Source organism: Bradyrhizobium sp. BEA-2-5 (genome assembly GCF_032918025.1).
Lineage (GTDB): Bacteria > Pseudomonadota > Alphaproteobacteria > Rhizobiales > Xanthobacteraceae > Bradyrhizobium > Bradyrhizobium pachyrhizi.
In genome coordinates this window covers 7,360,570-7,472,174 of sequence record NZ_CP136629.1, presented here as the reverse complement: position 1 = coordinate 7,472,174, position 111,605 = coordinate 7,360,570, and the positions used below count along the sequence as shown (strand labels likewise).

110 protein-coding genes, 1 tRNA gene and 3 pseudogenes (2 of these 114 only partly in view) are annotated in these 111,605 nt (G+C 65.2%); 64 read left to right on the top strand and 50 right to left on the bottom strand.

The annotated features are described in order from the left end of the window. On the bottom strand, positions 1–124 hold the 5' portion of the coding sequence (locus tag RX327_RS34935; protein ID WP_317248599.1) for a GNAT family N-acetyltransferase. It extends 407 nt beyond the left edge of the window; only the first 124 of its 531 coding nucleotides appear in the window; it begins with the start codon at positions 122–124; its stop codon lies beyond the left edge, outside the window. A gap of 139 nt (positions 125–263) precedes the next feature. On the opposite strand from RX327_RS34935, the gene RX327_RS34930 reads away from it, so the two are divergent. The 13 genes from RX327_RS34930 to RX327_RS34870 all read left to right on the top strand — a co-directional run bounded on the left by RX327_RS34930 (position 264) and on the right by RX327_RS34870 (position 14,870). Beyond that, a complete protein-coding gene (locus RX327_RS34930) occupies positions 264–863 on the top strand; it encodes a superoxide dismutase (RefSeq protein WP_317248598.1) in 600 nt (199 codons plus the stop codon). Between the two features lie 237 nt (positions 864–1,100). After that, a complete protein-coding gene (crcB, locus tag RX327_RS34925; RefSeq protein ID WP_028338252.1) occupies positions 1,101–1,487 on the top strand; it encodes a fluoride efflux transporter CrcB in 387 nt (128 codons plus the stop codon). A gap of 646 nt (positions 1,488–2,133) precedes the next feature. Next, a complete protein-coding gene (gene tolQ / locus RX327_RS34920) occupies positions 2,134–2,847 on the top strand; it encodes a protein TolQ (RefSeq protein ID WP_317248597.1) in 714 nt (237 codons plus the stop codon). 34 nt (positions 2,848–2,881) lie between these two features. Then, entirely contained in the window at positions 2,882–3,349 is a 468-nt protein-coding gene (locus RX327_RS34915; protein WP_317248596.1) for a biopolymer transporter ExbD, read from the top strand. A gap of 30 nt (positions 3,350–3,379) precedes the next feature. Beyond that, positions 3,380–4,312, top strand: coding sequence for a cell envelope integrity protein TolA (locus tag RX327_RS34910; RefSeq protein ID WP_050386124.1), 933 nt, complete (start codon positions 3,380–3,382; stop codon positions 4,310–4,312). Between the two features lie 72 nt (positions 4,313–4,384). Then, positions 4,385–5,710 (top strand): Tol-Pal system beta propeller repeat protein TolB, encoded by a 1,326-nt coding sequence (gene tolB / locus RX327_RS34905; RefSeq protein ID WP_317248595.1) that lies wholly within the window; start codon positions 4,385–4,387, stop codon positions 5,708–5,710. Between the two features lie 184 nt (positions 5,711–5,894). Further along, the gene (locus RX327_RS34900) at positions 5,895–8,222 is read left to right on the top strand and encodes a putative bifunctional diguanylate cyclase/phosphodiesterase (RefSeq protein WP_317248594.1); all 2,328 of its coding nucleotides are present in this window, start codon (positions 5,895–5,897) and stop codon (positions 8,220–8,222) included. A 173-nt stretch (positions 8,223–8,395) separates the two neighbouring features. After that, positions 8,396–9,130, top strand: a complete 735-nt coding sequence (locus RX327_RS34895; RefSeq protein ID WP_038377730.1) for an N-acyl amino acid synthase FeeM domain-containing protein — start codon at positions 8,396–8,398, stop codon at positions 9,128–9,130. A gap of 271 nt (positions 9,131–9,401) precedes the next feature. After that, positions 9,402–9,884: a peptidoglycan-associated lipoprotein Pal gene (gene pal / locus RX327_RS34890; protein WP_317248593.1), complete on the top strand. Its 483-nt coding sequence runs from the start codon at positions 9,402–9,404 to the stop codon at positions 9,882–9,884. A gap of 246 nt (positions 9,885–10,130) precedes the next feature. After that, a complete protein-coding gene (gene ybgF / locus RX327_RS34885) occupies positions 10,131–11,174 on the top strand; it encodes a tol-pal system protein YbgF (protein ID WP_317248592.1) in 1,044 nt (347 codons plus the stop codon). Positions 11,175–11,226: 52 nt separating this feature from the next. Next, the gene (gene tilS / locus RX327_RS34880) at positions 11,227–12,261 is read left to right on the top strand and encodes a tRNA lysidine(34) synthetase TilS (protein ID WP_050386122.1); all 1,035 of its coding nucleotides are present in this window, start codon (positions 11,227–11,229) and stop codon (positions 12,259–12,261) included. 259 nt (positions 12,262–12,520) lie between these two features. Beyond that, positions 12,521–14,443, top strand: a complete 1,923-nt coding sequence (gene ftsH / locus RX327_RS34875) for an ATP-dependent zinc metalloprotease FtsH (protein WP_317248591.1) — start codon at positions 12,521–12,523, stop codon at positions 14,441–14,443. Positions 14,444–14,609: 166 nt separating this feature from the next. After that, complete coding sequence (locus tag RX327_RS34870) at positions 14,610–14,870, top strand: DUF3052 family protein (protein WP_410712114.1); 261 nt, start codon at positions 14,610–14,612, stop codon at positions 14,868–14,870. Positions 14,871–15,086: 216 nt separating this feature from the next. Here RX327_RS34870 and RX327_RS34865 read toward each other — a convergent pair whose 3' ends face one another. Next, the gene (locus tag RX327_RS34865; protein ID WP_317248590.1) at positions 15,087–16,589 is read right to left on the bottom strand and encodes a hypothetical protein; all 1,503 of its coding nucleotides are present in this window, start codon (positions 16,587–16,589) and stop codon (positions 15,087–15,089) included. Between the two features lie 396 nt (positions 16,590–16,985). On the opposite strand from RX327_RS34865, the gene RX327_RS34860 reads away from it, so the two are divergent. Then, positions 16,986–17,660 carry a TetR/AcrR family transcriptional regulator gene (locus RX327_RS34860; protein ID WP_317248589.1) on the top strand — a complete coding sequence of 225 codons (675 nt, stop codon included), beginning with the start codon at positions 16,986–16,988 and terminating at the stop codon, positions 17,658–17,660. 76 nt (positions 17,661–17,736) lie between these two features. Next, entirely contained in the window at positions 17,737–18,165 is a 429-nt protein-coding gene (locus RX327_RS34855; protein WP_016841620.1) for an OsmC family protein, read from the top strand. A 77-nt stretch (positions 18,166–18,242) separates the two neighbouring features. On the opposite strand, the gene pyk is transcribed toward RX327_RS34855, so the two are convergent. Together pyk and RX327_RS34845 are read right to left on the bottom strand one after the other, a co-directional pair. Continuing rightward, a complete protein-coding gene (pyk, locus tag RX327_RS34850) occupies positions 18,243–19,679 on the bottom strand; it encodes a pyruvate kinase (protein WP_317248588.1) in 1,437 nt (478 codons plus the stop codon). Beyond that, positions 19,676–20,284: a DUF1036 domain-containing protein gene (locus tag RX327_RS34845; protein WP_317248587.1), complete on the bottom strand. Its 609-nt coding sequence runs from the start codon at positions 20,282–20,284 to the stop codon at positions 19,676–19,678. The genes pyk and RX327_RS34845 overlap by 4 nt, the downstream gene beginning before the upstream one ends. 196 nt (positions 20,285–20,480) lie before the next feature. Between RX327_RS34845 and RX327_RS34840 the strand changes: the two genes are divergently transcribed. From RX327_RS34840 to RX327_RS34830, 3 genes and pseudogenes are all read left to right on the top strand, one after another. After that, complete coding sequence (locus tag RX327_RS34840; protein WP_317248586.1) at positions 20,481–20,783, top strand: DUF1244 domain-containing protein; 303 nt, start codon at positions 20,481–20,483, stop codon at positions 20,781–20,783. A gap of 174 nt (positions 20,784–20,957) precedes the next feature. Then, positions 20,958–21,230: a DUF2312 domain-containing protein gene (locus RX327_RS34835; RefSeq protein ID WP_317248585.1), complete on the top strand. Its 273-nt coding sequence runs from the start codon at positions 20,958–20,960 to the stop codon at positions 21,228–21,230. Positions 21,231–21,365: 135 nt separating this feature from the next. Next, positions 21,366–23,127 (top strand): annotated as a pseudogene (locus RX327_RS34830) (adenylate/guanylate cyclase domain-containing protein). 41 nt (positions 23,128–23,168) lie between these two features. On the opposite strand, the gene RX327_RS34825 reads toward RX327_RS34830, so the two are convergent. From RX327_RS34825 to RX327_RS34815, 3 genes and pseudogenes are all read right to left on the bottom strand, one after another. After that, positions 23,169–24,767: a DUF882 domain-containing protein gene (locus tag RX327_RS34825; protein WP_317248584.1), complete on the bottom strand. Its 1,599-nt coding sequence runs from the start codon at positions 24,765–24,767 to the stop codon at positions 23,169–23,171. A gap of 265 nt (positions 24,768–25,032) precedes the next feature. Beyond that, a pseudogene (locus tag RX327_RS34820) lies at positions 25,033–27,326 on the bottom strand (L,D-transpeptidase family protein). 307 nt (positions 27,327–27,633) lie between these two features. Continuing rightward, positions 27,634–29,124 carry a sigma-54 dependent transcriptional regulator gene (locus RX327_RS34815; protein WP_317248583.1) on the bottom strand — a complete coding sequence of 497 codons (1,491 nt, stop codon included), beginning with the start codon at positions 29,122–29,124 and terminating at the stop codon, positions 27,634–27,636. Between the two features lie 142 nt (positions 29,125–29,266). Here RX327_RS34815 and RX327_RS34810 point away from each other — a divergent pair, with 142 nt between their 5' ends. The 9 genes from RX327_RS34810 (at position 29,267) to RX327_RS34770 (ending at position 38,290) form a co-directional block, all read left to right on the top strand. Further along, the gene (locus RX327_RS34810) at positions 29,267–31,183 is read left to right on the top strand and encodes a M3 family oligoendopeptidase (RefSeq protein ID WP_317248582.1); all 1,917 of its coding nucleotides are present in this window, start codon (positions 29,267–29,269) and stop codon (positions 31,181–31,183) included. 268 nt (positions 31,184–31,451) lie between these two features. Next, entirely contained in the window at positions 31,452–31,604 is a 153-nt protein-coding gene (locus RX327_RS34805) for an aa3-type cytochrome c oxidase subunit IV (RefSeq protein WP_028335990.1), read from the top strand. 145 nt (positions 31,605–31,749) lie between these two features. Continuing rightward, on the top strand, positions 31,750–32,877 hold the full coding sequence (locus RX327_RS34800; protein WP_317248581.1) for a Re/Si-specific NAD(P)(+) transhydrogenase subunit alpha: 1,128 nt from the start codon (positions 31,750–31,752) through the stop codon (positions 32,875–32,877). Between the two features lie 11 nt (positions 32,878–32,888). Beyond that, the gene (locus RX327_RS34795; RefSeq protein ID WP_028180801.1) at positions 32,889–33,206 is read left to right on the top strand and encodes a proton-translocating transhydrogenase family protein; all 318 of its coding nucleotides are present in this window, start codon (positions 32,889–32,891) and stop codon (positions 33,204–33,206) included. Positions 33,207–33,245: 39 nt separating this feature from the next. Continuing rightward, complete coding sequence (locus RX327_RS34790) at positions 33,246–34,643, top strand: NAD(P)(+) transhydrogenase (Re/Si-specific) subunit beta (RefSeq protein WP_317248580.1); 1,398 nt, start codon at positions 33,246–33,248, stop codon at positions 34,641–34,643. Between the two features lie 197 nt (positions 34,644–34,840). Further along, positions 34,841–35,659: an alpha/beta hydrolase gene (locus tag RX327_RS34785; RefSeq protein WP_050383008.1), complete on the top strand. Its 819-nt coding sequence runs from the start codon at positions 34,841–34,843 to the stop codon at positions 35,657–35,659. Positions 35,660–35,712: 53 nt separating this feature from the next. Next, positions 35,713–36,810, top strand: a complete 1,098-nt coding sequence (locus tag RX327_RS34780) for an ionic transporter y4hA (RefSeq protein WP_317248579.1) — start codon at positions 35,713–35,715, stop codon at positions 36,808–36,810. A 40-nt stretch (positions 36,811–36,850) separates the two neighbouring features. Next, positions 36,851–37,135: a cupin domain-containing protein gene (locus RX327_RS34775; protein WP_028340624.1), complete on the top strand. Its 285-nt coding sequence runs from the start codon at positions 36,851–36,853 to the stop codon at positions 37,133–37,135. A 276-nt stretch (positions 37,136–37,411) separates the two neighbouring features. Next, positions 37,412–38,290 carry a hypothetical protein gene (locus RX327_RS34770; protein ID WP_317248578.1) on the top strand — a complete coding sequence of 293 codons (879 nt, stop codon included), beginning with the start codon at positions 37,412–37,414 and terminating at the stop codon, positions 38,288–38,290. Here RX327_RS34770 and RX327_RS34765 read toward each other — a convergent pair. Further along, positions 38,199–39,101 (bottom strand): tetratricopeptide repeat protein, encoded by a 903-nt coding sequence (locus RX327_RS34765; RefSeq protein ID WP_317248577.1) that lies wholly within the window; start codon positions 39,099–39,101, stop codon positions 38,199–38,201. The two genes, RX327_RS34770 and RX327_RS34765, sit on opposite strands and share 92 nt — an antisense overlap. A 113-nt stretch (positions 39,102–39,214) precedes the next feature. Then, the gene (gene rpsU / locus RX327_RS34760) at positions 39,215–39,511 is read right to left on the bottom strand and encodes a 30S ribosomal protein S21 (RefSeq protein ID WP_021078544.1); all 297 of its coding nucleotides are present in this window, start codon (positions 39,509–39,511) and stop codon (positions 39,215–39,217) included. A gap of 264 nt (positions 39,512–39,775) precedes the next feature. On the opposite strand from rpsU, the gene aqpZ reads away from it, so the two are divergent. Then, on the top strand, positions 39,776–40,498 hold the full coding sequence (gene aqpZ / locus RX327_RS34755; protein WP_317248576.1) for an aquaporin Z: 723 nt from the start codon (positions 39,776–39,778) through the stop codon (positions 40,496–40,498). A gap of 174 nt (positions 40,499–40,672) precedes the next feature. Here the strand turns inward: aqpZ and RX327_RS34750 are convergent, their stop codons facing one another. Both RX327_RS34750 and purE read right to left on the bottom strand, forming a co-directional pair. Beyond that, a complete protein-coding gene (locus RX327_RS34750; protein WP_317248575.1) occupies positions 40,673–41,782 on the bottom strand; it encodes a 5-(carboxyamino)imidazole ribonucleotide synthase in 1,110 nt (369 codons plus the stop codon). Further along, a complete protein-coding gene (gene purE / locus RX327_RS34745) occupies positions 41,779–42,267 on the bottom strand; it encodes a 5-(carboxyamino)imidazole ribonucleotide mutase (protein ID WP_317248574.1) in 489 nt (162 codons plus the stop codon). The genes RX327_RS34750 and purE overlap by 4 nt, the downstream gene beginning before the upstream one ends. 145 nt (positions 42,268–42,412) lie before the next feature. Between purE and RX327_RS34740 the strand changes: the two genes are divergently transcribed. After that, entirely contained in the window at positions 42,413–43,138 is a 726-nt protein-coding gene (locus RX327_RS34740) for a GGDEF domain-containing protein (RefSeq protein ID WP_317248573.1), read from the top strand. Here the strand turns inward: RX327_RS34740 and RX327_RS34735 are convergent. The 3 genes from RX327_RS34735 to RX327_RS34725 form a co-directional block, all read right to left on the bottom strand. Further along, the gene (locus tag RX327_RS34735) at positions 43,133–43,384 is read right to left on the bottom strand and encodes a hypothetical protein (RefSeq protein WP_018268738.1); all 252 of its coding nucleotides are present in this window, start codon (positions 43,382–43,384) and stop codon (positions 43,133–43,135) included. The two genes, RX327_RS34740 and RX327_RS34735, sit on opposite strands and share 6 nt — an antisense overlap. A gap of 118 nt (positions 43,385–43,502) precedes the next feature. Further along, a complete protein-coding gene (locus RX327_RS34730; RefSeq protein WP_317248572.1) occupies positions 43,503–43,712 on the bottom strand; it encodes a hypothetical protein in 210 nt (69 codons plus the stop codon). A gap of 195 nt (positions 43,713–43,907) precedes the next feature. Continuing rightward, a complete protein-coding gene (locus RX327_RS34725; protein ID WP_016847372.1) occupies positions 43,908–44,114 on the bottom strand; it encodes a YdcH family protein in 207 nt (68 codons plus the stop codon). Positions 44,115–44,354: 240 nt separating this feature from the next. Between RX327_RS34725 and RX327_RS34720 the strand changes: the two genes are divergently transcribed. After that, complete coding sequence (locus RX327_RS34720; protein ID WP_016847370.1) at positions 44,355–44,540, top strand: YdcH family protein; 186 nt, start codon at positions 44,355–44,357, stop codon at positions 44,538–44,540. A gap of 96 nt (positions 44,541–44,636) precedes the next feature. Here the strand turns inward: RX327_RS34720 and RX327_RS34715 are convergent, their stop codons facing one another. Further along, the gene (locus tag RX327_RS34715) at positions 44,637–45,740 is read right to left on the bottom strand and encodes an NAD(P)/FAD-dependent oxidoreductase (protein ID WP_317248571.1); all 1,104 of its coding nucleotides are present in this window, start codon (positions 45,738–45,740) and stop codon (positions 44,637–44,639) included. A gap of 273 nt (positions 45,741–46,013) precedes the next feature. Here RX327_RS34715 and RX327_RS34710 point away from each other — a divergent pair, with 273 nt between their 5' ends. From RX327_RS34710 to RX327_RS34700, 3 genes are all read left to right on the top strand, one after another. Continuing rightward, positions 46,014–48,701 carry an EAL domain-containing protein gene (locus RX327_RS34710; protein WP_317248570.1) on the top strand — a complete coding sequence of 896 codons (2,688 nt, stop codon included), beginning with the start codon at positions 46,014–46,016 and terminating at the stop codon, positions 48,699–48,701. 274 nt (positions 48,702–48,975) lie between these two features. After that, complete coding sequence (locus RX327_RS34705) at positions 48,976–50,553, top strand: ABC-F family ATP-binding cassette domain-containing protein (RefSeq protein ID WP_410712113.1); 1,578 nt, start codon at positions 48,976–48,978, stop codon at positions 50,551–50,553. A gap of 416 nt (positions 50,554–50,969) precedes the next feature. Beyond that, a complete protein-coding gene (locus tag RX327_RS34700) occupies positions 50,970–52,436 on the top strand; it encodes a glycerol-3-phosphate dehydrogenase (protein WP_317248568.1) in 1,467 nt (488 codons plus the stop codon). A 225-nt stretch (positions 52,437–52,661) separates the two neighbouring features. Here the strand turns inward: RX327_RS34700 and RX327_RS34695 are convergent, their stop codons facing one another. Further along, entirely contained in the window at positions 52,662–53,891 is a 1,230-nt protein-coding gene (locus tag RX327_RS34695) for a tetratricopeptide repeat protein (RefSeq protein ID WP_082190457.1), read from the bottom strand. Between the two features lie 224 nt (positions 53,892–54,115). Between RX327_RS34695 and RX327_RS34690 the strand changes: the two genes are divergently transcribed. The 3 genes from RX327_RS34690 to RX327_RS34680 are packed head-to-tail and all read left to right on the top strand — an operon-like array spanning position 54,116 to position 57,014. Further along, positions 54,116–55,288: an ABC transporter ATP-binding protein gene (locus tag RX327_RS34690; RefSeq protein WP_410712221.1), complete on the top strand. Its 1,173-nt coding sequence runs from the start codon at positions 54,116–54,118 to the stop codon at positions 55,286–55,288. Beyond that, positions 55,285–56,199 carry an ABC transporter permease gene (locus tag RX327_RS34685; RefSeq protein WP_317248567.1) on the top strand — a complete coding sequence of 305 codons (915 nt, stop codon included), beginning with the start codon at positions 55,285–55,287 and terminating at the stop codon, positions 56,197–56,199. The genes RX327_RS34690 and RX327_RS34685 overlap by 4 nt, the downstream gene beginning before the upstream one ends. Beyond that, complete coding sequence (locus RX327_RS34680) at positions 56,199–57,014, top strand: ABC transporter permease subunit (RefSeq protein WP_317248566.1); 816 nt, start codon at positions 56,199–56,201, stop codon at positions 57,012–57,014. The genes RX327_RS34685 and RX327_RS34680 overlap by 1 nt, the downstream gene beginning before the upstream one ends. A gap of 60 nt (positions 57,015–57,074) precedes the next feature. Here the strand turns inward: RX327_RS34680 and RX327_RS34675 are convergent, their stop codons facing one another. From RX327_RS34675 to RX327_RS34660, 4 genes are all read right to left on the bottom strand, one after another. Then, the gene (locus RX327_RS34675; protein WP_028178649.1) at positions 57,075–57,926 is read right to left on the bottom strand and encodes a carbohydrate ABC transporter permease; all 852 of its coding nucleotides are present in this window, start codon (positions 57,924–57,926) and stop codon (positions 57,075–57,077) included. Further along, positions 57,923–58,792 carry a sugar ABC transporter permease gene (locus RX327_RS34670; protein ID WP_317248565.1) on the bottom strand — a complete coding sequence of 290 codons (870 nt, stop codon included), beginning with the start codon at positions 58,790–58,792 and terminating at the stop codon, positions 57,923–57,925. The genes RX327_RS34675 and RX327_RS34670 overlap by 4 nt, the downstream gene beginning before the upstream one ends. A gap of 199 nt (positions 58,793–58,991) precedes the next feature. After that, a complete protein-coding gene (locus tag RX327_RS34665) occupies positions 58,992–60,377 on the bottom strand; it encodes an ABC transporter substrate-binding protein (RefSeq protein WP_317248564.1) in 1,386 nt (461 codons plus the stop codon). A gap of 160 nt (positions 60,378–60,537) precedes the next feature. Continuing rightward, entirely contained in the window at positions 60,538–62,499 is a 1,962-nt protein-coding gene (locus RX327_RS34660) for an AsmA family protein (protein ID WP_317248563.1), read from the bottom strand. Between the two features lie 242 nt (positions 62,500–62,741). On the opposite strand from RX327_RS34660, the gene RX327_RS34655 reads away from it, so the two are divergent. The 6 genes from RX327_RS34655 to RX327_RS34630 all read left to right on the top strand — a co-directional run bounded on the left by RX327_RS34655 (position 62,742) and on the right by RX327_RS34630 (position 67,738). Continuing rightward, entirely contained in the window at positions 62,742–63,449 is a 708-nt protein-coding gene (locus tag RX327_RS34655; protein WP_135165543.1) for a CoA transferase subunit A, read from the top strand. Between the two features lie 15 nt (positions 63,450–63,464). After that, positions 63,465–64,115, top strand: a complete 651-nt coding sequence (locus RX327_RS34650) for a CoA transferase subunit B (protein ID WP_239627049.1) — start codon at positions 63,465–63,467, stop codon at positions 64,113–64,115. Between the two features lies 1 nt (position 64,116). After that, a complete protein-coding gene (locus tag RX327_RS34645) occupies positions 64,117–64,761 on the top strand; it encodes an acetyltransferase (protein WP_050382979.1) in 645 nt (214 codons plus the stop codon). A gap of 340 nt (positions 64,762–65,101) precedes the next feature. Next, positions 65,102–66,109: a GlxA family transcriptional regulator gene (locus RX327_RS34640; protein WP_050382977.1), complete on the top strand. Its 1,008-nt coding sequence runs from the start codon at positions 65,102–65,104 to the stop codon at positions 66,107–66,109. Positions 66,110–66,213: 104 nt separating this feature from the next. Further along, positions 66,214–66,741: a tautomerase family protein gene (locus RX327_RS34635; RefSeq protein ID WP_028336018.1), complete on the top strand. Its 528-nt coding sequence runs from the start codon at positions 66,214–66,216 to the stop codon at positions 66,739–66,741. 13 nt (positions 66,742–66,754) lie between these two features. After that, positions 66,755–67,738, top strand: a complete 984-nt coding sequence (locus RX327_RS34630; protein ID WP_050382975.1) for a carbon-nitrogen hydrolase family protein — start codon at positions 66,755–66,757, stop codon at positions 67,736–67,738. A 59-nt stretch (positions 67,739–67,797) separates the two neighbouring features. Here the strand turns inward: RX327_RS34630 and RX327_RS34625 are convergent. The 3 genes and pseudogenes from RX327_RS34625 to RX327_RS34615 form a co-directional block, all read right to left on the bottom strand. Further along, positions 67,798–69,134, bottom strand: a pseudogene (locus tag RX327_RS34625) (MFS transporter). Between the two features lie 78 nt (positions 69,135–69,212). Next, positions 69,213–70,742 (bottom strand): aldehyde dehydrogenase, encoded by a 1,530-nt coding sequence (locus RX327_RS34620; RefSeq protein WP_317248562.1) that lies wholly within the window; start codon positions 70,740–70,742, stop codon positions 69,213–69,215. Further along, positions 70,739–71,392, bottom strand: a complete 654-nt coding sequence (locus RX327_RS34615) for a GntR family transcriptional regulator (protein ID WP_317248561.1) — start codon at positions 71,390–71,392, stop codon at positions 70,739–70,741. The genes RX327_RS34620 and RX327_RS34615 overlap by 4 nt, the downstream gene beginning before the upstream one ends. Positions 71,393–71,547: 155 nt before the next feature. Between RX327_RS34615 and RX327_RS34610 the strand changes: the two genes are divergently transcribed. Continuing rightward, complete coding sequence (locus RX327_RS34610) at positions 71,548–72,342, top strand: alpha/beta fold hydrolase (protein WP_317248560.1); 795 nt, start codon at positions 71,548–71,550, stop codon at positions 72,340–72,342. Between the two features lie 131 nt (positions 72,343–72,473). Continuing rightward, positions 72,474–72,959, top strand: coding sequence for a cyclic nucleotide-binding domain-containing protein (locus tag RX327_RS34605; RefSeq protein WP_317248559.1), 486 nt, complete (start codon positions 72,474–72,476; stop codon positions 72,957–72,959). Here RX327_RS34605 and RX327_RS34600 read toward each other — a convergent pair. Both RX327_RS34600 and RX327_RS34595 read right to left on the bottom strand, forming a co-directional pair. Further along, positions 72,898–73,725 carry a metallophosphoesterase family protein gene (locus RX327_RS34600; RefSeq protein WP_317248558.1) on the bottom strand — a complete coding sequence of 276 codons (828 nt, stop codon included), beginning with the start codon at positions 73,723–73,725 and terminating at the stop codon, positions 72,898–72,900. The two genes, RX327_RS34605 and RX327_RS34600, sit on opposite strands and share 62 nt — an antisense overlap. A 162-nt stretch (positions 73,726–73,887) precedes the next feature. Then, positions 73,888–77,775 carry a PAS domain-containing protein gene (locus RX327_RS34595; protein WP_317248557.1) on the bottom strand — a complete coding sequence of 1,296 codons (3,888 nt, stop codon included), beginning with the start codon at positions 77,773–77,775 and terminating at the stop codon, positions 73,888–73,890. Between the two features lie 356 nt (positions 77,776–78,131). Here RX327_RS34595 and RX327_RS34590 point away from each other — a divergent pair, with 356 nt between their 5' ends. The 6 genes from RX327_RS34590 to RX327_RS34565 all read left to right on the top strand — a co-directional run bounded on the left by RX327_RS34590 (position 78,132) and on the right by RX327_RS34565 (position 81,447). Then, positions 78,132–78,530, top strand: coding sequence for a phasin family protein (locus RX327_RS34590; RefSeq protein ID WP_050382966.1), 399 nt, complete (start codon positions 78,132–78,134; stop codon positions 78,528–78,530). Between the two features lie 270 nt (positions 78,531–78,800). Beyond that, positions 78,801–79,235: a phasin gene (locus tag RX327_RS34585; protein WP_317248556.1), complete on the top strand. Its 435-nt coding sequence runs from the start codon at positions 78,801–78,803 to the stop codon at positions 79,233–79,235. Between the two features lie 190 nt (positions 79,236–79,425). Continuing rightward, positions 79,426–79,502: transfer RNA gene (locus tag RX327_RS34580), tRNA-His, on the top strand. Between the two features lie 155 nt (positions 79,503–79,657). Further along, positions 79,658–79,987: a hypothetical protein gene (locus tag RX327_RS34575; RefSeq protein ID WP_244481696.1), complete on the top strand. Its 330-nt coding sequence runs from the start codon at positions 79,658–79,660 to the stop codon at positions 79,985–79,987. 269 nt (positions 79,988–80,256) lie between these two features. Beyond that, complete coding sequence (locus RX327_RS34570; RefSeq protein ID WP_082190445.1) at positions 80,257–80,583, top strand: hypothetical protein; 327 nt, start codon at positions 80,257–80,259, stop codon at positions 80,581–80,583. A gap of 183 nt (positions 80,584–80,766) precedes the next feature. Continuing rightward, a complete protein-coding gene (locus RX327_RS34565; RefSeq protein ID WP_317248555.1) occupies positions 80,767–81,447 on the top strand; it encodes a ParA family protein in 681 nt (226 codons plus the stop codon). Between the two features lie 190 nt (positions 81,448–81,637). Here the strand turns inward: RX327_RS34565 and RX327_RS34560 are convergent, their stop codons facing one another. Beyond that, complete coding sequence (locus tag RX327_RS34560; protein ID WP_317248554.1) at positions 81,638–81,781, bottom strand: hypothetical protein; 144 nt, start codon at positions 81,779–81,781, stop codon at positions 81,638–81,640. Between the two features lie 150 nt (positions 81,782–81,931). Continuing rightward, positions 81,932–82,228, bottom strand: a complete 297-nt coding sequence (locus RX327_RS34555; protein WP_317248553.1) for a DUF4282 domain-containing protein — start codon at positions 82,226–82,228, stop codon at positions 81,932–81,934. A gap of 318 nt (positions 82,229–82,546) precedes the next feature. Between RX327_RS34555 and RX327_RS34550 the strand changes: the two genes are divergently transcribed. From RX327_RS34550 to RX327_RS34540, 3 genes are all read left to right on the top strand, one after another. After that, positions 82,547–83,002, top strand: a complete 456-nt coding sequence (locus RX327_RS34550) for a MaoC family dehydratase (RefSeq protein WP_317248552.1) — start codon at positions 82,547–82,549, stop codon at positions 83,000–83,002. A gap of 8 nt (positions 83,003–83,010) precedes the next feature. Beyond that, positions 83,011–83,493, top strand: a complete 483-nt coding sequence (locus tag RX327_RS34545) for a MaoC family dehydratase (protein ID WP_028336034.1) — start codon at positions 83,011–83,013, stop codon at positions 83,491–83,493. A gap of 172 nt (positions 83,494–83,665) precedes the next feature. Next, the gene (locus RX327_RS34540; RefSeq protein WP_016841369.1) at positions 83,666–83,809 is read left to right on the top strand and encodes a hypothetical protein; all 144 of its coding nucleotides are present in this window, start codon (positions 83,666–83,668) and stop codon (positions 83,807–83,809) included. 107 nt (positions 83,810–83,916) lie between these two features. On the opposite strand, the gene RX327_RS34535 is transcribed toward RX327_RS34540, so the two are convergent. From RX327_RS34535 to RX327_RS34510, 6 genes are all read right to left on the bottom strand, one after another. Beyond that, positions 83,917–84,057: a hypothetical protein gene (locus tag RX327_RS34535; protein WP_167350365.1), complete on the bottom strand. Its 141-nt coding sequence runs from the start codon at positions 84,055–84,057 to the stop codon at positions 83,917–83,919. Positions 84,058–84,284: 227 nt separating this feature from the next. Continuing rightward, on the bottom strand, positions 84,285–84,707 hold the full coding sequence (locus RX327_RS34530) for a hypothetical protein (protein ID WP_317248549.1): 423 nt from the start codon (positions 84,705–84,707) through the stop codon (positions 84,285–84,287). Positions 84,708–84,862: 155 nt separating this feature from the next. Then, positions 84,863–85,804 carry a hypothetical protein gene (locus tag RX327_RS34525; RefSeq protein WP_317248548.1) on the bottom strand — a complete coding sequence of 314 codons (942 nt, stop codon included), beginning with the start codon at positions 85,802–85,804 and terminating at the stop codon, positions 84,863–84,865. Between the two features lie 255 nt (positions 85,805–86,059). Next, entirely contained in the window at positions 86,060–86,494 is a 435-nt protein-coding gene (locus RX327_RS34520; RefSeq protein WP_050383027.1) for a nuclear transport factor 2 family protein, read from the bottom strand. 279 nt (positions 86,495–86,773) lie between these two features. After that, a complete protein-coding gene (locus RX327_RS34515; protein ID WP_028336038.1) occupies positions 86,774–87,034 on the bottom strand; it encodes a hypothetical protein in 261 nt (86 codons plus the stop codon). A 60-nt stretch (positions 87,035–87,094) separates the two neighbouring features. After that, on the bottom strand, positions 87,095–87,565 hold the full coding sequence (locus RX327_RS34510; protein ID WP_050382837.1) for a nuclear transport factor 2 family protein: 471 nt from the start codon (positions 87,563–87,565) through the stop codon (positions 87,095–87,097). A 311-nt stretch (positions 87,566–87,876) separates the two neighbouring features. On the opposite strand from RX327_RS34510, the gene RX327_RS34505 reads away from it, so the two are divergent. The 5 genes from RX327_RS34505 (at position 87,877) to RX327_RS34490 (ending at position 90,830) form a co-directional block, all read left to right on the top strand. Continuing rightward, on the top strand, positions 87,877–88,995 hold the full coding sequence (locus RX327_RS34505; protein WP_317248547.1) for an alpha/beta fold hydrolase: 1,119 nt from the start codon (positions 87,877–87,879) through the stop codon (positions 88,993–88,995). 412 nt (positions 88,996–89,407) lie between these two features. Further along, complete coding sequence (locus RX327_RS34500; protein WP_050382835.1) at positions 89,408–89,641, top strand: hypothetical protein; 234 nt, start codon at positions 89,408–89,410, stop codon at positions 89,639–89,641. Between the two features lie 96 nt (positions 89,642–89,737). Beyond that, complete coding sequence (locus RX327_RS34495) at positions 89,738–89,929, top strand: hypothetical protein (RefSeq protein WP_172646835.1); 192 nt, start codon at positions 89,738–89,740, stop codon at positions 89,927–89,929. A gap of 401 nt (positions 89,930–90,330) precedes the next feature. Next, a complete protein-coding gene (locus RX327_RS39440; RefSeq protein ID WP_410712112.1) occupies positions 90,331–90,465 on the top strand; it encodes a hypothetical protein in 135 nt (44 codons plus the stop codon). Between the two features lie 11 nt (positions 90,466–90,476). Further along, positions 90,477–90,830, top strand: coding sequence for a GNAT family N-acetyltransferase (locus RX327_RS34490; protein ID WP_410712111.1), 354 nt, complete (start codon positions 90,477–90,479; stop codon positions 90,828–90,830). A 27-nt stretch (positions 90,831–90,857) separates the two neighbouring features. Here the strand turns inward: RX327_RS34490 and RX327_RS34485 are convergent, their stop codons facing one another. The 6 genes from RX327_RS34485 to RX327_RS34460 all read right to left on the bottom strand — a co-directional run bounded on the left by RX327_RS34485 (position 90,858) and on the right by RX327_RS34460 (position 96,965). Beyond that, positions 90,858–91,274: a pyridoxamine 5'-phosphate oxidase family protein gene (locus RX327_RS34485; RefSeq protein WP_050382829.1), complete on the bottom strand. Its 417-nt coding sequence runs from the start codon at positions 91,272–91,274 to the stop codon at positions 90,858–90,860. Positions 91,275–91,277: 3 nt separating this feature from the next. Beyond that, on the bottom strand, positions 91,278–94,190 hold the full coding sequence (gene uvrB / locus RX327_RS34480) for an excinuclease ABC subunit UvrB (RefSeq protein ID WP_317248546.1): 2,913 nt from the start codon (positions 94,188–94,190) through the stop codon (positions 91,278–91,280). A 111-nt stretch (positions 94,191–94,301) separates the two neighbouring features. Then, positions 94,302–94,508, bottom strand: coding sequence for a zf-TFIIB domain-containing protein (locus tag RX327_RS34475; protein ID WP_028336044.1), 207 nt, complete (start codon positions 94,506–94,508; stop codon positions 94,302–94,304). Next, positions 94,505–94,741 carry a hypothetical protein gene (locus tag RX327_RS34470; RefSeq protein ID WP_038377734.1) on the bottom strand — a complete coding sequence of 79 codons (237 nt, stop codon included), beginning with the start codon at positions 94,739–94,741 and terminating at the stop codon, positions 94,505–94,507. The genes RX327_RS34475 and RX327_RS34470 overlap by 4 nt, the downstream gene beginning before the upstream one ends. Before the next feature lie 108 nt (positions 94,742–94,849). Further along, complete coding sequence (locus RX327_RS34465; RefSeq protein WP_317248544.1) at positions 94,850–96,070, bottom strand: NAD(P)-binding domain-containing protein; 1,221 nt, start codon at positions 96,068–96,070, stop codon at positions 94,850–94,852. Further along, positions 96,063–96,965, bottom strand: a complete 903-nt coding sequence (locus tag RX327_RS34460; RefSeq protein ID WP_317248543.1) for a LysR substrate-binding domain-containing protein — start codon at positions 96,963–96,965, stop codon at positions 96,063–96,065. The genes RX327_RS34465 and RX327_RS34460 overlap by 8 nt, the downstream gene beginning before the upstream one ends. 285 nt (positions 96,966–97,250) lie before the next feature. Here RX327_RS34460 and RX327_RS34455 point away from each other — a divergent pair, with 285 nt between their 5' ends. Then, positions 97,251–97,484, top strand: a complete 234-nt coding sequence (locus RX327_RS34455) for a hypothetical protein (RefSeq protein ID WP_050382828.1) — start codon at positions 97,251–97,253, stop codon at positions 97,482–97,484. Between the two features lie 88 nt (positions 97,485–97,572). Here the strand turns inward: RX327_RS34455 and RX327_RS34450 are convergent, their stop codons facing one another. Genes RX327_RS34450 through RX327_RS34440 form a run of 3 tightly spaced genes read right to left on the bottom strand, consistent with a single transcriptional unit; the run spans position 97,573 to position 99,590 of the window. Next, a complete protein-coding gene (locus RX327_RS34450; protein WP_082190443.1) occupies positions 97,573–98,250 on the bottom strand; it encodes an SCO family protein in 678 nt (225 codons plus the stop codon). Beyond that, complete coding sequence (locus RX327_RS34445) at positions 98,247–99,362, bottom strand: MBL fold metallo-hydrolase (RefSeq protein ID WP_050382827.1); 1,116 nt, start codon at positions 99,360–99,362, stop codon at positions 98,247–98,249. Before RX327_RS34445 ends, RX327_RS34450 begins: the two co-directional genes overlap by 4 nt. 48 nt (positions 99,363–99,410) lie before the next feature. Next, complete coding sequence (locus RX327_RS34440) at positions 99,411–99,590, bottom strand: hypothetical protein (RefSeq protein ID WP_050382826.1); 180 nt, start codon at positions 99,588–99,590, stop codon at positions 99,411–99,413. Here RX327_RS34440 and RX327_RS34435 point away from each other — a divergent pair. Then, entirely contained in the window at positions 99,589–100,296 is a 708-nt protein-coding gene (locus RX327_RS34435; protein WP_317248542.1) for a glutathione binding-like protein, read from the top strand. The genes RX327_RS34440 and RX327_RS34435 overlap by 2 nt on opposite strands. 203 nt (positions 100,297–100,499) lie before the next feature. Here RX327_RS34435 and RX327_RS34430 read toward each other — a convergent pair whose 3' ends face one another. Beyond that, positions 100,500–101,291, bottom strand: coding sequence for a crotonase/enoyl-CoA hydratase family protein (locus RX327_RS34430; protein WP_317248541.1), 792 nt, complete (start codon positions 101,289–101,291; stop codon positions 100,500–100,502). Positions 101,292–101,378: 87 nt separating this feature from the next. On the opposite strand from RX327_RS34430, the gene RX327_RS34425 reads away from it, so the two are divergent. Beyond that, positions 101,379–101,975 (top strand): TetR/AcrR family transcriptional regulator, encoded by a 597-nt coding sequence (locus RX327_RS34425; RefSeq protein WP_050382816.1) that lies wholly within the window; start codon positions 101,379–101,381, stop codon positions 101,973–101,975. A gap of 100 nt (positions 101,976–102,075) precedes the next feature. Here the strand turns inward: RX327_RS34425 and RX327_RS34420 are convergent, their stop codons facing one another. Both RX327_RS34420 and RX327_RS34415 read right to left on the bottom strand, forming a co-directional pair. After that, a complete protein-coding gene (locus tag RX327_RS34420) occupies positions 102,076–103,788 on the bottom strand; it encodes an arylsulfatase (RefSeq protein WP_050382814.1) in 1,713 nt (570 codons plus the stop codon). Then, the gene (locus RX327_RS34415; protein ID WP_080667164.1) at positions 103,785–104,192 is read right to left on the bottom strand and encodes an SUMF1/EgtB/PvdO family nonheme iron enzyme; all 408 of its coding nucleotides are present in this window, start codon (positions 104,190–104,192) and stop codon (positions 103,785–103,787) included. The genes RX327_RS34420 and RX327_RS34415 overlap by 4 nt, the downstream gene beginning before the upstream one ends. A 428-nt stretch (positions 104,193–104,620) precedes the next feature. On the opposite strand from RX327_RS34415, the gene RX327_RS34410 reads away from it, so the two are divergent. After that, complete coding sequence (locus RX327_RS34410) at positions 104,621–105,712, top strand: transporter (RefSeq protein ID WP_244481693.1); 1,092 nt, start codon at positions 104,621–104,623, stop codon at positions 105,710–105,712. Between the two features lie 122 nt (positions 105,713–105,834). Here RX327_RS34410 and RX327_RS34405 read toward each other — a convergent pair whose 3' ends face one another. Together RX327_RS34405 and RX327_RS34400 are read right to left on the bottom strand one after the other, a co-directional pair. Further along, the gene (locus RX327_RS34405; protein ID WP_317248540.1) at positions 105,835–106,509 is read right to left on the bottom strand and encodes an HAD family phosphatase; all 675 of its coding nucleotides are present in this window, start codon (positions 106,507–106,509) and stop codon (positions 105,835–105,837) included. Continuing rightward, a complete protein-coding gene (locus tag RX327_RS34400) occupies positions 106,506–106,721 on the bottom strand; it encodes a cysteine-rich CWC family protein (RefSeq protein ID WP_080667166.1) in 216 nt (71 codons plus the stop codon). Before RX327_RS34400 ends, RX327_RS34405 begins: the two co-directional genes overlap by 4 nt. A 103-nt stretch (positions 106,722–106,824) precedes the next feature. Here RX327_RS34400 and RX327_RS34395 point away from each other — a divergent pair, with 103 nt between their 5' ends. Further along, positions 106,825–108,408: a DUF1800 family protein gene (locus RX327_RS34395; protein ID WP_317248539.1), complete on the top strand. Its 1,584-nt coding sequence runs from the start codon at positions 106,825–106,827 to the stop codon at positions 108,406–108,408. Next, positions 108,405–109,634 carry a DUF1501 domain-containing protein gene (locus RX327_RS34390; RefSeq protein ID WP_317248538.1) on the top strand — a complete coding sequence of 410 codons (1,230 nt, stop codon included), beginning with the start codon at positions 108,405–108,407 and terminating at the stop codon, positions 109,632–109,634. Before RX327_RS34395 ends, RX327_RS34390 begins: the two co-directional genes overlap by 4 nt. Positions 109,635–109,801: 167 nt before the next feature. On the opposite strand, the gene RX327_RS34385 is transcribed toward RX327_RS34390, so the two are convergent. From RX327_RS34385 to RX327_RS34375, 3 genes are all read right to left on the bottom strand, one after another. Beyond that, positions 109,802–110,743: an aldo/keto reductase gene (locus tag RX327_RS34385; RefSeq protein ID WP_317248537.1), complete on the bottom strand. Its 942-nt coding sequence runs from the start codon at positions 110,741–110,743 to the stop codon at positions 109,802–109,804. A 270-nt stretch (positions 110,744–111,013) separates the two neighbouring features. Beyond that, positions 111,014–111,475, bottom strand: a complete 462-nt coding sequence (locus RX327_RS34380) for a GNAT family N-acetyltransferase (RefSeq protein ID WP_317248536.1) — start codon at positions 111,473–111,475, stop codon at positions 111,014–111,016. A 102-nt stretch (positions 111,476–111,577) separates the two neighbouring features. Further along, positions 111,578–111,605 carry the final stretch of a PAS domain-containing protein gene (locus RX327_RS34375; protein ID WP_317248535.1) on the bottom strand. The gene runs 788 nt beyond the window's last position, so only the last 28 of its 816 coding nucleotides appear in the window; the start codon falls outside the window, past its right edge; the stop codon is at positions 111,578–111,580.

Here is a 111,605-nt window from a genome sequence, read left to right as displayed (position 1 = left end):
GGGCCCATTTGATATCGGCCCAGGGTTGTTTCTCGGCGGCATCCGGGCTCCAGACCGCCCGGAGCAGCGGCTCGGCGCGCTTCCACGACGCATCTCCGTTGAGAATGTCGATTTCGATGCTCATCGTCTGGATCCTTGGTCTTGGTTCGGGCTGTGCCGATCTGTCATAGGCGATCCGAAAATGCGGTGTTTCTCCGCCATGGAACCTTCTATAAGGGGGGGCCGTTAAGTGTAGTCTCCCACCCTCTGTTGGACATTACCCCATGACCTTCACGCTACCTGATCTGCCCTACGCCCACGACGCCCTTGCTCCCTACATGTCGAAGGAGACGCTGGAATATCATCACGACAAGCATCATCAGGCCTACGTCACCAACGGCAACAACGCGCTCAAGGGAACCGAATGGGAAGGCAAGTCCCTTGAAGAGATCGTCAAGGGCTCGTTCGGCAAGAACCCCGCGGTGTTCAACAATGCCGGCCAGCACTACAACCACATCCACTTCTGGAGCTGGATGAAGCCAAATGGCGGCGGCACCAAGCTGCCGGGCAAGCTCGAGAAGAAGATCAACGACGACCTCGGCGGCTTCGAGAAGTTCAAGACCGACTTCCAGGCGGCCGGTGTCGGCCAGTTCGGCTCCGGCTGGTGCTGGCTCCAGGTCAAGAACGGCAAGCTCGAAATCTCCAAGACCCCGAATGGCGAGAATCCGCTGGTGCACGGCGCCACCCCGATCCTCGGCTGCGACGTCTGGGAGCACTCCTACTACATCGACTATCGCAACCGCCGCCCCGACTACCTCAAGGCGTTCGTCGAGAACCTCGTGAACTGGGACTATGTCGACGAGCTGTTCGGCAAGGCCGGCTGATCTCAGGTCGTCTCACGACCCCGCACCCTCCCCTGAAAGGGGAGGGTCGTTTCGCATGCAGCGAAGCGAAATGCGAAACGGGGAGGGGTCATCTCTCAACACGAGCAGTCTCTCAATGGAGAGACTTGACCCCGCCCCGCCGCTCATTTCATTCGCGTCGACCCTCCCCTTTCAGGGGAAGGGTGAAACTACGCGGGGTTGGATTCCCCTCACTTCACCACACCGGCGGGGGCATTGGTGGGTAACGCGGCAAGCTATCTCCTCGTCTTCTTCGGCGGCGGTCTCGGCGCGACGTTGCGCCAGCTGATCAACGTCACCTGCGCGCGCTGCATCGGCACCGCGTTTCCCTACGGCACCTTCATCATCAACATCACGGGCTCGACCGTGATGGGCCTGATCGCCGGCTATCTCGCCTTCAAGGGCGACGCCTCGCAGCCCTGGCGGCTATTTTTGATGACCGGCATCCTCGGCGGCTACACCACCTTCTCCGCCTTCTCGCTCGACACCGCGCTGCTCTATGAGCGCGGCGAGCTCGGCCTTGCGGTGCTGTATGTCGCGGGCTCGGTGGCCCTCTCGATCGCCGGCCTGTTCGCCGGCCTCGCGATCGTGCGGCATTTGACGTGAGATGCGCTCGGCGTCATGCCTCGTGGACGCTCTCGCGCGCGCGTGCCACCTTTTGCACGGGGCCCATGGGGGCGATCGGCACCCGGCTTTCCCTGCGTCCTCTTCAAGAGAGGGGGCGAGATGAAGGGCAAAGCTCGGACAAATCATGTCGCGTGAATGTGGATGTGTGACTCACAGACCGCGCCACACACGCAATGTCGTCCTGGCGAAAGCCAGGACCCATTACCCCAAATCTCAACTGTTGCGCGACGCTGGGGCCACGATCGGGTTCATCACTGAATCCGGGGGTTATGGGTCCTGGCTTTCGCCAGGACGACGCCGGGATGGACCCGCCCTCCGAACGAGAGCCATTCCATCTGTGGAACCCGCCAACCTCCCCGGCCGGCGGCATTTCCCGCCTCCAAATTTCCCTTTGGTAACCTCGCCTTAACCATGATTAGCGTTTGGTTAGGGTCGGAATGACGCGTGAAAAGCCCTCGTTTTGACATGTTGGCAGGGGAAGCAGGGCCCGGCTTTGGACGGGCCCCCCATGCGACAGATGTAAGAGGCTCTCGCGCAGTTTTGCCGCGCCGGGCGCGCGGCCGTGGAAGGGATGCCGATTGGCGGCCCGCCGAATTGGGACACTTGCGTTGAGAGGAAATTGCCGATGAATCCCGCCGACGTGGCTCAGTCAACTCTGCCACTGGCATCGAGCGACGTGTCGCTGATCGCGCTGTTCTGGCAGGCCCATTGGGTCGTCAAATGCGTGATGCTGGGACTTCTGGCCTGCTCGGTCTGGGTCTGGGCGATCGCCATCGACAAGATCTTTCTTTACGCGCGCACCCGGCGCTCGATGGACCGGTTCGAGCAGGCGTTCTGGTCCGGGGAGTCGATCGAGGAGCTCTATCGCACGCTGTCGGCCAAGCCGACGCACTCCATGGCAGCCTGCTTCGTGGCGGCGATGCGCGAGTGGAAGCGTTCTTTCGAAAGCCAGTCGCGGTCCTTTGCCGGCCTGCAGGCGCGGATCGAGAAGGTCATGAACGTCTCGATCGCCCGGGAAGTGGAGCGGCTGGAACGCCGCCTGCTGGTGCTGGCGACCGTCGGCTCCGCCGGCCCCTTCGTCGGCCTGTTCGGCACGGTCTGGGGCATCATGTCGAGCTTCCAGTCGATCGCGGCGTCGAAAAATACCTCTCTGGCGGTCGTCGCCCCCGGTATCGCGGAAGCGCTGTTTGCGACCGCCGTCGGCCTCATCGCCGCCATTCCTGCCACTATTTTCTACAATAAGTTCACCTCCGAGGTGAACCGGCAGGCCCAGCGGCTGGAGGGCTTCGCTGATGAATTTTCAGCCATTCTCTCGCGTCAGATCGACGAGCGGGGTTGAGTTAGATGATGGTCACTTTTGCGGGTGTGCGATCATGGCGATGAGCATGGCAGGGTCCGGCGGTGGCAGACGCCGCCGCGGCCGGCGCAAGCCCGTCGTGGCCGAGATCAACGTCACGCCGATGGTCGACGTGATGCTGGTGCTGCTCATCATCTTCATGGTCTCGGCGCCGATGCTGACGTCGAACATCGACATCGACCTGCCGGTGGCGAGCGGCGGCAAGTCGATCTCGTCGAACCAGCCGCCGCTGACACTGTCGGTCAAGCGCACCGGGGGCGGCTGCAACTCGAATGTCGAGCTCTATCTGGGTGACGCGCCGGTCACGGCCGCCGATTTTCCGGCCAAGATCAAGGCGATCGGTGACGCCCGGTCGGATGCCGAAAAAGTGGTCTATCTGCGTGGCGACAAGGACGTCTGTTACACGGATATGATGAAACTGCTCGGAGAGGTCCGGGCCGCGGGATTCAAGGCGAATATCGTCATCATCCCGGAAGGCGGATAACCACCATGCCAAGGCACGGGGAAGCCTGATTTGAAGGTCAAGGTCGACAAGACTCTGGCGGCATCGATTGTCCTGCACGTCCTCGTGATCGGGTGGGGCCTCGTGTCGTGGTCGACCAAGGCGTATGTGATGCCGGAAGAGGAATCGGTTGCCGTCGACGTGATCTCGCCCGACCAACTCTCGCATGTCATGGCCGGTCAGAAGGACGGCAAGAAGGAAAATCCCAAGCCGCTAGTCGACAAGGTCGCCGAAGCCAAGCCGGTCGACGACACCGTCGGCAAGGTCGAGGAGAAAAAGCCCCCTGTCGTGACCGACACCGCGCCGCAGCCGGCGCCGAAGGTGGAGAAACCGGAAGACAAGAAGCCGGATCCGCCGAAGAAGGTCGAGAACAAGCCGAAGGAAGAGCCGAAGCCGGTCGAGAAGAAACCCGATCCGGTGAAGCCCGACCCGATCGCGGAAGCGATCAAGAAGGAAGAGAAGAAGCCGCCGCCGAAGCCGGTGCAGCAGGCCGCCAAGCCGCCGCCGGAGCAGAAGCCGAAGGATCGCGTGTTCGATCAGAGCAAGATCGCAGCCCTGCTCGACAAGCGTGACCCGACGCGCGCCGCGGCGACCGGCGACACGCTGAACGCAAACGCCGCCCTCGGCACGGCCAAGGGCAAGGCTGCCGACAACTCCGCGACCTGGGGCGCGATGTTCAAGCAGCAGGTCGAGCGTTGCTGGAAGAAGCCCTATGGCGGCATCGAGGCGCAGCAGACCGAGGCGGTGTTCTCGATTAAGCTGAAGCGCGACGGCTCGCTCGAGGGCATGCCGGTCCCGGAAGGCACGCCGGCGACGCCCTATCTGCGCGTCTATCAGGAGAGCGCGCTGCGGGCGATCATCGAATGCCAGCCGTACAATCTGCCGGCGGCCTTCTTCGACGAATGGAAGTATTTTGCGCCGGTGTTCACAGAGCGAAAGACCTGAGGGCGACGGCGTCGCTTGGCCAATAGCAAACAAAGTCTACGGACAATGACCGACCAGAATGATTTGCGTGCAATGACGTTTCGCCTCGACCGCCGACAGATGATTTCGGGAATGGCTGCCCTTGGCGTGCTGGCCGGAAGCCGCAGCGCCTTTGCACAGAAGCGCGTCGTCATTCCGGAAGGCGACTTCGCGCCGCTGCCGATCGCGATCCCGAACTTCGCTGCCGGCACGCCCGGGGACACCGAGGTCGGTGTCGGCGTCACGCAGGTGATCACCAACAATCTGAAGCGCAGCGGCCTGTTTGCGCCGATCGATCAGGCGGCCTATCTCGAGAAGCAGATCAACATCGACGCGGCGCCGAACTTCAACAACTGGAAGAGCATCAACGCGCAGGCGCTGGTCACCGGCCGCATGACGCGGCAGGGCAACGGGCGCGTCAAGGCGGAGTTCCGGCTGTGGGACGTGATCTCCGGCCAGCAGCTCGCCGGCCAGCAATATTTCACCTCGCCGGAATATTGGCGCCGTATCGCCCACATCATCTCCGACCAGATCTACGAGCGGATGACCGGCGAGAAGGGCTATTTCGACAGCCGCGTGGTGTTCGTGGACGAAAGCGGCCCGAAGGAGCGCCGCGTCAAGCGGCTCGCGATGATGGACCAGGACGGCGCCAATGTGCGCTACCTGACCCGCGGCTCCGACCTCGTGCTGACGCCGCGCTTCTCGCCGAACTCGCAAGAGATCACCTACATGGAGTTCGGCCAGGGCGATCCGAAGGTTTATCTCTTCAACATCGAGACCGGCCAGCGCGAGATCGTCGGCAACTTCCCCGGCATGACCTTCGCGCCGCGCTTCTCGCCGGACGGCCAGCGCGTCATCATGAGCCTGCAGCAGGGCGGCAATTCCAACCTGTTCGTGATGGACCTGCGCTCGCGCTCGACCACGCGCCTCACCGATACGCCGGCCATCGACACCTCACCGTCCTACTCGCCCGACGGCGCCCGCATCTGCTTCGAATCCGATCGCGGCGGGAAGCCGCAAATCTATGTGATGCCGGCAACCGGCGGCGGCGCACAGCGCATCTCGTTCGGCGACGGCACCTACTCGACGCCGGTATGGTCGCCGCGCGGCGACTACATCGCCTTTACCAGGCAAGGCGGCGGGCAGTTCTCGATCGGCGTCATGAAGCCGGACGGCTCCGGCGAGCGGCTGCTGACCTCCGGCTTCCACAACGAGGGCCCGACCTTCTCGCCGAACGGCCGGGTGCTGATGTTCTTCCGCGATCCCGGCGGCAATGGCGGGCCCTCGCTGTACAGCGTCGACATCTCCGGTCGCAACGAGCTGAAGGTGCCGACGCCGGGCTTCGCCTCGGACCCCGCATGGTCGCCGCTCTTGTCATGAGCTGTGTGCAGACTGCTCTGGGGAACCTCGGCGGCGGTCGGCACTTCTCACCTAGCGCACTGAATTTTATGGTGAATTCCGGTCGTCGCCTGGGCGCGGCAAGAACTTGCTAACGATGTTCGCTCAGAAAGACTTCACCTGCGATCAGTAAGAGTGCGAGCTGAAAAGGACGCGCGCTCTCACAATGCAGTTCGCAAGTCAGACGGGTGAACCGGACCGGTCGATGTCGCCGACGATTTCCGCGGCGCTGGTCGATTCCCTGTTCATGAACCCAGCGCCCATGATTTTCGGCGCCTTCGGCCCCGCCATTGCGGGCGCCGTGATTGCGGCTGTCACGAGCAATCTGTTGTGCTGGCTGTGCGTGCCGCTGTTCATCGTGGTGGGGCTGGCGCGCGCGCTGCAGATGTACCGCTACCAGCAGCGCAATTCCCGGCTCACCGTCGAGGAGTCCGTGACCTGGGAGAAGCGTTACCGGATCGGCACCATCGCCTACGGCATTTCGCTCGGCATCTGGGGCGTCACCGTGCTGCTGACGACCAGGGACGCCGCCGCGCACATGCTTTGCGTGACCACGGTGGTCGCCTACACCTCGGCGGGGGTAGGGCGGACCTTCGGCCGGCCGCAGATCTTCCACCTGCATCTGTTGATGTCGATCGGTCCCTTGATCCTGGCGCTGATGTATGTCGGCGGTCCCTATCACATCGCCCTTGCGCTGCTCAGCCTGGTGTTCTTCAGCGCCATCCGGCACCTGACCTCCAGCCTGCAGCGCATCTACGTCAACGCCTGGATCGCCAAGGAGCGCGAGGCCGCGCTGGCGGGCCAGTTCGATACCGCGCTGAACAACATGCCGCACGGCCTGTGCATGTTCAGCGCTAACGGCCGCGTTGCGGTGATGAACCACCGCTTCATCGAGATGATGCAGCTGTCGGACGATTTCGTGCAGCGCGGCGCCAGCGCGACCGATATCTGCAACGCCTGCGTCCTGTCCGGCTCGATCTCGGCCGCGGCCGCGCAGCAGATTCTCTACGAGATCGAGAGCTCGCAGCGCGGCGATATCGTCACCAGCGACCCCGACCCCACCAAGAACCGCTCGCTCGACTGGACCTTCCAGCCGATGGCCGGCGGCGGCACGGTGGTGCTGGTCGAGGACATCACCGAGCGCAAGGACGCCGAGGCCCGGATCAGCCACCTCGCGCGCTACGACGAGCTGACCGCGCTGCCCAACCGCGTCAATTTCCGCGACGAAATCGGCCGGCTGCTCGCCATGCAGCACGGCGACCATCGCTCCGCACTGCTCTTCGTCGATCTTGACCAGTTCAAGCAGGTCAACGATACGCTGGGTCATCCCTGCGGCGATCAGCTTCTGTGTGCGGTCGCCAATCGGCTGCGCGAGATGCTGCGCCCGGAGGATTTCGTCGCCCGCTTCGGCGGCGACGAGTTCGTCGTCTTCCAGCAGAACATCTCTTCGCCGGAGGACGCCGCGGCGCTTGCCCGCCGTATCGTCGAACGGCTGAGCGAGCGCTACCGTATCGAAAACCATCTGGTCGAGATCGGCGCCAGCGTCGGCATCGCGCTGACCTCCCCGGGCGAGATCAGCGCCGATACGCTGCTCAAGAATGCCGACATGGCATTGTACCGAGCCAAGGCCGACGGCCGCGGCACCTTCTGCTTCTTCCGCGACGAGATGGCGGCGACCGTCGAGGCCCGTCGCATCCTCGAGCTCGACCTGCGCAAGGCGCTCTCCAACGAGGAGTTCGAGCTGTTCTACCAGCCATTGGTCAATCTGAAGTCCGGCAAGATCACCACCTGCGAGGCGCTGCTGCGCTGGAATCATCCGGTGCGCGGCACGGTCTCGCCGGTCGACATCATCCCGGTCGCCGAGGACATGGGCCTGATCGTCGATCTCGGGCGCTGGATCCTGCGCCGCGCCTGCATGGAATGCATGAAGTGGCCGGACGGCGTCAGCGTTGCCGTCAATTTCTCGCCGCAGCAATTCCATCAGCGCGACGTCCTGAGCGAAATCCGCTACGCGCTCGAAGTGTCGGGCCTGCCGGCACATCGACTGGAAATCGAGATCACCGAATCCTCGCTGCTGCGCAACACCCAGCTCACCCACGACATCCTGTCGCAACTGCGTGCGCTCGGCGTGCGTATCTCGCTCGATGATTTCGGCACCGGCTATTCCAGCCTCAGCTACCTGCACAATTTCCCGATGCAGAAAGTGAAGATCGACCGCTCCTTCCTCGAAGGCATCGATACCGACCGGCCGCTGACGCTGCTGCGCGGCGTCGCGCGGCTGTCCGCCGACCTCGGCATGGCCGTCGTGGTCGAAGGTATCGAGACCAACGAACAGCTCGAGCTGATCAGCGCCGACGGCGCGGTGACCGAAGCACAGGGATACCTGTTCAGCCGGCCGGTTCCCTCCGTCCGCATCCGCCAGCTGCTCAATGCCTCGCACGGCCGGCGGACCGACGAGCAACTGCACGTGGTTCCCTCGCGCTCGATCGCTTGATCCGGCGCAATATACTCAATCGATAGTTGTGAGAGCCTTCGACTGCACTATTCGTAGTGTGCCCTTCCGGTCGGAAGTTAACTGTATTGCCTCGATTGCTTTGACGGAAATTAAGAAGCTGTTAATCTTTTGGCTCGCGCGTTGAAGTTGTTGAGTTGTTCAGGGAGTACCAAATGAGGTCCGCGGCCGAAGCCATCAAGCCCGCGACAGGAAGGCTTGCGGACCCTCTGGATCAAGTCGATTACCGCCTCGCTCAGACCCCGGAACAGAAAGACGAGATCTACCGGCTTCGCTATCGCGCCTATCTGCGTGAAGGCGCGATCCGGCCCTCGGCGGACGAGCGGGTCGTCGATCAGTTCGATGATGCGCCGAATGCTTGGGTGTTCGGTGTCTATCTGCAAGGCGAACTCTGCAGCTCGATCCGCATCACCGTGGTGACGCCGGAGTGGCGAACCTCGCCGACGCTCGAGGTGTTCGGCGACGTGCTGCTGCCGAAGCTTGATCAGGGCCTGGTCTTCATCGACTCGACGCGCTTCGTCGCGGATCCCGAAAAGGCCCGGAACAATCCGGAACTTCCTTATGTCACGGTGCGCCTCGGCTCGACGGCGGGCGTGCACTTCAACGCTGACTACGGCCTGGCGCCGGTCCGGCCCGAGCACATGGCGTTCTACCGGCGTGTGTTCCTGCACGAGACCTGGTCGGAGCCGCGGCTCTATCCCGGGCTGGTGAAGCCGGTCGGCTTGATGGCGTCGCATCTGCCGACGGTGCGGGAACGCGTGCTGGCCCGCTATCCCTTCCTGCGCTCCAGCGCCTTCGAGCGGCGAATGCTGTTCGACCGCGAAGGCCAGTTGCAGCCCGACGGCTTCGTGCAGCCGTTCGAGCGCGCTTCGATCGTGCCGAATCCCTGAGGGAAACGGCATTCTCATCGACTCAGTGTCGATCGACTGTTGCGCGCAGGCCAAATTGCCCTGCAAAAGCGGCCGGTTCCCGCGAACCTTGCCTTCCCTTCACCATCGCGCCACATTTGCCACCCATTAACCATCGGGGGCGCTTTTCGCCATTACCTGGCATTTGATGGGGTCGAGCAAGGTTCCGTCAAGGTTGACGGAACGTTCGCTTAACCAACCCCCTGTAGACCGATTGGGTAGTACGAAGAGCGCGAGCGTGGAGGCTCCGGGAATGAATTATCTCCAGGGTATGAAGCTGGTTGCGGTTCTGGCGGTGGCGCTGTCGATGGGTGCCTGCGCCAACAAGAACCCGTTGGACGCCAATGGCGCGATTGGGGGCGCGGCGACGCCCGGCAGCCAGCAGGATTTCGTCGTCAACGTGGGTGACCGCGTGTTCTTCGAGAGCGACCAGACCGATCTGACCCCGCAGGCGATCGTGACCCTGGAGAAGCAGGCGCAGTGGCTCCAGACCTATCCGCGCTACAGCTTCACCATCGAAGGTCATGCCGACGAGCGCGGCACCCGCGAATACAACATCGCGCTCGGCGCCCGCCGAGCCCAGTCGGTGCGCTCGTTCCTCGCCTCGCGCGGCATCGATCCGAACCGCATGCGCACGATCTCCTACGGCAAGGAACGGCCGGTCGCCGTCTGTAACGACATCTCCTGCTGGTCGCAGAACCGGCGCGCCGTCACCGTCTTGAACGCGAGCTCCTGACGCGAACCTGAATGAGTGTTTTCAAGCCGGCGCCTTCGGGCGCCGGCTTTGTTTTGGCCGCGTGAAAGCCGGGCCGTCATCAAGATGAACGAAGCTGCGCGCAATTGGCCGCTTGCTTGTTCCAGCGTCCGTACTAAACCGGTGTCGCGCGACGCTGTCCCGGATTTGAAGTGCCAGTCACAATTCCGGCGTACTCCGTCCCTCAATGTCGCTCGCTTTTCACGTCGATCTCGTCGTCAGGGCAAAATGTCATCCAGGATTCATTTTCTTTCCTCCGCCGCGGCGATCGCGGCGTTGCTCGCCGTTTCCTCGCCAGTGTTTGCCCAATCCGACGATTCCGATGCTGAGATGCGGATCGAGCGGCTGGAGAACCAGCTGCGCCAGCTCACCGGCCAGAACGAAGAGCTGCAATATCGCAATCGCCAGCTCGAGGAGCGGCTGCGGCAGCTTGGCGGGCAACCGCCCGGCCCAGGTGGACAGGCTCCGGCGGGCCAACCCGTCGCGGCGGCGCCACCACCGGCGCAGCAACCGCAGGCCTACCCGCAACCGCAGCCGGGCTACGCCCAACCCCAGCAAGGCTACGGCCAGCCGCAGCAAGGATATGGCCGGCAGCCGCAGGGCGGCTATGACCAGCAGCAGCAGATCGCGGCGCCCGCGCCGATCGCGCAGGAGCCGGCGCCGGCGGCTTCCGGCCGCCGCGGCCGCGGCGATGCGTTCGATCCGAACCAGAACCCGAACGCGCCGGGCGCACCGCGCGCGCTCGGCGGCGGCGGGATGGCGATGCCCAGTGAGGCGGCGGTTGGTGCGCCCGGCGGCCGTGGGGCAGGCGAGCCGCTCAATCTCGGCAACACCAGCCCGCAGCGTGCGCCCGGCGCGAGCGCAGGCCTGACCACCCTGCCGCCCTCGGCGACGCCGCGCGACGAGTTCGACCTCGGCATCGGCTACATGCAGCGCAAGGACTATGCGCTTGCCGAGCAGACCATGAAGAATTTTGCGCAGAAATTCCCGAGCGACCCGCTGGTCGGGGACGCGCAATACTGGCTCGGCGAGAGCTACTTCCAGCGCCAGCAATATCGCGACTCCGCGGAAGCCTTCCTCGCCGTCACCACCAAATACGAGAAATCGGCCAAGGCGCCGGATGCGCTGCTGCGGCTCGGGCAGTCGCTCGCCGCGCTGAAGGAGAAGGAGGCCGCCTGCGCCGCCTTCGGCGAGATCACGCGGAAGTACCCGCGCGCGTCCGGCGGGGTCAAGGCTGCGGTTGACCGCGAGCAGAAGCGCGTGAAGTGCTAAACCAGATGCGGGAGGGCCGCTTCCGGCCTCTCCGCCAGCAGCTGGTCTTGCGATGCCCGACGACCAATCCGCCATCCCGGCACGGGACACCAAGCGCCTGTTCGCAGGCCTTGCGGGCGCGCCGGCGCTCCTGCTTGCGGTGTCCGGTGGTCCCGATTCAGTCGCGCTGATGTGGCTCGCCGCGCGCTGGCGCCGCGCGCTCGCGCAGGGACCGCGGCTGGTGGCGGTCACGGTCGATCACGGCCTGCGTCCTGAAGCGGCTCGCGAGGCGCGCGACGTCAAGCGGCTGGCGCGAAGTCTCGACCTGCCGCATCACACGTTGCGTTGGACTGGACCAAAGCCTGGAACTGGCGTGCCGGCGGCCGCGCGCGCGGCCCGCTATCGACTGCTCGCGCAGGCCGCACGCAGGCATGGCGCCACGCATATTTTGACCGCACACACCCGTGACGATCAGGCCGAGACACTGCTGATGCGGATGCTGCGCGGCAGCGGCGTTGCGGGCCTCTCGGCAATGGCGCGCGAGACCGAGCGCGACGGCGTCTTGCTGACGCGGCCGCTGCTCGACATCTCCAAGGCCCAGCTGATCGCGACGCTGAAGAAGGCGCGCATCGGCTTTGCCGACGATCCGACCAACCGCGATCGATCCTTCACGCGTCCGAGGCTGCGCGCGCTGATGCCAATGCTCGCGGCGGAGGGCGGCGACGCGCGGAACCTGGCGCGGCTCGCCGCAAGGATCGCGCGCGCCAACGCCGCCCTGGAGGTGCTGGTCGACGGCGCCGAGCACTATCTTGCGTCGAAGAGCGAGGATAACTCCGGCGCGGGCTTCGATGCTGCACTGTTCGCGGTGATGCCCGAGGAAATCCGCGTCCGTCTGCTCAAGCGCGCCATCGACCGCATCGGACATGAGGGGCCGGCCGAGCTCGGCAAGGTCGAAACCCTGCTCGCCGCGATGGACGAGGCCTTGGATGGGACTTTGGGAAAACGCGAATCCAAGCTGAAACAGACCCTTGCCGGAGCGGTCATCAGCGTCGCCGCCGGCCGTATCAGGATCGGGCCGGCGCCACCCCGCCGGGCGCGCTCCCGCTGAGCCGGGTTCGATTGTTTCAATCGCTGTCATAATCGGGCAAAGAGGCTTAACCACCCCGGAAAAACACCGGATTCAGCGCCATTTTTTGACCGGGAATCGCGCTAGGATGCGGTAAATAGTCGTGCGTGGTTCCCTTGGCATCTACCCCAGCGGCACCTAAATTGTATGCCATCGACGGGATGGATTCCCTGGGGATTCCCACAGAGCCTGCCCAAGGATAGAGAGAGGCCGCGATCCGCGCGACCACGAAGGAAGATCAATGAACGCCAATCTGCGCAATTTCGCCCTCTGGGTCATCATTGTCTTGCTGCTGTTGGCGTTGTTCACGCTGTTTCAGAATCCGGGTCAGCGCTCGTCGTCCTCGGACATCTCGTTCTCGCAGCTTCTCACTGAGGTCGATCAGGGCCATGTGCGCGACGTCGTGATCCAGGGGCCCGATATCCACGGCACCTTCACCAACGGCTCGAGCTTCCAGACCTACGCGCCGAACGATCCGACGCTGGTGAAGCGTCTCTACGACAGCAAGGTGCAGATCACCGCAAAGCCGCCGGGCGACAACGTGCCCTGGTTCGTCTCGCTGCTGGTCTCCTGGCTGCCCTTCATCGCGCTGATCGGCGTGTGGATCTTCCTGTCGCGGCAGATGCAGGGCGGCGCCGGCAAGGCGATGGGCTTCGGCAAGTCGCGCGCCAAGATGCTGACCGAAGCGCATGGCCGCGTCACCTTCGAGGACGTCGCCGGCGTGGACGAAGCCAAGCAGGACCTGCAGGAGATCGTCGAGTTCCTGCGCGACCCCGGCAAATTCCAGCGCCTCGGCGGTCGCATTCCGCGCGGCGTGCTGCTGGTCGGCCCTCCCGGCACCGGTAAGACCCTGATCGCGCGTGCGGTGGCGGGCGAAGCCAACGTGCCGTTCTTCACCATTTCCGGTTCGGATTTCGTCGAAATGTTCGTCGGCGTTGGCGCGAGCCGCGTCCGCGACATGTTCGAGCAGGCCAAGAAGAACGCGCCTTGCATCATCTTCATCGACGAAATCGATGCCGTCGGCCGTCACCGCGGCGCCGGCCTCGGCGGCGGCAATGACGAGCGTGAGCAGACGCTGAACCAGCTGCTGGTCGAGATGGACGGCTTCGAGGCCAACGAGGGCGTGATCCTGATTGCCGCGACCAACCGCCCCGACGTGCTCGATCCCGCGCTGCTGCGTCCGGGCCGCTTCGACCGCCAGGTCGTCGTGCCCAATCCGGACGTCGTCGGCCGCGAGCAGATCCTCAAGGTTCACGTTCGCAAGGTGCCCTTGGCGCCGGATATCAACCTCAAGACCATCGCGCGCGGCACCCCGGGCTTCTCTGGCGCCGACCTGATGAACCTCGTCAACGAGGCCGCGCTCACCGCCGCCCGACGCAACAAGCGGATGGTGACGCAGGCTGAGTTCGAGGAGGCCAAGGACAAGGTGATGATGGGCGCCGAACGCAAGTCGCTCGTCATGACCGAGGAAGAGAAGCTGCTGACGGCCTATCACGAGGGCGGCCACGCCATCGTCGGCCTCAACGTGCCCGCGACCGATCCGATCCACAAGGCGACCATCATTCCGCGCGGCCGTGCGCTGGGCATGGTCATGCAGCTCCCGGAGCGCGACAAGCTGTCGATGTCCCTGGAGCAGATGACCTCGCGCCTCGCCATCATGATGGGCGGCCGTGTCGCCGAAGAGCTGATCTTCGGTCGCGAGAAGGTGACCTCGGGTGCCGCCTCCGACATCGAGCAGGCCACGCGCCTGGCTCGGATGATGGTGACGCGCTGGGGCCTGTCGGAAGAGCTCGGCACCGTCTCCTACGGCGAGAACCAGGACGAGGTCTTCCTGGGCATGTCGGTGTCGCGCACCCAGAACGCGTCCGAAGCGACCGTCCAGAAGATCGATTCCGAGATCAGGCGTCTGGTCGAGGAGGGCTATCAGGAAGCCACGCGTATCCTCACCGAGAAGCGTGCCGACCTCGAGGCCCTCGCCAAAGGACTGCTGGAGTTCGAGACGCTGAGCGGCGACGAGATTGTCGACCTCTTCAAGGGCAAGAAGCCGAACCGCGAATCCGTGCTCGAGCCGACCACGCCGCGCGCCTCCGCGGTGCCCCCGGCCGGCAAGTCGCGCCCGCGGCCCGATCCGGATCCCGGCCTGGAGCCGCAGCCGCAGGCGTAAGCCTCGCCCGCCATGGCCGGTGCTTCCGGCAAACCGATTGTGCAAAAGCTCGGCCTCAAGCCGGGCTTTTGTATTTTTGTCGACGGGTTGTCCGTTCCCTATGGCGACGTTGTCGGCGAACTGCCCCCCGATGTGCTGGTGGCGAACACCGCACGGGCACCGCTCGATGCCGTGCACCCTGTTCGCTGCCAACGCACAAGGGCTTGCGGCCAAGCTGCGGCGTTACCGTCAGGCGATCGCCCCTGACGGCATGATCTGGGTGTCGTGGCCGAAGAAGAGTTCGGGCGTCGCGACCGACCTTACGGAGAAGGAGGTCCGCGAAACCGCGCTCGCGAACGGCCTGGTCGACGTCAAGGTCTGTGCGGTCGATGACGTCTGGTCGGGACTGAAACTCGTGATCCCGGTCAAAGAGCGCGGCAAGCGCTGAGACCTCCACGGCGAGTTGGCATCCGCGTCAAAATGGGGATGCCCAGCACAAGTGGTTGAGAGAGCTCCTGGTCAAAGTTTCTAGAATGCAATAGTCCGCTTCTGGACCGCAGCTGAGCTTTGTTCAGAAGGCTGCAACGTCCGCTTTCGATAGGTGAGCCGACCTAGGTCAGGGACCCGCGAGGCAAAAGCGGACGCGACGCATGTGGGGGGCGCCCTAGTTCGAACGCTCGGCCGCCGGCGCCGCACCAACCTTGGTCTCGTCCGAGCGCACATGGATGACGGCGATGTCGTCCTTGTACAGCCGCTTCCAGCCCTTCAGGTGATCCAGCGCGTTGCCCGCGGGCGAGTCCGAGCTCAGCAGCGTGGCGTCGATCCGGTACTTGTCGAGCAGGCCCAGCAACTGCCCGACGTCACGGGCGTCGAGCGCATCGTAATAGTCGAGGACGAATTTCTCGCCATAGAGCTCGGCGCGGCCGTCGACGAACACCTTCATGTCGCGGCTCACCATGTAGCCGCCGAACGGCGCCGTGCTGAAGACGCGCTGCGCCTTGTGCTGCTGCAGCACATCGACCGCGGCCACGGGCGAGAACATCGGCAGGAACTTGAACTGATGCTGCGCGACGAACATCGCCGTCGTCACCCATGCGCCGATCACCATCGCGATCGCAGCCAGGATCGTGACGACGGGGAATGCGCGCGTTTCTCCGAAGCGGGCCGCGGTGGCGCTTGCCGTTCCCCATTGCTCGGCGATCGGCTTGGCGAGCACCAGCGGTGCGATGAACGCGAACACCTCGATGTTGCGGACATGGCTCAGCGCCATCCAGATCAGCCCGAGCAGCAGCAGGATCCGCGGCACCGACAGCGTCAGCCTGCGATAGCAGATCAGGCCGATCAGGCCGAGCAGCGTGGCTTCGAAGAAGCTGGGCTTGCTGAAATCCGCCGGCTTCCATTCCCCGATCAGCGTCAGCAATTTGCCGAGGCTGAGGATCTTGGTCGCGCCCAGCAGGCTGGTCCAGCCATAGGGCGTCAGGCAGCTCGCGGCCAGCGCGGCGAGGCCGAAAAGGCCCCATCGCACGACAAGCTGACGGCGGCGGCCGGGCTCCCCGTTCCACACCGCCTCCAGTCCGATCGGTCCGATCAGCGCCAGGCCGAGAACGAAGCCGCCATGCAGATTGGCCCACAGCGTCATCAGCGGCAGCAGCCACCATGACGGTGAAGTGCGGCGATCCGCGGCCGCGAGCAGGCCGCCGATGAACGCCAGCAGCACCGGCAGCGCCAGCACGTGGGGCCGCGCGAAGAAGTGGATCGTCGACAACAGCAGCGCCAGCGCCGCGATCAGGATCGCGCGCGCCGGATCGAAATACGGGCTCAGCAGATGCAGGAAGATCGCGACCGTCGCGCCGATCGCCATCGACGACAGGATCACCGGCCCGGCCCAATCGCCGCCGTAGACGAGCGCGTACGCCACCTGCGACAGCCACGAGCTCGAGATCCAGGGCTCGCCGAAACGGGTGAACGAGAACACGTCCGATGTCGGCATCGCGCCGTGTTCGAGGATCCACTGTCCGACCCTGATCTGCCACATCGTGTCGGAATCGCGCAGCAGGATTTCGCCGGCCGAGAGATAGAACAGATAGGCGCCCACGGCGGCGCACAGCGGCACCAGTCCTCGCGCCGCGCTACGGCTGCTCACGCTGCTGGTGATGGAGAGTGACATGCGCTTTCTTGCTTGTTTCGGCCGGGGGCATCCAGAGCCAACGCCACGCGTGATGCTGGCGCGCACTCGACCACGGCTTCCGATAAATTCGGGTAAATGCCGCAGCTGATATTGCGCGCATGCGCAAGATCAGATGTCTCGATTTCGAGCGATCAGCTTAGCCAGCGATTTACCATCGCGGCCCTGATCCGATCGGGGAGGGGCCGGAGTGCCGTTGGCTCAATCAGAGGTGGTACCAGAGGTTGCAAAAAATCCTTACAATTCCAGCTTGTCATTCAGTCTGAATAGTTGTTCACTTCTTCAGGCGATTGCGGGATCAATCGCTCAAAACGTTGAAGACTCGTGTGTTCTGCCGGTGGGCGCCGGCCGGGGCGCACGGCGGGGGGACGGAACGCCATGGTTTACCGGCGAACTCATCAGGTCGTGAAACGGCTGGCTGCGCGGCGCAGCGCCATCCTGTCGGCTGCGCGGGACGCGGCGGCGGCGGGCGGCATGGCGGCGGTCCAGATCGCACCCGTCGCGGTGCGGGCCAATGTCGCGGCGGGAACGGTCTACCGTTATTTCCCGTCGAAGGCCGAACTGATCTCGGAATTGATCACGGAAGTCTCGCGCGACGAGCTCACGGCGATCCGGCGCGCCGCGGATGCCGCGCCAGGGCCGTCATCGGCGCTGGCCGCCGCGGTGACGACGATCGCGGTCCACGTGCTGTCGCAGCGCAAGCTCGCCTGGGGCATTTTGGCCGAGCCGGTCGACGTCGACGTCACCGCCTCGCGCCTCGCCAGCCGCCGCGACATTTCCGGCGAGCTTGCCATGCGCATCGATGCCGCGGTGCGCGCCGGTCACCTGCCGGCTCAGGATACCGCGCTCGCCGCCACCGCATTGCTTGGCGCGCTGCACGAGGCCCTGGTCGGGCCGCTCGCGCCGGACAATCTCGATGATCCCGTCAAGATGCGCGATGCGGTGCAGACCGTGACGCTGCTGGCGCTGCGCGCGGTCGGCGTCATGGACGCCCGCGCCCGCGGCCTCGTGGTGCAGGCAACGACCCCGGCGAAGGCGCTGGTCGGCGCCTGAGGCGCGCGAAGAACACTTCTGTCGCAATGGCGTTGTAGGTTTCGGGGCTGGGCTCAACCACCTCACGGAGCAACCCATGACGACGACCCATGGCTCGGCCAAATGGCAGGGCGGCATCAAGGACGGCAAGGGCGCGATCTCGACCAAGAGCGGCGCGCTCTCGGATTACCCCTACGGCTTCGCCAGCCGCTTCGAGGGCAAACCGGGTTCGAACCCGGAGGAGCTGATCGGCGCGGCGCATGCCGCCTGCTTCACGATGGCGCTGTCGCTGATTCTCGGCGAAGCCAAGCTCACGGCGGAGCATATGGAGACCAAGGCCGATGTGACCCTGGAGAAGGTCGCCGACGGCTTCGCCATCACCGCGGTGCACCTGACGCTGTCGGCGAAGATCCCGGGCGCCGATAATGCGACGTTCCAGGAACTGGCCGGCAAGGCGAAGGCCGGATGTCCGGTGTCGAAGCTGCTCAACACCAAGATCACGCTCGACGCGTCATTGCAGGGCTGATCGCGGCGCGGCGGGTTAATGCGTTTTCGAGCGAAGCGGGCACCGGTTCGCGTGAAGACAACGCGTCAAACAGGAATCTAGAGCTGCGCGTCGCCGCTCGGGCCGACCGAGGCGATGCGCACCATGTTGGTGGTGCCGGGAATGCCGAGCGGGACGCCGGCGACGATGATCACGCGCTGGCCGGCCTTGGCAAAACCGTCGCGGAACCCAATCGAGCCGGCGCGGTCGACCATGTCGTCGAGATCGTGGGCGTCCTCGGCGACCACGCAATGCACCCCCCACACCACCGACAGCTTGCGGCCGGTGACGAGGTTCGGCGTGATCGCGACCACCGGCACCTTGGGCCGCTCGCGCGCCACGCGGATCGCGGTCGAGCCTGACGACGTCCAGCAGATGATCGCCGACAGGTCGAGCGTCTCGGCGATCTGCCGCGCCGCGTCGGCAATGGCGTCACCCACCGTCGCTTCGGGATCGACGCGTTGCGCGTTGATCACGTTGCGATAGGTCGGGTCGCGCTCGACCTCCTCGCCGATGCGGTTCATGGTCGATACCGCCTCGACCGGGAATTTGCCGGCCGCCGATTCCGCCGACAGCATGATGGCGTCGGCACCCTCGTAGACGGCCGTGGCGACGTCGGAGACTTCGGCGCGGGTCGGCACCGGCGACTGGATCATCGATTCCAGCATCTGGGTCGCGATCACCACCGGCTTGCCGGCGCGGCGGGCCATCCGCGTCATCTGCTTCTGCAGGCTCGGCACGCGCTCGAGCGGCAGTTCGACGCCGAGATCACCACGCGCCACCATCAGCGCGTCGGAGGCTTCGATGATGTCGGCGAGGCGATCGATCGCCTGCGGCTTCTCGATCTTGGCCATCACGGCGGCGCGGCCGCGGATCATCTTCTTGGCCTCGATGACGTCGTCGGCGCGCTGCACGAACGATAGCGCGATCCAGTCGACGCCGGTGACGAGGGCCGCCTCGAGGTCGGCGCGGTCCTTCGGCGTCATCGCCGAGACCTGGAGGTCGGTGTCGGGCAGGCTGACGCCCTTGCGGTCGCTCATCCTGCCGCCGACGACGACACGCGTCACCGCGTGGTCTTTCGAGGTCTCCTCCGCGATCAGCCGCACCTTGCCGTCGTCGAGCAGCAGCGCATGGCCCGGCCGCAACGCAGCCAGGATCTCCGGATGCGGGAGATGGACGCGCGTGGCATCGCCCGGCGTCTTGTCGGAATCCAGCGTGAAGGTCTGCCCGTTCTGGAGCTGGACCGCGCCTTCGGCAAAGGCGCCGAGCCGGAGCTTGGGGCCCTGGAGGTCCACCAGGATGCCGATCGGCCGGCCATAGCTGCTCTCGACGTTGCGGATCGTCGCGACCAGCTCCCGCATCTTGTCATGCGAGGTGTGGCTCATGTTGATGCGGAACAGGTCGGCGCCGGCCTCGAACAGGCGGCGGATCATCGCGAGGTCTGAAGAAGCCGGGCCGAGTGTTGCGAGGATCTTGATTCGACGCAGTCGTCTCATGGTTTGTTTCCGGGTGGTGCGGCTGGCGGCAGACCAGACGCGCCCGGAGGCGCTGCGCCCGGCGGCGGGTTGGGCAGGCCCGGCATCGCCCCGGGACTTCCTGGACCCACGCCGCCCGGCATTCCCGGTACTTTCTGCGGCTGTTGTTCGTTGGCTTCGGTCAGCTGCACCGTCCAGGCCCGCTGCTCACCGGTGTCGACCTCGAAATAGCCGGTCCGGTCATAGCCACGCGCGAGGCAATCCTCGGTGCCGCGGATGGTGAACTCCTTGTCGCGCGAGCACATGAAGGCCTGGCCCGACCATTCGCCGCCGCGGTCATAGTCGATGGCGTAGATGTAGTAGTAGCGGGCGACCAGCGTGCCTCGGAGCAGCGTCTCACAAGAGCGCGACGAGATGTTCCACCAGCCCTCGGTGGTCCAGCCCTCGGCATCCTTGTAGCCGAGCGCGATCCCGACCCGGCTCGAAGTGTTGTTGCAGAGGCGGAAATCGGCGGCCGCCGGACTCGTCCACAGGCAGGCCGCGACAAGCGCCAGCACCGGCAGGAGGCCGGCCAACGTCAGGCGGATATTGCGGGGAGCTGAGGCGAGGGAATCTGTTGGGCTCATGCAGCGAAGCTATATCAAATCATGGACGATTTCGCGTGCCCGGCCGGCACTGTCAACGGGCGGGCGCCCGTCTGCGACGCTGTCGGACCGTGGCCGGGATGGCCGGACGGGTCCGTTTTGCGCGCCGATATGGCAAAATCTGTGACAATTCCCACCTGATATCAATATGGTGAGCGCGACACACGGGATCACGATCATGAGCATTGACGACAAAACCAGAACGGAACTCGAGGCCGCGGTCTTCCGGCGTCTCGTCAGTCACCTGCGCGACCGCACCGATGTGCAAAACATCGACCTCATGAATCTGGCGGGCTTCTGCCGCAACTGCCTCTCCAACTGGCTCAAGGACGCCGCGGACGCCCAAGGCGTGCCCTTGAGCAAGGACGAGAGCCGGGAGGCCGTCTACGGCATGCCATACGAGGCCTGGAAGGCGAAGTACCAGGGCACGGCCACGCCCGAGCAGCTCGAGACGATGAAGAAAGCCCAGAGCGGGCATTAAACCTCAGCCTGTGTGACGTCAGTTCCGCGGCCGTCCGCATCTCCTGTGGGCGCGCTGTGGATGAGCGCGATGTTTCCTTGACGGAAGGCGCGCCAAAATCGAGGGTCGCCCGCAGCAAGCGGTGCGCAAGGCGCGTATTCGCGTAACATTTCAATACCTGTTCAGGAGTGCGCGATGGCCACCACGTCTGCCGCCGTCAAGGACGAGCCCGCGACGAAATTTGCCAAGGACCAGCTCAAGTCCATCATCGAGCGCATCGAGCGGCTGGAGGAAGAGAAGAAGGCGATCTCCGACGACATCCGCGACGTCTATGCCGAAAGCAAGGGTAACGGCTACGACGTCAAGGCGCTGCGCACCATCGTGCGCCTGCGCAAGCAGGACCCCAACGAGCGCGCCGAGGCCGAGACCATTCTCGAGACCTACATGCAGGCGCTGGGGATGATCTGAGGCGGCCAGCGGCCACCCCTGCCGGGCGTTCGCCAAGGGCGCCCCCCAAAGCTGCTGGAAGACCTCCTGTCGAGGCTTGGGTGAAATCCCGGGATTTGCTACACTGGCGGCGAGGTAACCGGGCAGATCGTTCAGATGGATGTGCCGGGACCAGAGCGCAGGCTCGCCGCGGTCCTCGCCGCCGACATGGTCGGTTTTAGCCGGCTTATGGAGGTCGACGAGGCCGGCACTCTCGCGCGCCTCAAGACCCATCGGGTCGAACTGATCGATCCAGCCATTGCCAAGAACCGCGGCCGTATCATCAAGACGACCGGCGACGGCCTGCTGGTTGAATTCCATAGCGTCGTCGATGCGGTGCTGTGCGCGGCCGAGGTCCAGAGCCGGATGGCGAAGCGCAACGCCGACGTCGCGCCGGCGCGCTGGATGCAGTTTCGCATCGGCATCAATCTTGGCGACGTGATCGTTGACGGCGCCGACATTTTCGGCGATGGCGTCAACGTCGCGGCGCGGCTGGAGGCGCTGGCCGAGCCTGGAGGAATCTGCGTTTCCGGCGCGGTGCGCGATCAGGTCGGCGACCGCCTGGAAGATCTGAGCTTCGAGGATCTCGGCGACCAGACCGTCAAGAACATCGCGCGCCCAATCCGGGTTTTCCGCGTCCATCTCGAATCCGGTGCCAGGCCCGTTCCGGAGCACCCGAGTGCGGTGGCCGCCCCTGTCGTCGCGAAGAAGCCGTCCATCGCCGTGCTGCCATTCGCCAATATGAGTGGCGATCCGGAGCAGGAGTTCTTCGCGGACGGTCTCACCGAGGACATCATCACCGAGCTTTCACGCTTTCACGACCTGCTTGTCATCTCCCGCAACTCGACGTTCGTCTACAAGGGCAAGGCCGTCAAGGTTCAGGACATCGCGAAGGAATTCGCCGTCGACTATGTGCTGGAAGGCAGCGTGCGGAAGGCCGGGGAGCGCGTCCGCGTCACCGTGCAGCTGATCGATGCAGAGACCGACCGCCATATCTGGGCCGAACGCTACGACCGCGAGCTCCGACATCTTCGCCATCCAGGACGAGATGACCCGCGCGATCGTGGCGACTTTGCCCGGCCGGGTAGAAGCCGCAACGCACGACCGCACCAAGCGCAAGCCGACCGACAACATGCCCGCTTACGAATGCGTGCTTGCCGCCAAGGTGCTGCATCATCGCTCGGCACGCGACGACAACGCGGAGGCGCAGCGCCTGCTCGAACGGGCCATCGTGCTTGACCCGAACTATGCCCACGCCCACGCCTGGCGGGCCTGCGTGCTCGGCCAGACCTGGGTCTACAACTGGTGCACCGACCGCGACGCGACCATGGCGCAGGTCGCCGCAGAGCTCGAGATCGCGCTCAAGCTCGACGACAATGACAGCGACGTGCACCGGATTCTCGCCGCGCTGAACCTCAACCGCGACGACCACGACAAGGCGGCCTTCCATCAGGAGCGTGCGCTTGCCCTCAACCCGAATTACGACCTGGTGGTCGTGCAACAGGGGGAGCTCCTGACCTGGCTGGGCTTGCCGGAGGAAGGCATCGACTGGATCAGGAAAGCGATGCGCCTCAACCCCTATCATCCAGAGCGCTTCTGGAGCCACCTGGGCCGAGCCTATTATTGCGCGGAGAAATACGCCGAGGCCGCCGAGGCGTTTTCGCGGATTACGCGCCCCGACCACACCCATCACGCCTTCCTCGCGGCGACCTTCGCGCAGATGGGCAACACGGTGGCTGCCTCGGCCCACGCCGCCGAGGTGCTGAAGCGCGAGCCGACCTTCTCGGTGTCGGCGCATCTGGCAACCCAGCACTACAAGCGCGAGCCCGATCGGGCACGCTTCGAGGCCGGCCTGCTCAAGGCAGGGCTGCCGGCCTGAACCGGCGCAAAGCTATCCTTGTCCGGCAGAGGCGCAGCGGCTCAGCGCAGCGAGGCGGTGCGGAGCACGAAGGACTGGGTCGTCAGGAGGGCGGTCGCCGAGCCCGAGAAGCGGTCGCAGGTCATGCCCATCATCGGATCTTCCGAGAAGGTCATGACGACGGCGGCCTGCGGCTTGACGAAATGAGCCCGCATCATGGTCATGTCGGTGTCGCCAAGCACCGTGGTCAGCATGGCATTGCTCGCGCTCGGCGCCAGCATCACCACGCGCATCCAGATATCGTTGCCCTTGGCAGCCGAGATCCGCGCGGAGGTGGTGATCACGCCCTGGCTCGGTGCGCCCTTGGCAACGACGGTGTTGATTTCGGTGCTAGGAGCCGCGGCATTGCGCGTCGGGCGCGCGTTGCGCGGGATCGGCGCGGTCGCTGCGACGATGTTGGCGCGATCGACCGGTGAGGCCGCCGCGGGCGCATAGGCCAGCGCCTTGTTGAAGTTTTCGGTCGTCGTGCTGGCAGTGGTCTGCGGATCGCTGCCGCCGACCGCCTCACGGGCCTTCAGCGCGGCTATCTGCGCCGCCGACGCTTGCTTCGGCGCCTCACCCTCGTCATCCCAGAAGCCGCGGGCATTGATGATGTCGGCCGGCGATTGCGGCGCGGTGTTCTCGGCCATCTGCACCACTTGCACCGCGGGCTTCGCCTTCGGCATCGGAACGAGCTGGGCGTCGGCGGCCGCGAGCTGGATGGCGGCGGCGAACTGCGGCTTGGCGCGCGGCAGCGGAATCGGATCGGCGGATTTGGCGGGCGCGGCGGCGGCCACCACGGTGTTGGCGGCCGGCTTGTCGTTCACGCTGGCCGCGCCTTCGTCTTCATCGTCACTCGACTTGCCGCCACCGAACAGCTTCGCGAACAGGCTCGGCTTGCCGATGGTCGCGGCATCGTCACCATTGCCGCGGCGCTCGATATCGGCCTTGGCAAGCTCATAGCCCTTCAGCGGCGTGCCGTCGGTCGGGACATGGACGGTGCGGCCGTCGGGGAACACCCTGACCAGCTGATCGCGGGTCATGCGCGGCCAGTGCCGGACGCTGCCGGTGTCCAGATGCACGAAGGGCGAGCCGGAGGTCGGATAGAAACCGACGCCGCCGCGCTGGAGGCGAAGGCCGGCGAAACGGATCTGCTCCAGCGGCACGCCCGGGATGTAGAAGTCCATCGCATGTCCCAGCATGTGCTGGCTGGAGCGCGCCACGCCGGAGGAGCGGCGGCGGAGCATGGCGTTGGTGGCGGGAGAGCGGTAGGAGGAGATGATCTGGATCGGCTGCTTGCCGTCGACGTCGCGATAGACTTCCCAGAGGATGTCGAAGAGGCGACGGTCCATGACCGTTTCATCTTGGGTGCGCCAGTCGCGCAGGAAATGGTTGAGTTGCTTCAGCGCGGCCTCATCATAGCGGCCGTCGCGCTTGAAGGTGACGGTGAGGTCTTCGCCGGAATGGGTGTGGTGGAAGGAGAGGGTGCGGGTCTGGTTCAGCGCGGTGGCATCGTGCACCGATCCCGCGCCCGCCAACAGCAATAGCGCAGTCAGGCCGACTTGGTATCCGGCCTTAGGCAACGACAGCGGTTTGTAGCGGCGTGCGAAGACAGCCAGCACTATGAGCCCACCCAGTCGACGAGCGTTCGGTCGGCATCTTTCGCAGACCCCCTGCGGAAGACGGTGAACGCTTTCTTAAAGCGGGAGGGTTAACCGAGGTTTACCGACCCGCCCCCAAGTTAGGCTTAACTAACTGGGCGAGTGTGGCAAAAGATAGCCCTGCTCCCCGGCCGAGACCCGAAATGGTTAACGTAAACGATCTCGCCTTTTGAGCGAGATCGTTGATTTTGCTTCAAAATTTATCCCAATCGGGCGGAAATGCAGATTAGCGGGTGATCACCCGGCGCTGCTGCTGGGCCTGCCCGCGACGGATCGGCTGCGGCTCCGGCTGTCCGAATCCCCCGAACAGGCGCTCGAAGAAGTTTGGTCCGGAGGAGCCAAAGCCGTTGTCGCCCGCGACATTGACGCCGGCGGGCAGGCTGCTGCTCGGCGGACGCGAGTAGCTCGGCTGGGCGTGCGCCACCACCGTCTCGAGATCCTTGCCGCGGTTGTTCCTGAGCAGCGACAGCATGCTGGCATCGCGACCGTAGATGTCCTTGCGGAATTGCAGCTTGCCGGCGTCATCCACGAATGCAGTCTGATAGGTGATGTTGACCGGGATCGGCGTCGGGAATTTCAGATCGATCTCGCTCTTGCCGTACATGCTGCGCACGCGCTCCGGCGTGTACTTCTCGTTCGGCATGGTGATGTTGAGCAGCACGGAGGCGTATTGATCCGGATTCTGTACGCGCATGCAGCCATGGCTGAATGCGCGCTCGTCCCTGGCGAACAACTGCTTGTCCGGCGTGTCGTGCTGATAGACCAGGAACTTGTTCGGGAAGTTGAAGCGGATGCGGCCGAGCGCGTTGGCTTCGCCCGGCGGCTGCGAGATGTGCACCGAGCCGTCGCGGTTCTGCTCGAGCCTGAGGCCCATGCGCTGAAGCACCGTCGGGTCCTGCTGCAGCGCCGGCAGGTATTCGTTGTAGACGATCGACGGCGGCACGTTCCAGGTCGGATTGACCGTGATGTACTTCATCGTCTCCGTGAGCAGCGGGGTCGCATGCGTACCCGGCTTGCCGGTCACGACGCGCGTGGTCCAGACCTGATGGCCGCGCTGCATCACCTTCAACGTGAAGTCGGGAATGTTGAGGATGACATAGGCATCTCCCAGCGAAGACGCGCCGAGGTCGCGCGGCAGCCAGCGCCAGCGCTCCATGTTGACCAGCACGACGTCGATCTGCTTGTCGCGCTTGGGAGTGTTGAGCGCCTTGACGGTGCGCTCGTCGAGAACGCCGGTCGGCTTGAGGTCGACGCTGCTCTGGAATTTCTCCACCGCCCGCGCGACCGTCGCGTCATACTTGGTGCTGTCGGCATTCTCGGTGACGCCGAGCTTGTTGCGCAGGTCCGGCACGCGCGGATCGTCCATCTCGACCGCAGCCTGCTTCTTGCGTGCCGGCAAATATTTCAGCGTCGGGCCGTCCGCGATGGTGATGACAGGGCCGTTGCCCTGGCCGCGCAGCTCGGCGAGCTTGGCCTTCAGCTCCTTGTAGAGCTTGTGCGGCGGGTTGTAGCTGTCGAGCGCTGCGGAAGCGTCTTTCGCGGAGGTCACATTGGCGAACACTTCCGCCGGATCGACCGGATGCTCGGGATAGAGAATGTCGCCGCTGACACCTGCGACCAATGCATGCGGCCGCTCTGGGCATGGCGCGCATAGTCGAACATGCTGGCGGTGAGCTTGAGCTCCGCATCCGCCAGCGCATCGGGCGTCGTGGCGGCGGCGAAATCCGGCAACGGATAGTCGGCGGGATTGAGGCCATCCGCGTCCGCGTCCTTCAGGCGGGCGATGACGCCCTTGCCGGCGTCGGTCAGCTTGCCGGCCTTGGTGAACACCGGCGCGTATTCGCGAGTCGAATAGAACTTCTCGGCCGCAGCGCGCTCGTTCTTGCGGTCGAAGCTACGCAGCGACTTGCTGGCGAGCAGTTCGCGCAGCTTGTCGGCAACCGGCTGATCCTCGGCGGCAACATTGCTCGCTGCCTTCGCCGGTTCGCTCGCCGGCGCCGCGGCGGTCGCGGGAGCAGTGGCCGGCGCTGCTGCCGTTGCAGGCGCGGGGCTTGCGGCAGGCGCGGTGGCCGTTGCGGGGGCGGGGGCGGCCGCCGCCGGCGCGACGGCGGTATCGGTCTTCGGGGCATCGGCCGGCTTCGTCGCAGGCGCGGTTACGACATCGGCGGGCTTCGGCTCGACGGCCTTTGCAGTCGCGCTCGGCTCTGCCGGCTTGGCGTCGACCGGTTTTGTCGGAGCGGGTTTGGCCTCGGTGGCTTGCACATCCGCTGGCTTCACGTCGGCCGGCTTGGCTGCATCGGGCAGCGCGGCGGTGGTGTCGGCCTTGAAATCGCTTGCGGTGGGGGGCGGCACGTTGGCCGGTTCGGGGCGCGGGATCGCCGCGTCGATCGCGAGTTCCGAGGCGCTGGAGTGCGGCGTGTCCTGCGCGAAGGCCGCGGTCGCGGACACCGTGAGGAAGGTTGCCGCGACGGCCATCAATACGCGGTCAAATCCTCGACGGTTGTTCGAACAGTCACGCATCGTCACACCCCCTGGGTGAAACTGCCCCTCATCAAACTGGAACAGTTCAAATCAGAATTTGGTTTCATAGCTTGCGCGAAGCGCCGGCCTCTCGATCGACTCGCACGCCTGCACACAACGAACGCAGACGATACCTTTGCCCCTCTCATGCAGCCAGCGCCATGCGGGGCAACTCACGACAAACTGACCTCGAAGCAGCTGATTTCGCTCCGGGCTGTGCGTTTTTGCCACGCGGCACAGCCTTTGTCTGTCACCGCCACGACACGGTTCAAAAGGTTCCCTGGTGTGGCCCTGTCGGCCTCGAGGGCTAAGTGGCGTCGCTTGCGGGCGCGCCGGCCGCAGCCTCGTCGAGTTTGCGGTAGAGCGTCGACCGGCCGATCTTGAGGCGGCGAGCCACTTCGGACATCTGGCCGCGATAATGCGAGATCGCGAAGCGGATGATCTCGTTCTCGAGATCTTCCAGGGGGCGCACCTCGCCCGCGGCATTGAGCATGGAAAGGCCGCCGGCCGTGGGCAGGGAGGCGGCAACCGGTATTTCATTACCGGATATCATGGCGGGAGCCGTGGAAGGCGACACCACCAGCGGCTCGCCCTGCAGCGATTTGCCCTCCGGCGCCGGATGCGCCGTTCCTTGCGGGAAATCGGCGAGCCCGAGTTGGTCGCCGTCGCTCATCACCACAGCGCGGTAGACCGCGTTTTCGAGCTGGCGGATGTTGCCGGGCCAGTCGAGCTGGGCCAGGTGCGCGACCGCCTCGCCGCTGATGCCGGTGATCGGGCGGTTCTCCTCGGCGGCAAAGCGCGCCAGGAAATGCCTGAGCAGATGCGGGATGTCCTCGCGCCGGGCGCGCAGCGAGGGGATCGTCAGCGGCAGCACGTGCAGGCGATAGAACAGGTCTTCCCTGAAATGTCCCTGCTTCACCCGCTCCAGCAGCTTGCGATTGGTTGCCGAGATGATGCGGACGTCGACCTTGACCGGCTTGCGGCCGCCGACGGCCTCCACGGCTCCTTCCTGGAGCGCGCGCAGCAGCTTCACCTGCGCGGTCAGCGGCAGCTCGCTGACCTCGTCCAGAAACAGCGTGCCGCCATGAGCCTCGACAAACTTGCCCATGTGCCGTTCGGTGGCGCCGGTGAAGGCGCCCTTCTCGTGGCCGAACAGGATGGACTCGACGAGGTTGTCGGGAATCGCGCCGCAATTGACGGCGACGAATGGCTTGGCCTTGCGCTCGCCGCTGCCATGGATGGCGCGCGCGAACATTTCCTTGCCGACGCCGGACTCGCCCTCGATCAGCACCGGGATCGTCGAGGACGCGGCCTTTTGCGCGGTGCGCAGCACCCCGCCCATCGCCTCGCTGCGGGTGATGATGTCGGAGAAAGTCAGCCGGCCCTCACGGCTGTGACGGATGCGCTGCAATTCGCCCTTGAGCGCGGACGCGTTGAGCGCGTTGCGCAAGGAGACCTGGAGCCGCTCCACGCCGACCGGCTTGACGACGAAATCGGCCGCGCCCGCGCGCATCGCCGAGATCACGTTGTCGATGCCGCCATGGGCGGTCTGCACGATGACGGGGACGGTCAAACCAGCTTCACGAATTTTTGCGAGGACTCCAAGTCCGTCGAGGCCCGGCATCACGAGGTCGAGCACGACGGCGTCAATCGCCTGCGTCTCGGATGCGGTCAGGGCCGCGATCGCCGCGTCGCCACTGTCCACGACGAGGGGCTCATAGCCGCACTTCTGCACCATGTTTTCAACCAAACGGCGCTGTACTGCGTCGTCATCGGCGATCAAAATGGTGGCAGCCATGGTTTTCCCCGCACGCTACGTTTATTTGTCTCGAATCGGGGCAATGTCGCCGATGCCGATTAACGCACTCTTAAATGTTGCAAACCCGCATTCATTCCGCCGCCGCCGACATCTTTCCGACTGAACTAAGGTTACGAACAAGATGACCTCGCGCTCCAAAACTGCATCCAACAAGTCTGCCCTCAGCAAGGCCGCTCTCCGCAAGGAAGCCGCGTTGCGCAAGACGGCCGCGCAACGCAAATCGTCCGCAGGCGGCCCGGCGGCGAAAAAGGCAGCCAGCAAGACCGGCAAGCTTCCGGAATGGAATCTGGCAGATCTCTACTCCGGTATCGATGCGCCTGAGGTCGCACGCGACTTGCAGAAAATGGACGCAGATTGCGTCGCGTTTGAGACCGACTACAAGGGCAAGCTTGCCGAAAATACCGCCAAGGAAGGCGGCGGAAAGTGGCTGGCCGAGGCGATCAGGCGCTATGAGGCGATCGACGATCTCGCCGGCCGTCTCGGCTCCTATGCCGGTCTCGTCCATGCCGGCGACAGCGTTGACCCTGCGATTTCAAAGTTTTACGGCGACGTGTCCGAGCGCCTGACGGCGGCGTCGACGCATCTTCTGTTCTTCGCGCTCGAGCTCAATCGCGTCGACGATGATGTGATCGAGCGCGCGATGGCCGAACCGGAGCTCGGCCATTACCGGCCATGGATCGAGGATCTCCGCAAGGACAAGCCGTACCAGCTCGAGGATCGCGTCGAGCAGCTGTTCCACGAAAAGGCGCAAAGCGGCTACGCGGCCTGGAACCGGCTGTTCGACCAGACCATCTCCGGCCTGCGCTTCAAGGTCGGATCCAGGGAGCTCGCGATCGAGCCGACGCTCAATCTGCTGCAGGACAAGGCGGGGGACAAGCGCAAGGCTGCCGCGCAGGCGCTGGCGAAGACCTTCAAGGCCAATGAGCGCACCTTTGCGCTGATCACCAACACGCTGGCCAAGGACAAGGACATCTCCGACCGCTGGCGCGGCTTCAAGGACGTCGCGGATTCCCGCCATCTCAACAACCGGGTCGAGCGCGAGGTGGTGGATGCGCTGGTCGCCTCGGTGCGCGCGGCCTATCCGAAGCTGTCGCATCGCTATTATGCGCTGAAGGCGAAATGGTTCGGCAAGAAGCGGCTGGCCTATTGGGACCGCAACGCGCCGTTGCCGTTTGCGGCGACCGACGTCATCGCCTGGCCGGAGGCGCGAAGCATGGTGCTGACGGCCTATCGCGGCTTCTCGCCCAAGATGGCCGATATCGCCGAGCGCTTCTTCACCGATCGCTGGATCGACGCGCCGGTGCGGCCGGGCAAGGTGCCGGGGGCGTTCTCGCATCCGACCACGCCATCGGCGCACCCCTACGTGCTGATGAACTACCAGGGCAAGCCGCGCGACGTGATGACGCTCGCGCATGAGCTCGGTCATGGCGTCCATCAGGTGCTGGCGGCGAAGAACGGCGCGCTGATGGCGCCGACGCCGCTGACGCTGGCGGAGACCGCGAGCGTGTTCGGCGAGATGCTCACGTTCAAGCGTCTGCTTGCCCAGACGAGGAATGCAAGACAGCGTCAGGCGCTGCTCGCCGGCAAGGTCGAGGACATGATCAACACTGTGGTGCGGCAGATCGCGTTCTATTCCTTCGAGCGCGCGGTCCACACCGAGCGCAAGAACGGCGAGCTCACCGCGACGCGGCTCGGCGAGATCTGGCTGTCGGTGCAGGGCGAGAGCCTGGGACCCGCGATCGAGATCAAGGCGGGCTATGAGAACTACTGGATGTACATTCCGCACTTCATCCATTCGCCGTTCTACGTCTATGCCTATGCCTTCGGCGACTGTCTCGTGAACTCGCTCTATGCCGTCTACGAGAATGCGGCCGAAGGCTTTGCCGAGCGCTATCTCGACATGCTCGCCGCCGGCGGCACCAAGCACTATTCCGAGCTGCTGCGGCCGTTCGGGCTGGACGCCAAGGATCCCAAATTCTGGGACGGCGGGCTCAGCGTTATCGCCGGCATGATCGACGAGCTGGAGACGATGGGCTGAGGCCCATCGGCGTTCCGGCCGGGCCGGGCGGCGGTCGGCCCCGTGCCAGTTTTGTTCGGCGTTTTTTGCGCCTGGCGGCATGATCGTTCCATGATGCCTGCGTTTGGGGGGCCGATCCTGCCGAGGGGCTGCCGCGGCGTCGTCGCTCGGACGTGGATCGGGGACGATTTGCGCTTCAAATCGCCCGATCGGGACCGCGCCGTTGCCCTGCCTACCCGTTTGCGGTAATGGCTCGCGGAGGAACGCGACTTTCTGACTGGGGACATCAATGGCTGACCATAGCGAAGTGGCCTACACCACCGCCGACGGCAACGACTATGTTGCCCACGAGCAGACCTATGAAGGGTTTCTCATGCTGGTCAAATGGGGCACCATCAGCGTCGCCATTATTCTTATCCTGATGGCCTATTTCCTGGTCTGATCCTTGGGATCGGCTAGCGGCGCTGCCGTCCCGCGGCGGTGCCGGAATTGCTGTCGAAACCCGGATGTAAAAACCGGGTATCCAAATCTGGCGAAAATAACGCTAGTTTGAAGACGCGTGCGCCGCCCGCGTCGCCGGAGGCCTCATGAAGATTGCCGTTGCCAAGGAAATCGATCCGTCGGAGCCGCGCGTCGCCGCTTCGCCTGACACGGTGAAGAAGTTCATAGCGCTGGGCGCCGAGGTTGCCGTCGAGTCGGGCGCCGGTATCAAGTCGGGCCTGCCGGATTCCGAATTCACCGCGGCTGGCGCCACCGTCAGTGCCGACGCGCTCAAGGACGCGGACATCATCATCAAGGTGAAGCGCCCCGAGGGGGCCGATCTCGCGCAGTACAAGCGAGGCGCGCTCGTCATCGCGATCATGGATCCCTACGGCAACGACGCGGCGCTCAAAGCGATGGCCGATGCCGGCATCTCCGCATTCGCCATGGAGCTGATGCCGCGCATCACCCGCGCGCAGGTGATGGATGTGCTGTCCTCGCAGGCGAATCTCGCCGGCTACCGCGCCGTGATCGAGGGCGCCGAGGCCTTCGGCCGCGCCTTTCCGATGATGATGACGGCCGCCGGCACCGTGCCTGCGGCCAAGGTGTTCGTGATGGGCGTCGGCGTCGCCGGCCTCCAGGCGATCGCGACCGCGCGCCGCCTCGGCGCCGTCGTCACAGCCACGGACGTGCGTCCCGCCACCAAGGAGCAGGTCGAATCGCTCGGCGCGAAATTCCTCGCGGTCGAGGACGAGGAGTTCAAGAACGCACAGACCGCCGGCGGCTACGCCAAGGAAATGTCCAGGGAATACCAGGCCAAGCAGGCCGCGCTCACCGCCGAGCACATCAAGAAGCAGGACATCGTGATCACGACCGCCCTGATTCCGGGCCGGCCGGCGCCGAAGCTCGTCAGCGCCGACATGGTCAGGTCGATGAAACCGGGTTCGGTGCTGGTCGACCTCGCCGTCGAGCGCGGCGGCAATGTCGAGGGTGCGAAGCCGGGCGAGGTGGTCGACGTCGATGGCATCAAGATCGTCGGCTACACCAACGTCGCCGGCCGCGTCGCGGCTTCGGCTTCCAGCCTCTATGCCCGCAATCTGTTCTCCTTCATCGAGACCATGGTCGACAAGAAAGAGAAGAAGCTCGCCGTCAACTGGGACGACGAGCTGGTCAAGGCCACTGCGCTGACGAAAGACGGCGCCGTGATCCATCCGAACTTCCAGCCGAAGGTTTAAGGAGAGCCGCCATGGAGCATGCAGCACAGCTCGTCGACCCCTTCATCTTCCAGCTGTCGATCTTCGTCCTCGCCGTCTTCGTCGGCTATTTCGTCGTCTGGTCGGTGACGCCGGCGCTGCATACGCCGCTGATGAGCGTCACCAACGCGATCTCCTCGGTGATCGTGGTCGGCGCGCTGCTCGCGGTGGGTGTCGGCATGATTTCGAGCGGCTCGGGCTGGGCGCGCGGCTTCGGCTTCGTCGCGCTCGTCTTCGCCTGCGTGAACATTTTCGGCGGCTTCCTTGTCACCCAGCGCATGCTGGCGATGTACAAGAAGAAGTCGAAGTGAGCGGCCACCTCGGGCTGAAGGGATCAATGGGGACCTGAGATGAGCGCCAATCTCTCTGCATTCTTGTATCTCGTGGCGGGGGTGCTGTTCATCCTGTCGCTGCGCGGGCTGTCGAGCCCGGCAACCTCGCGCCAGGGCAATCTGTTCGGCATGATCGGCATGGCGATCGCGGTCGCCACCACGCTCGCGAGCCATCCGCCGGCCGACGGCGTGGCGTGGATCCTCGTCATCCTCGCCGTCGCGATCGGCGGCGGCGTCGGCGCGGTGATCGCTCGCCGCGTGCCGATGACCTCGATGCCGGAACTGGTCGCCGCCTTCCACTCGCTGGTCGGCATGGCCGCAGTGCTGGTCGCGGCCGGCGCGTTCTACGCGCCGGAGGCCTTCGGCATCGGGACCCCCGGCAACATCCATCCGCAGAGCCTGGTCGAGATGTCGCTCGGCGTCGCCATCGGCGCGCTGACCTTCACCGGCTCGGTGATCGCGTTCCTGAAGCTGTCGGCGCGCATGAGCGGCGCGCCGATCCTCCTGCCGTTCCGCCACATCATCAACATCGCGCTGGCTCTGGCGCTGGTGTTCTTCATCGTCGGCCTCGTGCTCTCAGGCAGCGCGTTCGACTTCTGGATGATCGTCATCCTCGCGCTGGCGCTCGGCGTGCTCATGATCATCCCGATCGGCGGCGCCGACATGCCGGTCGTGATCTCGATGCTGAACTCCTATTCCGGCTGGGCCGCGGCCGGCATCGGATTCACGCTCGGCAATTCCGCGCTGATCATCACCGGCGCGCTGGTCGGCTCGTCTGGCGCGATCCTGTCCTACATCATGTGCCACGCGATGAACCGGTCCTTCATCTCGGTGATCCTCGGCGGCTTCGGCGGCGAGACCGCCGCGGCCGGTGGCACAACCGGCGAACAGAAGCCAGCCAAGCTCGGCTCGGCGGACGATGCCGCCTTCATCATGAAGAACGCCTCCAAGGTCATCATCGTGCCCGGCTACGGCATGGCGGTGGCGCAGGCCCAGCACGCGCTGCGCGAAATGGCCGACATGCTGAAGAAGGAAGGCGTCGAGGTGAAATACGCCATTCACCCCGTCGCCGGCCGCATGCCCGGCCACATGAACGTGCTGCTCGCGGAAGCCAACGTGCCCTATGACGAGGTGTTCGAGCTCGAGGACATCAACTCCGAGTTCGCGCAGGCCGACATCGCCTTCGTGATCGGCGCCAACGACGTCACCAACCCCGCGGCCGAAGAGGACAAGTCCTCGCCGATCTACGGCATGCCGGTGCTCCAGGTCTGGAAGGCCGGTACCGTGATGTTCATCAAGCGCTCGCTCGCCTCGGGTTACGCGGGCATCGACAATCCGCTGTTCTATCGCGACAACACCATGATGCTGCTCGGCGACGCCAAGAAGGTCACCGAGAACATCGTCAAGGCGATGTAGCGCGGGCGGCAATGGCGCTGAACCGGGAGTGGCATCGAGCGCATCGCATGCCGCCCCGGGCGACGCGCGAGCAGCGCATCAAGTGGCACGTCGCACATGCGGCGGCGTGCGCGTGCCGGCCGCTCCCCGACAGCATCAAGGCGGACGTCGAGAAGCTGCTCAGGCTCCGCGGCAAGACATAGCCGCGGCCACCCCTGATGGCACTGGCACTCGCAATCCTGAAATGGTTCCTGATCGCCGCGGTCGTCGTCTATCTCGGCGGGCTCGCAGTGCTCTACGTCAGGCAGCGCGAGCTGCTGTTTCCGATCCCGCCGGTCGGACGGACTGCGCCGGCAGCCGCGGGTCTTCCCGAAGTGGAAGAGCATGTCCTGACCACCGGCGACGGCGAGAAGGTCATCGTCTGGCACGTGCCGGCGAAGCCGGGCCGGCCGGTCGTGCTGTTCTTTCATGGCAATGGCGATTTCCTTGCCGGGCGCGTGGCGCGCTTCAAGGCCATCACGGCCGACGGCACCGGGCTGGTGGCGCTGTCCTTTCGGGGTTATGCGGGGTCGAGCGGGTCTCCGAGCGAGCAGGGACTGCTGCAGGACGCGGCTGCCGCTTACGCGTTCGCCACCGCGCGCTACCGCGCCGAGCAGATCGTGGCCTGGGGCTTCTCGCTCGGCAGCGGCGTTGCGGTCGCGCTCGCCGCCGGACATCCCGTCGGCAAGCTGATCCTGGAGGCGCCGTATACGTCGACGGCCGACGTCGCTGGCGCGCATTTCTGGTATGTGCCGGTCAGCCTGTTGATGCGCGATCAATTCCACTCCGACCGGCTCATCGCGCAGGTCAAGGCGCCGCTGCTGATCATGCATGGCACCGACGATCCGGTGATCCCGATTCGCTTCGGCGAGCGGCTGTTCGGCCTCGCCCATGAGCCCAAGCAATTCGTGCGACTGCCCGGTGGCGGGCACGACAATCTCGACGATTTCGGTGCGATGGCGACGGCGCGGCGGTTTATCGACGCCGCAAGAGGCTGACGGCTGCGATTGTCTGTCGCATAATCGCGCCAGCGAAGTAAGGGGACCCCACGATGAGCGCACACGGACCGATGCCGCGGTCGGCCTGGCTGTATCCCGTTCTGGCGGTGCTGTTGTTTGCCGCGGTCACGGCCACCGGCTACAGCTTCGCGCCATCGGCCGGGGGCTGGGTGTTCGCGGCGGTGCTCCTGGTCATCCTGTTCGGCACCGTGTTCGCCGCGGTTCATCATGCCGAGGTGATCGCGGAGCGGGTCGGCGAACCCTATGGCACGCTGGTGCTGACGCTTTCGGTGACCATCATCGAGGTCGCGCTGATCACCACGATCATGCTGGGCGACAAGCCTGCCCCGGCCCTGGCCCGCGACACCGTGTTCGCCGTGGTCATGATCGTCTGCAATGGTCTCGTCGGCCTCTGCATCTTCATCGGCGGCCTGCGCTATCGCGAGCAGGGCTTCCAGCTCTCAGGCGCCAACGTCTATCTCAGCGTGCTGTTCGCGCTCGCGACCATCACGCTCGATATGCCGAATTTCACGCTCACCGCGCCGGGACCGATCTACTCCACGGCCCAGCTCGCCGTGATCAGCGTCGTGACCCTGCTGCTGTATGCGGTGTTCCTCTACACCCAGACCATCCGCCACCGCGATTATTTCGTCAGCGGCGCCAACGAGGCGGCGGCGCATGGCGAGGTGATGTCGGACCGCATGACGGCGATCAGCGTTGCGCTGCTTCTGGTCTCGCTTCTGGCGGTCGTGCTGCTGGCCAAGAAATTCTCGCTGGTGGTCGATGCCGTCGGCGCCAGGATCGGCGCGCCATCGGCCTTCGCCGGCCTGGTGGTGGCGGCCCTGATCCTGTTGCCGGAGAGCGTTGCCGCGGTGTCGGCGGCGCGCAAGAACGATCTGCAGAAGAGCATCAACCTCGCGCTCGGCTCGTCGATCGCCACCATCGGGCTCACGGTTCCCGCGGTGGCCGTAGCCGCCTATGCGCTCGACAAGCAATTGGTGCTCGGGCTCAGCAACCAGCATATGCTGATCCTGCTGCTCACCTTCATGGTCAGCATGCTCACCTTCGGAACCGGCCGCACCAACATCCTGTTCGGGCTCGTTCACATGGTGGTGTTCGCCGTGTTCGTGTTCATGGTTTTCGTGCCGTAGAGCATGATCCGCTCAAACAAAAAACTTGGAGAGAATGACGATGCTCAGTGCCAAATCGGATGTGCAGGTGGATACCGCGGAAGTCCGCGTGACCGAATGGCGCCTCGCGCCGGGCAGCGCCACCGGCCACCACACCCATGAGATGGACTATGTCATCGTTCCGATCACGGCGGGCGAGATGACGATCGTGGCGCCGAACGGCGAGCGCTCGAAGGCGCAGCTCGGAGCCGGCAAATCCTATTTCCGCAAGGCCGGGGTCCAGCACGACGTGCTCAACGAGACGGCCAGCGAGATCGTGTTCCTCGAGGTCGAACTCAAGCCCTGACGCGGCGCGAGAATCCTGCAAGGAACCCCGCAAGGAACCCTGCACCCGCCGAATGGCAGGTCCGAGCCGGCGCGGCTGTGGAAATTCACGACCCGTTAACGGCTGCGCGATGATCTAGCAGGCGGATGCGGCCTGCGCAGGGGGCGCCTCCGGCTGAAACCAAAGCGACACCAAAGGTGACGTCGGAACGGGGGTTTGCCACCGATCCGACGCAGTTGATCCCTGAATGTGCCTCAAAGTTCCAGCATGTAATACCGGGGTGGGGAGTGGCAGGTCATGCTGAGTTACCTGAAGAAATTCGTGATGGACATCTTACCCTCGGTGGCAGCGACCATCATCGGGGCGTACATCGTTAACCACTACATCGTGGCCAAGCCGGAAGCGCCGGCAGCCGCAGCCGTGACCGCCGCAGTCGATCCCAAGGCAGATCCGAAAGCTGCCGCCAAGCCCGCCACCGTCGTCAGCAGCCTCCCCGAAGCCGGTGTGAAGGCCAAGGGCATGTCCGAGCGCACGCTGATCGAGCGGTCGGCGTCCGAGAAGGCCACCGTCACCGAGAAGCCCGCCGAGAAATCTGCCGACGCAAAGCCTGACGCACCGGCCGATACCGCCAGCATCCCCACCGACACCCGCCATCATCCGGCGCCGCCGAAGGCGGTCGCGAAGGTCGCGCCCGCCGCGCCGCAGCCGGCCGCGCCCGCGACGTCAGCCGCGCCGGTCGAGACTGCTGTGACGCCTGAGGAAAGCCGCGACGCCAACAACCTCGCGCGCGCCGCCATCGAGCGGCTGCGCAAGGACCGTCCGCAGGAGGCGGCGCGCTCCCAGGATGCCACGCGCACCGATCTCGCCCGCCTGCCTGAGGCGCAGCGTCCGGCAGCCGCCTCGGTGATCCGGCCGTTGCCGCCGCCGATCATGGTGTCGAGCCCGTCCACTGACAATGTCGATCAATCCTCGCAGCCGCGTCCGCCCTATGCCGCCGGCGGCCAGGATTCCAACCGGCTGACGCCGCCGGCCGACATTCCGGTCCCTGTGGTGCAGGCCCCGCTCGATCTGCGCGCCGAGGCGATCATGCCGGCGCAGAAGAACGAGCGCACGTCGGTGACCGACGACATGTTCTCCGGCATGAAGTCGATGTTCCACGCCGTCCTGCCGAAGTAGCCGCAGCGCTGCTCGGTCGTTCCTGACGGGTTGTCTTCACGCCAAGCGCTAAAGCATGATCCGGAAAAGTGCGCAGCGGTTTTCCGAAAAGATCATGCTCAAACAAAGAGCTAAGGCGCGATGACGATTCATCCCGATCGCATCGCGCTTTAGCCCCGGTGCGCGCCAGTCCGCTGCGCGCATTGCCGTCGCCTGGCCGCAGCGCGAGCGCGCGATTGTAGGACGCCGCCGCCTTGACCTTGTCGCCGAGCCGCTCATAGGCCTGGCCGCGCGTGCTCCACGCCGCAACATTGCCGGGATCGGCCTGCACCGCCTCGTCGAGATCGCTGGCGGCCTGCTTGGCCTTGTCGAGCGCGAGGTAGCTGGTGGCACGGCCGACCAGGGGCTCGGCCTTCTGCGGCGACAGCCCGCTGGCTGCCGTGAAATCGTCGATCGCCTGCTGATGCTGTCCGCGGCCCTGATAGATCAGGGCGCGGCCGTAGAGCGCCTGGATGTTGTAAGGGTCGGCCGCCAATGCCTGTTCGAACTCCGCCATCGCCTCGTCGAACTTGCCGGAGCGCGCCAGCACCTGAGCACGCGTGGTGTGATCCCTGGCGCTGTTGACGTCTTGCGGGGTGATGGTGTCGGCGGCGGGCTTGTCGGCGGTGGCAGCCGGCTTCGGCTTGTCGTCCGAGGAGCCCCATGAACCGAGGTCGAAGGAGCAGCCCCCGAGCGGCAGGCCGAGAAGCATTGCAATGATGACGAGATGCGGCGCGCAACGGCGGCGCGCGGGTGCTGGAAAGGGCGGGCGGGATACCGGATCAGCCGTCATGCAAAATGCTCTTGCCGGTCGTTTTGCATGGGTACCCCGGAACGCGGCGTGCTTCAAAACGACAACGCGGGCCCGTGGCCCGCGCTGTTAGACTTCTATATCGGCAAAACGGTTCAGCGAGGGCCGCGACCGGCGCCTGCACCGCCCGGACGGCCACCGCGGTCGCCACCCGGGCCTGCGCCGAACACCGGCTTCGGCTTCATCGGCAGCAGGCCTTCGCGCTGCAGCTTCTTGCGGGCCAGCTTGCGCGCACGGCGCACGGCTTCGGCCTTTTCGCGGGCCTTCTTTTCGGAGGGCTTCTCGTAGTGACCGCGGAGCTTCATCTCGCGGAAAATGCCCTCGCGCTGCATCTTCTTTTTCAGCGCCTTGAGAGCTTGATCGACGTTGTTATCGCGAACGAGAACCTGCACGCGGCATCCTCTTTTGAATTGATCGGTTCGGAATTCTGGCGAGGTGAAGGGGCGGCAAAAGGCCTGCCTCTTAACCCTAGGCGCGCGCATGTATCAGACAAACGCGCAGATGTCCACCGGTCGAGTGACTTTCGGGCCTAGTAAAGCCACGAAATAGGGCGAAAATGCCATTGTGCGGCCCCGATTTGGGTGATTTGGCGCCCAGATGAGGGCCGCTCCCGGCGTTTTGGATAACCCGGACATTGGAAATAGGGGAGATGCGAGATGGACATGAAGAAATACGCCGCCGAAGCCATCGGCACTTTTTGGCTCACATTCGCCGGTTGCGGCAGCGCGGTGATCGCGGCCGGTTTCCCGCAGGTCGGCATCGGCCTGGTCGGTGTCTCTCTCGCATTCGGCTTGAGCGTCGTCACCATGGCCTATGCGATCGGGCATATCTCCGGCTGCCATCTCAATCCGGCCGTCACGGTCGGCCTTGCCGCCGGTGGGCGTTTCCCGGGCGGCCAGGTGCTGCCCTACATCATCGCGCAGGTCGTGGGCGCCATCATCGCGGCCTGGCTCCTCTATGTCATCGCGAGCGGGGCGCCCGGATTCGACGTCAGCAAGGGCTTTGCCTCCAACGGCTATGATGCGCATTCGCCCGGCCAGTACAGCATGATGGTGTGCTTCCTCACCGAGGTGGTGATGACCATGATGTTCCTGTTCATCATCATGGGTGCCACCCATGGCCGCGCGCCGGCGGGCTTCGCACCGCTCGCGATCGGGCTCGCGCTGGTGATGATCCATCTCGTCAGCATTCCCGTCACGAACACCTCGGTGAACCCGGCGCGCAGCACGGGCCCGGCGCTGTTCGTCGGCGGCTGGGCGCTGTCGCAACTCTGGCTGTTCTGGGTAGCACCGCTCATCGGCGGCGCGCTGGGCGGGGTGATCTATCGCTGGCTCAGCGAGGAGCCCGCCGGCGTCGTTGCGGGCGTGAAGACGGCGTGATCGGCGAGAGCGTTTTCGAGCGAAGTGGACGCCGGTTCGCGTGAAGAAAACGCGTAAACAAAAATCCAGAGCATCGGTTCTGATTCAATCAGAACCGATGCTTTAATGGATCGTGGTTGCCACGATCCCAATTTCCATCGATACGACGAAGGCGGCTATGGGCCGCGCGTGAAATTATCGCTTGCGGGCCGGCGTCACTTCGGTGACATGACCCATCTTGCGGCCGGGGCGCGGCGCGCCCTTGCCGTACAGATGCACCGTGGCGCCGGGAACGGTGAGCCACTGCTCGTAGCTCAGGATCTCGTCGCCGATCAGGTTGGTCATGGTGACGACTTCGCCGTGGCGCACGGGCTTGCCGAGCGTCCAGCCGGCGATGGCGCGGATGTGCTGCTCGAACTGCGAGACCGAGGCGCCATCGAGCGTCCAGTGCCCTGAATTGTGCACGCGCGGAGCGATCTCGTTGACCAGCACCTTCGCCTTGCTGCCGTTGCCGGGCACCGCGAACATTTCCACCGCGAGCACGCCGACATAGTCGAGCGCCGAGGCGATCTTTTCGGCGATCGCGCGCGCCTGTGCGGCAAGCTCATCGGGGATTGCGGCCGGCGCGCGCGAGATCTTCAGGATGTGGTCGCGGTGCTCGTTCTCGGTGACGTCGAAACATTCGACGTCGCCTGCGGCCGAGCGCGCGGCGATCACGGAGATCTCGCGCTCGAACGGCACGAAGGCCTCCAGGATCGCCGATTTGGTGGCGAGGCTGGTCCACACCTTCGCGATGTCGTCGCCGTCGCGGATGATGACCTGGCCCTTGCCGTCATAACCGAAGCGGCGGGTTTTGATCACCGCGGGCAGGCCGATCCGTTCGATTGCCGTGCGCAGCGTGTCGACCGAGGACACGTCGGCGTAGTCGGCGGTACCGATGCCGAGTTTGCTGACGAAATCCTTCTCGATCAGCCGGTCCTGCGTGGTCTCCAGGATCTTGTAGGCCGGCAGCACTGGGCGCCGCGCGGCGAGCACCATCGCGGTCGCGGCCGGGACGTTCTCGAATTCATAGGTGATGACGTCGACGTCGTTCGCGAACAGCTCGAGCGCTTCGACATCGGCATATTCGGCACAGGTCGCGTTCAGCACGACGTCGAAGGCCGGCGAATCCGGATCGGGCGAGAATACCTGGCAGCGCAGGCCGAGCCGGGCCGCAGCCATGGCCAGCATCCGGCCCAATTGTCCGCCGCCGAGGATTCCGATGGTGTCACCGGGCTTCAGCTTCACTGCGTTCGAAGCCGTCACGCCGCGCCCTCCGGATGCTCGTTGACCGCGTCGGTCTGCTGCTTGCGCCAGGCCGCAAGGCGGGCCGACAGAGCCGGATCGTTGAGTGCGAGCACGCTCGCCGCCAGCAACGCGGCGTTGATCGCACCGGCCTTGCCGATGGCGAGGGTGCCGACCGGGATACCCGCCGGCATCTGGACGATCGAATAGAGCGAATCGACGCCCTTGAGCGTCTTGGATTCGACGGGAACGCCGAATACCGGGAGTTCCGTCAGCGCCGCCGCCATGCCGGGCAGATGGGCGGCGCCGCCGGCGCCGGCAATGATCACCTTGTGGCCGGCTGCCTTGGCGCCCTTGGCAAAGACATAGAGCCGATCCGGGGTGCGGTGGGCCGAAACGATGCGCGTTTCGCAGGCCACGCCGAGCGCGTCAAGCGTGTCGGCAGCATGCCGCATCGTGTCCCAGTCCGACTGGCTTCCCATGATGATGGCGATCGGCGCGGTCATCTCTTCAATTCTGTGCAGGAATCCAAAAGCATAGGCCGATTATAGGGACGGCCCGGGCGTCATCCAAGGCGTGGCAAGGGAGTTAGAATGGACTATCCTGTCTTGGTGAATCCCCGCAAGCCTTCATTAGCAGGCCTCAACAAGGATGCGCATGAAGAAGAAGACGACGGCGGCCGCCTCGGGGGCCGCGAAACGACGGAAAGGCGCGCCCGCCGCGCGCAAATCCAGGCCGGGCAAGACTGCAGCCAAGCGGGCTGGAACCAAACGGGCTGGAACCGGAGCTGCCACGCGAGGCGCGGTCGCATCCGGCGACAAATCGACCATCCGCAGCTTGCGGGCGCAGCTGGCGCGGGCGCAGGCCCGGATCGAGGAGCTGCAGGCCTCCGCCGAGACCGACTTCCTGCTCGACATCCTGAACCGGCGCGGCTTCGAGCGCGAGCTCGCCCGTTCGCTCTCGTTCATCAAGCGCTATCAGGCCTCCGGGGCACTGATCGTGCTCGACGTCGATCGGCTCAAGCCGATCAACGATTCGTTCGGTCATGCCGCCGGCGACGAGGTGCTCAAGGCGATCGTCGCCGCGATATCGGATCAGGTGCGCGCTTCCGATGTGATCGGCCGTCTCGGCGGTGACGAGTTCGCCGTGCTGCTGTGGAATCTCAGCGAGATCGATGCCCGCGCCAAGGCGGCTGCGCTGGAAGAGGCGATCGATCGGTTGACCTTCATGTTTCGTAACAGCCAGGTCACCGCAGGCGCTTCCGCGGGCGTTGCGATCCTCACCGCGCATTCGGATATCGATCGCGTGCTCGATGAGGCCGACCGTGCGATGTATGTGCGCAAGGCGCAGCGGCGCCACGAATCCCGAGAATTATAGCGCGCTGAGATCCTCCGGCACGTTGCCGTAGGCACGCAACAATTTGGCATCGCCGAATTCACCGATCGCGGGATCGCCGGTGCGGCTGAACGCGACGGCGCCGATGCTGCCGGGCATCCGCGACATGGTCTCCGCGCGGCGCAACGCGACCGCCGAGCTCTGGCATTCCTCGGCATTGCCGGCGACCGGCGTGCCGTCGTCGTCCTGCATGAATGGCAGTGCCACGTAGTAGGTCACATCGGCCATCGCTGTGCTCCCGAAGGGTTAGAGCGTTTTCGAGCGAAGTGGCTACCGGTTCGCGTGAAGAAAACGCGTCAAAACAAGAATCCAGAGCCTCCGTTTCGATTCAATCGAAGTGAAGGCTCTAGGCGGCGTCGCTCGCCGCCCGGGTCTGCGCCGGCACGCAGCCGGCGGAAATCGCCGCCTGCAATTCCTCCAGCTCGGTTTCCAGATATTCATTGGCCATGATCAGCGCTTTGATCGTGCTGCGCAGATTGCCGTCGCACATCGCGATCGCCTGATCGCAGGCCTTCTCGTAGCGGCTGTTGTCGGGCAGGGAAGGCGGTGCGGACATGGCGAAACTCCCTCTGATGGCTGGCGGCTGGGCCGATATGTTCTCTTTTTGTTCATGTGGAGTCAAGCGCCGAGAAACCGCCTCGCCTCCGTTGCCGCGAACGTGAAGCCGGTGAGGCGCTGTGGATGACGGGGAAAACCGCCGCCCGGCCTGAACCGGAACGCCGAACCGCGAAGGCCCGCGCCGCGGCGCGCGTCAGGCAATGATGTCGGGCGTGATCTGGTCTTCGATGAAGGCGATGCGATCGCGCAGTTGCAGCTTCCGCTTCTTCAAGCGTTGCAGCATCAAGAGATCCGGCGCCGGCGACTGGTGCAGCGCGTCGATCGCGGCATCGAGGTCGCGGTGCTCTTGTTGCAGCCGCGCGAGCTCGGCGATTAGTTCGCGCTCATCCTGATCGTTCATGGTTGTGTATTAACTGATAAGCACGATAAGGTTGTTACGGCGGAAGTCGCCGCTCGCCGGAATATCCTCCTTGAACGCGCGCCGCGCAAGCCGGACCGGTTCCATAGTCACGATTGGTTACAGATAAACCGAAATGAGTGCGTGCGGCATTTCGCATCTCCCATCGACAGCGCCGTCCACTTGTGTACACTCGGCGGTCCGGATCGAACCTGAGGTTTAACGCACCGAGGAGTGTTCGCAATGGCAATACAGGCCCATCTCATTGAGCTGGAGCGTAAACACAAAATACTCGAGAACGAACTGCACGAAGCGCTCGTTCACCCCTCTGTAGACGACCTGCATATTTGCGAGCTGAAGCGCCGCAAGTTGATGGTCAAGGATCAAATCGAGCGGTTGAGACTATCCGCCGACGACACGGTCCACTAGACCGCCCCCCTGCAAATTAGCAAATAGCGTGGCCTTTCACCGAGGGATGAACGCCCAAGTGCGCGCGCATCCCCCGGAAGGCCTTACCGTATTTGCTCAGAGTTCCGCCAGCGCGCCGACGTGATCGGCGATCGCGAGCGACGACGTCAGTCCCGGGGATTCGATGCCGAACAGGTTGATCAGGCCTGCGACGCCGTGATCGTGCGGGCCCTGCATCAAGAAGTCCTGCGTGGCCACGGCCGGCGGCACGATCTTCGGCCGGATGCCCGAATAGCTCGGCATCAGCGCGCCATCGGGCAGCGTCGGCCAGTATTTGCGGATCGCCGGATAGAAGCGCTCTGCCCGATCAGGGTCGACGGCGTAATCGATGTGATCGATCCATTGGACGTCGGGCCCGAACCTCGCCTGTCCGGCCATGTCGAGCGTCAGGTGCACGCCGAGCCCGCCGGGTTCCGGCACCGGGTAGATCAGCCGCGAGAACGGCGCCCTGGCGCTGCAGCTGAAATAATTGCCCTTGGCCAAATAGGCCGTTGGAATCAATTCGATCGGCATGCCCTCGACGTTGCGCGCGACCGCCGTCGCGCCGAGTCCGGCGGCATTGACCAGGAGATCGCAGGCCAGCGTCATCGGCGCCACGCCGCCGGCTTCGATCTCGAACCCGTCGGCGGTGGCCGTGGCGTGGAGCAGCGGCGTATGGAAGGCGAACGCCGCTCCGGCCGCCTCGGCGTCACCGCGCAGCGCCAGCATGTAAGCATGGCTGTCAATGATCCCGGTCGAGGGCGACAGCAGCGCTGCGTCGCAATTCAGCGCCGGCTCCAGGGCGCGCGCCGTCTCGCCGGACAACAACTGCATGTCGTCGACGCCGTTGGCCTCGGCATGCGCGCGGATTGACTGCAGCTTCTCGGTCTCCGCAGGCGTGGTCGCAACGATCAGCTTGCCGCAATTCTTGTGAGGGATGCCGCGCTCGGCGCAGTAGCGGTAGAGCGCTTGCTTGCCGCTGACGCACATGCGCGCCATCCAGCTCCCGGCGCGATAGTAGATGCCGGCATGGATCACCTCACTGTTGCGCGAGGAGGTGACCGTGCCGATCCCCTCGGCCTCCTCGAGCACAATCACTTCGCGGCCGGCCTGTGCCAGCCGCCGCGCCACGGCGAGGCCGATCACCCCCGCACCGACGATCACGCAATCAACCCTGTCCATCTCGTCCTTCAGGTCCGAAAATTTCCGCCCGGCCGCGCCCTGGCCGCCGCTGCCAACATCGTTCAGCCGATCCGGTCGCTTTGGGCAAGTGCTTATTAGGCAAGTGCTTGGGCCATCTCAAATAGTTGGGAAGCCTGCCCTGTTAGTGGAGCATTAATCATGTCAGGGCAATTGCCATAAATTAAGTCAGCATTTTCCGGTTGCATCAGTACGCGTTTACCCGATCCAAACCGCCGGAGCCGGACACTCGCCCCGGAAATCCGCGGGTGATCGATGGCTGGCAGGAAGGTGCAGGCGGGCGGGAAGAATTCGATTCCGGCAAGGGCCGTGCTCTGCCTGATCGCCGCCGTCGCGCCGTGCGCTGCAGCCCGGGCAGGCACCGGTGCGTTCGCGCCGTCGAGCTATCTGGGCAGCCTCGATCCCGGCCTGGTCTGGGAGCTCCTGATCGGCAGCGTGGTGGTCGCGTCGTTTTTCGGCGCGGTCGGGCTGTGGATTCTCTCGGCGCTGCGCAAGGCCAAGCGCGCGCAACTGCGGCGCAACGCCTTCGTCTCGTCGGCACTCAACCATTTGAACCAGGGCGTGGTGATGACCGATGCGCAGGAGCGCATCGTGTTCTGCAATGACCGCTATCTCGACATCTACGGCCTGTCGCGTGCCGACATCAGGCGCAACATGACCGGCGTCGAGCTGCTGGAACTGCGCCGCGACCGCGGCGTGCTCGACGTCAGCGCCGAGGATTTCTTCGCCAGGGCCGCGGCGCCCGAGGGATTGGTTACCGAGCTGCCCGGCGGCAGGTCGGTGCTGGTGAAGTACTTCGTGCTGCCGAACGGCGGCTCGGTGGCGACGCATCTCGACGTCAGCGAGCAGCGCAGGCTGTCGCGGCAGCTCGCCTCCACCAAGCAATTCCTGGAATCGGTGCTGGACCACGTGCCGGCCTGCGTCGCAGCCAAGAGCATCGAGGACGGTTGCTACATCTTCGCCAACAGCGCATTCGAGCGCTTCTCGCGCTTCTCGCGCGATCACATCGTGGGCAAGCGCGCCGACGAGATCTTCCGCCCCGAGACCGCCGCCAGCATTGACACCGCCGACCGCGCGGCGCTGAACGCGGCGGAAGGCTATCATCGCAGCGAATTCTTCGTCGAACGCGGTTCGGACAAGCGGATCCTCGCCTCCAACCGCGTGATCGCCCGCAACGAGGCCGGCGAGCCGGAATTCCTGATCGCGCTGTTCGAGGACATCACCGACCGCCGCTCGCTGTCGCAGGAGCTGGAGAGCACCAAGAAGTTCCTCGAGCTCGTGGTCGACAACATCCCGGTTGCGCTGATCGTGGAACAGGTCAAGGACGGCCGCTATCTGCTCGCCAACCGCAGCGCGGAGACAATCCTCAACCGCAGGCGTGAGGAAACCACCGGCCTGACCGCGTCCGACATCTTCAACGCCAAGGAAGCCAAGCTGATCATCGCGCGCGATGAGGCCGCGATCAAGAAGCGCGGGATGATCACCGAGGAGCATCCGATCTCCACCAAGGACGGCCTGCGGCTGTTCCTCACCCGCCGCGCCACCGTGCTCAATGATGCCGGTGAACCGCAATATCTGATCAAGACCCACGAGGACGTCACCGACCGCCGCCAGACCGAGTCGCGCATGGCGCACATGGCCTATCACGACGGCCTTACCGATCTGCCGAACCGCGCCGCCTTCCTCCAGGCGCTGACCCAGATGATCGAGGCCTGCGAAGGCACCGGCGAGGAGTTCGCCGTGCTCTGCGTCGACCTCGACGGGCTCAAGGAGGTCAACGACGTCTTCGGCCATGCGCTGGGCGACAAGCTCCTGATCGAGGTAGCCCATCGGCTCCAGGACTCCGCGCGCGGCGGCGTGGTGGCGCGTCTGTCCGGTGACGAGTTCGGCCTGATCATTGATGGCAAGCAGCCCGTCGCCGGCATCGCGCTGGCCGAGCAGGCCGCCGAGGCGCTCGGGCAGGATTTCCTGATCGACGGCAAGTCGGTGCGGACCGGCCTCACCACGGGGATCGCGGTGTTCCCGCACAATGGAACCGATGGCGCCTCGCTGCTCGCCAATGCGGGCGCGGCGCTGTTCCGCGCCAAGCAGAAGTCGCGCGGCACGATCAGCCTCTACCAGCCGGAGATGGACCACCAGATCCGTGATCGCCGCGTGCTGCATCAGGACCTCTCGATGGCGGTCAAGAACGGCGAGCTCTCGCTCGCCTTCCAGCCGCAGGGGGCCGCGGGCCACAGCGTCGCCGAGAGCGAGATCATCGGCTTCGAGGCGCTGGCGCGCTGGCAGCATCCGGTGCGCGGCCAGGTTTCGCCTGCCGAATTCATTCCAATCGCCGAGGAGAGCGGCCTGATCGTCGAGATGGGCGAGTGGATCCTGCGCGAGGCCTGCCGCGAGGCGGCGTCCTGGCCGAAGCCGCTCCAGGTCGCGGTCAATCTGTCGCCGGCGCAGTTCATGCACGGTGACGTGGTTGGCCTCGTCCATTCGATCCTGATCGAGACGGGCCTTGCACCGGGCCGGCTCGAGCTCGAGATCACCGAGGGCGTGCTGATCGAGGATTTCGATCGCGGCCTTGCGCTGCTGCGCCGCCTGAAGGCGCTCGGCGTGCGCATCTCCATGGACGATTTCGGCAGCGGTTACTCCTCGCTGAGCTACCTCCAGGCGTTCCCGTTCGACAAGATCAAGATCGACCGCGGCTTCATCGTCAATCTCGGCCGCAATCCGCAATCGGCGGCGATCGTGCGCGCGGTGATCGATCTCGGCCACGGCCTCGAAATGTCGATCATCGCCGAAGGCGTCGAGACGGTGGACCAGCTCACCTTCCTCGCCAGGGAGGGCTGCGACGGCGTGCAGGGCTATCTGCTCGGCAAGCCGGCCCCGATCGGCCAATTCGCCGCGCTGGTCGGCGGCGACCAGCTTGCCGAGACCGTGCGCAGAGCCGGTTAGTTTGGCCTGGCTGTGCTTGCCATCCGTTGCATGCCCGGCTACATCTGGGCCCACCACATCATTTCAGCCGAGAAAGGAGGGCCGCGTCGTGGCGAGATACACCGATCCCCACCTCAAGCGTGGCCCCGTCAACGCCCTGCAGATGCGTTTGCAGGGCTGACCGGAAACTCGCGCTAAATCCTTCCTGGTCTGCCTTCGTGGCCGTGCGGCGTCGAACGCTTGAGCGTTCGCGCCCGCACATCAATCCCTCGCCGCGCTTCGACACGCCTATCCGATGGCTGGCATGCCCGGGAGTGTCGTGATTGCCGGCAAGACCAGAGAATTGACCGTGACCCTCATCAATGTACGCAATCTCGGCGTGACGCTGAACGCGCCGCTGTTTTCCGAACTGAATTTCGTCGTCAATGCCGGCGACCGCATCGGGCTGGTGGCCGCCAATGGCCGCGGCAAGTCCACGCTGCTGCGCTGTATCGCAGATGCGATGGAGCCTAACGAAGGCGATATCACCCGTGCGCGCGGACTGACCGTCGGCCATGTCGAGCAGGATGCGCCGCCAAGACTGCTGGATACACCGTTCCACGCCGCCGTGCTCGAGGTGCTTTCCGGCGAGCAGCGCGCCAGCGAGGGCTGGCGGGTCGACGTCGCCTTGCAATCACTCGAGGTGCCGGAGGACCTATGGAGCAGGCCGCTGAAGCAGCTGAGCGGCGGCTGGCTGCGGCTTGCGGTGCTCGCCCGCGTGCTGGTGACCGAGCCCGATGTGTTGCTGCTCGACGAGCCGACCAACCATCTCGATCTCGCCAAGATCGGCCGGCTTGAGGCCTGGCTGAACGCGCTGCCGCGCGACATGCCGGTGGTGATCGCAAGCCACGATCGCGCCTTTCTCGATGCGACGACCAACCGGACGCTGTTCCTGCGCCCGGAGCGGTCGCAGCTGTTCTCGCTGCCCTACACCGCGGCGCGCGCGGCGATCGACGAATTCGATGCCTCGGACGAGCAGCGCTATCAGCGCGACATGAAGGCCGTGCGGCAGCTGCGGCAGCAGGCGGCGAAGCTCAACAACCTCGGCATCAATTCCGGCAGCGACCTTCTGCTGTCGAAGACCAGGCAATTGAAGCAGCGCGCCGAGAAGCTCGAGGAGACGGCGAAGCCCGCGCATCTGGAACGCTCGGCCGGAACGATCCGGCTCGCCAACCGCGACACCCATGCCAAGGTCCTGATCAGCTTGGACAACGCCGGGATCGCCACGCCCGACGGCCGGCTGTTGTTCAGGACCGGCCAGCAGTTCATCTGCAAGGGCGACCGGATTGCGCTGCTCGGGCCGAATGGCGCCGGCAAGACCCGCTTCGTCGCGGCGCTGCGGCTGGCGATCGAGAATGTCGGAGCGGCACCGGCCGAGATCCGGGCCACCGAGTCATTGGTGCTTGGCTATTGCGACCAGGCGCTGGCCGATCTCGCCGATGGAGACACGCCGATGCGCATGCTGACGCGGCGCTTCGCGGTCGGTGATCAGCGTGCGCGCGGCCTGCTCGCCGGCGCCGGGCTCTCGATCGAGATGCAGGGCCGTCCGATCGGGCGGCTGTCGGGCGGGCAGAAGGCCCGCCTCGGCATGCTGGTGCTGCGGCTCACCCAGCCGAACTTCTATCTGCTCGACGAGCCGACCAACCACCTCGACATCGAGGGCCAGGAGGCGCTGGAGGACGAGTTGATGGAACAGCAGGCCAGCTGCCTCCTGGTGTCGCACGACCGCCAGTTCGTGCGCACGGTGGCCAACCGGTTCTGGCTGATCGAAGGGAGGAAGCTGATCGAGGTCGATGGACCGGAACAGTTCTTTGCCGCGGCCGGTGCGGACTAAAGCATGATCTGGAAAAGTGCGAAGCGATTTTCCGGAAAACCTAAAGCGCGACGGCGATTCATCCGAATCTCATCGCGCTTTAGCGCGTGATGGAGTCAGATTGGATAGCCGTCGCGAAGACGGTGTGCCTCTCCCGCTTGCGGGGCCGTCGCAGGAGGAGCGCTGCCAAAATATCGAAAACAACCCCATGCAAAGTAGCCGGCGGCCGGCGTTCGAGCAGGCTACTTGACACGTCGGGCAACTCAGGGGCATTATTCCAATATTCCGAAATCGTGCAAGCGTACGCTCGCCCCCGGCAAGCGGGAAGGTGCGTGTGCCGTGATTCACCCAGACATCATGTAGTTCAGCGCCGCGCCTTGACGCATTTTCGTGCGAACCCGTCTTTTGTTCGTATGAAAATGCGATAGGCGTTGCGCATGGCGGACTACGACGTCGCGATCATCGGCGGTGGCCTGAACGGCACGAGCATTGCCCGTGATGCTGCCGGCCGCGGCCTGCGCGTGATCCTGCTGGAGCAGGGCGATCTCGGTTCCGGCGCATCGCAGGCTTCGCCGCGGCTGGTCCATGGCGATCTGGCCGGGCTGGAACGGCGGGAGTTCTTCCGCGTCCGCAGGGCGCTGAGGGAACGCGACGTGTTGCTGCGCATCGCGCCGCATCTGGTGCGGCCGGTGCGCTTCGTGATCCCGGCGCATGCCGAGGAGCGGCCGCCGTGGCAGTTGCGGTCGTTGCTGCTGCTCTACGAACGGCTGACTTCGCGCAGCGGTCTGCCGCGCTCGGCGACCCTCGACATCACCCACCATCCGGTGGGCAACGCGCTAAGGCGCCCATTCGGTACGGCGTTCGAGTATTCCGACTGCGTCGTCGACGATTCCCGCCTCGTGGTGCTCACCGCCGTCGATGCCGCAGCGCGCGGCGCCGATATCCGCACCGGCGCGCGCGTAACCCGCGCCGAGCGCGGCGAGACCTGGCGGCTGGTCGCGATCGACCGCGGCTACCGGCGGGTGATCACGGCGCGGGCGCTGGTCAACGCGACCGGCGCGTGGACCGCCTCGGTCGCCGACATCGTGCTGCGGGTGCCCGCGCCAGAGCTTGCGACCGTGCAGATCAGCCAGATCGTGGTGCGCCGCCTGTTCGACTGCGACAACGTCTATGTCTTTCAGAACCCTGACGGCCGGTTGATCTTCGCCAGTCCCTACGAGCGCGACTTCACCCTGATCGGCAGCGTCAGTCATCCGTTCAAGGGCGATCCGGCGGTTGTCGCAATTGATGTGCGCGAGGAGGCCTATCTCTGCGACGCCGCCAATCGCTACTTTCGCGAACAGATCGCCCCGGTGGATGTGCTGCGGACCGTCTCCGGTGCCAATTCCGTGGTCGTTCCCGCGCGCCGGCACATGAGAGATGGCGCAGCGCTGCTCGACGTCAGGCGCGGCAAGGCGCCGCTGCTCACGATGTTCGGCGACGACGTCACCACCGCGCGGCGCCGCGCCGAGCGGGCAGTGTCGGAGTTCACGCGGTTTTATCCGATGACGCCGCGCTGGACCGCAACGGCGCCGCTGCCGGGCGGCGAGTTCGCCTGGCAGCGGTTCGAGACCGAGGTCGATATCGCCCGCGACCGCTGGCGCTTCCTCGGCGAGGCGCAGGCGCGGCGGCTGGTGGCTGCCTATGGGCTGAATGTGAAGGACATTTTGGGCGACGCCAAAGAGAAGGCCGATCTCGGCCCTGCCTTCGGCCCCGAGCTGACCGGCGCCGAGGTGCGTTACCTGATGAGCCGCGAATGGGCGCGCTTCCCCGAGGACGTCCTCTGGCGCCGTTCCAAGCTCGGCCTGACCATGCCGCAAGCCGATCGCGACGCGCTTGCGGCGTTCATGGCGAAGATGGACTAAGCGCAGCTCTCAAACCTCCCCTTGCAAGGGGGAGGTCGCTTTGCTCGCAGAGCAAAGCGGGTGGGGATCTGCTCTCTCCGCACGCACCGTCGCATGCGGCCGACCCCCATCCCGACCTTCCCCCTTTCAGGGGGAAGGAGAAGAGCCCTCGGTGGGCGCGACAACGTGGTCCGGATGGAGCGCATCCGGGAACGGTGACGAGGCAGTTACCAACCGCAACGGCGGCTATTGCCGGGAAGCCTCCTGTGACCAGGCGAGGTCGCGCCGGGACGGACGGCGATGCAGCCGCTCCGAGATCAGGCTCGTTGCCTGCCGACCCTGGCCGGCGCGCAGGCATGCGACGATGAACGTGTCCTCCCACAATTCACGTTGCGCATGGCTGCCGCCGATCCGCACCAGTTCACGCATCAGCGGCGCAAAGATGCGCACGGCGTCGTCGTGATCGCCGGCGGCGAACGCCGCGATGCCGCGACCGAGCCCGATCGCCGCGGGGCCGGGCGCCAGCCTGCCGTCGGCGTCGCGCACCGCCATCTCGACCAGCCGCGCCTCGAGCGCGCCGCTGTCGGTCGTGGCTGCGACCAGCGCGTGGTGCACATCGGCGAAATGCGCGCCGGCTTTCGGAAAGTAGCCGTCGCCATAGGCGGCGACATCCTTCCAGTGCTGCTCGAGACCGGTCTTGCCGGCGACCGTCAGCCGCCACAGCAGCGAGGCCGTGTCGGTGTAGATATTGAGCGGCGGATAGGGCCGGCCCGCCGGCTTGATGTGCTGCTCGTAAATGTCGAGTGCGCTGTCGGCGTCGCCTTCCTCGATCGCGATCAAGGCGAGGTGCCAGGCGAGATGGCCCTGCAGGAAGCTGGTGCGATCATTCGCCGGCAGCCAGGCGGAGAGGAAGCTGCGGCCTTCCGCCGCGTCGCCCTGCTCGAACAGCGCATGCGCGACGGCGTGCGCGGCTCCGGCGTTCTCCGGCTTCAGCGCATAGCCGCGCTCGGTGATGGCGCGGCCGGACACGACATCGCCGGCCTCGGTCTTCGACCAGCCGAGATAGGTGAGGAACCACCAATCGTCGCCATAGTCGCCGGCGTAACGCTCGCAGACGGCAAGCCGCGCGGCGTCATGATCGGGCCGGCCGGAGAAGGCGTAGAGGCCGAAGGCGCCGAGCAGCAGCGACAGCACCTGCGCATCGCGCGGATATTCGTTGAGATGCCGTTCGGCTTCCGTCATCGCCTTCTTGCCCTGGCCCTCGATCACGGACGCGATGATCTCGATGTGCTGGCGCTCGCGCGGGCTTGCGGCTGCGGCCAGCTGCCGTGCATCGGCCGCCTTGGCGCGGGCCTTGGCGCCTTCCATGTTGAGCTGGTGCACGCGGGCACGGCCGATATGGGCCAATGCGAAATCGGGGTCCTCGGCGATCGCCGCCTCGAACGCCGCATCGGCGCCGTGCAGCGCCGCCAGCATGCGATCGACGCCGTCGACATAATAGGCGGCGGCGCGGTCCGAGCTCGTCGTCAGCGGCAGGCCGTAGCGGTCGTGAATCATCGGTTGCCTTCCCGGATTTGGCTGCGAAGTCTAGCAGAGGCGTCGACGCCGACAATATTGCGGGAGATGTCCGTGAGGCGGTTGAGCCGGTGGCGATCCACCGCTAGCTTGCCGCAAGAATCGGACCTTACGGGGAATCGGGGCTGACGGACGTGACATCGGGCGAAGCGAGTGCGGAGGCGGCAAGGCCGTTGCCTGAACCGGCCGTCCCGGACATGCCGCTGCTGCGGATCGAGGGTGTCGCCAAGTCGTTCGGCAATTTCCGCGCGGTCGACAAGCTCTCGCTTGATATCCGCGCCGGCGAGTTCTTCGCGCTGCTCGGTCCCAGCGGCTGCGGCAAGACCACGCTCTTGCGCATGCTTGCCGGCTTCGAGGCGCCGGACGAGGGGCGCATCCTGCTCGGCGGCAAGGACATCGCGCAGGCGCTGCCGCACGAGCGCCCGGTCAACATGATGTTCCAGAACTATGCGCTGTTCCCGCATCTGTCCGTGCGCGACAACATCGCCTTCGGCCTGAAGCGCGCCGGCATGCCCCGCGCCGACATCGCCACCCGCGTGGCCGAGATGGTCGCACTGGTGAAGCTCGAGGGGCTGGAGAGGCGCAAGCCTGACCAGCTCTCCGGCGGCCAGCGCCAGCGCGTGGCGCTCGCCCGCGCCCTGGCGCGCCGGCCGCAATTGCTGCTGCTCGACGAGCCGCTGGCCGCGCTCGACAAGAGGCTGCGCGAGAGCACGCAAGGCGAGCTGATGGAGCTGCAGCGGCGGCTCGGCATGACCTTCATCATCGTCACCCACGATCAGGAGGAGGCGATGACGATGGCGAGCCGGATCGGCGTGATGAAGGCCGGCAAGCTCGCCCAGGTCGCGAGCCCCCGCGAGCTCTACGAGGCGCCGCGCTCGCGCTGGATCGCGGAGTTCGTCGGCGACATCAATCTGTTCGACGGCGAGGTCACGTCCCGCGAGAATGGGCGCCTGACGGTCGCGACGCCTGATGCGGGCAGGCTGGCGGTCAGCGAGCTGTGGCCACCGGTGACCAGGCAGGTCGTTGCCGTCGCGATCCGCCCCGAGAAGGTGAAGCTGTCACGCCGCGCGCCGGCGACGGACGGGGGCGCGTCGCAGGCGATCAACCGGCTGGAGGGCGTCGTCACCGACGTCAACTATCTCGGCGGCGTGACGAGCTACCGGGTGAAGCTGGAGACGGGCGCGGTGGTGCGCGCGTCGATGGCCAACACCGCGCGGCTCGATGTCGATGCCTATCTCGCCGGCCAGCGCGTGGTGGCATGGTTCACCGCCGACGATTGCCTGGTGCTCGAACAATGAGCTCCCGCCGCATCTTCGCGCGGCCGGCGCGCTTTGCCGCGATCGCACCCTATGTCTGGATGGTGCTGTTCTTCCTGGTGCCGTTCGCCTTCGTGCTCAAGATCAGCCTGTCGCAGACGGCGATCGCACAGCCGCCCTACGCGCCGGTCTTCGACTTCACCGAAGGCCGCGCGGCGCTGGCCGCGGCGTTCGCGCAATTGTCGTTCGACAATTTCCGCCTGCTGATATCAGATAATCTCTACATCCTGTCCTATCTGCGCAGCCTCGTCGTTGCGGTGACCGCGACGCTGATCCTGCTCCTGATCGGCTATCCCATCGCCTATGGCATGGCGCGGCTGCCGAAGCGCTGGCAGGCGGTGGCCATGGTGCTGGTGATCGTGCCGTTCTGGACCTCGTTCCTGATCCGCATCTATGCCTGGATCAACATCCTCCAGCACGACGGCCTGCTCAACCAGATCCTGCTGGCGTTGCATCTGGTCAGCCAGCCCGTGGTGTGGCTCTCCACCGACACCGCGATGTACATCGGCATCGTCTATTCCTATTTGCCGTTCATGATCCTGCCGCTCTACGCCACGCTCGCCAAGATGGAGCCGGCGCTGGAGGAGGCGGCCGCCGATCTCGGCGCGCCGCCCTGGCAGGTGTTCTGGCTCGTCATCTTCCCGTTGTCGCTGCCCGGCGTCGGCGCCGGCGTGCTGCTGTGCTTCATCCCGATCGTCGGTGAATTTGTCATCCCGGATCTCCTGGCCGGCTCCAATGCGCTGATGATCGGCCAGACCCTGTGGCTCGAATTCTTCACCAACAAGGACTGGCCGGTTGCGTCGGCAGCAGCGGTCGCCCTGTTGCTGCTGCTGGTGCCGCCGCTCGTACTCTACGACCGCCTGCAGCGGCGTCAGCTCGAGGCGAACAGCTGATGGCGCGCACCGTCACCAGGCTCTCCCGCTTCAACATCGCCTCGCTGGCGCTCGGGCTGGCATTCCTCTACTTGCCGATCCTGATCCTCGTCATCTATTCCTTCAACGGCTCGCGCCTGGTGACGGTGTGGGGCGGCTGGTCGCTGCGCTGGTATCATGAGTTCTTCAATGATCGCGCCATGATCGAGGCGGCCTGGATGAGCCTGCGGGTCGCCGCGGCGTCGGCGACGCTGGCGACACTGCTCGGCACGCTGGCGGCAGTCGGGCTGGCGCGCGGCGAGCGCTTTCGAGGGCGGACACTGTTCTCCGGCATGCTCTATGCGCCGCTGGTGATGCCGGAGGTGATCACCGGATTGTCGCTGTTGCTGCTGTTCGTCGCGCTGAACGCCGAGCGCGGCTTCTGGACCGTGACGATCGCCCACACCACGCTGACGATGTGCTTCGTCGCCGTCGTCGTGCAGTCCCGCCTCGGCTCCCTCGACCGTTCGCTGGAGGAGGCGGCGATGGACCTCGGCTGCGATCCGGTGCGGGCGTTCCTCCTGGTGACGCTGCCGCTCATCGTGCCGGCGATCGTGGCGGGGTGGATGCTGGCCTTCACGCTGTCGCTCGACGATGTCGTGATCGCAAGCTTCACCACCGGCCCCGGTTCGGCGACGCTGCCGATCAGGATCTATTCGGAGGTGCGTTTGGGAGTGAAGCCGGAGATCAACGCCATCTGCACGCTGGTGGTCGCCCTGATCGCGGTCGTCATCGTCATCGCCTCGCTCGCCTCGAAACTGTCGAGCTCGCAAGGTGAGAGCGCGGCGCCGCTCTAGTTCTGACGCGTTTTCTTTACGCGAACCGGCCACCACTTCGCTCGAAAACGCTTTGAACAGCTACGACTTGACGGCGCCCGCCGTCAGCCCGCCCACCATGTAGCGGCGGAAGGCGTAATAGACCGCGGCCGGCGGCAGCGCGTAGATGAAGCCGGTCGTCATCAGCAGCTCCCACGGCGAATCGTCGGCGGCAAGGAAGTTGCCGAGCGCGACGGGAAGCGTGATCTCGCGGTCGTTGGAGAGCAGCAGGAACGCGTAGAGATACTCGTTCCAGGCCAGCAGCACGGCATAGGTGCCGATCGCGACCAGCGAGGGCATCATCAGCGGCAAATAGACCAGGCGGAAGATCTGCAGCGTGGTCGCGCCGTCCATCACGGCGGCCTCGTCCAGCTCGACCGGCAGCTTGTCGGAGGCCTGCTTGAGCACCCAGATCGCGTAGGGGCTCGCGATCGTCACCATGGCCAGGATCAGCGACCAGTGATTGTTGAGCAGGCCGTAATTGCCCATGGTGCGATACATCGGCACGGCGAGGAACGCCGCGGGGATGAAATAAGTGAAGAGCGCGAGGTTCAACACCGTGCGCCCGCCCGGCACCTTCAGCCGCGAGATCGAGAACGCCGCCGCAGTCGCGATGAACAGTGTCAGCACGCCGACGGAGACCGCGATCACGGTCGAATTCCAGAACTGGATGTAGAAGTCGCGCAGGAAGTAATGCTGCTGCTTGAACACGATCTCGAAATTGTGCAGCGTCGGGTGATCCGGCCACAGCTTGCCCGAGAACGCGTCCTCCTTCGGGGAGATCGCGAACAGGAACATGTGATAGATCGGGATCATCGTCCACAGGAAGACGGGGATGCCGATCAGCAGCAGCCGCGCTTCGGTTCCGACTTCGCGCAAGGAGGGGAGCTTCATCGCGACAACCGTTTCATCATGAAGTACACGAGCGGCAGGACGAACGGCATCGCGCAGACGATCGATGCCATGGCCAGCGAGAGCTGGTCGAGCCGGAGATAGCGGATGCCGAGCGTCGCCAGCACGTGCGTGAGGTCGGCCGGGCCGCCGCCGGTGAGCAGGTAGACGCTGTTGAAATCGCCGAGCGTCCAGATCATCGAGAGCAGCGTGCAGGTGACGTAGAGCGTCTGCATCGACGGCCAGGTGATGTAGCGGAATTTCTGCCACCAACTCGCGCCGTCGACCTCGGCGGCCTCGAACAGGTCGTGCGAGATCGCGAGGCGGCCGGTGATCAGGATCAGCGTCCAGAACGGCAGCGACTTCCAGATGTGCACGGCGATCGCCATGGTCAGCGCCACCGTCGGATCGTTCAGCCAGTTCGGACCGTCATCGCCGGTCAAGGCGAAGATGTAATGGTTGATCATGCCCCATTCGGGATTGAGCATGAAGCGCACCGACAGGATGGTCGGGATCGACGGCACCGCCCAGGGCAGGATGAAGATCACCGAGAGCCATTTGATCCAGGTGCGCTGCTGGGCGAAGAAGCCGGACAGGAACAATGCGATCAGCATCTTGATGTTGATGCCGATGACCAGGAAGATCAGCGTGTTGACCGCGGCGCGCGCAAAGATCGGATCATTGTAGAGCGCCACGTAGTTCGACGGGGCCCGCGCCAGCCACAGCCCGTAGCAGACGGGATAGACGACGAAGGCAAGGAAAACGAGCAGATAGGGCGCGAGCAGGATGATGCCCCAGACCTGCGCCGGGGTCAGCCGCGACGACAGGGGCGGCGAGGGGGCATCGGATGCGGAGAGTGTGATCGCCATTCGGTTACTCGATGTCGCCTACGTCGTCGTCCCGGCGAAGGCCGGGACCCATAACCACCAGCTTTCGTTGTTGCACGAAAGCCGGTGACCAATATCATTCAAAACGACCGCCGCGGCGTATGGGTCCCTGCTCCGTGCGCAACTGCGCACTCGGCAGGGACGACAAAGCATACGCTCGCGGCGACCATCATCGGTTGCCTTACCCCGCGACCTGCTTGATGCGGGCGATCAGTTCGTCGACGGCCTTGTCGACCGGAACCTTCTCGCTGACGACGCGATTCATCGCCTTCGCCCACACGTTCTCGTTGTTGAGGATCGTGAACTTCCAGTTCTTGGTGAAATCGAACGCGGCGGTGCCGCCCTTGAACTGCGCGTAGACGGCCTTGCGGTGCTTGTCAGCCTGCCAGAACGGGCTTTCCTGGCTTTCCTTGGTCACCGGGAACCAGCGGCCGAGCGCGCCTTCGATGTAGGGACGGACGTTATCTTCCTGGAGCAGGAAGCTGATGAACTGCTTGGCCTCGGCCTTGTTCTTGGCCGCGGTGAACACCAGCCCGGTCTTGACGTCCGAGCGGTAGCGGATGGTCGAACCATCCGGCGCCTTCGGGAAGGATGCCGTGATGATGTCCTGCTCATAGGCCTTCTTGCCGGCGTCGCGCTGCTCCTGGGTGAGCGCCTGGTTCTGCGAGTCCTCGAACCACTTCGCCGCGATCGAGATCGTGAAGTTGTGGGTCATCACGATGGTCTTGTTGTGGAACGCGACGTTGTTGTCGGGATCCTTCCAGGTGGTCGAGGAGGGCGGGGTGCAGCCCTTGATGTAGGTGTCGGTATAGTCCTTCATCGCCTTGATCAGGCCGTCGCGGACCTTCGGGTCGTCGACCAGCAACTTGCCGTCGTCGTCGACCAACTTGACATGATAGGCGTCCATGAAGGTGTAGAACGACTGGAAGGAATCGGTGGATTCCACGCCCATCGGCTGGCCGACGGCATAGAGGCGCTGGCCAGTGGCCTTGCGGATCGCCGGCTGCACCTTGTCGCACCAGAACGTCCAATAGCCTGTCCAGTCGTTCGGGATGTCGGCGGCCTTGAAGCCGGCCTTCTCCAGCATGTCGTTCCAGATCTGGACGTGCATGCTCTGCTGCTTCAGCGGAAAGCCGTAATAGGCCTTCTTCTTGGCGACGTCGTTGTAGAGCAGCGCGGCTTCCAGCGTGTTCGGCGCGAAGGCGTCCTTCATCGGCAGCATGACGTCCGTGAGATCCTCGAGCTTGCCCTCATAGGCCCACTTGCCCTGCGCCTGCACGTCATAGGAATCGGAATAGGCGACATCGGGAACGGTGCCGGCATCGAGCGCCGCGACCGTCTTCGGAATCATGTCCTGGATCGCGTATTGCGACAATTCGACCTTGATGCCGGTCTTGGCTTCGAATTTCTTGATCGTCTCGATCAGCGCGTCGTCTTCGGAGCGATAGAAGCCCTTGCCCCACCAGACGGTGATCGTCTTCTGCTGCGCAAAGGCGGGTGCAGTGGCGGCAAAAAGCCCAACCGCAGCGACCGCCAATGATACTGCGCCAATAACCTTGGATCTCACGTTTTTCTCCCTCATGAGGCCGGCTTTTTAACCGGTTGGAGAAAACACTAGCGCATGCCCGTGACCCGATAAAGATGTCGCGCCGCCGACTTGTGTAGGGGTTTGCGGCGAGCGCGTGGATCGGTCCCGGTGCATCGATGCGCAAAGTGAATGGATTCGATCAGTTCGACTTCGCATTCTCGGCCGACGCCGCCGGTGCGTTGCCGGGCGCGCCTGCCGCGGCATCGGGCGCCGCCGCGGGCCGCGCGGCTCCGCCGGTGAAGCGCTCGATCACCGAGCGCACCGCATCGCGGGTCTTGCGATCCTTCACCGCATCGAGCAGCGGCGCGGAGGCCGGCGAGCGGCGGATCAGGCTTTCCGGATCGGGGAAGATCAGCGGATCGTCCCAGGGGCCCTGCACCACGAAGGGCAGATCGAAACCGTTGCCGCCGGCCGATGCCGAGGTCAGGCTGGCGACGCCCTTGAGATCGTATTCGCGCGACGGCACCGAAGCCGTGCCGGTCAGCGTGATCTTCGCCGTGGGGCTTTCGACATGAATGTCGTCAGCGGTCGCGACGCCATCGGAGAATTTTACGGCGATGGTGAGATTGGTGTAGGGCGTCGAGCCGTTGCGGAAATTGCCGCCACCCGACAGCGGGCGCCGCTCTAGCCGCTTCAGGAGCTGCTCGGCGTTGAAGCCTGCGATCGCGCCGTCATGCCCGGTCACGGTGGCGCTTCCGTCCAGTGACTGCACGAGGCCGAACGGGCTCGATCCGGAGGCGAGAAGCGAGACGTTGATGTTGCCGCGGCCGGACAGCTTGTTGAGGCCAAACAGTTCGGTGGCGCAGGCCTGGAGATCGACGTCGGTGAACTGGAATTGCGCCTTGATGTCGGCGACGGTGTCGGACCGGGCGATGCCGAACGAGCCCTTTGCGATCCCGCCATAGACCTGCGCCTCGCCGACCGAGAGCGCCAGCGTGCCGTTGCGCAAATTGGCGCCGATCGCGGTACGGCCGAGCTTGGACGGGCCGACCGTCACCTTGGCCGCCGACAGGCGCATGTCGAGATCGGTCGACGACAGCGAGGACAGGTCGAACAGCTGCCGGTTCCAGTCGCGCGCGCCGCTCGCGAGCAGGCGGAACGTCGAGATATAGGGCGTGAAGTCGAGTGCATCGGCGGCGAGCGTTGCCTGCAGCGTCTGCCGGCCGTTGTTGGCGTAGGTCATGACGCCCTCGGCGGCGTTGCCGTCGAGTTCGACATTGACATTGGTGAGCGCGATCGAGGCGCCGACGACGTTGGCGCGCGCCTTCAGCGCGAAGCGGCCGAAGCCGCCGCTGCCGGGCTGCGGCTGCCCGGTCCAGCGCAGCGCGTTGCGCAAGGACGGGCTGTCGACGGTGAGCGTGCCTTCCATCATGGGGCTGGTGCGATTGGCGACGCTGCCGTCGAAGGCGAGCTTGAGCGGCGCGCTGGCGATGCGCGCCTTCAGGCCGGACCGGTCGCCCGACAACAGCGCGACGAAGTCGCTGGCGCTGATCGAGCCGTCGACACGCTCGCCGCGCCAGTCGAACTGTCCGGTCGCGGCAAAGGAGCGCGAGATCGAAGGCCAGGCCAGCGACAGGTCGATGTCCTCGAGCTGCTCGGAGATGTTGTTGGTGCCGTCCTGGTAGTTCAGTACGCCGTCCTGGATCCGGATTTCGGAGAACGAGACCTGGTTCTCGGCCCCGGGCTTCATGGTGCGCGCGATGGTCTGGATGAAGGGCGTCCAGTTGCTCTCGCCGGCGCCGTCGCGGACCACATGGATATGCGGACGGAGCATCATGACGTCGGCAATCTCGAACCGCCGCAGCAACAGCGGCAGCAGGCGCAGATTGGCGGTCAGCACGTCGACCTGCAGGGCGGGACCGATGGTATCGGCGCCCTTCAGCCCGACATTATGAAAGGAGACGTAGCTGCCCGGAAAAACCGAGACGTCGATCGGGCCGTTGACGACGAGCTCGAGCCCGGTCACGGCGCGAATCTGCGCCTCTACCGCGCGCTGCAGCGCGTCCCGGTTGAGGAACCACGACGTTCCGACCAGCCCGACCAGCGCCAGGCCGAAAAGCGCCGCGATCGGCATCCCCAGGCGCTTAATTCCTTGGGCCATCGTCAATGACATATCCGGGTCGGGTTGAATTTTGTCGGGTCGTCGTCGAACACAGCGGGCTCTCGCCGGAGGCCCCTGCCAACCCACGCAACTTGAAGGGTTTTCTTGTCGCTTTCAAGGCCATGTTGCTGCCGCCGGCCGCCGCCCGTCGCCGCACCGGGCCGTGATTGACGCATTGCGAAGATTTCGCCTAATAATCCGCTTTGCCACAGCCGTTCCGCCCTCCATCAGGTATTCGCTGCATGAACAAGGTCTATCCCGACGCCAAGTCGGCGCTCGACGGCATTCTAAAAGACAACATGATGATCATGTCGGGTGGCTTCGGCCTCTGCGGCATTGCCGAGGAGCTGTCGGACGCGATCCGGGAGTCCGGTGTCAAGGGCCTGACGGTGGTCTCCAACAATGCCGGCGTCGACGGCATCGGCCTCAGCCGCCTTCTCGAAACCCGTCAGATCAAGAAGATGATCTCGTCCTATGTCGGCGAGAACAAGCTGTTCGCCCAGCAATTCCTCGCCGGGGAGCTGGAACTCGAATTCAATCCGCAGGGCACGCTGGCCGAGCGCATCCGCGCGGGCGGCGCCGGCATCCCGGCCTTCTACACCAAGACCGGCGTCGGCACGCTGATCGCCGAAGGCAAGGAAGTGAAGGAATTCGACGGCGAGAAGTACCTGATGGAGCGCGGCCTGTTCGCCGACCTCGCCATCGTCCACGCTTGGAAGGGCGACACCGCCGGCAACCTCATCTACCGCAAGACCGCGCGCAATTTTAACCCCATGATGGCGACCGCCGCGAAGATCACGGTGGCCGAGGTCGAGCATCTGGTTCCGGCCGGTGAACTCAATCCCGACCACATTCACACGCCCGGCATCTTCGTGAAGCGCATCGTCGAGGTCGGCACGGCCAAGAAGCGCATCGAATTCCGCAACACCCGCCCGCGCCCGGCAGCTTGAGATCAGGAGAATCAGATGGCCTGGACCCGTGAACAGATGGCCGCGCGCGCCGCGAAGGAGTTGCGCGACGGCTATTACGTCAATCTCGGCATCGGCATCCCGACGCTGGTCTCGAACTACATCCCGGACGGCATGGACGTCAGCCTGCAGAGCGAGAACGGCATGCTCGGCATGGGGCCGTTCCCGTATGAGGGCGAGGAAGACGCCGATCTCATCAACGCCGGCAAGCAGACCGTGAGCGAGCTGCCCTCGACCTCGTATTTCTCGAGCGCAGATTCCTTCGGCATGATCCGCGGCGGCCACATGGACCTGTCGATCCTCGGCGCCATGCAGGTGGCCCAGAACGGCGATCTCGCCAACTGGATGATCCCCGGCAAGATGGTCAAGGGCATGGGCGGCGCGATGGATCTCGTCGCCGGCGTCAAGCGCGTCATCGTGGTGATGGAGCATTCGGCCAAGGACGGCCCGAAGCTCTTGAAGAAGTGCAATCTGCCGCTGACCGGCGAGCGCGTGGTCGACATGGTCGTCACTGATTTGGCCGTCTTCACCATCGACAAGCATGGCAGCGGCGGTATGGCGCTGATCGAGCTCGCCGAGGGCGTCTCGCTCGACGAGGTCAAGTCCAAGACCGAAGCGGAATTCCGCGTCGCGCTGAAGAACACGTGAGATGATCGGTGCGGGACGATCCTCGATCCGTCCCGCACGATCCGATGACGCCGGCTTCATCGCCCGCACCGTTCTGGCCGCGCAGCGCGGCCCGTTGCCGCGCGGCTGGTTTGACATCGCGCTCGACCAAGGCGAGGCGGAATGCTTGGCGTTCATGACACGGCTCGCCGTGGCGCGGGTGAAGTCATGGTATCACGTCGCCCATTTCCTGATTGCTGAAGTCGATGGCGTGCCGGCCGCCGCGCTGTGCGCGATGCCGGCATCCGGAACCGTCGTCGCGGCACGTGCGGCGATCGAGGAAGTCGCGGCAGAGACCGGCATGGACGCCGATGCCATTGTCGCGCGCGGCGGTTATGCCCGTAACTGCTGGGTGCAAGGCGGCGAGGGCGACTGGCTGATCGAGCATGTCGCCCGACTAGCGTCCCATCGCAGCGGCGGTCTGGTGCAGGACCTGATCTGCCGCGCACTCGCCGACGGCAAGGCGGCCGGTTACACGCAGGCATCGATCTCGTTCCTGATCGGCAACGACGCCGCCGAACGTTGCTACGCCAAGGCCGGCTTCGCCTTCGCCGAAGAGAAGCGCGACGCCGCCTTCGAAGCACTGACCGGCGCGCCGGGCTTTCGCAGATTTGCGCGGGCGATGTGAGTTATTCGCACCAAATGCTGCCGCATATGCACCCGTCGTCCCGGCGGAGGCCGGGACCCATACGCCGCAGCGGATGTTGTGGATGGGATTCGTCGTTCCAGCATCGCTTACCAATGACCAGCTGTGGTTATGGGTCCCGGCCTTCGCCGGGACGACGCTGAGGGTAGTTCTCGCTTCAAATATCGCACAACGCGGTGTCATCACCCGCGCATGCTGGTGATCCAGTATTCCAGAGACGCTGATGCTTGAACCGAGAGGCCGCGACGTACCGGATCGCGCTTGTCCGGTCGTCCATGCAATGGCAGAATTGCACCATATTGTGCAAAATCGGACAGGGACCATGCCACTTATCCGGATCTGGGTCTATGACGGCATCCTCGCTTCGGGCGTGGCGGGGATCGTCGACGTGTTCACCGCCGCCAATTCGGTGACGGCGCGGCAGCCGCGACGTCGCAACGGCAAGCCGTCACAGCTGCGGTGGCGCGTCGAATCATTGAATGGCCGGCCGGTCCACACGGCGTCAGGCCAGGTCATCGGCGTCGATGGGCCGATCGGTGCGCGGTCTTCGGCAGACGCGGTGGTGATCCCCGGGCCGTTCGTCGGCGATATCGAACGTTTCTTCGAGCGGCTCGATACCGTCGAGCCGCTGCTCGCGGCGCTGCGCCGGCAGCACGAGCGCGGTACCCTGCTGGCGTCCTATTGCACCGGCAGCTTCATCCTCGCCGAGGCCGGCCTGCTCGACGGCAGGGTTGCGACCACCCATTGGGCGAAGGGACGGACATTCGCGATGCGCTACCCGGCGGTCGATCTGCGCGTCGCCGAGATCCTCACCGAGCAGAACCGCATTGTCTGCTCGGGCGCGGTGACCACCTCGCTCAATCTCGCGCTTCGACTGGTCGAGAAGTTCGCCGGTGCCGACGTGGCTGCGGAGACCGGCAAGCTGATGCTGATCGACAGCAACCGCGTCTCGCAGGCACCCTATGTCAGCCGCATGTCCGACACGCAGCACTCCGACGCGCTGGTGGCGCGGGCGCAGAGCATGATGGAGAAGTCGCTGCAACAGGGCTTCAGTCTCGCCAAACTGGCCCGCGACCTTTCGGTCAGCGAGCGGACGTTGAACCGCCGCTTCAAGCTGGCGGTCGGCGAGGCGCCCCTGCAATATCTACAAGCGCTGCGGGTGGATGTCGCCAAGCGTCTGATCGAAACCACGCGGCTGAAGCTCGACGCGGTCAGCGCGCGCGTCGGCTACAACGATCTGTCGACCTTCCGCCGGCTGTTCAAGCGCGAGACCGGGCTCTCGCCACGCGAATACCAGCGCCGGTTCGTGCGCAGGGCCTCCGCCGCCTGAGAACGCCGTGTCCGAATTTGCCCTGAAAATGGCGATACTGCCACTGCTGCCGGGAGCACGCCGCGGATAGACCTCGTCCCCGTCAACAACAGGAGGTCGCCTCAATGCCGATGATCGACGTGACAATTCCCGAAGGAGCCCTGAAGCCGGAAGCGGAAGCGCGGCTCATCAAGGAGCTCGGCGATATCCTGATCGGCCACGAGGGATTCGATCCGGCGAACAAGGTTGCGCAAGGCGTCACCGTTGTCTTCCTGCATCGGCCGGCCGCAGTTTATGTGGCGGGCCGGCCATCGCCGTCGCCACGATTTCGCATCGTCCCGACGGTCCCCGAGGGGCAGTACACCGAAGCCTCGCGCGCGGCCTTGGTGAGGGACGTGACCGACGCCGTGGTGCGCGCTGCCGGCGGTTCGTTCGAGGATGTGGCGGCGCAGGTATGGGTGTTTCCGACCGAGATCCCCGACGGCCAGTGGGGCAGCCGTGGCGTCATTCGTCCGCTGCCGGACATCCAGGCCTTCATCGCCGGCGAGCACGAGCGCAAGGTCGGCGAGGCGCGTCTGGCGCGACGGCGGCGCGTCAAGGCGCTGGAGCTGCTTGCGGGCGCACTCGACGCTGTCCGCAAGGGCGTCGACTGACGCGAGCACAGCCATGACATCCGACACGCATTTCAGGCTCGCGGCGATCCAGGCCGCCGCGGTGCCATTCGATCGCGACGCCTCGGTGGAGAAGGCCTGCCACCTGATCGGCGAGGCGGGTGCCATGGGCGCGACGATCGCCGCCTTCGGCGAAACCTGGCTGCCCGGCTATCCCTTCTTCTGTCACGCGCCGACCGGGCCGAGCACGTTTCGCGCGATGGCCGAATATCTCGATAACGCGGTCGAGATTCCCTCGCCCGCGACCGACCGGCTCTGCGCCGCCGCCGAGGCCGCCGGACTGGATGTCGTGATCGGCGTCGCCGAACGTGATGCCGTGACCAAGGGCACGGTCTACTGCACGCTGCTGTTCATCGGCCGCGAGGGACGGCTGCTTGGCCGCCATCGCAAGCTGAAGCCCACCTTCAACGAGCGCTCGGTGTGGGCCGATGGCGACGCGGCGGGGCTGCGCGTGCATGAGCGGCCCTATGGCCGGATCAGCGGCCTCAACTGCTGGGAGCACAACACCATGCTGCCCGGCTATGCGCTGGCCGCGCAGGGAACGCAGATCCACGTCGCGGCGTGGCCGGGGCGGGAGCCTGCGGTGGCGCCACCGTCGCCGACGCCGCTGTGGCCGCGGCAGTTGTTGCTGTCGCGCGCGTTCGCCTCGCAAGCCGGCTGCTACGTCATCGCGGTCGGCGGCATGCGCTCGCACGAAATCACGCCGGAACGTTACCGCGAGCTCTCGACGATCGAGTACAGTGGCGACAGCGTCATCATCGACCCGCGCGGCGAGGTCATCGCAGGTCCGGCGCAGGGCGAGACCATCCTGATCGCGGACGGCTCGCGGCAGGCCGTGCTCGCCGCCAAGGCGCTGTGCGATATCGGCGGCCATTATTCGCGCCCCGACCTGCTGCGGTTGATCGTCGATCGCAATCCGCAGGAGCGGGTCATCGACTGCGGCTTCGCCGGGCGAGTCACGCCGGAGATGTGGGAGTGACGCGAACGGCGCGGGTATCCCGCGCCGTCAAAGCTTGTAGCGAGAAAGGTCGCTCCGCCTCACGAAGCTTCCTGCGGAATTGCGGATGGTGATTCCTCGCCCTTGAGCTCCTCGAGGCTGCGGTGCCGCGGCTCGATGCCGAGCGCCCATACGGTGATGATCTGCACGACGAGCAGTCCGATCATCAGGGCCATCACGCCGGCGACGCCGCGCGCTTCGAACAGCATCACGACCAGGAATGGTGTCACGATGGTGGCACCCCGACCGAGCGTGTTGACTATGCCGGATGCCCGCAGCCGCACCTCGGTCGGGAACAGTTCGGGAATATAGATGCCGAACAACAGCGCGACCAGGACGTAAATCGGCACCGTCAGCGCGAAGCCCACGGCCGGCAGCAGGATCGGATCCGAGATCATGGGATAGAGCATGCCCAGCACCACGGCGACCAGCGACGCGCCGATGATCGTTGGCTTGCGGCCCCAGCGGTCGGCGCGCCAAGCGCCATCAGCAGCGAGTAGCCGAACGAGGTCGCGACGGACAGGCCCTGCTTGATGAAGAACACCGGGAGCCAGGTCACGAAACCGTAGAGCAGCGTATTGATGGTAATCAGGCATACCGCGCCGACGATCATGCGGGACAGCAGCGGCGCAGTGAACAGCGTGGCGAGATCGGGCGACACCGGTGCCGGCGTTGCAGCCGCGGGCGCCGGCAAGGTCTGCCCCTGGGAAGCTTCCTTCTCGATCGCCTGCATCAACGCTTCCGCCTCGGCGGTGCGTCCCACGGCTTCGAGCCAGCGCGGGGATTCCGGCAGCGACTTGCGCATGTACCAGACGACGAGCGCGCCGATGCCGCCGAGCACGAACATCGAGCGCCAGCCGAATTGCGGAACGAGCACGGATGCGATCAGCAGCGCGATGGGCAGGCCGGTGACGACGCAGACGGCGGTGAAGCCGAGCCACTTGCCGCGGCTCCGGGCCGGCACGAACTCGGTCATCGTGGAATAGCCGACAACATTTTCGGCGCCGAGCCCGACGCCCATCACGAAGCGGCAGGCGATCAGGAAGGCCATGTTCGGCGCGAATGCCGCGGCAAGGGAAGCGATGCCGAAAAGGAGCAAATTGAACTGATAGGTGAAGCGGCGCCCATGGCGATCGCCGAGGAAGCCGGTGCCGAACGATCCCAGCATCATGCCGACGAACGTCGCGGAGATGAAGGCCGCGTTCTGAGCGAGCGTCGAAAAGCCTGATTTCAGCGTGACGCTGAGCACCGTCCCGGCAATGTAGATGTCGAAACCGTCGAAGAACATTCCGATGCCGATCAGCAGCATGATGCGGCGGTGGAATGGACCGATCGGAAGCCGATCGAGACGGCTGCCCGCGTTCACCGATGTCGACATATGCACTCTCCCCTTGACTGTTTCCTCGGTGATGCGGCCCGCCATCTGTGGGCGGTTTGCCGCTTTGCTCGACTGCGGCTAGTTCAACCGGCGCTGGCTGGCCGTGTCGCGATACCAGTCGAACGGCTGCTCGTGCGTCGCGACCATCACGCTCTTGGTGTTGAAGTGGTCGTTGAAGCTTTCGGTGCCGCATTCCCGGCCGATGCCGGAATCGTCGACGCCGCCCCAGGGCGAGGCCGGATCGAGCCGGTGATGGTCGTTGATCCAGACGATGCCGGCCTTGACCGCGGCGGCGACGCGGTGAGCACGGGCGACGTCGCGGGTGCGGATGGCTGCGGCGAGGCCAAACGGCGAGTCGTTGGCGAGCCGAAGCGCATCGGCCTCGTCCTTGAACGGCGTCACCGAGGTGAAGGGACCGAACACTTCCTCCTGGAAGATGCGCATGTCGGATTTGACGTCGGCGAACACCGTCGGCTCGACGAAATAGCCGTTGTCGTGGCCCGGTACCTTCGCGGCGACACCGCCGGTGAGGAGACGCGCACCGTCGGCGTGACCATAGCCCGCATAGGCGAGAACGCGGTCGCGCTGGCGTGCCGAGATCACCGGCCCAAGCTGCGTGTTGGGATCGAAGGGATCGCCGACGCGGATCGTGCGGGTCTTGGCCTGCAGCTTCTCGACGAACTCGTCGTAGATCGAGGCCTGGACGAGATGGCGCGAGGCGCAGACGCAGGTCTGCCCGGCGCCGATGAAGGCGCCGAAGGCGGCATAGTTGACGGCGCGGTCGACGTCGAAATCGTCGAACACCATCACGGGGGTCTTGCCGCCAAGCTCCATGGTCTGATGCGCAAACACTTTTGCGGCTGCGCTGCCGGCGATGCGGCCCGCCTCGGTGCCGCCGGTCAGGACCAGCTTGTTGATGTCGCCATGCTCGGCCAGCATCTTGCCGGCGCTCGGGCCGAGGCCCAGCACGATATTGAAGACGCCGGGCGGCAGGCCCGCATCCGTGAAGATCTGCGCCAACTTCAGGGTCGTCAGCGGCGTGTATTCGGACGGCTTGACCACGGTCACGCATCCGGTCGCCAGCACAACGGCGAGCGACTTGCACAGGATCATCAGGGGGTGATTGAACGGGGTGCAATTGGCGACGATGCCGATGGGGGTGCGGAGCGTGTAGTTCAGATAAGCGCCTTCGACGGGGATCACGGAGTCACGGCGCGACAGCGCGAGGCCCGCGAAGTAGCGGAAGAAATCGGGCAGTCGGGAGAGCTGGGCGCGGGTCTCGTTGACTGGGCGGCCATTGTTGAGAGTCTCGAGCCGATACAGGCTGTCGAGATTGGCCTCGAACGCATCGGCGAGCTTGTTGACCAGCCTGGCGCGCGCCCTCGTGTCCATGCCGCCCCAGGCCTTGCCGTCGAACGCGGTGCGCGCGCTTTTCATGGCGCGGTCGATATCCTCAACGGTTGAATTGGGAATGCGGGCAATGACATCGCCGGTCGCGGGATTGCGGACGTCCAGCATCGCACCGTCTCCGGCTTCGACTTCCCGTCCATCGATGAAGTTGCCGTGGGTTTCGACGTCGATCGACGCGGGTTTCGAGGGAACGTTCATGATGACCTCTCTTCGACGATGACGGCGTTGCGCTTGAGCGCCGGCAGAACGCGTTTTTCGGTGTCCCCGATGTGGGCCTTGATGATGCGCGCCGCGGTGCGCGTTTCGCGCTGCTGCATGGCGTCGATCAGTGCGACGTGCTCTGCGACGAGCTTTGCGGGGTCGTGGCCCTTCAGGTTGGAAATACTGACGCGGACCAGCCGGTCGGCCTGGCCGATCAGGTCGCACAGCGCCGTCGCCATGCGGCGATTGCCGGAGGCATGGGCCAGCGCAGTGTGGAAGCCGCGATTGTAGGCGATGAAGTCTTCGTGGCTGCCCGAGAACCGGCGAAATTCGTCGAGCGATTTCAAAACGCTGTCCGGAGCGCTCTCGATCGCCTCGGTGACGCAGGCCGGCTCCAGCGCGAGGCGGAAGCGCAGGAGATCGCGGGCGTCGGACAGCGAGATCGGATTGACCCGGTAACCCTGGCGGGGCTGCACCGTCACGAGGTGCTCGCGCTCGAGCCGCAGCAGCGCGTCCCGGACTGGCTGGCGGCTGACCGCGTAACGCTCCGCCAGATCCTGCTCTCGTATTTCATCACCAGGAGCAAACTGGCAAGATAAAATATCAGATCGAAGGTTTTCGTAGATATTTTCGCGGAGAAGGATCATTTTCTTGGGTCTCCTGCCTATTAGATTGCAGTCTGTGAAATATCACGTCAAGCTGAAATCCTTGAAATCCCGGTGATTTGATTTATCAATCGTCCGCGGGGGCGCTTCGGAGCCCAAATGCGCGAATTTCGAGCGCGATTTGAAAGAGAGCGACGATGGACAGGCTTTTGGCCAACCGCACAGTCAACGCAGCCCTGTCGGGCGATGGGCCGCCGCTCTTTCTTTTCCATTCGCTGCTATCGGATCGGGCCAGCTTCGATGCGATCGTGCCGGAGCTTGCGGGATCGTTTCAGACCATCGTGCCGGAACTGCCGGGATTCGGTCGGTCGAGCGCGGTTGAGGGCGGCCTTGCCGCGATTGCCGACCGGATGGCGGATGCGGTGCATGATGCGGCCGATGGCACGCCGGCGATCGTGCTCGGCAATGGCTATGGCGGCTTCGTCGCCCTGCAGATGGCGATCAGCCATCCGGGAATTGCCAGCCGGCTCATTTTGGCTGATTGCGGCGCGGCTTTCTCCGAGCCGGGCCGCGAAGCGTTCCGCAACATGGCCAGGGTTTCACGCGAGAAGGGGCTCGCCGCGATCACCGACATTGCAATGCGCCGGCTGTTCGCACCGGATTTCCAGGCACAGCATCCCGCGCTGATGCAGGATCGCCGCGACGCATTCCTGCGCACTGATCTCAACGTGTTCTGCGCGGCCTGTGACGCGCTGGCGAGCCTCGATCTTCGTGCCGAACTACGCAGCGTGACCGTACCGACGCTCGTCATGGTCGGCGAACAGGACGAGGCGACGCCGCCGCCGATGTCATACGAATTGGCAGGCGGTCTGCCGAGAGCCAGGCTCAGGGTCATTCCGGGGTGTGCGCATGTCCCGCAACTGCAATCGCCAAAACTGTTCCTCGATACGATCGGCGATTTCCTGGCGGTCAAGCATAACGCGCCCGCCTGAGGCACGCGCAAAGGGCTGGATCGCGCCGCGGGTCACGCGGTGGCATGCCGACAATTTGGGCAGAACGCCCAGCTAATGCCGTTTGACGCGACAGCATCTCTGCCTAGTCTGATCGGAGACGGAGATGAAACATGCGAGCTATCCTTGATCACTGCACCGGCGGTCGCAGGCGCAGCTTGCCGGCGGGCACGGATTTCATCGAGGAGGGCGGCAAGACCGGTCATCTGTTCGTGCTGCTCGAGGGCAAGGTGGAAGTCGTCAAGGGCGACAGTCTGGTCGCCGTCATCGACGAGCCCGGTGCGGTGTTCGGGGAGATGAGTGTGCTGCTCGACCGGGCGCACAGCGCCAAGGTGCGCACGGCCAATGATTGCGTCCTGTACGAGTTCGACGATGCGGCGTCGTTCCTGCGCCAGCAGCCGGCGGTGGCCCTGCTGATCGCAAAGATGCTGGCGCAGCGGCTCAATGTCGCCAACACCTATCTCGCCGATCTCAAGCGGCAATATGCCGGCCATGGCACGCATCTGGCCATGGTCGGCGAGGTGCTCCAGAGCATGATCAACCTGCCGCCGCTTGAGGTCTCGCCAGGCTCGGATCGGAAATCCGATCCAAGAATGTGAGCCAGTCGGGCGGCGCCTCGATGGGGGCGGCGGGGCGCTTCAGCGGCGCATTCAGGTCGATCCACTGGGCCTCGCCGGCCGCGAGCCAGAACGCCTTGTCCGCGTCGAGGTCGAGGACGATGCAGGTCGGCGGCCGGCCCGGTTGCAGGCCGGTGTTGAAGACCCAGGTCTGGCCCAGCCGGTCGAACCACGAGCCGCCGGTGATGAACGGCGACTGGTGCACATGGCCCGAGATCACCATCGACGGCTGGTATTGCATGATCCATTGCACCAGCTCGACGTCGCCGAAGAAGCGCTTGCCGCCCCAGCTCGTCGGTGAATCCGCCGGCGGCGCGTGATGCGCCCAGATCCAGCGCCGGTGCGGCATCGCGGCTGCGGTGCGAAGCTGCTCGTCGATCCGCGCCTTCACCAGGGGCCCGTCCCACCACGGGCACACCGTGAACATTGTGTCGCCGATGACGAGGCTGTCGCCGTCGCAGGCGATGCCGAATTCCCTGATGCCGGCGACCCAGCGCGCGATCTTCTCGCCCTCCGGGTTGCGCTCGTCGAGGTCGTGATTGCCCGAGCAGAAAATCACCCGCGTGAGATCGGCGAGCCGCGACAGGTATTTCGTGACGACGACGATCTGGGCGCGGAAGTCCACGATCGAGCCGATGTCGAGCGCATCGCCGGCGAAGATCACGAGATCGAATTGCGGCGCCGCCGCCAGCAGCCAGTCGAACTGCGGCAATGAGTAATGCAGATCGGCGACGACAAGACAGCGCATCGGTGAAATCCGAATGCCCGGAAAATGGGCGGGGCCGCACGGCAATGAATTCAAACGAGCTAAATGACAGCAAGATCTATGCCGCGCCGCGCGGATCCGACGCGACAGATGTTCGCAGTGTCCTGGAATCGGCCCGCAAGAGCGCGAACGGCAGATCGCTGCTCACGCCCGCGCTGCGGCGTGGGCGAAGGTCACCTCGATCAGCGTGCCGGTGCGGCCGCCGGTCCTGATGTGGAATTTGGCGCGATTGGCTTCGACCAGCGCCTTGGTCAGCGACAGGCTGACGCCGCCGGAGCCGGCCTGATCGGAAGGCGTCGGGGCGCGGAACGGCTCGAGCGCCGCGGCGACCTCGTTGTCGTTGAGGCTCTGCCCGGTGTCGCGCACGCGCAGCATCACCTCGCCGAAATCCGACAGCGCGGTCGAGACGATGACCTGGCCGCCGGCGCTGGCGAGCCGGATCGAGTTCGAGATCAGGTTCATGGTGATCTGCCGCATCGCGCGCGCATCCACGTTCACCTGCGGCAGCGCATGGGCGAGCGAGGTGCGGATGATGATGCGTTCGCGGTTGGCCTGCGGCTGCATCACCGCGACGCAGGCCTCGACGAGGTCGTTGAGGTTGAGGTTGTCGAAGGTGAGGTCGAGCTTGCCGGTCTCGATCCGCGACAGCTCCAGCAGGTCGTCGATGATGGCGATGACGCGCTCGCCCGAGGCGCGGATGTCCTTCATGTATTCGCCATAGCGCTCGTTGCCGAGCGTGCCGAAGCGTTCGGAGATCATCACCTCGGCAAAGCCGATGATGGCGTTGAGCGGCGTGCGGATCTCGTGGCTGATCCGCGCCAGCATGTCGGCCTTGGCATTGGCCGCGCGTTCGGCGAGCCGCCGCGCCTCGCGCAATTCGCCTTCGCTCTTCCTGGTCTGCGACAGATCGCGGAACACCGCGAAGAAGTTCGGCCCGTCGGCGCGGGTGCGGCCCATCGTCACCGACAGCGGGATGATGCCGCCCTGGCGGACGCGGCCGAGCGTCTCGCGGCCGTGGTCGAGCAGGCTGGCGACGCCGGCGGATTTCAGGCTGGCGAGATAGTCGGAGATGCCGTGCTGGCTTTCCGGCGCGAACAGGTCGGCGAGCTTGCGGGTGACGAACTCTTCGCCGTCATAGCCGAACAGCGCCTCGGCACTGCGGTTGCAGGCGTGGATGTTGCCCTCGGCATCGAACATGACGATGCCCTCGGCCGTGGTGTCGAGGATGGCGGCGAGATCCTCGGCCTCGGCCTCGCCGGCCTGCGGCTCAGCCGGCGCAAGCAGTGGCTCGGCCGCAGGCTCCGGCTCGGACAATGCGGCGGCGATCGCGGCATCCTCGTCCAGCGTGCGCGAGAAGATCAGCGCCAGCGCGGAATCGTCGTCCCAGGTGATGGTGTGCAGCCGCGCCTCCGCGGACACCGACTGCGCGCCGTGCTCGGTGCTCTGGTTCGCGGAGATCGTCACCGGCGTGCCGGTGCCCGACGTGCTGCTCGCCTGCGACACGCCCGGCTCGACATAGAGCGCGTCCAGCCCGCCGGCATTCTCCAGCGCGCCGAGGCTGGCATAGCCCATGCGTGCGAGGAAGGCGGGATTGGCGTAGAGCAGGCGGTCGAGCCGGTAGATCAGGATTCCCGTCGGCAACAGATCGAGCAGCGTGCGGTCGCGCCGGGAGTCGGCGCGCGGCGCCGGCTCCGCCGCAGCCAGCCAGCTGGCCTTTGGTGTTTGCGCCGGCGTCTCCAGCTGCGCGACCGCCTCTTGCGCTGGCGCCTCTGCTTGCTGCGCCGGTTCGCTTGCGGGCGGCGCTTCGGCGACCGGCTCGGCCGGCACGCTGTCGTTCGTGGTCGCGGCGAGGCCGGCCTCGTTCTCGAGCCGTTCGGACAATTGCCGCGCGAGCTCGTTGAACGCGCTGTTCTCGACCGGCGTCAGCGTCGGCGGTCGCGTGTCGCCGGGCGGTCGGAACGGCACGACATTCGGTGGCGGGTCGTGACGCACTTCGTGCGTTTCCTCGTGCGTTTCCACGGCGTGATCCGGATCGGCTCGGTGTGAAGTCTCTGCGGCTGTCGGCTCGGTCAATTCCTCGGGTGGTGCTGCTGCGGTCGTGTCGGGCGGCGGCTCCGCGTGCGGCGGAGGATTGTCCTGTGGCGCGGCGGGCCCGGGCGGCGCAACGGTGCGCGGCGCCGGTGCGACATCGGCCGACAGCGATTGCGGCGCGACCGTGCCGCTGAAGAACTCATAGCGGCGCAATGCGGCGAGTCGCGCAAGCCCGTCGAGGTCGCGACACACACCAAAGCCGCGGTAGCCGGCGAAATTCCTGGCACGATCGAACACCGGCAGGCCGGACAGTTCGACCGGCAGCCGGCCGCCGCCGTCGACCGGCCAGTGCAGCGTGATGCCGCTCCAGGTGTCGTGGCTGGCGAACGCCTGCGTGACGCGGCCTTCGGGATCGAGGCCAAAGCTCTCGGCGATGTCGCTCCACAGCCGGCCGAAGCCCGCCGCGGTGTGCAGGCCGATCAGGCGGGTGAATTCATCGGAGCCGAGCGAGAAGCGGGCCTCATGGTCCATCTGCCACATGAAGCGCAGCGGATGCCGCCGCACCGGCAACGGCTCGTCGAGCCAGGATGGCGGTGGCACCGGCGCCAATGTCGCGGGCTCCGGTTCGGCGGCCGGCGCAGGCGTGTCAGCGATCGCATAAGGCGAGGGGGCGGGATCGGCCGGCGGCGCTGATGTTTCCCGCGTGTTGGCCGTCTCTGCGAGATCAGGCGCGGACTCCGGCACGGGCTCTTCGGCGTGCGTCTCCGTGGGTACTTCGATCAGCGCTTCCGACAACGGCTCCTCGACGGCGGGGCTTTCGTCGGGCGTGGTGTCGAGAGGCGCAGTCTCGACGGACGTCGGCTCTGAATGCGTAAGTTCTGCCGACGCAAGTGGCGGGGCAAGAGGCGTAGGCTCTTCGACCTGCGCGCCGTCCGGCACTTCGATCAGTGCTTCCGACAGAGGTTCCTCGGCGGCAGGTGTTTCGTCTTGCGTGGTGTCGAGAGCTGCGGTCTCGACGGGCGCCTCTACGTGCGCCGCCTCTGCTGCCGCGGCAGATGGAGCAGCATTCTCAGGTTCGGATTTGGCCGCGCTGACGATCGGCTCGATTGTGACGCGCTCTTCCAACTGCGGATCCAGCGCGTCGAACAGTGTGAAGGCGATCGGTGCTGCGCCGGCCGTCGCGTGCGCTTCGTCATGCGCAACGGCTTGTTCGACAACTGCAGGTGCTGGCGGCGGCTCTACGGCCATGGCCTCTTGCTGCGCTGGCGCTGCGGGAGCCTGTGCTTCGGGCGCCGGCGTCTCCGACTCAACCGGCTCGGGCACGATCGGCGCCGGCCTCGCGGCGAGATGCGGCGCCGGCTTGATCAACGCGACCAGCGCGCGATCGGCGCCGTGGCCGATCCGCTGCAGCACGACGCGGCCGATCGCAACGCTCGCCGCCGCGCGGCCCTGCGTCAGCGCTTCGTCGCGCGCCGCATCGAGACCGGCTTCGGTGAGGTCGTGCAGGCCGGGCAGCGCACGCGCCGCCTCGTTGGTTGCGACCAAAAGTCCGTCGCTGGTGAAGGCGGCGGCCGGACGCGGCAAGCCCTGCAGCAGCCGCTGCAGGCGTTCCGCAAGCGACATGCCGCGGCCGGTCGCGTTGAGCGCGGTCATCAGGATGCCGTGGCTGCCGTCCGGCAGGTCGATCCGGGCGCAGCCGCAGGTCGCGAGCATGCCGGGCGCCGCGCCGAAGCCGCGCAGGCGCTCCAGCCGGACCGCGCCATTGGCGTTCAGGCTGTGGCCGAGCCGCGCGACCTGGCGGCGGTGCGGATCGGCCGGGCCGAAGCCGCGCTTCGCCAGCTCGGCGCCGTTGGCGGCACCGAATACCTGCGCGCCGACCGGATTGGCCCAGAGAATCCGCGCGCCGTCGGCCGCCCACAGCCATGCCGGCAGGGCGCCCGTCGCATGATCCGCCAGCCTGACATCGCCGAGCGCCTGGATCTGGAATTCCGCGTCACTCATCACGCAAGATTTGACCGCATGGGTTTGGCTTTCTTCCTTAAGCTCAGCCGAAGGCCCGGCAGCCGCAGGACGACAGCCTTAACAGAAGGTTAGTATCGCAACTGGGGGACGGCAGGTCCATGTCCGCAGCGAAACTGCCCCCGCCAAAGCCGGGATAACGTTAACTTGGCTGAACGATCCACAGCCGTTTGGCGTTGTCGGGCAAAGCAAGGTTGCTGCGAGCCGCGCGATGCGGAACCAGGCGGCGCCGCGTCACACCTGCGATTGCAGTGCCACGATATATATTCTGCCGTCTATCTTGCCCTGGGCCCGCAGGGCCAAGCGGCGGGCCGATCAGCAAGTGAGGGAGAGCGACCATGAGCGATAACGGGCGTGACCATTTCGAGATCCCCAAGTTCGAGATTCCCAAGGATATGCGGTCGATGGCGGAGGCCAGTTTTGATCAGGCGCGCAAGGCGTTCGAGCAATTCGTGACCAGCGCCAAGGACACCGCCGGCAAGATCGAGGAGCGCAACGCCGAGATGCGCGCCGGCGCCAAGGATCTTTCCGCCAAGGCTCTGTCCTATGCCGAAAAGAACGTGCAGTCGTCGCTGGATTATGCCGAGGCGCTGCTCAAGGCCAAGGACCTCAGCGAGGTGATGCGGCTGCACAGCGAATATGTGCAGGGCCAGATGCGCTCGCTGGCCGAGCAGGCCAGCGAAATGGGCCAGGCCGTCAGCCGCGCCGCGATGGACGCGGTCAAGCCGAAGAACTGACGGGGCGCATTGGCCGCGGCCGACCCGGGGGCGTTCAGCCTCGGTCGGCCGCGGTAATCTATATTCCGTCGCATAAAAAATGTGGCGTCGCACGCGATCTTACGTTGCGTTGCACAAAATTGACATGATATGGGTGTTTATTAGGCGCGCCCGACGAAGGGCACTCCCGTGAATCAAGGCAGCGTGATCCATTTCAGCGCTCCCGGCCTGATGGGCTCCGGGACGTCCGCAATGGTCACATCTACTCACCCGTTGCGAAGGATTACACGTATGACCAACCCGTCCGATCCGTTTTCCGCCTCGATCATTCCGTTTGAAGTTCCCGAGCAGATGCGCGCGTTCGCCGAGAAGGGCGTTCTGCAGGCCCGCGACAGCTACGCCAAGTTCAAGGATGCTGCCGAGACCCACAACTCGACGGTCGAGGCCGTGTTCACCTCGGTGAGCAAGGGCGCCAGCGAGTATTCGGCCAAGCTGGTCGAGTTCATGAAGGCCAACACCAGCGCCCAGCTCGACTTCGCGCAGCAGCTGTTCGGCCTGAAGTCGCCGGCCGAAGCGCTGGAGCTGTGGACCGGCCACACCCGCAAGCAGTTCGAGACCTACACCGCGCAGGCCAAGGAACTGGCCGAGCTCGGCCAGAAGGTCGCCAGCGAGACCGCCGAGCCGATCAAGGCCAGCGCCTCGAAGTTCTACAAGCCGGCCGCCTGATCGCTGCCGTTTGGGAGACCAGCGAAAGGCCCGGGCCGAAGCGGTCCGGGCCTTTTTGCTGGCCAGGGGCCCGTCAAGCGGCCCGACATAACAGCGGAAATCGGCGCGGTACGGCCTTGCCAAAGCGCGGCGTTGCACCTAGTTTCCGCCCGAAATCGCCGCCCCGCTTGAGCGGGCCGCGCGTCAGGATGCAGTTGTAGCTCAGTTGGTTAGAGCGCCTGTCTGTGGAACAGGAGGTCGGTGGTTCGAGCCCACCCAACTGTACCACCCGCAAGATCACTCAGAGCTACATCGGATGATCGCAAGGTCGCTCGCCCTTATCGCCCGGCGTGTCATCGCGTCCGCTTGCACTTCTCTGTCCCGTCACCCAAACTGACTGACACGACGCCTTAACGACGCCTAGTGACACCTTTGGGGGATGCATGGGGATCGCCGGTTCAAGGAGTTTTTCGTTTGCGTTGATATCAGGCCTCGCCCTTGCGGCGCTGCTGCTGCCGGGCCGAAGCGAGGCCTACACGCCGGACCAGCAGCAGGCCTGTACGCCCGACGCGTTCCGGCTTTGCAGCCCCGAGATTCCCGACGTCGATCGCATCACGGCCTGCATGATCAGGAACAAGGCGCAGCTGTCGCCGGCCTGCCGCGTATTCTTCCGCGCAGGTCCCGAGCCGCGCGAGGCGAGCGAGCGCGTGGAGCGGCGGCCTGCCAAGCGGAAGGTCTCCAAATCGCACAAGGCGAAGAAGCCGGCGCACTGACCTGGTTCGCATCGCGCGCAGGCGAGGGGTCACCAGCTTGACGCGTGTCGTCGCGCAATCGTGCGCTTCGCGCGAAAATGCGCTTCAGCTCATTGTTTGAGCATGATCTTTTCGGAGAACCTCTTCGCACTTTTCTGCTGTTAGATCGTCTGGCTGCGATTTCAAGTCGGTCGTGCGCGACAGACTGACGCCTTGTGACGCTGTCACGCAGCATCATCTGTGGGGCTTGTGTGGTTTGCCAAATCTGTTCCGCCTGTGGAACGGATGGAGTGGGACGCGTGAGCGAATACTACAAGCAAGAGATCGATCGGCACTTCGCCTGGTTCGAAGCCAAGCTGCCGGACAAGCCGGCGCGCTTCGTCGCGTGGCTGCGCAAGCCGTCGTCACGCTATGTGCGGATTCCGCTTGCGATCCTCCTGATCATCGGCGGCATCTTCAGCTTCTTGCCGGTGCTTGGGCTCTGGATGCTGCCGCTCGGACTCCTTTTGTTCGCGCAGGACGTTCCGTTCCTGCAGAAACCCACCGCGCAATTGCTCGGCTGGATCGAGCGCAAGTGGACCGAGCGCGAGCGCGCGAAAGCTGCCGGAAAACGCTAGGCACTGAGTCATATCAAACGCTTAGCGCTTCCATTTGCGGTTGCGTCATAAGTTCGGTGTGACTCAAAAAGCAAAACGCGCCGGTAATCTTGGCCACATTGCGGATTGCAAGAAAATTTTTCTTTCCCGAATCAGCGCGCTGATTCATTTTCGCGGCCTGGGGTCAATCTGGAGGCCGAAGGTATGAACGTTATTGTTTTTGCATCGCGTAAGGGCGGCTCGGGCAAGAGTACCCTGGCTGCACATCTCGCCGCGCAAGTGCACAAGGCAACGAAGCCCTGTCTGCTGATCGACGCCGATCCGCAGGGCTCGCTGACTCTCTGGCATAAACTACGCGGCACCAACGAGCCGGCGATCAAGACGGCAGTGAACTCGGTCAGCGGGATCATTGCCCAGGCCAAGCGTGACGGCATCGAGTGGGTGTTGATCGACACGCCGCCGAACCTGTCGGCCGTCGTCGACGACGCGATCAAAAACGCAACCATGGTGGTGATCCCCGCCCGTCCGGGCGTGTTCGACGTCAACGCGGTGCAGGAAACCATCCAGATGTGCCGCGCCGCGCGCAAGCCCTACGCGGTCGTGCTCAACGGTGCGCCGGCCAAGCGCGACGAATCCGAAAGCCCGATCGTCACCATCGCCCGCGAAGCGCTGGCGAAATTCCGCGCACCGGTGTGGAGCGGCCAGATCACCAACCGCGCCGATCTTCTGATGGCGCTCGGCCAGGGCGAAGGCGCCCGCGAATATTATGCCGAAGGCCGCGCTGCCGCCGAGATCAATCGACTGTGGGCCGCGATCGAACGCTCGATCAAGGCGATCCGCGGCACGGCGTCGGCGTCCGGTACGATGCACAAGCAGGCGGCGTAACAACGCCGCTTACGTTCGAAATGGAAAGAACGCGCGGCACCCGCGCGTTTTTTGTCGTCGAGATATTGCAGTCATTCCGGGGCGATGCGTGAGCGTCGAACCCGGAATCTCGAGATCCCCCGATGCGCAATTGCGCATCTGCGGTCTGGTGCTTCGCACCATCCCGGAATGACAAATTCGGCGGCAGCCCTCACGCCACCATCAGCATGTAGAACACGATGACCGGCGACAGGGTCAGGATCACCGACCAGATGCCGGCGGCCCAGAGAATGTCCTCGGTGGTAAAGCCCTGCTCGACACCCGGCCTCACGGCAACAAAATTCCTGGAATTCACGACGCCCCCGCGTTGGTCTTGGCAATACGGAAGGCTGATACGCGAGCGGTTTTAAAATGCCGGTTGGAATTTCGCTGGCATTTGCGCGCGGGTGCTACTTCGGATTAACCACGGCCCCGCCGGTCGGCCGGTTTGGCCGGACCGAAAGCCTCAGCGCATTGCGCCGTCCCGATCGCGGATCGCGCCGAGATGCTCGTTGATGCGGAAGACGATCAGGATCAGCTCCGCGACGATGCGCGAGAACACGATGCCGACCACGACGCTGGCGATCGACGCGAGCAGCTGGATGAATCCGACGAACGGGCTGATCGCCATCGCGGTGAGGCTCCACAGGATGCCGGAGATCCCGAACAGCACGATGACCGCGATCACCAGCCAATAGAAGGTCTTGATGATCGTCGGCGTGATGAAGCGGTCCCATTGAAACAGATCCTGGAAATCGAACATCATGGTTCTCCCGGCCAGCCGAATATGATTCGCGTCTCGTTCATCCTACTGCGTGACCGCCGGCGTGATCACTTCATCCCGGGAGCCTGCGCCGCAGGCGTCCGTCGGGACGAGGCTTTCGCCGGGCCAATGGTTTGGGACGGCGCCAGGCGCCTCCGCGACCAGAGGGATCGATACCGCAGAACCCCAAACCATCTCGCCTGGAGCGAGCCCCGGACCGGGCGCCGGCAGTCCAGGGGCGAGCTATGCGAGTGGGCCGGTTGTGATTGCCGCAAATAACGGCCACAATCGGGCTTCCCTCCGGCATATCCTCACCCAATGACCCTGACCTTCGAACATTTCCCGCCCGGCCGGTTCGGAACGTTCGGCCCGCGCCATGTCACCCGCGACGAGATATTGGCCTTTGCCGCCGAGTTCGATCCGCAGCCGATGCACCTCGACGAGGAGGCGGCGGCGAAAAGCATGCTGCGCGGCCTGTCCGGCTCGGGCTGGCACCTGTGCTCGCTGATGATGCGGATGATGGCCGACGGCTTCATCACCCGCGCCGCGTCGCTCGGCTCGCCCGGCGTCAACGAGATGCGCTGGGTGGCGCCGCTGCGTCCGGGCGACGATTTGACGCTAGACGTCGACGTCGTCGAGGCGCGCGTCTCGAAGAGCCGGCCCGAAACCGGCATCGTCATCTTCAAGGGCACCATCCGCAACGCGCGCGGCGAGATGCTGTGCGAGATGGAGTCGCCGATCATCATCAGCCGCCGCGACGGCGCGAGCGCATAGGAGAGGTCATGCGCTTTTTTGAAGATATCGAGATCGGCGCGCGGCGCGAGTTCGGCTCTTTCACCTTCACGCCTGAGGACATCAAGCGGTTCGCCGCGCAGTTCGATCCGCAGCGCTTCCATCTCGACGAGGAGGAGGGGCGCAACTCGCTGTTCGGCGGGCTCGCCGCATCGGGCTGGCATGTCGCCAGCGTCTGCATGAAGCTGCTCGTCGCCGACGGCAAGCGGCTCGCCGCGGAAGCCGCTGCACGCGGCGAACAGGTCGCGGTCTGGGGGCCCTCGCCTGGCTTCCGCGAACTGCGCTGGATCCGCCCGGTGCTGGCAGGCGATACCGTCAGCTTCACCAACCAGGTCGAGACCAAGCGCACGTCCGAAAAGCGGCCCGAATGGGGCATCCTTCAGGCCCGCAACACCGGCGTCAATCAGCGCAACGAGGTGGTGTTCTCGTTCCTCGCCACCGCTTTCGTGCCGCGGCGGAATCCCGGTTCCTGATGTTGCCAGCGCGCCTCTGATGTTGCCCGGACGCCATGGTTAGCGAATGACTTCTGCTGCCGACGCAGTTGTGCGTTGCGTGGAACTCAGTTTTTGCTAACGCATTCTGAACCTTTGTCCCTGCCTTATGGTTTGAGGGCACGGACATCTGGCAAGAATGACTGGGGATACCATGGCAGATCGCAGCGCGCTGAAACTCGTCGGCATTATCTTCGCGACGGTAACGGTTGTGGTGATGCTGGCCACCGGAATGGTCGTGAAGGGCTTTGCCGACGGCAATTATTCCTTCGAGACCACCGCGAGCATCGACCGCTGATTGACCGTCTGTAACTGCCGGCGCTCGAGGGAGCGCAGGTGGCGTGCATTTGCGCTTTTCAATGTGATCTGTCGGCAGGCTGCGTCACATTTCTTCCAAGCTTCAGTCTAACGATTCCAGATCAGCACCATCACGACCGTCGCGGCTGCCAAGATGCCGATGAACCGGATCATGATCGTGCCGATGCCCTGCTGCGGCTGGCGCAGCGGAATCGGATCGGCGGCGTTGTCCGGCCGGACGCTCTGCATGACTTCGTCTCCAAATGGATGCCCGGCAGGGCGCGGTCCGGACGCGAATTCCGGATTGGACGCGGGCTCGACATCCGACGTTCAAATCGGCTTCTTGCAAAAATTGACATCGCGGAGTTTACACCGCGCTGAATAACGAATCGTTCTGCGCTGAATCAGGCCGCAAAGCGAAGCCGCCGCCCCCTGTTCAGGAGGCGGCGGCGATCAGTTTGGGAAACTGAGCTGTATCAGCTGTTGCGCAGGCCGTCGGCGGCGCGCTTCCACTGCGCGACGTTGTCGGCGATCATGCGGGTCGACTTCATCGCGGCCTGGCTGAGCTGGGCGTAGCCGGAGATCTCGCGCTGGACGCGCTGGCCTTCGGCGTGGAGCAGGTCGCGCAGGCTCTCGAGCTCGGAGATCAGGTTCTCGATCTCGGCGAGCGACGTGCCGGCGACGCGCTGGATCAGCGAGTTGACGTTGTTGACGGTGGCTTCGGTGTTGGTGTCGGTCGGCGCGGTCTCCGGGCTCGCCGCCGGACGGCGCAGATAGGCGATGTCGTTGCGGACGAAATCGCGGATGCCGGCTTCGACCTCGGTCACGGCAGCGAGGTTGGTGTCGACCTCGGACGTCGTTTCGACTTCGGTTTCCTCGGTACGGTTGGTGGCGTTCATCGGCTTTCCCCTTGTTCGCAATGGCGAAGCGCGGCTTGTCCCCCGCACGACGAATTGATGAAGTTACGGACCTATCAGTGCCGCCGAATTTGACCGCATCTGGGCCAAGTTGCGGCAATGCCTGATCATTTAGCGCGATAGAGCTAACAGACCGTTCACCATGAGCGCTTGTAGCCGGCGCTGATGCTCTTGTTGGTGGTGCCTTGCGAGGTCTCGCCGACCGAGCCGGAGACGGTGACGTTGTCGAACAGCTTCTGCTCGGCGCCGATTCTGCGCAGCCATTTGTCGTCGGTGGTCGACAGCGTCTGGCCGGCGGTGATGCTGGTGCCGGTGTCGTTAACGGACAGGCTCGCCGACTGATCGGTGTCGTAGCTGCGCGAGGGGTGGCTGATGATGCCGGGCACCGGGACCACGCCCTGCTGGATGAGGTTGTAGCCGTTCTGCAGCGTCAGCGAATATTGCTCCGACAGCGGCACCGACTTGCTCAGGGAGGTGCCGACCTTGCTCTGGTCGGCGGCGGGATCGAGGCGCGCCTCGACCGAGGTCTTGTCCCAGATCGAGGCCACGCCGCCGGTCGAGATCGCGGCCCAGGCCGAGCCGCCGGACTGCGGCAGGCTGCCGCCATTGGCGAGCCGCTCCGACAATTGCTCGGACGTTGTCATCGTGCCTTGCCTTGCGACCGTCATGTCGGCGCCGATGCGGGTGTCGAGGAATGGCGAGATCGACTGCTTGACCGACACCGCCGACGAGCCGTTGGCGTTGTTGTTGGTCGACCAGGATGGATCGTTGCCTGCGACGCTGGCGGGCCGCGCCGCACGCTTCGGCGCCAGCGTGGGCAGGCTGGTGGAATCGGTGTCGAGCTGGCTCCAGTCGAGCTTGCTCTCGTCGATGTCCTTCAGGATGTCGGCGTCATTGGCATTGGCCGCCGGCGGCTCCCCGTCGGCCGCAGCCTCGGCGTTATCAGCTGCGGTATCCTGGGCGGCGGGAGCGATCTGCCACGGCGGGGTTTGCGCGGCGGCCGACAGCGCCATCGCCAGGCTAAAGCCGGCCGCCAGCACCGGCAGCCTTGCCCAGCCGAATCGTAATGTGAAAGTCATTCCCAGCCCGCAAATTCCAGAGCCGCAGCATGCATTGCCGTGGCGCAAAATTGTGGCATCGGCGCTCTGAAAGCAAGTGATCAACGCGTGATCGTCATGTCCGGGACAAACGCGCCGCGCGTTCGCGCGGCGCGTCCCGAGCGCGGCCGTTCGGGGCTGGCAAAACAGGCCGCCGCTGCCGGGGCGCCTGAACGCGAAGACGCGCTTCGCGCTTTAGCGCCCCGGACGTGACGAAGGCGTGAAATCGAAAAGCCGTCAGACCGCGATGCGCGGCAGATGGATCGGGTAGCCGACGGTCTGCTCGACGAGGTCGAAACTGTCGACCAGCACGCGGAAGCTCGTCAGCTTGCCGGACCTGAACTGCGCGAAATGCGCGATCCGGAGCGAGATCGGCTTGTTGGAATCCAGTGCGGTCAGCGAATAGCGCAGCATCGAGGCGGCGGAATCGACGCCGAGCATGATCGACTCGCGATCGAAACGGTGAACCCTGAGGTTCTCGCCGATCTGCCGGATCACCTCGAGCACCGCGGCCTTGCCGCGGCGCGCGCCGAAAAAGGAAAACAGGTCGATCGGCCCATAGATGGACCATTCGACCTCGTCGTCGAGCAGCGGCTCGATATCTGCAAGCTGGCGTTCGTTGATCGCGCGATGCAATGCGCGCGAAAAACGCCAGAGACTATGCTCTGTCATTTTGGCCTTGTCCTGAAACTGGATTTTCAAACGCAAACGGATGGCAGGGGATCAGCGCCGACGCCTTGCCAGGTTGCTGCACATCGCTATTGCGGCCTCAAATAGTGCGGGACGGCAAAAACGCAAATGACTTTTTTGCAATGCACAATTGCGCGGAATTTTACCGGAATGTGACCGCCGACCTCTGGATTCTGGTTCTGACGCGCTTCTTTGATGCGAGCCGGCATCCACCCGCATCACGTGCGGGGCAGGCTTCGCGCGAAAACCGATCGCCGCAATTCAGCGGTCGCGCTGCCGCACCGGTTGCCGCTCGATCACGATCTCGGCGTCGCGGATCGCCACCACCGCGAACAGCAACGCGCCGCCGATGCCGCCGATCGCGGCGCCGAGCGGCATGAAGGTGAAAAACACCAGAGTTCCGCTGTCGATACCCGAGGTTCTGGCCAATCCGATCCAGCTAAGCCCGGCTCCGATGCCGAAGGCGGCGCCGCCAAGGGCGCCCAGCGCCAGGCCAAGCACAGCGAGCAATGCGATTTTCATGGTGATTTCAGCCCCGACCGCAACAAGCCCGGTAATAAGTCAGCGCCGGGCCGTCGAGGTTCAACGCCGGCGTTGCGAATTTGCCTGCACGATGTCGTCGTGCCCGGTCAGCGCCGCCGCGACGTCGCGCTCCAGCACCTGCTGGACGAGATCGAAGGTGTCGATGATCTCCCGGATCTCGGTGATCTTGCCGTCGCGCAGCGTGTAGAACACCGCGACGTCGAACTGCACCACGCGGGCGTTGTTGCGCTTGCGGAGGAACACGCGCAGCTGCGCGGCGACCCTGTCGCCCTGGGTCACCACGATCGGCGCCTCGTAGCGCATGTCGGAATAGCGCTCGTGGATCGTGGTCCACATCTGGCGCAGCGCGGCCTTGCCGCGGTGCTGGCCCATATGCGGAAGAATGTCGATCGGGGCGTTGGCGAGAAACGCGACGTCGTCGCTGCAGCGATCGAGCGCGCCCTCGATGCCGCCGGCATAATAGACGTCGAGGAAGTTCAAGACGCGCTGCCGGTTCAAATCCTCGCCCATGATCGACTCCGCCGGTCCGACTCGCTCTGGCCCGGCATAGTGAACCGGAGCATTCCACAATCAAACAACATATGTTTGACGCGCGAGACGCGATTAGGTTCGGCAACCAGTGCGTGCATTGTGGCACAAAATGCATGCGGCGCGCCGGTTCGCGCAATGCGATGACGGCGGCCGTCGCGGTGCTGCCGGCGGTTTATTCCGTGCCCGCGCCACCTAAATCTTCGCGCCCGCGGCCTTGCCGCGGCACCGCCGGCCCGTATGCTTCGCGGCGGAAGGCGGCCGAACAGAGCCGCCCCGATGGGGAGAGACCAATGACGCGCATCACCCACTTCGCCGCGATCCTGTCGCTGCTGGCATGCCCGGCGATCCCGCCCGCCTTCGCACACACGCCGCAGCAGCCTGCCCACCAGCTCTACAACGAAGACGACCTGAAGCTCGAGAGCGGCGAGGCGATCAAGGATTTCTCGATCTCCTACGTCACCCACGGCACGCTGAACGCGAAGAAGTCGAACGCCATCCTGATGGTGACCGCGATCTCGGGCAATCATCACCGGCTCGATTTCATGATCGGCCCCGGCAAGGCGCTTGACCCCGACAAGTACTTCATCGTCTGCACCGATGCGATCGGTAACGGCCTGACCACATCGCCGAGCAATTCGAAGGCGCAGCCGCGGATGCAGTTCCCGAAATTCGCGATCCGCGACATGGTGGAATCGCAGTACCGGCTGATGAAGGAGAAGCTCGGCATCGACCATGTCGTCGCCGTGGTCGGCCCCTCGATGGGCGGCATGCAGGCGCTGCAATGGGGCGTCAGCCATCCGGACTTCATGGACGCGCTGGTTGCGATGGTGCCGCTTGCGAAGACGCCGGCCTGGTCGGTCGCGGTGATGGAGGCCTCGCGCAAGGCGATCATGAACGATCCGGCGTGGAAGGACGGCAATTACGACGCGCCGCCGGAGAAGGGCCTCAAGCTGTTCCGCGATATCGTTGCGCTGCTCGCGGCGCGCACGCCCGACATGTATGCGGCGCAGTTCAAGTCCGGCCCCGACGTGCTGCCCTGGATGGCCGAGCAGGAGACCGCGCTGTGGAAGCTGTTCGACGCCAACGACTGGATCTACCAGAGCTGGGCCTATGACCGGCACGATGTCGGCACCACGGCCGGGTTCGGCGGCGACACGGCGAAGGCGCTGGCTTCGATCAAGGCGAAGACGCTGATCCTCACCGGCACCAAGGATCTGCTCAATCCCGAATTCGAGCCGAACCAGATGGGCCAGAACATCGGAGCCGTGACCATCAAGACGATCAGCCCGGCCACCGTGACCGGCCACGCCTCGGCCGGCGGTTTCTTCCCGGCGGATGTCGAGTTTCTCAACCGCGAAACCGGGGTGTTCCTCGACGGCGTGACGGACGGCGGCAAGAAACTGAACTGATCGGCTGAACCGGCCGCGCCTCGCAGACGTGCGGCGGCAGCTGTCCGCGAGTTAATGAAACCTCCGCCCGCGCGCCCGGTTGGTTCGCCGTGGGCGACGCATCCGCGATCAGGAGTTCCTTATGAGAAACACCATGCCGCTTGCCGTCGCCGCCCTGGTTGTCCCCAGATAGTTCATGAGAGCGCGCACCGCGCGACGGTGAGCCGGGTGCCGACGCCGGCCATGAGGCCTTGAGCTCCTCCGGGGCCGGCCGGTGAAATCGCGCCGGCTCGCTGTCGCGGTGCGTTCGACAACAAGCTAATCCGACGGCGCCGGTTGCCAGCGGCGAGGCCGATGGTGAACCGCTTCGCCTTCCCGGAACCGGCCGTGCCGCTTCGCCGTTGATGCGGCAGCATTGCATTGGAGCCGCATCATGAAATCGATTGTTCTCGCGTCAGTCATTGCCCTCAGCGTGCTTGCCACAGCGTCTTCCGCCGACGCCAAGGGTTGCATCAAGGGCGCGATCGTCGGCGGCGTCGCCGGTCATTATGCCGGCCATCACGGCATGCTCGGCGCCGCGGCCGGGTGCCTCTACGGCCGCCATCACGCCAAACAGCAGCGCCAGCAGCAGCCGCAGTCACAGCCCGCGCAGCAGGAGAAACTGTAAGGTCAGTTGTGAAGTCACGTTCCCCGGAACGGAAGTGTCGTTCCGGGAACGCCGTCCGCACCGGCCGCGTTGTCTCCATGCGTAACGGAGACGATGATGACGAAACCAAAGACAAAGACCATCCAGCCCGTTCCCGACGACAACAAGAGCCACAAGGGCCCCGGCAGCACCCCCAGCGTTCCCATCGACACCACCAAGGGCCATCGCGACGACGAGAAACACAACATCCGCGAGCAGGCCGCGCACGGCAATCTGACCCAGAACACCAGCAACAAGCGATCGGGGTAGGCGCAGGGCGAGGCATATTCCGCCGTCGTCCCGGCGAAGGCCGGGACCCATAACCACCGGGCCATGTTGTTGAAGCAAGCTGGGGCCACAGCGTATCACAATGATTTCCGCTGGTGGTAATGGGTCCCGGCCTTCGCCGGGACGACGGTGGGAATCCGTTTCACATGTCAAACAGCTTGTGCGGTGTCATCACCCGTGCATGCGGGTGATGCAGTATTCCAGAGACATCCGTGCGTGAGCCGAGAGCCCGCGGCTTCTCCGGACGTCGTCCCTGCTTTCGCAGGGACGACAGCGAACATGTGGTTCGGCCGGTGCGTCATACTTCCGCAGTCTCGCGATATGATCCGCCCGAGCTTTGCGCTTCCCTTGCGCGCTGTTGCCGATCGGCCTTATCTGCGAGCATGCAGATCAGGGACGAACGCCCCGAAGACGCCGCCGCGATCAGCCGCGTCACGGCGGCCGCATTCGCAACAGCGCCGCACAGCAGCGGCACCGAAGCACGCATCGTCGAGGCGCTGCGCGCGCCGGCGCGCTGACGCTCTCGCTGGTGGCTGTCTCCGAGGTCGGCAGCATCGCCGGCCACGTCGCGTTCTCGCCGGTCCGGATCGATGGCGTAGCGGGGCGCTGGCATGGCCTCGGCCCGGTCTCGGTCGCACCCGACATGCAACGGCGCGGAACCGGCAAAGCTCTGCTATGCGAGGGGCTCATCCGGCTTGCGGAGCTCGGGGCCGATGGCTGCGTCGTGCTCGGCGATCCCGCGTACTACCGTCGCTTCGGCTTCCTCGATGATCGCCGGCGGACCTATGGCGGCAAGCCGAGCCGATACTTTCAGCGGATAGTGTTGAAGGGCAAGGCGCCCAAGGGGGATGTGAGCTACCATCCGGCGTTCGACGTGGCGTGATCGAGGAGAGGCTGAAGATGAAGCTGTCTATGGCAGCGTCATTTCCTCGATCCTTGCCGGCATCGCGCCAAAATCGCTCAACCGCGCCCAGTTCGGTCGTATCCGCACATAGCCGATGTTCGGCCATGTCTCGCGCGTCGGACCGTCGGGCCACGCCGCGAAATACACCTGCTTGCACGCAGCGAGCTCCGCGCCGCTCGGGAAGTCCGCGACGCCCTCGACCTGCGCAGTCTGCTCGGCGTCCCAACCGATCACCAGCGCCGCGTGCGGATCGGCGCGGAGGTTCTGGTATTTGCGCGAGGTGGTCAGGGTGTCGAAGATGATCTCAAGATTGTCGCTGACCGCGATCCCGACGACCGCCGCCTGGGGCGCGTTGTCGTGAACCGTGCTGACCACCGCGAGCCGATGCATCCGCAGGAAGGCGAGCAGCTCGGCGCGCGTCATGATCTACCTTTTCTTCCAGCCGCCGCGTTTCCCCGGCGCGCCGCCGCTCGACCGCGGCGACGGGCCGAACTCCGGCCCCGACTGCCGCGAGTCGGTCGGCTGGATGATGCGGCTCGTGGCGCCGAACGGCTTTGCCGGCAGCGCACCGCTGGGGCGGAAGGGCAGCGATTCCGGGCCGTGCATCTCGTCGAGATCGGGCTTGTGCACCCGTGAGCCGGACTTGCCGCCGCGGCCTGCCTTGAGCGAGGTCTGCGCCGACTTGTTCTTCAATGCGCTGACCGGCAGGTTGGCGGCATCGCCGTATTTTCGGGTGCCGGCATAGGCGCCGGCCTGCTTCTGCACGTTGCGCTGCTTGGCGGTGGGGTCGTCGACCACCGCGAGCTCTGTCGCGCGCAGGCGCTTGACTTCGTCGCGCAGGCGCGCGGCCTCCTCGAAGTTCAGGTCGGCGGCGGCCTCGCGCATGCGGGTTTCGAGATCGGCGAGCACGGCCTCGAAATTGTGGCCGATCGAGATGACGTCGTCGGTCATGTCGTGGCCGCCGACCTCGACCAGCACGTGGTCGCGCTCGTAGACGGAATTGAGGATGTCGCCGATCTGCTTCTTCACGCTCTCCGGCGTGATGCCGTTGGCGGTGTTGTACTCGACCTGCTTCTCGCGGCGGCGGTTGGTCTCGGCGATGGCGCGCTCCATCGAGCCGGTCATCTGGTCGGCATACAGGATCACCTTGCCGTCGACGTTGCGCGCGGCGCGGCCGATGGTCTGGATCAGCGAGGTCTCGCTACGCAAAAAGCCTTCCTTGTCGGCGTCGAGGATCGCGACCAGGGCGCATTCGGGAATATCGAGACCTTCGCGCAACAGGTTGATGCCGACCAGCGCGTCGAACGCGCCGAGCCGCAGATCCCTGATGATCTCAATGCGCTCGATGGTGTCGATATCAGAGTGCATGTAGCGGACGCGGATGCCCTGCTCGTGCAGATATTCGGTGAGGTCCTCCGCCATGCGCTTGGTGAGCACTGTGATCAGCGAGCGATAGCCGGCCTGCGCGGTGGCGCGCACCTCGCCGACGAGATCGTCCACCTGCGTACGCGCCGGGCGGATGTCGACGGGCGGATCGATCAGGCCCGTCGGGCGGATCACCTGCTCGACGAAGACGCCGCCGCTCTCGTTCAGCTCCCAGCTGCCGGGCGTGGCCGAGACGGCGACGGTCTGCGGCCGCATCATGTCCCACTCCTCGAAGCGAAGCGGGCGGTTGTCCATGCAGGAGGGCAGGCGGAAGCCGTATTCGGCCAGCGTTGCCTTGCGGCGGAAGTCGCCGCGGAACATGGCGCCGATCTGCGGGATGGTGACGTGGCTCTCGTCAGCGAAGATCAGCGCGTTGTCGGGGACGTATTCGAACAGCGTCGGCGGCGGCTCGCCGGGGCGGCGTCCCGTGAGATAGCGCGAATAGTTCTCGATGCCGGCGCAGCTTCCGGTCGCTTCCATCATCTCGAGGTCGAAGGTGGTGCGCTGCTCCAGCCGCTGCGCCTCGAGCAGGCGGCCCTGGTCGTGCAGCTGGTCGAGCCGCTGCTTCAGCTCGAACTTGATCGACTTGATCGCCTGCACCAGCGTCGGGCGCGGCGTCACATAGTGCGAATTGGCGTACATCTTGATGAATTCGAGCTCGTCCTGCTTGTGGCCGGTGAGCGGATCGAACTCCTCGATGGTCTCGATGGTGTCGCCGAACAGGTTCACGCGCCAGGCGCGGTCTTCATAGTGCGCCGGGAAGATGTCGATGACGTCGCCGCGGACACGGAACGTGCCGCGGGTGAAATCCGCCTGGGTGCGCTTGTATTGCAGCGCGACGAGGTCGGCGATGAGCTGGCGCTGGTCGATGCGCTCGCCCTTCTTCAGCGCGAACGTCATCGCGGTGTAGGTCTCGACCGAACCGATACCGTAGATGCAGGACACCGAGGCGACGATGATGACGTCGTCGCGCTCGAGCAGCGCGCGCGTCGCCGAGTGGCGCATGCGGTCGATCTGCTCGTTGATCGAGGAATCCTTCTCGATATAGGTGTCGGTGCGGGGGACGTAGGCCTCCGGCTGGTAATAGTCGTAATACGAGACGAAGTACTCGACTGCGTTGTCCGGGAAGAAGTTCCTGAACTCGCCGTAGAGCTGGGCGGCCAGCGTCTTGTTCGGCGCCAGGATCAGGGCCGGGCGCTGCGTCGCCTCGATCACCTTGGCCATGGTGTAGGTCTTGCCGGAGCCGGTGACGCCGAGCAGCACCTGCGAGCGGTCGTTGCGGTTGATGCCCTCGACCAGTTCGGCGATCGCGGTCGGCTGGTCGCCCTTGGGCTCGTAGGACGACTTGATCTCGAAACGCACGCCGCCTTCGGACTTCTCCGGGCGCGGCGGCCGGTGCGGCGTCCACACCTTCGTGGAGCCGTCGCCCTTGCGGAACTCCGGCCGGCCCTCGCGGATCAGCGATTCCAGGGCATCGGCAGTCGCCTTGACGCCGAGCGCCTCCATCTTGCTGCGCGGCGGCCGCGCCAGCGCCTCGGCATCGTCCTCCTCGGTGGGAAGGCCGAGCTGGCGGGCCAGCTCCGGATCGAGCGTCGGGATCGTGGCCGCGGTGCCGTAATTGGCCTGCGGCGCCTCGCCGAGGCCCGAACTATCGCGCTTCGCGACGCCCTCGCTGGTCTCGCGCGTCGAGGCCCGCGCGCGATGCGCGGCGGCCTCGCCCCCGGCGCGGCGGTCGCGCGAATTGTCCGGCGGCGGTTGCAGCCCGGTGCCGGATCCAAGGCCGGCATCGCCGCGATTGATCGCGGGATTGAGCAGCTCGGCCAGCGCCGGCCCGATCGGGAGGACCTCGGGCCGGTGAGCTTTGGATTTGGGGGTTTTGCCGAGCTTTTTCGGAGTGTTCGGTGTCTTCGCCATGCCCCGAATATGGGACGAGTCCGGCAGCGAGAAAAGGGCAAACGGCGGCTGGATGGCTGCGCGGGCGAGGCTGCTGACAGCAGGGTGTCAGCAGGCGGCGCGTCGCGGAGTTCAGACGCGCGGCAGGTCGACGATGTCGAGATGGATCCCGCCGCAGCCGTCGCAGCGCATGGTCCAGTATTCGGCGGCGCGGCCGGGGATCACGCGCAGCAGCGAAAGCGATGCGGCGCATTCCGGGCAGCTGGTGCGGACCTGCGCCGGCCAGACCGGATCCGGCTCGCATTGCGGGACGGCGGCGACCACGACGTTGCCGGTCACGCCGACGCTTCGGCCGCCGGCATTGTCATGCCATAGCGTTGCGGGAACCGGTCGATAGCCCGCTTCGCGTCGGCGATCGCCGCATCCGGATCGGACCACGCAAAACCGATGTCGAGCGTCGGAAACAGCATGCCATCGATGACGACCGGCCTTTGATCGACCCGTTGAACCCTGGCGTGCCATTGCCCCTTCCCCACTTCGAACGACTTGATCTCAAAACCGCTGTAAATCATGTGCGACCTCGAAACGCCCTTCTCATAGGAAGCACGAGCGCGTTGCGCTAAATGTGAAGCAGTTCACAACTCGTCCGGTTTATTTCCAGGAAGCAATGGAACCCGGAGCTAGCGGCGGCTCGCGATGTGGTCGGCGAGCACGGCGGCGTCGTCGCCGACGCCTGACAGGAACGAGGATTTCATCTTCGACAGCCATTGCAGGCCGAGGAAATAGAGGCCCGGCACGTCGGAGACGCCGTGGCGGTGTCGCGGCGCCCCGTCGGCATCCAGCAGCGGTATGTCGATCCAGTTCAGATCGAGGCCATAGCCGGTGGCCCAGATCACGCTGCTGATCCGCGCGGCGCGCAGGTCGACCGCATCGAGCGGCGCGGTGAGGCACGGCGGGTCGGGCAAACGGACGCGTGCCAAGGGATCGTCGGGATGATCGAGGCCGCGCGCCGCGACGAAGTCGTCGACGATCCCGAGGAACGTCGCGTAATAAGCGTCGCCATTGGCGATGTTGGCGGCGAGATCGGGCGCGATCTCCAGCACGCCGTCGCGCGCCGCCGTCACGCGGCCGAGCAGGGTCACGCCGCCGGCGGCGAAGCGGCGGAAATCGACGGTGTGGCCGCCATGGGCGCCGGAAATCACCGGCAGCAGCCGCGACGGACCGCGCTGCTCGACCGGCGTCTGGTCGATGCCCATCTCGGCCAGCCACCAGATCAGGTCACGGCTGCGATAGCGGCGCGGCAGGCGGTTGTGACGTCCGACCGAGAGGAAGACATCGCGGCCGGCGCGCATCAGCTCTTCGGCGATCTGCGCACCCGAGGCGCCGGCACCGACCACCAGCACCGCACCGTCAGGCAATTGCGCGGGATTCCTGTTGCCGGCGGCATCGACCTGAAACAGGCCGGGATGCTCGCGCAGCAGATCGGGCCGCAGCGGCCGTTGATAGGGACCGGTGGCGATGACGACGTTGCGGGCGGCGATGCTGCCGCCGGCAAATTCGGCGAGGAAGCCGCCGGCGTCGCGGCGCAGCTTCGTGACCGCGACGCCGCAGCGGATCGGCGGCGCGACGAACGCGGCGTAGTCCTCGATGAAGGCGATGATGGCAGCGGTGTCCGAGAAGCCGTCGGGATCGCTGTGCGGAAACGCAAATTCCGGCAGCCGCACCGACCAGTTCGGAAACTGGAACATGAGGCCATCCCAGCGTTCGCTGCGCCAGCGCTCGGCGATGCGACCCCGCTCCAGCACCAGATGGGCGATGCCGCGCTGCTTCAGCCGATGGCTCATGGTGAGCCCGGCCTGGCCGCCGCCGATCACCAGCGTATCGACGGTCTCGTCAGGCACTGCGCGTTCCCTTGCGGCGGGCGGCGGGCTCCGCCGCGGCACGCATGATCCAGCGGCGGAAGGCGGCAAAGTCGCGCTGCTCGGTCTGAAAGCTGCGATAGAGCAGGTACCAGCGCATGCCCTTGGGCACCGAGAGGTCGAAAGGCGCCACCAGCCGGCCAGCAGCGAGATCGTCGTCGATATAGGGGCGGATGCCCATGGCGATGCCGAGCCCGTCGGCAGCTGCCTGCAGCGCCTGGCCGTAGAACTGAAACTCCGGCCCACGCGCGTTGATCCGGGTGACGCCCGCGGCCTTCAGCCAGATCGGCCAGTCCTCGGGCGAGTGCGCGACGCGGATCAGGCTCGGACCCTTCAGGTCGGCCGGACGCTTCAGCCCGCCCGCGAGGCGGGGCACGCAGACCGGCGTGAGGTCGCCGGCAAACAGCGGCTCGGCGACGAGGCCGGGCCAGTCGCCGGTGCCGAGCTTGATGCCGCAGCTCCAGTCCTCGCCGAACGGCACCGACGCGCCGCCGGTGGTGAAGCGCACCTCGATGTCGGGCTCCTCTTTGCGGAACTCGGCGAGGTGCGGGATCATCCATTTCAGCGCAAAGGTGTGGCCGACGCCGATGGTGAGCACGCGCACGCTCGAGGGCGCCGTCACCTGCGCGGTGAGGCTCGCCAGCGCATCGAAGATCGGGGTCAGCCCGCTCTGATAGGCGCGGCCGGCCTGCGTCAGCACCAGGCGGTTGGCCTTGCGCTCGAACAACGCGACGCCGAGCCGCTCTTCGAGCAGATGCACCATGCGGCTGACGGCGGCCGCCGACACGCTCAGCTCCAGCCCGGCCGCAGCAAAGCTGCCGGTCCGCGCCGCCGCCTCGAACGCCTTGATGCCGTTGAGAAACAGCAGTCGCCGCATGAACCCTCAGGAAAACTGATGCAAGGTCAAGATAACTCAGTTTGCCGGAAGAGGCCAAGCGGCGCAGAAATATGGTTGCTGTGATTTGAGCTAATGCGGCGCGGTTGACGTACCTCGCCCCGCTTGCGGGGAGAGGCCGGATCGCATCGCCAGATGCGATCCGGGTGAGGGGAAGTCTCCGCGAGTCCCACTGTAACCGTCCTCGTGGAGACTCCCCTCATCCCGACCTTCTCCGCGCAGGCGGGGAGAAGGGGTGCACGATCACGACTTTGCGGGAGATGTGTGATGGCAGAGACGGCGGATAGCCTGGTGCTCGATCTTGTCGAGTGGGTCGCGCGCGAGCCGCGGCGCTATGCCGAGGTGCTCGAGGTCTGGCGCACCTCATGCCCGCGGCTGACGATCTGGGAGGACGCTGTCGACCGCGGCTATGTCGCGCGCCGACCCTCGGTCGAGGGCATGCGGGTGATGGTGACGGAATGTGGCGAGACCTTCTTGCGCGCGCATGGGCGGATGCATTGAGACCGTGATTGGTCCGATCCGCCTGCCGAATTGCTTTCTTCACCCCCCGCGAGCGGGAGAGGGGGCGCTGGCGCTATTCGCACGCACGTCAGCGCGCCGGTTCGGCGAGCCTTGGCCGGATGATCTCGACCATTCGGTCGGCTGACGTCCCCGGCGGAAAGAAGCCGAGATAATTGCCGTCGCGGTCCATCAAATAGATGTAGGCGGTGTGATCGACGGTGTAGTCGCCGGCATCCTTCAGCGGCACCCGCGCGAAATAGACCTTGTAGGCATCGGCGAGCTTGCGGATCGCATCAAGGTTGCCGGTCAGCCCGATCAGGCGCGGATGAAACATCGGCACGTATTCTGCGAGATGCGCCGCGGTATCGCGCTCGGGATCGACAGTGATGAAGATCGGTTGCACCTGATCGCCGTCGCGGTCGAGTTTGTCGAGCGCAAGCCCGATTGCCTGCAGATCGGTCGGACAGACGTCGGGGCAGGTGGTGAAGCCGAAATAGACCAGCATCAGCTTGCCGCGAAACTCCTTGTCGGTGCGTTCATGGCCAGCCTGATCGGTCAACGCGAACGGGCCGCCGACCGGCTCCCTGTTCCACATCAGGATGTCCATGATCTCGGCGGCCGAGCGCGCCGATTGCGGCGGCGCATCGCCCGCCGGCACCGGCGCCAGCGTCAGCCACAGGCCGGCGCCGGCGAATGCCAGGCCCGCGCCGGCGAATGCCAGGCCCGCGCCAGCGAATGCAATGACGCGCAGGATCGGCGCGATCATATGCCGAAGGAGAGGCGGCTGCCCGTCGTCGTGACCAGCACCTTGTCGCCCATTTGCGCGGTCGCCTCCTGCACGAAGTGGAGCCCGGAGCAGTGCATCGGGATCAGCACGTCGGGGTCGAGCTTCTTGATCTCGGCGACCACCTCGGTGAGGTAATCCTTCGGCGCCGGCCCGAGGTGGAAGCCGCCGACGATCGCGTGCACCTTCTGGATGCCGGAGACCTCCTGCGCCTGCTTCACCGAATTGACGATGCCGACATGGCCGCAGGACGAGATCACGACGAGGCCGAAATCCCGCACGTTGAAGCAGGTGGCGTGCTCATGGATGTGCTCGTCGGGCACGATCTTGCCGTCCATCTCGGCCGGCAGATAGTGGCTGGCGTTGCAGCCGAGCCCGTCCTTGATGCCGAACTCGACCCAGGTCTGCGGCAGCACGCGCTCGATGCTGCGGCGGGTGATCTTGCCGGTGGTGAAGGCATGGCCCGCGATCACGGTCGGGGTCTCGCACAGCACCGTGGTGACGCGCTGCGCGGCGAGCTGGCGGCGGTCGAGCGTGCCGAAATCGTTGAACTGGCCCTTGGTCGGCGTTGCGCTGACGCGGTGGCAGAAATTGTCCTCGCCGCCGGCATAGAGCTTCACGTCGGCCGGTAGTTTATCACGGAATTTGTCGAGGAAGCCGTTGAGGCCGCCGAAATGGTCGTAGTGGCCGTGGCTCACGATCAGCGCGTCGAGCTTCGCCGGATCGACGCCGACCAGCGCCATGTTGTTGAGCAGCACCTCCGGCGTGTAGCCGTAGTCAAGCATCAGGGTGCGCTGCGCGCCCTTGGCCTCCGACTCCAGCCACAGCGACAGGCCCCATTCATTGTGCAACGACTTCTGGTAGTCGGCGGAGCGCGGCGGCGCCGCGATGGTGACGCCGCCGGCCTGCTTCGGCTTGAAGAACAAATCGAAGCTGGAATCGACCAGCACGCGGATCGAGAGCTTGTCGACGGTCGGCACCTCGATCGGCGCGGCGCTCGCGATCTCGACGCAGGAGAAAGCGCCCGCGGCTGCTGCGCCGGCGATCGCCGCCGAGCCCTTGAGGAAATCACGTCTTGCCAAATCATGTGTCATTGCAATGCCCCATGTTTAAAAATTCGTCAGCGCAATCCCTCCGGCAGCCTAGGAGCAATCGGGACGCGGCTCAATCGGGCACTTGCGCTGGCCGCAGATCACATTCGCGCGCGGTGCAATGCGCGCGCCATTGACTTGGGTGCGGTTATGCGCCCAACTCCATGCATTCGCATCTTTCTCGCCGATGCACGACATCGGCAGTCCCTGGCAATGCAGGATCACGCCCATGATCGATCTCCACTACTGGTCCACGCCGAACGGTCACAAGATAACGATGTTCCTTGAGGAGACCGGATTGGAGTACAGGATTTTCCCGGTGAACATCGGCAAAGGCGATCAGTTCAAGCCGGACTTTTTGCAGATCGCGCCGAACAACCGCATCCCAGCAATTCTCGATCACGCGCCGAAGGGCGGCGGCAAGCCGCTACAGCTGTTCGAGTCTGGCGCCATCCTGCTCTATCTCGCCGAGAAGACCGGCAAATTCCTGCCGGCCGATATCCATGGCCGCTATGACGCGATCCAGTGGACGTTCTGGCAGATGGGCGGGCTCGGGCCGATGGCCGGGCAGAACCACCATTTCCGCAACTACGCCGTCGAGAAGCTGCCATACGCGATCGACCGCTATGTCAACGAGACCAACCGGCTCTACGGCGTGCTCAACAAGCGGCTCGCCGACCGAGAATTCATCGCCGGCGACTATTCGATCGCCGACATGGCGAGCTATCCCTGGGTCGTGCCCTACAAGAACCAGGGCCAGGAGATCGACGATTTCCCGCATCTGAAGCGCTGGCTGGAGACGATCGGCAAGCGCCCCGCGACCGAGCGCGCCTATGCCAAGGCGAAGGAGGTCAACCCGAATTTCGGCCAGCCCGCGATCCGCACCGAGGAGGAACGTAAGTTGCTGTTCGGGCAGACCGCGGCGGTGGTGCGGTAGGGCGCAGGTCTCAGCCGTCTCTCCGTCGTCATGGCCGGGCTTGACCCGGCCATCCACGTTTGGGTCGTCATTGCGAGCCACCGGGTCCGCGCGAAGCGCGGCCCGATGACAGGCTCCACGAAGCAATCCATTTCACCGCTCGCGGAGGTAGGGATTGCTTCGTCGCTTCACTCCTCGCAATGACGATTGCGGGATCAGCCAGCTCAAGCCCCGACATACCTCGCCAGCCGCCGTTCCTTCCACGCAGCTAACCCCTCGGCGAGATCGCGGCCCGGCACCAGCGCGGCGAACTGTTCGCTCTCGACCAAAAGGCCCTCGGCAATCGGCATGTTGAGCCCGCGCGTCACCGCGGTGATGGTGCCGGCGACGGATCCGGGCGAATGCCTGGTGATCCGGCCGGCGAGTTCGCGCGCGGCGGTCAGCAGCTGATCATGCGGCACGACCTGATTGACCAGCCCGATCTCGCGCGCGTGCTCGGGCGGAAACGGATCGCCCGCCAGCAGCAATTCCAGGGCGCGCTTGCGTCCCGCCAACCGCGGCAGCCGCTGCGTGCCGCCGAAGGTCGGGGGCATGCCGAGCTTGATCTCGGGCTTTGCAAATTGCGCGCGGTCGCTGGCGACAGCGAGATGCACCGCCTCGGCGATCTCGCAGCCGCCGCCGAAGGCGAGCCCGTTGATCGCGGCGATCACGGGCTTCTTGAATGCCTCCAGCCGCGCGGTCATGGCTTGTCCCCGTCGGACGAAGTCGCGCACCGCGACGGCCGCTCCCTGTTTGACGCTCCCAGCGAATTCGTGGATGTCGGCGCCGGCCGAGAAGGCGCGCTCGCCGGCGCCGGTCAGGATCACGGCGCGCACCTCAGCGTCGCCCTCGATGCGGTCGAGCGCGGCCATCAGTTGATCGATCAGTGCGTAGTTCAGCGCGTTGAGCTGCTCCGGACGGTTCAGGGTGATCAGGGCGATCCCGTCGGTGATTTCGAGCAGGATGGGGGCGGGCATGATGCAGTCTCCAGCAATTGTGTGTCGGGCCGAATGTAGGGCCAGCTGCAATTTGTGTATATTCACTGGTTAGTATACATACGCAGGATGCCCAGACCTTCCGAGCCCACCCGCGAGCGCATCGTCCAGGCGGCAAGCGCGCTGTTCTACAATGAAGGCATCCGCCGCGTCAGCGTCGACGAGGTCGCGGCCAGGGCCGGCCTCACCAAGCGCACGCTGTACTATCACTTCAAGAGCAAGGACGATCTCGTCGCTGCCTATCTCGCCGCGCGCGACCAGCCCAATCTCGCGTTGTTCCGCAAATGGTTCGCGGAGGCCGAGGGCGGCCTGCCGGTGAAGGTCGAGGCGATCTTCAAGAACCTCGCGCGCTCGGCGCGGCATCCGAAGTGGAAGGGCTGCGGCTTCCTGCGCACCTCCGCCGAGCTCGCCAACATGCCCGGGCATCCCGCGATCCGGATCGGCGCCGCGCACAAGAAGAAGTTCGAGGATTGGCTGCGCGCGACCTTCGCGGACGAGGGGATCGCCGATCCGCTCAAGCTGGCGCGGCAGATCCTCTTGCTGCTGGACGGATCATTCGCCGTGGTGCTGCTGCATCGCGACCCGAGCTACATGGAGACCGCCGGCGAGGCCGCGCGCACGCTGATCGAGACGGCGCTGGCGAAACAGGGGCGGAAACGAGGTTAGGGCGTGTACTCCCGAGGCCGGTCCGCTTCGCTCTGATAGAGGCGAGGCCGGAGGAGACGGTGTTGAGCGGCATGGACGCCGCCCAACACGATCATGAATCTTATTTTGCCATTGCGGTCCTGGCGGCCTCGATTTTCGCCTTCACGGAATCGAGGTTGAAGCTCGCGCCCTTCTGCATCGGCGGAAACTCGATCGCGGTCATGGCCAGCTTCTCGACCTCCTGTTGAACGAACACGAAGCGCCAGAATTCATATTTGAACCAGTCGAAGTATTGTTGGGCGCCGTATTTGGTCCCGCTGTCGGGCCAGCCCGTTCGCTCGAACGGATCCAGGCGGAGGTTGATTAGGTAGGGGACGTCAACCTTGGTTTTTGCGCCCAGCCAGCCACCGGGCTGGTCGATGAAACGATACTTGTAGTCGTCGATGCGCACGGCCCCCAGCTCGCTCTCGCCGAAGTACCAGATTTCGTGTCGGTTGGACGGCCCCTTGCCGGTGATCATGTCCATCTGATTATAGCCATCCAGATGGCACTTGTAGGTGCGATCCCCGATTTGCTTGCCCTTCTTCAGTTCCTCGACAATGTTCGGGTTGCCGGCAGCGGCCAGCAAGGTCGGGAACCAGTCCAGCCCGGAGACGATGCCGTTCTCGACCTTGCCCGCGGGCACCTTGCCCGGCCAGCGGATCATCGCGGGCGCGCGGAAGCCGCCTTCCATGACCGTACCTTTGCTCTGCGCGAAGGGTGTCTGTCCGCCATCCGGCCAAGTGAAGACCTCGGTGCCGTTATCCGTGGTGAAGATGACAATGGTGTTGTCATCCACGCCCATCTCCTTGAGTTTTTGCATGACGAGGCCGACATCGTCGTCGAGCTGCGCCATGCCGGCTTCGTGAATCGACCAGCCGTTCTTGGAGTTGCGCATCGCCTGGTACTTCGGCGACAAATGCGTGACGATGTGCATGCGGGTCGGATTGAGCCACAAGAAGAAGGGCTTGTTATCGGCCTTGGCCCTTTCAATGAACGACAAGGCGAAGTCTCGGATTTCGTCGTCCACCGTTTCCATCCGCTTGGGATAGAGCGTTCCGGCGTCTTCAATCCTCTGCTTGCCGACTTTGCCCCAACGGGGATCCACGGTGGCGTCGTCCACATTGGTTGCCCACGAATGGACCATGTTGCGCGGGCCAACCTTGTTCAACAGTTCCTGCGGATAGGCAGGGTGAGCCGGATCTTCCATCGCGTCGAGGTGATACAAATAGCCGAAGAATTCGTCGAAGCCGTGCACGGTCGGCAGAAATTCGTTCTTGTCGCCAAGGTGGTTCTTGCCGAATTGGCCGGTGGCATAGCCCATGCCCTTGAGCGCGGTGGCAATGGTCACGGCCTCCGCCGGCAAGCCTGTGGGGGCGCCGGCCTGGCCGACCGTTGTCATGCCGGTGCGGATCGGCAGCTCGCCGGTGATGAAGTTGGCGCGGCCCGCGGTGCAACTCGCCTCGGCGTAATAATCGGTAAACAGCATGCCTTCTGCGGCGATCTTGTCGAGGTTCGGCGTCCGGCCGGCCATCATGCCACGATGGTAAGCACCGATATTCCAGATGCCGATATCGTCCCCCATGATGACGACGATATTGGGCCGCTGTCCGGCCGGCGCGGGCGCCGGGACCGGCGTTGGTTGCTGCGCCTGCGCGAAGCTTGTCGTCCCGACGGCGGAGAGTGCTGAAGCGGCTACCAGCGAACTACCGCGCAACAAGAGATCGCGGCGTTTCAGTCCCACGCTGTTCGGCCCCGTATTCTGAGGCTTTTCCGGAATCGTATCGTTACTCATGACATGATCCTCTTCCTGATGATGCACCTGAAGCCGATATGGCTTGCTGAGGTGTCGTCGATCCGCTCGGCATGACGCGCGGCCGGACGATGGCGGCGGCAGTAGCTCGGAGCGCAAGGATGCGAGCCGCCTTTAAGCACCTTGCGTGGAATCCTGAGGTTCGGCTGGCGAGAGTCGTAATTCGCGCCCTGGGACCGGCCGCGAGGAGCTTGCGGGATGCAGCAGGCTTTCGGGCGGCCTGCGTCGTGCTTTGGTGAATACCCATCGGCCGTCAATTCCGAGGCGCTGGCGATCGTGTCACGAAGGTCGCAGCCGTTGGCCGGGAATGCGGTGGCGGGCGAGGTGCGCTCGAAGCCATCGGCCGGCAGATTGGGTGCGCCTGTCGCAACGCCAACGTCGTGCATGGGCTACTCGCCGTGACCGAGTTTCAAAGTTACGAGCGCCGCCCGAGCAAGAACCTGTCGGCAGCTTTCTGGCTCGCCGATGCTTCGGGGGACGGTTCAACGCTTTGGTCAGTCAAAAGACAGTCGCGTATCTGAAGCGCGAGACCGATAATGCAGCATCTACGAACCAGACAAGACAAGATGCTCAGCAACGCATCCCTGTTGTATTGATCTAGATCAATCGAGCCAGGTCGCCCCTTGTCGAGAGCCCCTGATGACTATGCAAAAAGTGCCAGGGTTGTGGCGTCATGGACACAACCTTTCAATAAACCTCCGGCTGAACTCAAATATGCCGAATTCGCGTGGACGAACGGCGGCGTCAGCTTATTCTTTCCGAGTTTCTACCCCGCCGGAGCAATGGTGGGATCGCGAGAGTCGGGGAATCGGCGATGCGGTACTTTAAACCGAATCTGGGACGCAGGTTTTTTTCGCAGTGGCATTTGAGTGTTGGGGCGCTTGCCGCTCTGCTGGTGCTTTCCACCCAAGCGGCTCGCGCCGACGAAAATGGCATCAGCTTTTGGCTACCCGGATTTTTTGGCAGCCTCGCGGCTGTTCCTCAGCAGGCGCCGGGCTGGTCGGTGACCTCGGTTTACTATCACACCTCTGTTTCCGCCGGCGGCGACGTGGCGCGGTCGCGCGAAATCACGCTTGGTCGCTTTCCCGCGAATCTGACGGCGAACGTGAACGCGAACGTCAATGCGAATGTGAACCTTGGTCTTGTGGCCGGAACCTACACCTTTGCAACACCCGTGCTGGGCGGTCAGGCCTCTGCCAGCCTGTTGGCGACCTACGGGTCCAACTCGACATCGCTGGCGGGATCGCTCGTTGGGACATTGACGGGACCGGGCGGCGCCACGTTCCCCTTCTCCCGGTTTGACAGCATCGACAGCTCGCTCATTGCGTTCGGCGACCTGATCCCGCAGTTCGCGCTGCGCTGGAATGCCGGTGTCAACAATTACATGACGTACATCACCGCCGACCTTCCGGTCGGCGCCTATCAGTCGGGCCGCCTGGCGAATTTGGGGCTTGGGCACTGGGCGATCGACGCGGGCGGCGGCTACACCTATTTCGATCCAAAGACCGGGCATGAATTTTCGACGGTGCTGGGATTCACCTACAACTTCGTCAACCCCGCCACTCAATATCAAAGCGGCGTCGACATGCACCTCGACTGGGGCGCATCGCAATTCCTGACCAAGCAATGGCAGGTCGGCCTCGTCGGTTACCTCTATCAGCAGCTCGGCTGCGACAGCGGCTCCGGCGATCGCGTCGGCTGCTTCCGGTCGCGCGTGGCCGGCGTCGGCCCGCAGGTCGGCTACATTTTCCCGGTCGGAGACATGCAGGGATATCTGAACCTGAAGGGCTACGGCGAATTCGCCAATGAAAATCGGCCAGCAGGCTGGAACGTCTGGCTGACGTTCAATCTTCAGCCCGCGGCGCCAACGCCGCCGACATCCACAAGGCCCAGATTCACGAAATAGCAATAGCGCTGCCACCGGTGCCGTGCTGAAGGTTCAATCTGGCGCGGCCGTAGCAATCAGCCGATGGACGCTCCGCGAGCGTGCGGATATGTCCGGGTTAGGTCAAAAGCCGACGATGATGGCTAAAGCGCGCCGCGCTCCTGCAGCAGCGCCAGCACGGCGTTGAGGTCCGGCAACACGGCTGCGCATTTCGCACGGGTCTCGTCGGTCGGCGGCGCCATGTCCGGCACCATCAGCGTGATCGCGCCGGCGGCGTGGGCGGCGGCGACGCCGTGGTTGGAGTCTTCCACGGCGATGCAGGATGCCGGCGTCACGCCGAGCCGCGCGGCGGCCTTGAGATAGAGCTCGGGATCCGGCTTGCCCTGCGCGACATCGTCAAGCGTCAGCAGCGTGTCGAAACGATTGCGGATGCCGGCAAGCGTCAGGTTGCGCTCGGCCGAACGGCGTGACGACGAGGTGACGATCGCTATCGGGCGCTCCGCAAGCGCGAGCGCATCGAGCAGAGCCAGCGTGCCGGGCTTGAGCGGCAGGCCCGACCGCATCATCTCATCGCGATGTTCGAGAAACGCTTGGTTGACCTCGGCGAGTGGAAACGCCACGCCGTAATGATCGCGCAGCATCGCCTCGCAGACCGGGCCGGGAAGGCCGACCATGGAATGGCACAGCGCGACGATGTCGTCGGTGTAGCCGCACACATTCAGCGCCGCGACCAGGCTGTCGAAATAGACCTTCTCGGTGTCGAGCAAGGTACCGTCCATGTCGAGCAGGACGGCGTCGACGGTCCAGCGTGTGTTCACGTCGCGCTCACCGCTGCTTGCTGTTCCGCGAGCTTCCGCAAGCATGCGGGGCACAGGCAGTCGTCGCCGTCGGTCGGCATAGGCAGGCGAAAACTCTCATCGGAGCACCAGCATGCTCCCGTGAGCGAGCAGGAAAATTCGCTGCCGCATGCCGTGCAGGCAAGCCTGCGTGGCGAAGCTTGTTCGGGACGATCGTTTGACGAGAGGTCCATTCTAACCGCGATTTAATGCGCGAATTAATCTCGGGTTCATCCCGGACCGCGCTATGATGCCAGGCAATTGATATAGCCGGGATAGGCCGTTAAGGGAATTCTGATGGCCCGTGATTCGCAAGCCGCGCTGACTGCCCTGAACCGGTTTGGGTTTGGCGCCCGCGGCGGGGCGTCCGGCGACTTCATCAACGCGGCCTCCGATCCGCGCGGTTTCGTGCTGGCGGAACTGGCGCGTCCGAACGGCGCGCTGCTCGAAGTGCCGGGCCTGCTCTCGACGCCGGAGCTCGGCAAGCAGGTGTTCGACTATCAGTTCGAGATCCAGCAAGCACGCAATGCCGCGAAGGCCGCGCAGCAGGGCGCGAGCGAGACACCGCCGCAGGGCCCGGACACGAAGTCGCCGCAGCGGCGCAATCTGTCGCTGTCCACTGCGGCCAAGGAGATCGCCGGGAAAGATCCGACGATGCAGGCGCAGGCCGCCGATGGCGCCAATGCGGCGATGACGCCGTCCGCGACGATGCAGCCTCCGACGACGCAGACGGTGGCTGGTCCGCCGAAGCCGCCGGCGCAACCGCTCAACATCATCCAGAAGACATTCCGTGCCGAGGCGCTGGCGCGGCTGCAGCGCGGCGTGGTCGCCGATTGCGGCTTCGTCGAACGGCTCGTCGCGTTCTGGTCCAACCATTTCTGCATCTCCGCCAGCAAGGGCGAGCTGACACGGATCTGGGCAGGTGCGTTCGAGCGCGAGGCGATCAGGCCGCACGTGCTCGGGCGCTTCGCCGACATGCTGAGGGCGGTCGAGCAGCATCCCGCGATGCTGTTCTTTCTCGACAACCAGCAATCGTTAGGACCGGATTCGCGCGCCGGGCAGAACCGCAAGCGCGGGCTGAACGAAAATCTCGCGCGCGAGATCATGGAGCTGCATACGCTCGGCGTCGGCGGCGGCTACACGCAAGGCGACGTCACCTCGCTCGCGCGCATCATCACCGGCTGGACCTTTGCCGGCCGGCGTGGGCAGCTCGGCACGCCCGGCAGCTTCGTGTTCAATGCCAATGCGCACCAGCCCGGACCGCAGCAGGTGCTCGGCAAGACCTACGCGCAGGCCGGCGTCGCGCAGGGCGAGGCGGTGCTGTCGGACATCGCGGGGCATCCCTCGACCGCAAAATTCATCGCGACCAAGTTCGCGCGCCACTTCGTCGCCGACGATCCGCCGCCGGCGCTGGTGGCGAGGCTGCAGGATACGTTCACGAAAACGGACGGCGATCTCAGGGCGCTGGCCACCGCGCTCGTTGAGTCCAGCGAGGCCTGGCAGCCGCCGCTGACAAAGATGCGTTCGCCTTACGAGTTCCTGGTCGCCTCCGGCCGCCTGCTGGCGCGCAATCCGGAGGATCCGGGCCGCTATCTCAATGGCCTCAATGTGCTGGGCCAGCCCTTGTGGTCGCCGGCCGGGCCGAACGGTTTTCTGGACACCGCCGCGGCCTGGGCGGCACCTGAAGGCGTCAAGCTCAGGCTCGACATCTCGGCGCAGCTTGCCTCCCAGCTCGCCGACCGGTTCGACCCGCGCGACCTGCTCGAGCTCATTGCCGCCGACGCAGCCTCGACCGAGACGCGGCGAACCATCGAGCGTGCGGAGTCGCGACAGCAGGCGCTGGCGCTGCTGTTGATGTCGCCGGAAATGCAGAGGAGATGACGATGGAATGCTCCGAGAGCCTGATACTGCAGGCGACGTCGCGGCGCGCGCTGCTGCTCGGCGGCGCCTCGTTTGCGGCCTGGGCTTACCTGCCGAAATTCGCGCGGGCCGCCGATGGTCGCGATCCGCGCTTCGTCACCATCATCCTGCGCGGTGCGCTCGACGGTCTCTCGACCGTCGGGCCGATCGGCGACCCCGACTATGCCGGCCTGCACGGCTCGATCGCGCTGAGGGCCGATGGTCCGAACGCGGCCGTGATGCTCGATTCCTTCTTCGCGCTGCATCCGGCGATGCCGGAATTCGCGCGCATGTATCGCGACAGGCATGCGGCAGTTGTTCACGCGGTGGCGACGCCCTACCGCGACCGCTCGCATTTCGACGGCCAGGACGTGCTCGAAAGCGGCTTTGCCGGCCCGGGCCGCGTGCAGTCCGGCTGGCTCAACCGCGCGCTGGAAGCGCTGCCGCGCGGCGAACGCGTGTCGAGCGGTCTCGCCGTCGGACCGACCACGCCGCTGGTGCTGCGTGGCAACGCGCCGACCGTCGGCTGGGCGCCGGTGGCGCTGCCGCAGGCGGATGACGACACCGCGATGCGGCTGCTCGATCTCTATCAGCATCGCGATCCGGCGCTGGCTAGCGCGCTGACGCAAGGCTTGCAGCTCGAGAAGCAGGCGCAGGGCGAGGAGATGAAGCCGAAGCCCGGGGCGGGCGGCGTGGCGGCGATGCGCCTCGTGGCGCGCGGCGCCGCGAAGCTGATGGCGGCCGATGACGGCCCGCGCATCGCCGCGCTCGCCTTCGACGGCTGGGACACGCATGCCAATGAAGGCGGCCCTGTCGGCCGGCTCGCGCAGCTGCTCGGCGGTCTCGACGGCGCGCTGGCGGAATTCCAGAGCGGCCTCGGCGCGCGCTGGCGCGACACGGTGATCGTCGTCGCCACCGAATTCGGCCGCACCGCGCGCATCAACGGCACCGACGGCACCGATCACGGCACGGGAACGATCGCGCTGCTCGCCGGCGGCGCGGTGAAGGGCGGCCGCGTCATCGCCGACTGGCCTGGCCTCAAGCTCGCCAACCTCCACGAGGCCCGCGACCTCAAGCCGACGACGGACCTGCGCTCCGTGATCAAGGGCGTGCTACAGGACCAGTTCGGCCTGTCCGACCGCGTGCTGGCGGAGACGGTGTTTCCGGATAGCGCCCCGGTGAAGCCGATGAAGGGGCTGGTGGTGTAAGCGGCAGTCACATACTCGGCGTCGTCCCGGCGCAGGCCGGGACCCATTACCACCGCTGATGATTGTTGGAACGCACTGGAGCCACAGCGCGGCGCAACCACGAAGATTTGTGGTTATGGGTCCCGGCTTTCGCCGGGACGACCGTTGTGAATGCAGCTCCAGCGGGGCTACCCCTTCGTTATCCCATCGATCTCCGCCATCTCATCCGCGCTGAGTTTCCAGGCGATCGCCTTCACGTTCTCCTCGATCTGCTCGACGCGCGTGGCGCCTGCGATTACGCTCGACACCTGCGGGCGCGCGGCGAGCCAGGAGAAGGCGAGCTCCAGCATCGAACGGCCGCGCGACTTGGCGAAGGCCTGGAGCTTCTCGACCATGTCCTCGTTGCGCGGCGTGACATAACGGTCGCGCAGCGCCGGCGCCTTGGCGAAACGGGTGTCGGCGGGTGCCGCCGCGCCGCGCTGGTACTTGCCCGTCAGCAGGCCGCTCGCGAGCGGGAAGAACGGCAGCAGGCCGAGCCTGTACTCTTGCGCAGCCGGCAGCAGGTCCTTCTCGATGTCGCGAACCAGCAGGGAGTATTCGTCCTGGCAGGAGACGAAGCGGCTGACATTCATCGCGCGTGCGGTGAACTCGGCTTCCGCGATCCGCCAGGCCGGGAAGTTGGAGTTGCCGATGTAGCGCACCTTGCCTTGCCGGATGAGATCGTCGAGTGCACGCAACGTCTCTTCCATCGGCGTCAGCGGATCATAATCGTGCTGCTGGTAGAGGTCGATGTAGTCGGTCTTGAGCCGCCTCAGGCTCGCCTCGACCGCATCCATGATGTAGCGGCGCGAGGCGCCCTGCCTGGTGCCGTCGGTCGCCATCGGCTTGGCATATTTGGTGGCGAGCACGATGTCCTTGCGGCGGTCGCCGAGCACGGTGCCGAGCACCGTCTCCGAGCCGCCCATCCCGGCATAGATGTCGGCGGTGTCGAACAGCGTGATGCCGAGATCGAGCGCGCGATGGATCACCTTGCGCGAGGTCTCCAGATCCGTGCGCTGGCCGAAATTGTTGCAGCCGAGCCCGACCGCAGACACGCGAAGGCCGGAAGCGCCGAGATTGCGAATTTCCATGGGACAATCCTGTGGGATAGGCGAGGGATGTCGCGGATTGTGACGCGCTGCCCCGAGCCCGGCAAGGTGCCGTCCTACCGCCGATCACGCATGGCGGTGTCGCAAAATGAGATGCCGCAAAAAAAGCGGTCCCGGTCAGACGCGGCGACTGACGGGGACCGCTTGGCGAAGATCTGAGACGGGGGGCCTGATCTGCGCGAGCGGAAGCCTAGCCGGGCTTTGTAACGTGCCGGTGACACCTCTGTTCAATCCACAGGCGCGGATGCGGGCTCAGACCATCTTGCGATAGATGACGAAGCCCGGCTTGTCCGCGACCTTGTCATAAAGCTGCATCGCGGTGTGGTTGGTCTCATGCGTCTGCCAGTAGACGCGTGGCGATCCCGCGAGCCTCGCCTGCGCGTAGACGCCGTTGATCAACGCGCGGCCAACGCCCTTGCCGCGCGCGGATTCGAGCGTGAACAGGTCCTGCAAATAGCAGGACGGCTCGATCGCGGTGGTGCTGCGATGAAACAGATAATGCGTCAGCCCGAGCAGGCGGCCGTCGTCCTCGGCCACCAGCGCATGCATCGGCTCATAGGCATCGAAGAAGCGCTGCCACGTCATCTTCGTAATCTCGGGCGCCAGGGCGGTCGGGCCCGAGCGGCCGTAGAAGGCGTTGTAGCCGTCCCACAGAGGAAGCCACTCGGCGTAGTCGTCGCGGGTGACGAAGCGGATGGTGACGTCGTCGGCCATGGAGATTCCTGGATGATCCTGCGTTGCGGGCGATGCCTCCGCACCGCTCGCAAGATTCTACCGTCGCTATCTCGCAGGATCAATTGCGGACGAGGCCGCGCCTCACTCGGCGGCGCGCAGCAGCCGCGCC

What these genes read in the sequence shown, in the direction of transcription:
- RX327_RS34930 (WP_317248598.1), top strand. Translation starts at nt 264, where the DNA reads ATGACCTTCACGCTACCTGATCTGCCCTACGCCCACGACGCCCTTGCT.
- tolQ (WP_317248597.1), top strand. Translation starts at nt 2,134, where the DNA reads ATGAATCCCGCCGACGTGGCTCAGTCAACTCTGCCACTGGCATCGAGC.
- RX327_RS34915 (WP_317248596.1), top strand. Translation starts at nt 2,882, where the DNA reads ATGGCGATGAGCATGGCAGGGTCCGGCGGTGGCAGACGCCGCCGCGGC.
- tolB (WP_317248595.1), top strand. Translation starts at nt 4,385, where the DNA reads ATGACGTTTCGCCTCGACCGCCGACAGATGATTTCGGGAATGGCTGCC.
- RX327_RS34900 (WP_317248594.1), top strand. Translation starts at nt 5,895, where the DNA reads ATGCAGTTCGCAAGTCAGACGGGTGAACCGGACCGGTCGATGTCGCCG.
- RX327_RS34895 (WP_038377730.1), top strand. Translation starts at nt 8,396, where the DNA reads ATGAGGTCCGCGGCCGAAGCCATCAAGCCCGCGACAGGAAGGCTTGCG.
- pal (WP_317248593.1), top strand. Translation starts at nt 9,402, where the DNA reads ATGAATTATCTCCAGGGTATGAAGCTGGTTGCGGTTCTGGCGGTGGCG.
- ybgF (WP_317248592.1), top strand. Translation starts at nt 10,131, where the DNA reads ATGTCATCCAGGATTCATTTTCTTTCCTCCGCCGCGGCGATCGCGGCG.
- tilS (WP_050386122.1), top strand. Translation starts at nt 11,227, where the DNA reads ATGCCCGACGACCAATCCGCCATCCCGGCACGGGACACCAAGCGCCTG.
- ftsH (WP_317248591.1), top strand. Translation starts at nt 12,521, where the DNA reads ATGAACGCCAATCTGCGCAATTTCGCCCTCTGGGTCATCATTGTCTTG.
- RX327_RS34870 (WP_410712114.1), top strand. Translation starts at nt 14,610, where the DNA reads ATGCCGTGCACCCTGTTCGCTGCCAACGCACAAGGGCTTGCGGCCAAG.
- RX327_RS34865 (WP_317248590.1), bottom strand. Translation starts at nt 16,589, where the DNA reads ATGTCACTCTCCATCACCAGCAGCGTGAGCAGCCGTAGCGCGGCGCGA.
- RX327_RS34860 (WP_317248589.1), top strand. Translation starts at nt 16,986, where the DNA reads ATGGTTTACCGGCGAACTCATCAGGTCGTGAAACGGCTGGCTGCGCGG.
- RX327_RS34855 (WP_016841620.1), top strand. Translation starts at nt 17,737, where the DNA reads ATGACGACGACCCATGGCTCGGCCAAATGGCAGGGCGGCATCAAGGAC.
- pyk (WP_317248588.1), bottom strand. Translation starts at nt 19,679, where the DNA reads ATGAGACGACTGCGTCGAATCAAGATCCTCGCAACACTCGGCCCGGCT.
- RX327_RS34845 (WP_317248587.1), bottom strand. Translation starts at nt 20,284, where the DNA reads ATGAGCCCAACAGATTCCCTCGCCTCAGCTCCCCGCAATATCCGCCTG.
- RX327_RS34840 (WP_317248586.1), top strand. Translation starts at nt 20,481, where the DNA reads ATGAGCATTGACGACAAAACCAGAACGGAACTCGAGGCCGCGGTCTTC.
- RX327_RS34835 (WP_317248585.1), top strand. Translation starts at nt 20,958, where the DNA reads ATGGCCACCACGTCTGCCGCCGTCAAGGACGAGCCCGCGACGAAATTT.
- RX327_RS34815 (WP_317248583.1), bottom strand. Translation starts at nt 29,124, where the DNA reads ATGGCTGCCACCATTTTGATCGCCGATGACGACGCAGTACAGCGCCGT.
- RX327_RS34810 (WP_317248582.1), top strand. Translation starts at nt 29,267, where the DNA reads ATGACCTCGCGCTCCAAAACTGCATCCAACAAGTCTGCCCTCAGCAAG.
- RX327_RS34805 (WP_028335990.1), top strand. Translation starts at nt 31,452, where the DNA reads ATGGCTGACCATAGCGAAGTGGCCTACACCACCGCCGACGGCAACGAC.
- RX327_RS34800 (WP_317248581.1), top strand. Translation starts at nt 31,750, where the DNA reads ATGAAGATTGCCGTTGCCAAGGAAATCGATCCGTCGGAGCCGCGCGTC.
- RX327_RS34795 (WP_028180801.1), top strand. Translation starts at nt 32,889, where the DNA reads ATGGAGCATGCAGCACAGCTCGTCGACCCCTTCATCTTCCAGCTGTCG.
- RX327_RS34790 (WP_317248580.1), top strand. Translation starts at nt 33,246, where the DNA reads ATGAGCGCCAATCTCTCTGCATTCTTGTATCTCGTGGCGGGGGTGCTG.
- RX327_RS34785 (WP_050383008.1), top strand. Translation starts at nt 34,841, where the DNA reads ATGGCACTGGCACTCGCAATCCTGAAATGGTTCCTGATCGCCGCGGTC.
- RX327_RS34780 (WP_317248579.1), top strand. Translation starts at nt 35,713, where the DNA reads ATGAGCGCACACGGACCGATGCCGCGGTCGGCCTGGCTGTATCCCGTT.
- RX327_RS34775 (WP_028340624.1), top strand. Translation starts at nt 36,851, where the DNA reads ATGCTCAGTGCCAAATCGGATGTGCAGGTGGATACCGCGGAAGTCCGC.
- RX327_RS34770 (WP_317248578.1), top strand. Translation starts at nt 37,412, where the DNA reads ATGCTGAGTTACCTGAAGAAATTCGTGATGGACATCTTACCCTCGGTG.
- RX327_RS34765 (WP_317248577.1), bottom strand. Translation starts at nt 39,101, where the DNA reads ATGACGGCTGATCCGGTATCCCGCCCGCCCTTTCCAGCACCCGCGCGC.
- aqpZ (WP_317248576.1), top strand. Translation starts at nt 39,776, where the DNA reads ATGGACATGAAGAAATACGCCGCCGAAGCCATCGGCACTTTTTGGCTC.
- purE (WP_317248574.1), bottom strand. Translation starts at nt 42,267, where the DNA reads ATGACCGCGCCGATCGCCATCATCATGGGAAGCCAGTCGGACTGGGAC.
- RX327_RS34740 (WP_317248573.1), top strand. Translation starts at nt 42,413, where the DNA reads ATGCGCATGAAGAAGAAGACGACGGCGGCCGCCTCGGGGGCCGCGAAA.
- RX327_RS34735 (WP_018268738.1), bottom strand. Translation starts at nt 43,384, where the DNA reads ATGGCCGATGTGACCTACTACGTGGCACTGCCATTCATGCAGGACGAC.
- RX327_RS34730 (WP_317248572.1), bottom strand. Translation starts at nt 43,712, where the DNA reads ATGTCCGCACCGCCTTCCCTGCCCGACAACAGCCGCTACGAGAAGGCC.
- RX327_RS34725 (WP_016847372.1), bottom strand. Translation starts at nt 44,114, where the DNA reads ATGAACGATCAGGATGAGCGCGAACTAATCGCCGAGCTCGCGCGGCTG.
- RX327_RS34720 (WP_016847370.1), top strand. Translation starts at nt 44,355, where the DNA reads ATGGCAATACAGGCCCATCTCATTGAGCTGGAGCGTAAACACAAAATA.
- RX327_RS34715 (WP_317248571.1), bottom strand. Translation starts at nt 45,740, where the DNA reads ATGGACAGGGTTGATTGCGTGATCGTCGGTGCGGGGGTGATCGGCCTC.
- RX327_RS34710 (WP_317248570.1), top strand. Translation starts at nt 46,014, where the DNA reads ATGGCTGGCAGGAAGGTGCAGGCGGGCGGGAAGAATTCGATTCCGGCA.
- RX327_RS34705 (WP_410712113.1), top strand. Translation starts at nt 48,976, where the DNA reads ATGGCTGGCATGCCCGGGAGTGTCGTGATTGCCGGCAAGACCAGAGAA.
- RX327_RS34700 (WP_317248568.1), top strand. Translation starts at nt 50,970, where the DNA reads ATGGCGGACTACGACGTCGCGATCATCGGCGGTGGCCTGAACGGCACG.
- RX327_RS34695 (WP_082190457.1), bottom strand. Translation starts at nt 53,891, where the DNA reads ATGCTGGCGGCGCTGCACGGCGCCGATGCGGCGTTCGAGGCGGCGATC.
- RX327_RS34685 (WP_317248567.1), top strand. Translation starts at nt 55,285, where the DNA reads ATGAGCTCCCGCCGCATCTTCGCGCGGCCGGCGCGCTTTGCCGCGATC.
- RX327_RS34680 (WP_317248566.1), top strand. Translation starts at nt 56,199, where the DNA reads ATGGCGCGCACCGTCACCAGGCTCTCCCGCTTCAACATCGCCTCGCTG.
- RX327_RS34675 (WP_028178649.1), bottom strand. Translation starts at nt 57,926, where the DNA reads ATGAAGCTCCCCTCCTTGCGCGAAGTCGGAACCGAAGCGCGGCTGCTG.
- RX327_RS34670 (WP_317248565.1), bottom strand. Translation starts at nt 58,792, where the DNA reads ATGGCGATCACACTCTCCGCATCCGATGCCCCCTCGCCGCCCCTGTCG.
- RX327_RS34660 (WP_317248563.1), bottom strand. Translation starts at nt 62,499, where the DNA reads ATGGCCCAAGGAATTAAGCGCCTGGGGATGCCGATCGCGGCGCTTTTC.
- RX327_RS34655 (WP_135165543.1), top strand. Translation starts at nt 62,742, where the DNA reads ATGAACAAGGTCTATCCCGACGCCAAGTCGGCGCTCGACGGCATTCTA.
- RX327_RS34650 (WP_239627049.1), top strand. Translation starts at nt 63,465, where the DNA reads ATGGCCTGGACCCGTGAACAGATGGCCGCGCGCGCCGCGAAGGAGTTG.
- RX327_RS34645 (WP_050382979.1), top strand. Translation starts at nt 64,117, where the DNA reads ATGATCGGTGCGGGACGATCCTCGATCCGTCCCGCACGATCCGATGAC.
- RX327_RS34640 (WP_050382977.1), top strand. Translation starts at nt 65,102, where the DNA reads ATGCCACTTATCCGGATCTGGGTCTATGACGGCATCCTCGCTTCGGGC.
- RX327_RS34635 (WP_028336018.1), top strand. Translation starts at nt 66,214, where the DNA reads ATGCCGATGATCGACGTGACAATTCCCGAAGGAGCCCTGAAGCCGGAA.
- RX327_RS34630 (WP_050382975.1), top strand. Translation starts at nt 66,755, where the DNA reads ATGACATCCGACACGCATTTCAGGCTCGCGGCGATCCAGGCCGCCGCG.
- RX327_RS34620 (WP_317248562.1), bottom strand. Translation starts at nt 70,742, where the DNA reads ATGAACGTTCCCTCGAAACCCGCGTCGATCGACGTCGAAACCCACGGC.
- RX327_RS34615 (WP_317248561.1), bottom strand. Translation starts at nt 71,392, where the DNA reads ATGATCCTTCTCCGCGAAAATATCTACGAAAACCTTCGATCTGATATT.
- RX327_RS34610 (WP_317248560.1), top strand. Translation starts at nt 71,548, where the DNA reads ATGGACAGGCTTTTGGCCAACCGCACAGTCAACGCAGCCCTGTCGGGC.
- RX327_RS34605 (WP_317248559.1), top strand. Translation starts at nt 72,474, where the DNA reads ATGCGAGCTATCCTTGATCACTGCACCGGCGGTCGCAGGCGCAGCTTG.
- RX327_RS34600 (WP_317248558.1), bottom strand. Translation starts at nt 73,725, where the DNA reads ATGCGCTGTCTTGTCGTCGCCGATCTGCATTACTCATTGCCGCAGTTC.
- RX327_RS34595 (WP_317248557.1), bottom strand. Translation starts at nt 77,775, where the DNA reads ATGAGTGACGCGGAATTCCAGATCCAGGCGCTCGGCGATGTCAGGCTG.
- RX327_RS34590 (WP_050382966.1), top strand. Translation starts at nt 78,132, where the DNA reads ATGAGCGATAACGGGCGTGACCATTTCGAGATCCCCAAGTTCGAGATT.
- RX327_RS34585 (WP_317248556.1), top strand. Translation starts at nt 78,801, where the DNA reads ATGACCAACCCGTCCGATCCGTTTTCCGCCTCGATCATTCCGTTTGAA.
- RX327_RS34575 (WP_244481696.1), top strand. Translation starts at nt 79,658, where the DNA reads ATGGGGATCGCCGGTTCAAGGAGTTTTTCGTTTGCGTTGATATCAGGC.
- RX327_RS34565 (WP_317248555.1), top strand. Translation starts at nt 80,767, where the DNA reads ATGAACGTTATTGTTTTTGCATCGCGTAAGGGCGGCTCGGGCAAGAGT.
- RX327_RS34555 (WP_317248553.1), bottom strand. Translation starts at nt 82,228, where the DNA reads ATGTTCGATTTCCAGGATCTGTTTCAATGGGACCGCTTCATCACGCCG.
- RX327_RS34550 (WP_317248552.1), top strand. Translation starts at nt 82,547, where the DNA reads ATGACCCTGACCTTCGAACATTTCCCGCCCGGCCGGTTCGGAACGTTC.
- RX327_RS34545 (WP_028336034.1), top strand. Translation starts at nt 83,011, where the DNA reads ATGCGCTTTTTTGAAGATATCGAGATCGGCGCGCGGCGCGAGTTCGGC.
- RX327_RS34540 (WP_016841369.1), top strand. Translation starts at nt 83,666, where the DNA reads ATGGCAGATCGCAGCGCGCTGAAACTCGTCGGCATTATCTTCGCGACG.
- RX327_RS34535 (WP_167350365.1), bottom strand. Translation starts at nt 84,057, where the DNA reads ATGCAGAGCGTCCGGCCGGACAACGCCGCCGATCCGATTCCGCTGCGC.
- RX327_RS34530 (WP_317248549.1), bottom strand. Translation starts at nt 84,707, where the DNA reads ATGAACGCCACCAACCGTACCGAGGAAACCGAAGTCGAAACGACGTCC.
- RX327_RS34525 (WP_317248548.1), bottom strand. Translation starts at nt 85,804, where the DNA reads ATGACTTTCACATTACGATTCGGCTGGGCAAGGCTGCCGGTGCTGGCG.
- RX327_RS34520 (WP_050383027.1), bottom strand. Translation starts at nt 86,494, where the DNA reads ATGACAGAGCATAGTCTCTGGCGTTTTTCGCGCGCATTGCATCGCGCG.
- RX327_RS34515 (WP_028336038.1), bottom strand. Translation starts at nt 87,034, where the DNA reads ATGAAAATCGCATTGCTCGCTGTGCTTGGCCTGGCGCTGGGCGCCCTT.
- RX327_RS34510 (WP_050382837.1), bottom strand. Translation starts at nt 87,565, where the DNA reads ATGGGCGAGGATTTGAACCGGCAGCGCGTCTTGAACTTCCTCGACGTC.
- RX327_RS34505 (WP_317248547.1), top strand. Translation starts at nt 87,877, where the DNA reads ATGACGCGCATCACCCACTTCGCCGCGATCCTGTCGCTGCTGGCATGC.
- RX327_RS34500 (WP_050382835.1), top strand. Translation starts at nt 89,408, where the DNA reads ATGAAATCGATTGTTCTCGCGTCAGTCATTGCCCTCAGCGTGCTTGCC.
- RX327_RS34495 (WP_172646835.1), top strand. Translation starts at nt 89,738, where the DNA reads ATGACGAAACCAAAGACAAAGACCATCCAGCCCGTTCCCGACGACAAC.
- RX327_RS39440 (WP_410712112.1), top strand. Translation starts at nt 90,331, where the DNA reads ATGCAGATCAGGGACGAACGCCCCGAAGACGCCGCCGCGATCAGCCGC.
- RX327_RS34485 (WP_050382829.1), bottom strand. Translation starts at nt 91,274, where the DNA reads ATGACGCGCGCCGAGCTGCTCGCCTTCCTGCGGATGCATCGGCTCGCG.
- uvrB (WP_317248546.1), bottom strand. Translation starts at nt 94,190, where the DNA reads ATGGCGAAGACACCGAACACTCCGAAAAAGCTCGGCAAAACCCCCAAA.
- RX327_RS34470 (WP_038377734.1), bottom strand. Translation starts at nt 94,741, where the DNA reads ATGATTTACAGCGGTTTTGAGATCAAGTCGTTCGAAGTGGGGAAGGGG.
- RX327_RS34460 (WP_317248543.1), bottom strand. Translation starts at nt 96,965, where the DNA reads ATGCGGCGACTGCTGTTTCTCAACGGCATCAAGGCGTTCGAGGCGGCG.
- RX327_RS34455 (WP_050382828.1), top strand. Translation starts at nt 97,251, where the DNA reads ATGGCAGAGACGGCGGATAGCCTGGTGCTCGATCTTGTCGAGTGGGTC.
- RX327_RS34450 (WP_082190443.1), bottom strand. Translation starts at nt 98,250, where the DNA reads ATGATCGCGCCGATCCTGCGCGTCATTGCATTCGCTGGCGCGGGCCTG.
- RX327_RS34445 (WP_050382827.1), bottom strand. Translation starts at nt 99,362, where the DNA reads ATGACACATGATTTGGCAAGACGTGATTTCCTCAAGGGCTCGGCGGCG.
- RX327_RS34435 (WP_317248542.1), top strand. Translation starts at nt 99,589, where the DNA reads ATGATCGATCTCCACTACTGGTCCACGCCGAACGGTCACAAGATAACG.
- RX327_RS34440 (WP_050382826.1), bottom strand. Translation starts at nt 99,590, where the DNA reads ATGGGCGTGATCCTGCATTGCCAGGGACTGCCGATGTCGTGCATCGGC.
- RX327_RS34430 (WP_317248541.1), bottom strand. Translation starts at nt 101,291, where the DNA reads ATGCCCGCCCCCATCCTGCTCGAAATCACCGACGGGATCGCCCTGATC.
- RX327_RS34425 (WP_050382816.1), top strand. Translation starts at nt 101,379, where the DNA reads ATGCCCAGACCTTCCGAGCCCACCCGCGAGCGCATCGTCCAGGCGGCA.
- RX327_RS34420 (WP_050382814.1), bottom strand. Translation starts at nt 103,788, where the DNA reads ATGAGTAACGATACGATTCCGGAAAAGCCTCAGAATACGGGGCCGAAC.
- RX327_RS34415 (WP_080667164.1), bottom strand. Translation starts at nt 104,192, where the DNA reads ATGCACGACGTTGGCGTTGCGACAGGCGCACCCAATCTGCCGGCCGAT.
- RX327_RS34410 (WP_244481693.1), top strand. Translation starts at nt 104,621, where the DNA reads ATGCGGTACTTTAAACCGAATCTGGGACGCAGGTTTTTTTCGCAGTGG.
- RX327_RS34400 (WP_080667166.1), bottom strand. Translation starts at nt 106,721, where the DNA reads ATGGACCTCTCGTCAAACGATCGTCCCGAACAAGCTTCGCCACGCAGG.
- RX327_RS34395 (WP_317248539.1), top strand. Translation starts at nt 106,825, where the DNA reads ATGGCCCGTGATTCGCAAGCCGCGCTGACTGCCCTGAACCGGTTTGGG.
- RX327_RS34390 (WP_317248538.1), top strand. Translation starts at nt 108,405, where the DNA reads ATGACGATGGAATGCTCCGAGAGCCTGATACTGCAGGCGACGTCGCGG.
- RX327_RS34385 (WP_317248537.1), bottom strand. Translation starts at nt 110,743, where the DNA reads ATGGAAATTCGCAATCTCGGCGCTTCCGGCCTTCGCGTGTCTGCGGTC.
- RX327_RS34380 (WP_317248536.1), bottom strand. Translation starts at nt 111,475, where the DNA reads ATGGCCGACGACGTCACCATCCGCTTCGTCACCCGCGACGACTACGCC.